General features: G+C 71.5%; 97 protein-coding genes and 2 pseudogenes (1 of these 99 cut by a window edge). 73 read left to right on the top strand and 26 right to left on the bottom strand.

The window, feature by feature from the left end:
- From ACGFW5_RS15095 to ACGFW5_RS15070, 6 genes are all read left to right on the top strand, one after another.
- Positions 1–5,815, top strand: partial view of a polymorphic toxin-type HINT domain-containing protein gene (locus ACGFW5_RS15095; protein ID WP_393834650.1) — the 3' portion only. Its footprint begins 1,364 nt before the window's first position; only the last 5,815 of its 7,179 coding nucleotides appear in the window; its start codon lies beyond the left edge, outside the window; its stop codon occupies positions 5,813–5,815.
- Entirely contained in the window at positions 5,812–6,357 is a 546-nt protein-coding gene (locus ACGFW5_RS15090; RefSeq protein ID WP_393834649.1) for a hypothetical protein, read from the top strand. The genes ACGFW5_RS15095 and ACGFW5_RS15090 overlap by 4 nt, the downstream gene beginning before the upstream one ends.
- Positions 6,358–6,879: 522 nt before the next feature.
- A complete protein-coding gene (locus tag ACGFW5_RS15085; RefSeq protein WP_393834648.1) occupies positions 6,880–8,127 on the top strand; it encodes a helix-turn-helix domain-containing protein in 1,248 nt (415 codons plus the stop codon).
- 157 nt (positions 8,128–8,284) lie between these two features.
- Positions 8,285–8,623, top strand: coding sequence for a hypothetical protein (locus tag ACGFW5_RS15080; protein WP_393834647.1), 339 nt, complete (start codon positions 8,285–8,287; stop codon positions 8,621–8,623).
- A complete protein-coding gene (locus ACGFW5_RS15075; protein ID WP_393834646.1) occupies positions 8,616–8,903 on the top strand; it encodes a hypothetical protein in 288 nt (95 codons plus the stop codon). The genes ACGFW5_RS15080 and ACGFW5_RS15075 overlap by 8 nt, the downstream gene beginning before the upstream one ends.
- A 493-nt stretch (positions 8,904–9,396) precedes the next feature.
- Complete coding sequence (locus ACGFW5_RS15070; protein ID WP_393834645.1) at positions 9,397–9,693, top strand: immunity 53 family protein; 297 nt, start codon at positions 9,397–9,399, stop codon at positions 9,691–9,693.
- Positions 9,694–10,222: 529 nt separating this feature from the next.
- Here ACGFW5_RS15070 and ACGFW5_RS15065 read toward each other — a convergent pair.
- A pseudogene (locus ACGFW5_RS15065) lies at positions 10,223–10,369 on the bottom strand (site-specific integrase); the annotation flags it as partial.
- Between the two features lie 541 nt (positions 10,370–10,910).
- Between ACGFW5_RS15065 and ACGFW5_RS15060 the strand changes: the two are divergent.
- Together ACGFW5_RS15060 and ACGFW5_RS15055 are read left to right on the top strand one after the other, a co-directional pair.
- Positions 10,911–11,669 (top strand): methyltransferase, encoded by a 759-nt coding sequence (locus ACGFW5_RS15060; protein ID WP_393834644.1) that lies wholly within the window; start codon positions 10,911–10,913, stop codon positions 11,667–11,669.
- A 276-nt stretch (positions 11,670–11,945) separates the two neighbouring features.
- Entirely contained in the window at positions 11,946–12,335 is a 390-nt protein-coding gene (locus ACGFW5_RS15055; RefSeq protein WP_393834643.1) for a DUF3040 domain-containing protein, read from the top strand.
- A gap of 978 nt (positions 12,336–13,313) precedes the next feature.
- Here ACGFW5_RS15055 and ACGFW5_RS15050 read toward each other — a convergent pair.
- From ACGFW5_RS15050 to ACGFW5_RS15035, 4 genes are all read right to left on the bottom strand, one after another.
- Positions 13,314–15,776 (bottom strand): DUF3488 and DUF4129 domain-containing transglutaminase family protein, encoded by a 2,463-nt coding sequence (locus ACGFW5_RS15050; protein ID WP_393834642.1) that lies wholly within the window; start codon positions 15,774–15,776, stop codon positions 13,314–13,316.
- On the bottom strand, positions 15,773–17,143 hold the full coding sequence (locus ACGFW5_RS15045; RefSeq protein WP_393834641.1) for a DUF58 domain-containing protein: 1,371 nt from the start codon (positions 17,141–17,143) through the stop codon (positions 15,773–15,775). Before ACGFW5_RS15045 ends, ACGFW5_RS15050 begins: the two co-directional genes overlap by 4 nt.
- Entirely contained in the window at positions 17,143–18,153 is a 1,011-nt protein-coding gene (locus ACGFW5_RS15040; protein ID WP_393834640.1) for an AAA family ATPase, read from the bottom strand. The genes ACGFW5_RS15045 and ACGFW5_RS15040 overlap by 1 nt, the downstream gene beginning before the upstream one ends.
- 201 nt (positions 18,154–18,354) lie before the next feature.
- Positions 18,355–18,921, bottom strand: coding sequence for a beta-class carbonic anhydrase (locus ACGFW5_RS15035; RefSeq protein ID WP_393834639.1), 567 nt, complete (start codon positions 18,919–18,921; stop codon positions 18,355–18,357).
- Positions 18,922–19,337: 416 nt separating this feature from the next.
- On the opposite strand from ACGFW5_RS15035, the gene rsmH reads away from it, so the two are divergent.
- The 16 genes from rsmH (at position 19,338) to ACGFW5_RS14955 (ending at position 37,069) form a co-directional block, all read left to right on the top strand.
- A complete protein-coding gene (rsmH, locus tag ACGFW5_RS15030) occupies positions 19,338–20,288 on the top strand; it encodes a 16S rRNA (cytosine(1402)-N(4))-methyltransferase RsmH (RefSeq protein WP_393834638.1) in 951 nt (316 codons plus the stop codon).
- Complete coding sequence (locus ACGFW5_RS15025) at positions 20,285–20,794, top strand: septum formation initiator (RefSeq protein WP_393834637.1); 510 nt, start codon at positions 20,285–20,287, stop codon at positions 20,792–20,794. Before rsmH ends, ACGFW5_RS15025 begins: the two co-directional genes overlap by 4 nt.
- A gap of 4 nt (positions 20,795–20,798) precedes the next feature.
- Positions 20,799–22,724 (top strand): peptidoglycan D,D-transpeptidase FtsI family protein, encoded by a 1,926-nt coding sequence (locus tag ACGFW5_RS15020; RefSeq protein WP_393834636.1) that lies wholly within the window; start codon positions 20,799–20,801, stop codon positions 22,722–22,724.
- A gap of 14 nt (positions 22,725–22,738) precedes the next feature.
- Entirely contained in the window at positions 22,739–24,406 is a 1,668-nt protein-coding gene (locus ACGFW5_RS15015) for a UDP-N-acetylmuramoyl-L-alanyl-D-glutamate--2,6-diaminopimelate ligase (protein ID WP_393834635.1), read from the top strand.
- Between the two features lie 4 nt (positions 24,407–24,410).
- Positions 24,411–25,832, top strand: coding sequence for a UDP-N-acetylmuramoyl-tripeptide--D-alanyl-D-alanine ligase (murF, locus tag ACGFW5_RS15010; protein WP_393834634.1), 1,422 nt, complete (start codon positions 24,411–24,413; stop codon positions 25,830–25,832).
- The gene (gene mraY, locus ACGFW5_RS15005; protein WP_393834633.1) at positions 25,829–26,899 is read left to right on the top strand and encodes a phospho-N-acetylmuramoyl-pentapeptide-transferase; all 1,071 of its coding nucleotides are present in this window, start codon (positions 25,829–25,831) and stop codon (positions 26,897–26,899) included. Before murF ends, mraY begins: the two co-directional genes overlap by 4 nt.
- Positions 26,881–28,320, top strand: coding sequence for a UDP-N-acetylmuramoyl-L-alanine--D-glutamate ligase (gene murD / locus ACGFW5_RS15000; RefSeq protein WP_393834632.1), 1,440 nt, complete (start codon positions 26,881–26,883; stop codon positions 28,318–28,320). The genes mraY and murD overlap by 19 nt, the downstream gene beginning before the upstream one ends.
- 59 nt (positions 28,321–28,379) lie before the next feature.
- Positions 28,380–29,762, top strand: coding sequence for a putative lipid II flippase FtsW (ftsW, locus tag ACGFW5_RS14995; protein ID WP_393834631.1), 1,383 nt, complete (start codon positions 28,380–28,382; stop codon positions 29,760–29,762).
- A gap of 6 nt (positions 29,763–29,768) precedes the next feature.
- The gene (gene murG / locus ACGFW5_RS14990; RefSeq protein ID WP_393834630.1) at positions 29,769–30,854 is read left to right on the top strand and encodes an undecaprenyldiphospho-muramoylpentapeptide beta-N-acetylglucosaminyltransferase; all 1,086 of its coding nucleotides are present in this window, start codon (positions 29,769–29,771) and stop codon (positions 30,852–30,854) included.
- 23 nt (positions 30,855–30,877) lie between these two features.
- Positions 30,878–31,684, top strand: a complete 807-nt coding sequence (locus tag ACGFW5_RS14985; RefSeq protein ID WP_393834629.1) for a cell division protein FtsQ/DivIB — start codon at positions 30,878–30,880, stop codon at positions 31,682–31,684.
- Positions 31,685–31,961: 277 nt separating this feature from the next.
- Complete coding sequence (gene ftsZ, locus ACGFW5_RS14980) at positions 31,962–33,167, top strand: cell division protein FtsZ (RefSeq protein ID WP_393834628.1); 1,206 nt, start codon at positions 31,962–31,964, stop codon at positions 33,165–33,167.
- A 66-nt stretch (positions 33,168–33,233) separates the two neighbouring features.
- A complete protein-coding gene (pgeF, locus tag ACGFW5_RS14975; protein WP_393834627.1) occupies positions 33,234–33,941 on the top strand; it encodes a peptidoglycan editing factor PgeF in 708 nt (235 codons plus the stop codon).
- Between the two features lie 6 nt (positions 33,942–33,947).
- Entirely contained in the window at positions 33,948–34,667 is a 720-nt protein-coding gene (locus tag ACGFW5_RS14970; protein ID WP_393834626.1) for a YggS family pyridoxal phosphate-dependent enzyme, read from the top strand.
- 140 nt (positions 34,668–34,807) lie between these two features.
- The gene (locus ACGFW5_RS14965; protein ID WP_393834625.1) at positions 34,808–35,425 is read left to right on the top strand and encodes a cell division protein SepF; all 618 of its coding nucleotides are present in this window, start codon (positions 34,808–34,810) and stop codon (positions 35,423–35,425) included.
- Positions 35,426–35,496: 71 nt separating this feature from the next.
- Positions 35,497–35,784, top strand: coding sequence for a YggT family protein (locus ACGFW5_RS14960; RefSeq protein ID WP_393834624.1), 288 nt, complete (start codon positions 35,497–35,499; stop codon positions 35,782–35,784).
- Between the two features lie 49 nt (positions 35,785–35,833).
- Positions 35,834–37,069, top strand: a complete 1,236-nt coding sequence (locus ACGFW5_RS14955) for a DivIVA domain-containing protein (RefSeq protein WP_393834623.1) — start codon at positions 35,834–35,836, stop codon at positions 37,067–37,069.
- Positions 37,070–37,825: 756 nt separating this feature from the next.
- On the opposite strand, the gene ileS is transcribed toward ACGFW5_RS14955, so the two are convergent.
- Positions 37,826–40,966 carry an isoleucine--tRNA ligase gene (gene ileS / locus ACGFW5_RS14950; protein WP_393834622.1) on the bottom strand — a complete coding sequence of 1,047 codons (3,141 nt, stop codon included), beginning with the start codon at positions 40,964–40,966 and terminating at the stop codon, positions 37,826–37,828.
- A 575-nt stretch (positions 40,967–41,541) separates the two neighbouring features.
- Between ileS and ACGFW5_RS14945 the strand changes: the two genes are divergently transcribed.
- The 5 genes from ACGFW5_RS14945 (at position 41,542) to ACGFW5_RS14925 (ending at position 46,446) form a co-directional block, all read left to right on the top strand.
- Positions 41,542–42,408: a TraR/DksA family transcriptional regulator gene (locus ACGFW5_RS14945; protein ID WP_393834621.1), complete on the top strand. Its 867-nt coding sequence runs from the start codon at positions 41,542–41,544 to the stop codon at positions 42,406–42,408.
- 84 nt (positions 42,409–42,492) lie between these two features.
- Positions 42,493–43,059: a signal peptidase II gene (gene lspA, locus ACGFW5_RS14940; protein WP_393834620.1), complete on the top strand. Its 567-nt coding sequence runs from the start codon at positions 42,493–42,495 to the stop codon at positions 43,057–43,059.
- 97 nt (positions 43,060–43,156) lie between these two features.
- On the top strand, positions 43,157–44,098 hold the full coding sequence (locus ACGFW5_RS14935) for an RluA family pseudouridine synthase (protein WP_393834619.1): 942 nt from the start codon (positions 43,157–43,159) through the stop codon (positions 44,096–44,098).
- Complete coding sequence (locus ACGFW5_RS14930) at positions 44,095–44,556, top strand: GNAT family N-acetyltransferase (RefSeq protein ID WP_393834618.1); 462 nt, start codon at positions 44,095–44,097, stop codon at positions 44,554–44,556. The genes ACGFW5_RS14935 and ACGFW5_RS14930 overlap by 4 nt, the downstream gene beginning before the upstream one ends.
- Positions 44,557–44,859: 303 nt before the next feature.
- Positions 44,860–46,446 (top strand): Na+/H+ antiporter, encoded by a 1,587-nt coding sequence (locus tag ACGFW5_RS14925; protein WP_393834617.1) that lies wholly within the window; start codon positions 44,860–44,862, stop codon positions 46,444–46,446.
- A gap of 216 nt (positions 46,447–46,662) precedes the next feature.
- Here ACGFW5_RS14925 and ACGFW5_RS14920 read toward each other — a convergent pair whose 3' ends face one another.
- Positions 46,663–47,778, bottom strand: coding sequence for a mechanosensitive ion channel family protein (locus ACGFW5_RS14920; protein WP_393834616.1), 1,116 nt, complete (start codon positions 47,776–47,778; stop codon positions 46,663–46,665).
- Between the two features lie 30 nt (positions 47,779–47,808).
- Here ACGFW5_RS14920 and ACGFW5_RS14915 point away from each other — a divergent pair, with 30 nt between their 5' ends.
- Positions 47,809–48,393, top strand: coding sequence for a dienelactone hydrolase family protein (locus ACGFW5_RS14915; protein WP_393834615.1), 585 nt, complete (start codon positions 47,809–47,811; stop codon positions 48,391–48,393).
- 78 nt (positions 48,394–48,471) lie between these two features.
- Here ACGFW5_RS14915 and ACGFW5_RS14910 read toward each other — a convergent pair whose 3' ends face one another.
- From ACGFW5_RS14910 to ACGFW5_RS14900, 3 genes are all read right to left on the bottom strand, one after another.
- Positions 48,472–49,284: a DsbA family protein gene (locus tag ACGFW5_RS14910; protein ID WP_393834614.1), complete on the bottom strand. Its 813-nt coding sequence runs from the start codon at positions 49,282–49,284 to the stop codon at positions 48,472–48,474.
- A gap of 49 nt (positions 49,285–49,333) precedes the next feature.
- Positions 49,334–50,008 carry a hypothetical protein gene (locus ACGFW5_RS14905; RefSeq protein WP_393834613.1) on the bottom strand — a complete coding sequence of 225 codons (675 nt, stop codon included), beginning with the start codon at positions 50,006–50,008 and terminating at the stop codon, positions 49,334–49,336.
- A 90-nt stretch (positions 50,009–50,098) separates the two neighbouring features.
- Positions 50,099–51,436: a DUF2252 domain-containing protein gene (locus ACGFW5_RS14900; protein ID WP_393834612.1), complete on the bottom strand. Its 1,338-nt coding sequence runs from the start codon at positions 51,434–51,436 to the stop codon at positions 50,099–50,101.
- Positions 51,437–51,661: 225 nt separating this feature from the next.
- Between ACGFW5_RS14900 and dnaE the strand changes: the two genes are divergently transcribed.
- Positions 51,662–55,210: a DNA polymerase III subunit alpha gene (gene dnaE, locus ACGFW5_RS14895; protein WP_393834611.1), complete on the top strand. Its 3,549-nt coding sequence runs from the start codon at positions 51,662–51,664 to the stop codon at positions 55,208–55,210.
- Between the two features lie 88 nt (positions 55,211–55,298).
- Here dnaE and ACGFW5_RS14890 read toward each other — a convergent pair whose 3' ends face one another.
- A complete protein-coding gene (locus tag ACGFW5_RS14890) occupies positions 55,299–55,478 on the bottom strand; it encodes a hypothetical protein (protein ID WP_393834610.1) in 180 nt (59 codons plus the stop codon).
- Between the two features lie 264 nt (positions 55,479–55,742).
- Here ACGFW5_RS14890 and ACGFW5_RS14885 point away from each other — a divergent pair, with 264 nt between their 5' ends.
- The 4 genes from ACGFW5_RS14885 to ACGFW5_RS14870 all read left to right on the top strand — a co-directional run bounded on the left by ACGFW5_RS14885 (position 55,743) and on the right by ACGFW5_RS14870 (position 59,671).
- A complete protein-coding gene (locus ACGFW5_RS14885; protein ID WP_393834609.1) occupies positions 55,743–56,990 on the top strand; it encodes an NYN domain-containing protein in 1,248 nt (415 codons plus the stop codon).
- Positions 56,991–57,064: 74 nt separating this feature from the next.
- Complete coding sequence (locus ACGFW5_RS14880) at positions 57,065–58,072, top strand: ABC transporter ATP-binding protein (RefSeq protein WP_393834608.1); 1,008 nt, start codon at positions 57,065–57,067, stop codon at positions 58,070–58,072.
- Positions 58,069–58,932, top strand: a complete 864-nt coding sequence (locus ACGFW5_RS14875) for an ABC transporter permease (protein ID WP_393834607.1) — start codon at positions 58,069–58,071, stop codon at positions 58,930–58,932. The genes ACGFW5_RS14880 and ACGFW5_RS14875 overlap by 4 nt, the downstream gene beginning before the upstream one ends.
- Before the next feature lie 34 nt (positions 58,933–58,966).
- The gene (locus tag ACGFW5_RS14870; RefSeq protein ID WP_393834606.1) at positions 58,967–59,671 is read left to right on the top strand and encodes an ABC transporter permease; all 705 of its coding nucleotides are present in this window, start codon (positions 58,967–58,969) and stop codon (positions 59,669–59,671) included.
- Between the two features lie 359 nt (positions 59,672–60,030).
- Here ACGFW5_RS14870 and ybaK read toward each other — a convergent pair whose 3' ends face one another.
- From ybaK to ACGFW5_RS14850, 4 genes are all read right to left on the bottom strand, one after another.
- The gene (gene ybaK / locus ACGFW5_RS14865) at positions 60,031–60,525 is read right to left on the bottom strand and encodes a Cys-tRNA(Pro) deacylase (RefSeq protein ID WP_393834605.1); all 495 of its coding nucleotides are present in this window, start codon (positions 60,523–60,525) and stop codon (positions 60,031–60,033) included.
- A gap of 17 nt (positions 60,526–60,542) precedes the next feature.
- Positions 60,543–61,322, bottom strand: a complete 780-nt coding sequence (locus ACGFW5_RS14860) for an LON peptidase substrate-binding domain-containing protein (RefSeq protein WP_393834604.1) — start codon at positions 61,320–61,322, stop codon at positions 60,543–60,545.
- Between the two features lie 5 nt (positions 61,323–61,327).
- On the bottom strand, positions 61,328–62,365 hold the full coding sequence (locus tag ACGFW5_RS14855; protein ID WP_393834603.1) for a hypothetical protein: 1,038 nt from the start codon (positions 62,363–62,365) through the stop codon (positions 61,328–61,330).
- A gap of 207 nt (positions 62,366–62,572) precedes the next feature.
- Positions 62,573–64,180 (bottom strand): oxidoreductase, encoded by a 1,608-nt coding sequence (locus ACGFW5_RS14850; RefSeq protein ID WP_393834602.1) that lies wholly within the window; start codon positions 64,178–64,180, stop codon positions 62,573–62,575.
- 135 nt (positions 64,181–64,315) lie between these two features.
- Here ACGFW5_RS14850 and hisD point away from each other — a divergent pair, with 135 nt between their 5' ends.
- The 10 genes and pseudogenes from hisD (at position 64,316) to ACGFW5_RS14800 (ending at position 71,924) form a co-directional block, all read left to right on the top strand.
- A complete protein-coding gene (gene hisD / locus ACGFW5_RS14845) occupies positions 64,316–65,647 on the top strand; it encodes a histidinol dehydrogenase (RefSeq protein ID WP_393834601.1) in 1,332 nt (443 codons plus the stop codon).
- Positions 65,644–66,750 carry a histidinol-phosphate transaminase gene (locus tag ACGFW5_RS14840; RefSeq protein ID WP_393834600.1) on the top strand — a complete coding sequence of 369 codons (1,107 nt, stop codon included), beginning with the start codon at positions 65,644–65,646 and terminating at the stop codon, positions 66,748–66,750. Before hisD ends, ACGFW5_RS14840 begins: the two co-directional genes overlap by 4 nt.
- On the top strand, positions 66,747–67,340 hold the full coding sequence (gene hisB / locus ACGFW5_RS14835) for an imidazoleglycerol-phosphate dehydratase HisB (protein WP_053727805.1): 594 nt from the start codon (positions 66,747–66,749) through the stop codon (positions 67,338–67,340). Before ACGFW5_RS14840 ends, hisB begins: the two co-directional genes overlap by 4 nt.
- A 2-nt stretch (positions 67,341–67,342) precedes the next feature.
- Positions 67,343–67,507, top strand: coding sequence for a hypothetical protein (locus tag ACGFW5_RS14830; RefSeq protein ID WP_393834599.1), 165 nt, complete (start codon positions 67,343–67,345; stop codon positions 67,505–67,507).
- On the top strand, positions 67,504–68,148 hold the full coding sequence (gene hisH, locus ACGFW5_RS14825; RefSeq protein ID WP_393834598.1) for an imidazole glycerol phosphate synthase subunit HisH: 645 nt from the start codon (positions 67,504–67,506) through the stop codon (positions 68,146–68,148). Before ACGFW5_RS14830 ends, hisH begins: the two co-directional genes overlap by 4 nt.
- Positions 68,148–68,876, top strand: coding sequence for a bifunctional 1-(5-phosphoribosyl)-5-((5-phosphoribosylamino)methylideneamino)imidazole-4-carboxamide isomerase/phosphoribosylanthranilate isomerase PriA (priA, locus tag ACGFW5_RS14820; protein WP_393834597.1), 729 nt, complete (start codon positions 68,148–68,150; stop codon positions 68,874–68,876). The genes hisH and priA overlap by 1 nt, the downstream gene beginning before the upstream one ends.
- Positions 68,873–69,274, top strand: coding sequence for a RidA family protein (locus tag ACGFW5_RS14815; protein ID WP_393834596.1), 402 nt, complete (start codon positions 68,873–68,875; stop codon positions 69,272–69,274). Before priA ends, ACGFW5_RS14815 begins: the two co-directional genes overlap by 4 nt.
- Positions 69,271–70,026 carry an imidazole glycerol phosphate synthase subunit HisF gene (gene hisF / locus ACGFW5_RS14810; protein WP_393834595.1) on the top strand — a complete coding sequence of 252 codons (756 nt, stop codon included), beginning with the start codon at positions 69,271–69,273 and terminating at the stop codon, positions 70,024–70,026. Before ACGFW5_RS14815 ends, hisF begins: the two co-directional genes overlap by 4 nt.
- 152 nt (positions 70,027–70,178) lie before the next feature.
- A pseudogene (locus tag ACGFW5_RS14805) lies at positions 70,179–70,644 on the top strand (transcriptional regulator); the annotation flags it as partial.
- Positions 70,645–70,685: 41 nt separating this feature from the next.
- Complete coding sequence (locus tag ACGFW5_RS14800) at positions 70,686–71,924, top strand: MFS transporter (RefSeq protein ID WP_393834594.1); 1,239 nt, start codon at positions 70,686–70,688, stop codon at positions 71,922–71,924.
- A gap of 20 nt (positions 71,925–71,944) precedes the next feature.
- Here ACGFW5_RS14800 and ACGFW5_RS14795 read toward each other — a convergent pair whose 3' ends face one another.
- Positions 71,945–72,577: a TIGR03085 family metal-binding protein gene (locus ACGFW5_RS14795; RefSeq protein ID WP_393834593.1), complete on the bottom strand. Its 633-nt coding sequence runs from the start codon at positions 72,575–72,577 to the stop codon at positions 71,945–71,947.
- A gap of 75 nt (positions 72,578–72,652) precedes the next feature.
- On the opposite strand from ACGFW5_RS14795, the gene hisI reads away from it, so the two are divergent.
- From hisI to lgt, 11 genes are all read left to right on the top strand, one after another.
- The gene (gene hisI / locus ACGFW5_RS14790) at positions 72,653–73,012 is read left to right on the top strand and encodes a phosphoribosyl-AMP cyclohydrolase (protein WP_393834592.1); all 360 of its coding nucleotides are present in this window, start codon (positions 72,653–72,655) and stop codon (positions 73,010–73,012) included.
- A 9-nt stretch (positions 73,013–73,021) separates the two neighbouring features.
- Complete coding sequence (locus ACGFW5_RS14785) at positions 73,022–74,506, top strand: anthranilate synthase component I (RefSeq protein ID WP_393834591.1); 1,485 nt, start codon at positions 73,022–73,024, stop codon at positions 74,504–74,506.
- A gap of 342 nt (positions 74,507–74,848) precedes the next feature.
- Positions 74,849–75,505 (top strand): TIGR02234 family membrane protein, encoded by a 657-nt coding sequence (locus ACGFW5_RS14780; protein ID WP_393834590.1) that lies wholly within the window; start codon positions 74,849–74,851, stop codon positions 75,503–75,505.
- Between the two features lie 159 nt (positions 75,506–75,664).
- Positions 75,665–75,934 carry an HGxxPAAW family protein gene (locus ACGFW5_RS14775; protein ID WP_393834589.1) on the top strand — a complete coding sequence of 90 codons (270 nt, stop codon included), beginning with the start codon at positions 75,665–75,667 and terminating at the stop codon, positions 75,932–75,934.
- 74 nt (positions 75,935–76,008) lie between these two features.
- A complete protein-coding gene (locus tag ACGFW5_RS14770) occupies positions 76,009–76,467 on the top strand; it encodes a DUF2752 domain-containing protein (protein WP_393834588.1) in 459 nt (152 codons plus the stop codon).
- A gap of 166 nt (positions 76,468–76,633) precedes the next feature.
- Positions 76,634–77,443: an indole-3-glycerol phosphate synthase TrpC gene (trpC, locus tag ACGFW5_RS14765; RefSeq protein ID WP_393834587.1), complete on the top strand. Its 810-nt coding sequence runs from the start codon at positions 76,634–76,636 to the stop codon at positions 77,441–77,443.
- A gap of 3 nt (positions 77,444–77,446) precedes the next feature.
- A complete protein-coding gene (gene trpM, locus ACGFW5_RS14760; protein WP_350229773.1) occupies positions 77,447–77,602 on the top strand; it encodes a tryptophan biosynthesis modulator TrpM in 156 nt (51 codons plus the stop codon).
- Between the two features lie 151 nt (positions 77,603–77,753).
- Positions 77,754–79,043 carry a tryptophan synthase subunit beta gene (trpB, locus tag ACGFW5_RS14755; RefSeq protein ID WP_393834586.1) on the top strand — a complete coding sequence of 430 codons (1,290 nt, stop codon included), beginning with the start codon at positions 77,754–77,756 and terminating at the stop codon, positions 79,041–79,043.
- Positions 79,040–79,855: a tryptophan synthase subunit alpha gene (trpA, locus tag ACGFW5_RS14750; protein WP_393834585.1), complete on the top strand. Its 816-nt coding sequence runs from the start codon at positions 79,040–79,042 to the stop codon at positions 79,853–79,855. The genes trpB and trpA overlap by 4 nt, the downstream gene beginning before the upstream one ends.
- An 84-nt stretch (positions 79,856–79,939) precedes the next feature.
- On the top strand, positions 79,940–80,770 hold the full coding sequence (locus tag ACGFW5_RS14745; RefSeq protein ID WP_393834584.1) for a DsbA family protein: 831 nt from the start codon (positions 79,940–79,942) through the stop codon (positions 80,768–80,770).
- A 79-nt stretch (positions 80,771–80,849) separates the two neighbouring features.
- The gene (lgt, locus tag ACGFW5_RS14740; RefSeq protein ID WP_393834583.1) at positions 80,850–81,806 is read left to right on the top strand and encodes a prolipoprotein diacylglyceryl transferase; all 957 of its coding nucleotides are present in this window, start codon (positions 80,850–80,852) and stop codon (positions 81,804–81,806) included.
- Between the two features lie 107 nt (positions 81,807–81,913).
- Here the strand turns inward: lgt and rbsK are convergent, their stop codons facing one another.
- The gene (rbsK, locus tag ACGFW5_RS14735; RefSeq protein WP_393834582.1) at positions 81,914–82,801 is read right to left on the bottom strand and encodes a ribokinase; all 888 of its coding nucleotides are present in this window, start codon (positions 82,799–82,801) and stop codon (positions 81,914–81,916) included.
- Between the two features lie 238 nt (positions 82,802–83,039).
- Here rbsK and ACGFW5_RS14730 point away from each other — a divergent pair, with 238 nt between their 5' ends.
- The 7 genes from ACGFW5_RS14730 (at position 83,040) to ACGFW5_RS14700 (ending at position 93,190) form a co-directional block, all read left to right on the top strand.
- Positions 83,040–83,771 carry a VIT1/CCC1 transporter family protein gene (locus tag ACGFW5_RS14730; protein WP_393834581.1) on the top strand — a complete coding sequence of 244 codons (732 nt, stop codon included), beginning with the start codon at positions 83,040–83,042 and terminating at the stop codon, positions 83,769–83,771.
- Positions 83,772–84,174: 403 nt separating this feature from the next.
- Positions 84,175–88,767, top strand: a complete 4,593-nt coding sequence (gene gltB / locus ACGFW5_RS14725) for a glutamate synthase large subunit (protein ID WP_393834580.1) — start codon at positions 84,175–84,177, stop codon at positions 88,765–88,767.
- A complete protein-coding gene (locus ACGFW5_RS14720) occupies positions 88,760–90,220 on the top strand; it encodes a glutamate synthase subunit beta (protein WP_393834579.1) in 1,461 nt (486 codons plus the stop codon). Before gltB ends, ACGFW5_RS14720 begins: the two co-directional genes overlap by 8 nt.
- Positions 90,221–90,542: 322 nt before the next feature.
- Positions 90,543–91,166 (top strand): LysE family translocator, encoded by a 624-nt coding sequence (locus tag ACGFW5_RS14715; RefSeq protein ID WP_393834578.1) that lies wholly within the window; start codon positions 90,543–90,545, stop codon positions 91,164–91,166.
- 160 nt (positions 91,167–91,326) lie between these two features.
- Positions 91,327–92,046, top strand: a complete 720-nt coding sequence (locus ACGFW5_RS14710; protein WP_393834577.1) for a VWA domain-containing protein — start codon at positions 91,327–91,329, stop codon at positions 92,044–92,046.
- A complete protein-coding gene (locus ACGFW5_RS14705) occupies positions 92,043–92,606 on the top strand; it encodes a HutD family protein (protein ID WP_393834576.1) in 564 nt (187 codons plus the stop codon). Before ACGFW5_RS14710 ends, ACGFW5_RS14705 begins: the two co-directional genes overlap by 4 nt.
- Before the next feature lie 14 nt (positions 92,607–92,620).
- Complete coding sequence (locus ACGFW5_RS14700; RefSeq protein ID WP_393834575.1) at positions 92,621–93,190, top strand: pyridoxamine 5'-phosphate oxidase family protein; 570 nt, start codon at positions 92,621–92,623, stop codon at positions 93,188–93,190.
- A gap of 139 nt (positions 93,191–93,329) precedes the next feature.
- Here ACGFW5_RS14700 and ACGFW5_RS14695 read toward each other — a convergent pair whose 3' ends face one another.
- Positions 93,330–94,310: an acyl-CoA dehydrogenase family protein gene (locus tag ACGFW5_RS14695; protein ID WP_393834574.1), complete on the bottom strand. Its 981-nt coding sequence runs from the start codon at positions 94,308–94,310 to the stop codon at positions 93,330–93,332.
- On the bottom strand, positions 94,307–95,476 hold the full coding sequence (locus tag ACGFW5_RS14690; RefSeq protein ID WP_393834573.1) for an acyl-CoA dehydrogenase family protein: 1,170 nt from the start codon (positions 95,474–95,476) through the stop codon (positions 94,307–94,309). Before ACGFW5_RS14690 ends, ACGFW5_RS14695 begins: the two co-directional genes overlap by 4 nt.
- A 54-nt stretch (positions 95,477–95,530) precedes the next feature.
- Between ACGFW5_RS14690 and ACGFW5_RS14685 the strand changes: the two genes are divergently transcribed.
- From ACGFW5_RS14685 to ACGFW5_RS14665, 5 genes are all read left to right on the top strand, one after another.
- A complete protein-coding gene (locus tag ACGFW5_RS14685) occupies positions 95,531–96,319 on the top strand; it encodes an SDR family oxidoreductase (protein ID WP_393834572.1) in 789 nt (262 codons plus the stop codon).
- Between the two features lie 21 nt (positions 96,320–96,340).
- The gene (locus tag ACGFW5_RS14680) at positions 96,341–96,955 is read left to right on the top strand and encodes a TetR/AcrR family transcriptional regulator (protein ID WP_393834571.1); all 615 of its coding nucleotides are present in this window, start codon (positions 96,341–96,343) and stop codon (positions 96,953–96,955) included.
- A 26-nt stretch (positions 96,956–96,981) separates the two neighbouring features.
- Positions 96,982–98,139: an acetyl-CoA C-acetyltransferase gene (locus ACGFW5_RS14675; protein WP_393834570.1), complete on the top strand. Its 1,158-nt coding sequence runs from the start codon at positions 96,982–96,984 to the stop codon at positions 98,137–98,139.
- A 243-nt stretch (positions 98,140–98,382) separates the two neighbouring features.
- The gene (locus tag ACGFW5_RS14670) at positions 98,383–98,586 is read left to right on the top strand and encodes a cold-shock protein (protein WP_328313482.1); all 204 of its coding nucleotides are present in this window, start codon (positions 98,383–98,385) and stop codon (positions 98,584–98,586) included.
- 120 nt (positions 98,587–98,706) lie between these two features.
- Positions 98,707–100,488, top strand: a complete 1,782-nt coding sequence (locus ACGFW5_RS14665) for a DEAD/DEAH box helicase (protein WP_393834569.1) — start codon at positions 98,707–98,709, stop codon at positions 100,486–100,488.
- Positions 100,489–101,350: 862 nt separating this feature from the next.
- Here the strand turns inward: ACGFW5_RS14665 and ACGFW5_RS14660 are convergent.
- The 5 genes from ACGFW5_RS14660 to ACGFW5_RS14640 all read right to left on the bottom strand — a co-directional run bounded on the left by ACGFW5_RS14660 (position 101,351) and on the right by ACGFW5_RS14640 (position 105,857).
- Positions 101,351–102,298 carry a tyrosine-protein phosphatase gene (locus ACGFW5_RS14660; protein ID WP_393834568.1) on the bottom strand — a complete coding sequence of 316 codons (948 nt, stop codon included), beginning with the start codon at positions 102,296–102,298 and terminating at the stop codon, positions 101,351–101,353.
- 31 nt (positions 102,299–102,329) lie between these two features.
- On the bottom strand, positions 102,330–103,385 hold the full coding sequence (locus ACGFW5_RS14655; protein ID WP_393834666.1) for an NAD(P)H-dependent flavin oxidoreductase: 1,056 nt from the start codon (positions 103,383–103,385) through the stop codon (positions 102,330–102,332).
- A 95-nt stretch (positions 103,386–103,480) separates the two neighbouring features.
- On the bottom strand, positions 103,481–104,260 hold the full coding sequence (locus ACGFW5_RS14650) for a CoA-transferase subunit beta (RefSeq protein ID WP_393834567.1): 780 nt from the start codon (positions 104,258–104,260) through the stop codon (positions 103,481–103,483).
- Positions 104,257–105,099: a CoA transferase subunit A gene (locus tag ACGFW5_RS14645; RefSeq protein WP_393834566.1), complete on the bottom strand. Its 843-nt coding sequence runs from the start codon at positions 105,097–105,099 to the stop codon at positions 104,257–104,259. The genes ACGFW5_RS14650 and ACGFW5_RS14645 overlap by 4 nt, the downstream gene beginning before the upstream one ends.
- Positions 105,096–105,857, bottom strand: a complete 762-nt coding sequence (locus ACGFW5_RS14640) for an enoyl-CoA hydratase family protein (protein WP_393834565.1) — start codon at positions 105,855–105,857, stop codon at positions 105,096–105,098. The genes ACGFW5_RS14645 and ACGFW5_RS14640 overlap by 4 nt, the downstream gene beginning before the upstream one ends.
- A 56-nt stretch (positions 105,858–105,913) precedes the next feature.
- Between ACGFW5_RS14640 and ACGFW5_RS14635 the strand changes: the two genes are divergently transcribed.
- The 3 genes from ACGFW5_RS14635 (at position 105,914) to ACGFW5_RS14625 (ending at position 108,330) form a co-directional block, all read left to right on the top strand.
- The gene (locus tag ACGFW5_RS14635) at positions 105,914–106,690 is read left to right on the top strand and encodes an SDR family oxidoreductase (RefSeq protein WP_393834564.1); all 777 of its coding nucleotides are present in this window, start codon (positions 105,914–105,916) and stop codon (positions 106,688–106,690) included.
- A complete protein-coding gene (locus ACGFW5_RS14630) occupies positions 106,687–107,601 on the top strand; it encodes an SDR family oxidoreductase (protein WP_393834563.1) in 915 nt (304 codons plus the stop codon). Before ACGFW5_RS14635 ends, ACGFW5_RS14630 begins: the two co-directional genes overlap by 4 nt.
- Positions 107,602–107,889: 288 nt before the next feature.
- Positions 107,890–108,330 (top strand): ribonuclease domain-containing protein, encoded by a 441-nt coding sequence (locus tag ACGFW5_RS14625; protein WP_393834562.1) that lies wholly within the window; start codon positions 107,890–107,892, stop codon positions 108,328–108,330.
- A 59-nt stretch (positions 108,331–108,389) separates the two neighbouring features.
- Here the strand turns inward: ACGFW5_RS14625 and ACGFW5_RS14620 are convergent, their stop codons facing one another.
- Positions 108,390–109,352: a hypothetical protein gene (locus tag ACGFW5_RS14620; protein ID WP_393834561.1), complete on the bottom strand. Its 963-nt coding sequence runs from the start codon at positions 109,350–109,352 to the stop codon at positions 108,390–108,392.
- Between the two features lie 464 nt (positions 109,353–109,816).
- Positions 109,817–110,710: a hypothetical protein gene (locus ACGFW5_RS14615; RefSeq protein ID WP_393834560.1), complete on the bottom strand. Its 894-nt coding sequence runs from the start codon at positions 110,708–110,710 to the stop codon at positions 109,817–109,819.
- Positions 110,711–110,927: 217 nt separating this feature from the next.
- On the opposite strand from ACGFW5_RS14615, the gene ACGFW5_RS14610 reads away from it, so the two are divergent.
- Both ACGFW5_RS14610 and ACGFW5_RS14605 read left to right on the top strand, forming a co-directional pair.
- On the top strand, positions 110,928–111,740 hold the full coding sequence (locus ACGFW5_RS14610) for a S1 family peptidase (RefSeq protein ID WP_393834665.1): 813 nt from the start codon (positions 110,928–110,930) through the stop codon (positions 111,738–111,740).
- Between the two features lie 247 nt (positions 111,741–111,987).
- Entirely contained in the window at positions 111,988–115,068 is a 3,081-nt protein-coding gene (locus tag ACGFW5_RS14605; RefSeq protein WP_393834559.1) for an endo-alpha-N-acetylgalactosaminidase family protein, read from the top strand.
- Positions 115,069–115,343 lie beyond the last annotated feature (275 nt).

Below are 115,343 nucleotides of genomic sequence, written 5' to 3'. Positions count from 1 at the left end.
CCTCGGCGCCGGCTCCGCCGCCAAGGGGACCTGGTCGCAGATGGGCTGGCAGTGGAACCTCGACTACGTCGTCGACCCGCACCAGAACCTGATCGACTACCGCTACGCGCAGGAGGACAACTACTACACGCGCGGCGGCGGCCAGAACAACGGCAACGGCACCCTCACCAAGTACCAGCGCGCCAGCCACCCGACCTGGATCGGCTACGGCCAGCGCCTGCCCGACCAGATCGCCGCCAAGGGCAAGGCCAACCCCGCCGCCCAGGTGTGGTTCCGCACCGATGAGCGCTGCTTCGCCAAGGACACGATCACCTGTGCCGAGTCCCAACGCACCAAGGACAACGCCAAGTACTGGCCCGACAGCCCGCTCGACCAGAACTGCGCCGCCAGCGGCCAGTGCCTGAACCTGTCGCCCACGTTCTGGACCACCAAGCGCCTCACCCGGATCGACACCGAGGTCCTCGACGGCACCTCCTACCGCGGCGTCGACTCCTTCGCCCTCAAGCAGTCCTTCCAGGATCCGGGAGATGGAAGTTCGCCGTCGCTGTGGCTGGACTCCGTCCAGCGCACCGGCTCCAACGGCAAGACCCCCATCACCCTGCCCGCGGTCTCGTTCCAGCCGCTGGAGATCGCCAACCGGGTCGACGGGAACGTCGTACGCCCGGACGGCACCGAGGCGACGGCGTCCACCTTCAAGCGCCCGCGCATCCAGACGATCACGACCGAGACCGGCGGCAGGATCAACGTCGTCTACCGGCCCGCGGAGTGCTCACGGCTCAACCACACGATGCCGTCCTCCGAGGACCACAACACCATGGCCTGCATGCCGGTCAGGTGGTACCTGCCCGGGCAGTCCTATCCGGATCCCGTGAAGGACTGGTTCAACAAGACCGTCGTCCAGAGCGTCACCGAACAGGACACGTTCGCCACCGCACCCACCAAGGTCACCGACTACGAGTACGGCGGCGGCATCGCCTGGCACCGCAACGACTCCGAGCTGACGGACTCCAAGACCCGCACCTGGGACCAGTTCCGCGGCTACGCCACCGTCACCACCCGCACCGGCTCCGGCAACCAGACCGAAGCCCCGCGCACCAAGGCCGTCAGCACCTACTTCCGCGGCATGGACAACGACGTCCTGGCCGACGGCTCCAAGCGCAGCGTCACCGTCGATGCCACCGCCGTCGACGGCGGCGCCACGGTCCGGAGCGTCACCGACGACAACGTCCTGTCGGGTTTCGTCCGGCAGAGCCTCACCTACGACCGCGACGGCGGCAGCGTCATCGCCGACGAGGTGAGCACTCCCTGGCAGGGCCCCGTCACTGCGACCCGCGCCCAGTCCGGCGGCATGCCGGACATCACCGCGCGCGCCGTCAACACCGCCGAGGTCACCACCCACTCCCGGCTGGCCGACGGCAGTTGGCGCACCTCCGAGCGCACCTCCACATACGACAGCACGCTCGCCGCACGCCCGGTCCAGGTCGACGACAACAGCGACGTCGACCACCCCGAAAAGCGGCTGTGCATCACCTTTACGTACGCCACCGGCCCCGACCTCGCGCCCAAGCCCCTCGCCTCGCGCACCCTGACCCTCTCCGGCGGCTGCGACCATATGGCCACCTCCTCCAATACGGTCGCCGACACCCGCGTCTACTTCGACAACCTGCCGCTCGGCAAGGCCAACGAGACCGGGGACCAGACCTCCACCGAGGTCCTGGAGCGCTACACCGCCGACGGCACCCCGGTATACCGCAAGAACGCCGCCAGCACCTTCGACGCCTACGGCCGCGTCACCAGCACCACCGACCCCACCCGAACCGACGCGGCCCACCCCAACGGCGCGGTCACCAAGACCGAGTTCAGCCCCTCGACGGGCGCCCTGCCCAGCCAGGTCACCCACACCAATCCGCTCGGCTGGAAGACGGTCACCTCGCTCGACATCGGCCGGTCCCTGCCGCTCAAGGCCACGGACGAGAACGGCCGCGTCAGCGAACAGGATGACGATGCCCTGGGACGCCTGGTCGCCGCCTGGCAGCCCGACAGCGACCGCTCGACCGGAGCGCCCGCCGACCGCAAGTTCTCCTACGCGATGAACGGCACCAACGCCCCCTCCACCGTGCTCAGTCAGGCCCGCATGCGGGACGGCAGCTACACCTCGTCCTTCACGATCTACGACGGCCTTGGGCGCATCCGGCAGACCCAGGCCACTACGCCGTCGGGCGTGTTCGGCCGGACGATCACGGATGCCCTCTTCGACTCGCACGGCTGGCAGATCAAGACCAGCGCGGCGTACTACAACGACGAGGCCGCCCCCGCCGGAACGCTGTTCCTGCCCAACGGCGGCGTCAACCCGGACAGCAAGGTCCCGTCGCAGACCGTGCAGGTCTACGACGGTCTGGGCCGCGTCACGGCCTCCGTCTTCCAGTCGTACGGCATCGAGCAGTGGCGCACGAAGACCGACTACCCCGGCGCCGACGAGGTCCGCACCACCCCGCCGGCCGGCGGTTACGCCACGGCCACCCTCACCGACAGCCGTGGCCGTACGGAGGCGCTGCGCCAGTACCGGAGCAACGCCCCCACCGGTGCCTACGACGAGACGACCTACGGCTACAACGCCCAGGGCAAGGAGCTGTGGCGCAAGGACTCCGCGGGCAACCAGTGGACCTTCGCATACGACCTGCTCGGTCGCTCGGTGACGTCCACCGACCCGGACTCCGGCACCTCGTCCACCGCCTACGACGACACCAAGAACCTCGTCACCACGACGGACGCACGGGGCAAGAGCGCCACCACCGTGGTCGACCTGCTGGGCCGCACCACCGCGACGTACGAGGGCGCCGCGACCGACCCGTCCCAGCAGGTCGGCAAGTTCACCTACGACACCCTGGCTCTGGGCAAGCCCACCGCCACCACGCGTTTTGTCGGCGGCGCCTCGGGCAGCGCGTACACGTCGGAGGTCACGGGCTACGACAAGGGGTACCGCCCGCTCGGCACCAGGACGATCATCCCGTCCTCCGAGGGCAAGCTCGCGGGAACCTACACGACCACCAACGCCTACGACGCCTTCGGCAATCTGAAGACGAGCAAGCTGCCCGCCATCCCGGGCGCCGGCCTGGGCGCCGAGACACTGATCTTCGGCGTCGACACGTTGGGCAACCAGACCTCGCTCGACAGCACCATCGGATTCACCAACACGCCCTATGTGGCGGATCTTCGCTACGACCCCTACGGCCGCACCATCCGCACCACCGTCGGCGACACCGGTGCCCAGATCGTGTCCACCCTGGACTACGACAACTCCACCGGCCGCGTCATCCGCTCCATCCTCGACAAGCAGAACGCGCCGACCGCCAGCGTCGACGTCAACGAGTACACCTACGACCACGCGGGCCAGGTCACCTCCGTCCGTGACACGCAGGACGGCAACGCCGTCGACCAGCAGTGCTTCACCCACGACTACCTCGGCCGCCTCACGCAGGCCTGGACCGACACCGGCACCCAGACCACCGCGCCCCAGCCGAGCGTGCGCGGCATCGGCTCGTGCGCCAACAGCAGCGGACCGGCGACCGACGGCGCGGGCAAGCCGAGCGTCGGTGGTCCCGCCCCGTACTGGCAGCAGTACACCTTCGACAAGCTCGGCAACCGCACCAAGCTCGTCAGGAAGGACGTCACCGGTGCGGCGGCCAAGGATGTGACGGTCACTCAGACCTTCGGTGCCGGTGCGAACACCCCCTCCTCGGACCCGCAGTCGGGCGGCGGCACGGGCGGCCCGCACGCCCTGATGTCCGCCACGGAGACCGGACCCTCCGGCACCACGGCCACCTCGTACACCTACGACGCGGCCGGCAACACGACATCTGTCACCAGCACGCCCGGCACCAAGAACCTGACCTGGGACGGCCAGGGCAAACTCGGCAAGATCACCGGCACCGGCCAGAGCGCCGGCACGAGCTACCTGTACGACACCCAGGGCAGCCAGATCATCCGCCGCGATCCCGGCTCGACCACGCTGAACCTCGGCGCCGACCAACTCACCCTCGAAACCGCCAGCGGCACCCTGACGGATGTCCGCACGTATGCCGCCCCCGGCGGCCTGTCCATCACCCGCACCACCACCGGCGGCAAGTCCACCCTGGCCTACCAGAGCTCGGACCCGCACGGCACCAACGGCGTCCAGTTCAACTCCTACGACCTCTCCCAGGTTCGCCGTCCCACCGACCCGTTCGGCAACGACCGCGGCAATCAGCCGGCGGAGGGCACGTGGGCGGGCGACAAGGGCTTTGTCGGCGGCACCAAGGAGAAGGCGACCGGCCTCACCCTGCTCGGGGCCCGCGAATACGACCCGAAGACCGCCCGTTTCATCAGCCCCGACCCCATCGTGGACGGCGGCGACCCGCAGCAGTGGAACGCCTACGCGTACGCCAACAACAGCCCCGTCAACAGGGCCGACGCCACCGGCCTGCGCATGGACTGCGGCACCGCCGCGGAGTGCCAGGGGGTCAACCAGTACTACGAACAACTGGCGGGGCAGCCACAGAGCGGCACGACGGCCGCCGAGACCCAGGCCGAAACCACGCTGGACCAGGCCGAGACCACCGTCACCCGGACCAAGGCGAAGCGCGCGGAACTGACGAAGCAGGTCATCCACATCGTTGGTGACCTGATCGGCTACAACGACGCCCGCGACTGCTTCACCAAGGGCGACGTCATGGCCTGCCTCAACACCGCGCTCGGCGCGGTGCCCTGGGGCAAGATCTTCAAGGCCGTCAAGATCGGCATCAAGGCCTTCAAGATCTACAAAGAGATCAACAAGACCTACGACGCCATCCGGGCCGCGGAACGCACCGCGGCCGAAGCGGCCAGAGCGTATGCCAAGGCGAAGAAGGCCGGCGACGAGGCCCGGGCCGCGGAGAGGGCCGCGGCCAAGGCGGCCGAGGAGAAAGCCGGCAAGGAGACAGCCACCGACGCGGCGGGCACCGAAGCGAAGTCCGTCAGAGCCGAGGCCGACGCCGAGGCCAAGGGGGCGGGCGAAGGGGCGGACGCCCCCACCCAGTGCAACAGCTTCCCCGCGGGCACCCGGGTCGTGATGGCCGACGGCACCACCAAGGCGATCCAGGACATCCACGACGGCGACACGGTCCTGGCCACCGATCCCCAGACCGGCCAGACCCGACCCGAGACCGTCACGACCACCATCACCACCCCCGACGACAAGCAGTTCACCGACCTCACCCTCACCGACGACGCCCACCCCCGCGGCCCCCCGGCCAAGGTCACCTCCACCCACCACCACCCCTACTGGAGCCAGACCCGCCACCAGTGGGTCGACGCCGGCGAACTCCACCCCGGCGAACACCTCCGCCGGCCCGACGGCACCGCCCTCACCGTCACAGCGGTCCGCAACTACGCCCAATCCGCCACGACGCACAACCTGACGGTCGATCGGCTCCATACGTACTATGTGCTGGCGGGGGCCGCGCCGGTCCTGGTGCACAACTGCGGCGACGGTGGCGGCGCAGAGCAGGCTGCAAAGCGTGGACGGGCGGAGGATCTTCAACCGCAGGAAGGCGCTACAGGCGATCACACGGCTTTCGAGCGGGATGCAAATGGCAGGGTTGCGCGCTATCAGACCTGGATCAAGAACGACAGGGCTCCGTCCGGTTGGCAGAAGGGGCCAAGGTTTCGCGGGACTGGTGGCAGCCACTCCGGAATCGAGCCGCCCATCTATTACCCGAAGGGCGGTGGTAAGGGAGTCCCAGGCGTCGACGTACCGGAGAACATCCCGCCGGGTTACCTCCTTGGGGAATCTGAATGAACCAGCACATGGCTGCGCGCCGTATCCTGCACAAATCTTTCCCCTATGTGGATGCCGAAGATCCTGTGTCGTATTTCAGCGACGCAGGAGATGCCACGCAGGCCCTGATGTACGGCTGGCTGTACTGGCCTGATCTGGTAGAAATCCACGGTGCCGTATTCCTGGCACTGAGCGGGAATGATGAAGCAGAAATTGCCCAGCGTCTCGCTACTCCGCTGGCTGATGGACATCCGGAATGGCCTGCAATGTCGTGGGTTCAAATGGTGGATAGCTACAATATTTTCGAGATCCAGCACCTGTTTCGTCAATCACGCGGGCCAGCCGAGTTCTTCGTAGATACGCACCGGATACTCGGCAGTATTCTTGTGCAGGCGTGGCAGGCTCGGCTGATGGCGAGCTACCCTGATCGTCAGTTCGTGGTGCGGATGATCGAAGCTGACGCCTCAATGGATCTGCGGATCGAGGTGTCTCAGGAGTCGCCACCATTGATACCCCCGAGAGGGTGGGATGGGCGGCGTCGCGGAATCATCGTTGATCCGTGATCGTCCGGAATGAACCTCCCCGCCTGGTGGTCGTTGCGAGCGTTTGACGGCAACGCTGACGGCAACGCGGTTGGACGCCGGAGCCCCCACGTGGTTCTCGTGGGGGCTCCGGCGTCTCTTGCGTGGGTCGGTGGAGGACTGCGGCAAGGGGCGGGTCGTCGGGGCTGCCAGGGCACCGCCTCTGAACCGGCCGCGTCAGACGGAGAAGCAGGAGACACAGCACAGAGTTGTCGCAGCACAGGGTGAGCTGTTCAGAGTTTCTTTACTTGATCAAGGCGGTCCGCTGACGCGGCCCGCGCGTGCTCCGGCCCTGCGGGGCCGTGTCTCCGCCCCGCGGGCGACGGCCCCGCCGGTCCGGGCGCGCAACAGCCAGGAGGACGAGGGACCCCTCCCGCTCCGACCGTGATCCTGCCGGAGCCCGGCCCGCCACGTGGTGGGACACCCCTGTGGGTGGGTGTCCGCCGGATCGCCCCCGGCTGATGCGCTGGCCGGGCGTACCGTGGAGTGGGAGGTGGTGAGTTGATGATTACGGAGCTGGCCGACAACGTCCGCAAGTACCGGCGTCGCGCGGGGATGAGCCAGGAAGAACTGGCCCACGCCGCAGGTGTATCGCCGGGCACGGTACGCAAGGCCGAGCAGGGCGGCACTCTCCGCATGGAAACCCTGCACACGCTCGCCCGAGCGCTGGGGGTGACCACGGCCGCGTTGATGGCGTCCGATGCCCCGGAGCCCGTCGGTCGGGCCGAGGAGCCGAACCGCGTCAACCTGATCCAGCTCCGCGCCGCCCTCACCCCAGCCCTCGGGCTCGTGGAGCAGGAGGCCGAAGGCGTGGGTGAGGAGCCGAACCTGCGCACCTTCCGGCGCACGCTGCAAGACGCACGGGTGCTGTACTTCTCCGACAGCTACAAGAGCGTCGCGGCACAACTGCCGGTCCTGCTGCGTGATGCCGCACAAGCCGTCGCCTACTACGACAGCGGGGACGAGCACCGGCAGGCCCTGCTGGCCCGCGCCGAGGCGCTGCGTCTGGCCGGCACCTACCTCACCCAGGTACGGCAGTACGACATCGCGTACGCCGCAGTGCGCGGCGCCATCATGGACGCCCGCCAGGCCGGAGACATGCTCGCGGCGGGCTCAGGTGTCGGCTGCATGTGCTGGCTGCTGGTGAGGCAGGGCCGGTTGGACGAGGCGGAACAGGTCGCCGCCCAGAGCATGGATGCGGTGGAGCCGAAGATCACAGGGGCCGAGCCGGATCACTACGCGGTGTGGGGCGGCCTGGCGATGGAGGCCGCCGCCGCAGCCGCGAGGAACAACCGTCCCGACGAGGCGAAGGAGTACCGTCAGGCCGCCCGGGTCGCAGCAACCGCTGTCGGCACGGCGCATCGCAACGTCTCCCGGCACTGGTCCGTCTTCGGGCCGGTCACCGCCGCGGTCAAGGCACTCGAAGACGACATGGTCGTCGGCGACGCCCGCGCGGTGGTGCGCAAGGCAGGCGAGCAGGAGGAGTTGTCGCCCAAGGCGTGGAAGCGCCTGGGCAGGCCCAGCACCAACGACGGGAACCGCTTCACCCTCGATGTGGCGCGCGCCCACACCCGGACCGGCGACCTGTCCGCCGCTATGGAGGAGTTGACCCGCGCCAGGGAAGCCGCCCCGCAGTGGCTGCGTCACCAGAACGGGGCCGCCGAGACCATGCAGGAGATCCTGGGCAAGCGCAAGCGCACCCTCACGGCGGAGATGCGCGAAATGGCCGACTACCTGGGCGTCGTCGGGTAACTGCCACGTAGCGTGGCAGTTCGCTAACCAGGAGTCGCGAACTGCCATGGCTTCCACCTGGGGTGACGATTGGTCACTGCCTACGGTAGGTGTGTCCACCATCAGCGACCCAGGCCGGGGGTGCCCAGTGAGCCAGCCCAGGAGCGATGCCGACCGCATGCGTCGCAGAGACCTGTACGACGCCGCTTCGGGTGGGGGAGGTCCCCGCTTACTGCCGTGGACCAGCCCGGAGGGGAAGCCCTGCTACCTGAGCACCGATGGCCGGGGCTACCTCTCCACCCTCGCTGACAGCATCGAGACGGTGCAGCTCAGCATGGGCCAGGAGCTGCTGGAGTACGCCCGAAAAGCCACGGCTCCCGGAGTGTCGACTTTGTCGGCCACCGAATACCGTTGGCTGGCCTGCCGGTTGACCGAAGCCCTGGCGGACGCGCTCCGAGTAGCCGACTCGCGCGGGCAGCGCCTCCCGGAAGAGGAAGAGGCGGACGAGGGTGCCTAACTCTGCAAACACCGAAGCACCGGTCCGCGACGCCGCACGGGGGCGCTACCGCTTCCGTGAGTACCACGTGACCACCGTCCCCGACCCCTTGGCCCTGCCGGCCTTCACGGCGGTCTGCGTCACCGGCCAGGAAAGCAACTGCGGTGCCGCATCGGGCACCCTGCACACCCCGGACGAGCTGACGCGCTGGATCGCCGGACACTGTGCCCAGACCGGCCACCAGGACTACGAGCAGACCGTCCGAGCCATACTCCGTGCCGAGCCCGGCGCGTGGCAGTAAAGTCCCCCTGCGCCGACACCCCAGCAGCGGCAGCACCACCGTGCGCCCCGCGCTCCTGACAGCAGTAGCGACGGCAACACCCACGGATTTCCCCCGCACAACCACGGACACCAGCGGAACCCGAAACCGCCGCTGTTCTGCGAATACGCAGATAGAGAGGGGCCGCGTAGCACACGTACTATGTGCTGGCTGGCGACACGTCGATACTGGTCCACAATTCTCGCGCTGGGGATCTGTGTCCGCATCCCGACGCAGAAGGGCCTCATACGTCGTTCCGTCGCGACGGAACGACTGGGGAAATCGACCACTATGAGTCCTATGACCGGCCGTCAGACCCCCGGGACCCGAGGCCGTTCATTCCGACGAAACGAGTCGATGTGAAGGGCAAACCTCACTTCGACAAGCAGACTAAGACGAGAATTCCGACGCCCGTAAACCTTCCGGATGGATCAGCAATTCCTGCGGAACCCTGGGAAATTCCTAGAAGGAACCCATGATGTCGAGCTTGAGGGCTCTCCAGCAGTGGTACGCAGCCGCCTGTGACGGAGACTGGGAACACTCGTACGGCATGAGAATCGAAACAACCGATAATCCTGGCTGGATCCTCTCTGTCGACCTGGCCCGAACCAATCTTTACGGTCGTACGTGTGAGAGGGAAGATCAATGCGCTGATGGGTCTTGGATTTCGACAAAGAGTGACGGAATCGAGTTTGTGGCAGCATGTGATCCAGGGTCGCTGGAGAGGGCGATCGGCTATTTCCTCGAATTCGCTGCTCCCGGACCTTCGTGATGGCTGGCCGCTTGGTCGCTGGGATGAAAACCTCGCCGCCGGATGGGCCTTGAAAGACCTTTGATGGCAGTCGGTGACGGCAAGGTCGAGGGGCAGGTGTGGCGAGGCGCCGCACCTGCCCCTCTGTCTGAGCCGTGAAGGGCGCCGGGGGCTTCTGCGTCGATCAGGGGGCCACGACGCTGTGCCGACGTTGTCAAGGTAGGCGAGGTCCGTCCGTCGACCGGAGCACCTTTGAGGCAGCCGGTTGTCACCTGACCGTGTGAGCAGAGCTGTTCAGAGTTTCTTTACTGGTTCAAGGCGGTCCGCTGGCGCGGCCCGCGCGCGCTCCGGCCCTGCGGGGCCGCCGCCCGCTCCCGTCTCCGCCCCGCTGGCGACGGCCGCGTCACCGTCCCCACCTCCGGTTGGCCACGTCCTACCTTGGCGCTCAACTCCTCGGCCGGGGTCGGCGGACGTACGTCTTCGGGCGGTACGTCCCAATCCCGGCGGGAGTTCTGTTCCGGCGGGGCTCCGTCGGCGTTTGACGGCAACGTCACCGGACGACGGCTGAGGTGGACGGGTCGTCGGGGCCGTCGCCCTGGCCGAGGGCGCTGCCGAGGGTGTCGATGGTGTCTCACTGGAGGCGGAGTCGTACGTGGACGTAGACGTCGGCGGTGACGCCGATGTGGGCGTGTCCTAGGGGGGCAGGCCCTTGGTGTGGGTGCGGGTGCGCTGGAGAGAGCGGTGGAAAGGCCGAGGAGTTCGTTTGCCCTTGTGTAGTCAGGTGTGCAGGGCGGGCGGGTTCGTGCAGTGCGGGCAGACGAGAGGGCTGGAAGCGTCGGGGGCTCGGGACAGTTTGTTCTTGCGGAGAGGGTGGGCCAGGGCGGATTCGTGGTTCGCGTGGATGTACGTCACGCACGGTCAGTGGAGACCGTCGCCGGTCGATGGATGGCCGACGGTGCGGCAGGGCCGTGGGGCCCGCCCGGTGGTGGTGTTGCTGTTCTTGCATGCGCGGGAGTGCGGGTTGCCTGGTCGGTGAGCAGGACCATGAGCGGCCGTTTCGGGGGTGGGGCGGCTGGAGCGGTGCTGCTCAGGGGTGGGCGGGGAAGGCAATAGGGTGGACCGGTCTTCACTCTTCTCGTCACTCTGTTCGTTCCCCTGTTCGACCTTTCGTTTTTCCGCCTTCCATCGCCCTTTCCACGCCGCGTCCGCGGCGGCACCGCGCCGAGGAGTCAACTGCCGTGTCGGACCCCATGCGCCCCCGCGCCTCCCTTCGTACCGCCGTGGTGTGGGAGGTCTTGAAGGAAGCGCTCGACCGCCGGGTCAAGGCGACCGGGCGCGAGGCCCTTGACGTTCTGGACACCGGTGGTGGCTCCGGCAACTTCGCGGTGCCGCTGGCCGCGCTCGGCCACCGGGTGACCGTCGTCGACCCCAGCCCCAACGCGCTGTTCGCCCTGGAGCGCAGGGCCGCCGAGGCCGGGGTGGCCGAGCGGGTCCAGGGCGTCCAGGGTGACGTGCTCGGCCTCTTCGACGTGGTCGAGCGCGGGGGGTACGACGCGGTGCTGTGCCACGGCGTCCTGGAGTACGTCGAGGACCCGGCCGAAGGCGTGCGCAACGCGGTGGACGCGCTGCGTCCGCAGGGCGCGCTCAGCCTGCTCGCCGCGGGGCTCGGCGGCGCGGTGCTCTCCCGCGCCCTCGCCGGGCACTTCACCGACGCCCGGCACGCGCTGTCCGACCCGGCAGGACGCTGGGGCGCCGGCGACCCCGTCCCGCACCGCTTCACCGCGGAGCAGCTGACCGGGCTCGTCGACGCGGCCGGGGCCACCGCGGGGGCGGTGCACGGGGTGCGGGTCTTCGCCGACCTGGTGCCCGGCGTCCTCGTGGACACCGAGCCGGGCGCCCTGGACGCGCTCCTCAAGCTGGAGGCCGCGGCCGCCGAACTGCCCGCCTTCCATGCCGTCGCCACCCAGCTGCACGTACTGGGCGAAAAGCGAGGCTGACTCCACTTCCGCTGTCCCCGGCGGGCTGATCAGGGGCGCTGTACCGCATGCAGTACGCCACAGGCCCCCCGATCGGCGGCTTCGCCCCGTATGATCGGGGGACACCGTCCGGCATGACGGATCGACTCTTGGGGAATTGAATCTCCACAGCCGAACCGCCGTGGCGGCCCGGGTGGCGAATTGGCGTAGAGGGCGGGTTTCACGGGGGCGATTCCCTGCCTATCCTGAAGGGGCCGCATCCGGTCGCCCCCCGCGACCGACGAGTAGGAGGACTCCGTGCCGCTCTCGGAGCACGAGCAGCGCATGCTCGAGCAGATGGAGCGAGCGCTGTACGCCGAAGATCCCAAGTTCGCGACAGCGCTTGAGGGAAGCGGGCTGCGTACGTACACCCGGCGACGGGTCTACCAGGCGGTCGCAGGCTTCCTGGTGGGTATCGCGCTCCTCATGGCAGGAATGGTCGCGCAGCAGATCTGGATCAGTGTGGTGGGGTTCCTCGTCATGCTCGGATGTGCGGTGCTCGCGGTGACCGGCTGGCGCAAGGCGCCGCGGCCCGGTGAACAGGCCCGTGCCGGTGGCTCCGCCGCGCCTCGGCAGGTGCGGCAGCGGCGCTCCATGATGGACCGGATTGAGCAGCGCTGGCAGCGGCGGCGTGATGAGGGGCGCTAGGCCCGCCCCGTTCTGACCTGAACCGAGGGGCGGTCACCTTTTTCGGGGTGGCCGCCCCTCGGTACGCCCGCGTTTGCCCGCCGCCCTGGGGTGTTTGGGCTCGGCCCCGGCCCCGGTGTTTTCCCGCCCACCCGCCCGTGCGGCTACTTGAGAGTGCAGCGCCCTGGGGCTCCGCCCCAGACCCCGGGGGGTTCGCCCACCCTCCCGCCCGTGACGGATGCCGAAAGGTCCAGGTCCCTGGGGCTGCGCCCCAGACCTTCTGCGGGGGCTCCGCCCCCTGCACCCCCGTTCGCGCTTAAAGGGCGCTCGTCCTCAAACGCCGGACCGGCTAAGGATGCCTCCGCATCCCTGGGGCTGCGCCCCAGACCCCGGGCGGGGGCTCCGCCCCCTGCACCCCCGTTCGCGCTTAAAGGGCGCTCGTCCTCAAACGCCGGACCGGCTGAGGATGGCTCCGCATCCCTGGGGCTGCACCCCAGACCCCATGCGGGGGCTCCGCCCCCTGCACCCCCGTTCGCGCCTGAACGGCGCTCGTCCTCAATCGCCGGACAGGCTGAGGATGCCTCCGCTCGCACCCCGCCAGGGGCGCGGGGAACTGCGCCAGAAGCGCCCACGGTCCGCAGTGAACAACCGGCTTCGGGGGTGCGGGGAAGTGTGCGCGAAGGGGTCTGGGGCGCAGCCCCGGGGGCCGGTCCACATTGCCCCCCCCCAGGCCCACACGGACCTCACCCCGGGTGGGCGAGACGAGCTCCCCCAGGGCTGGGGCGAAGCCCAAGTCGCGCAGGCACCCCGCACCGAGCCGCAGCCCGCCGCGCAGGCACCCCGCGCCGGGCCGGACTTGCCGCAGCCCGCCGCGCAGGCACCCCGCGCCGGACCGGACTTGCCGCAGCCCGCCGCTCAGGCACCCAGCACCGCCCTGGACCTGCCGCGGCCCGCCGCGCAGGCACCCGGCTCCGCCCCAGACCTGCCGCAGCCCGCCGCTCAGGCGCCCCGCGCCGAATCCGGCGAAGCCGCCTCGCGGTCGCGCCGCACGCGCGAGGCAAGGCCACGTGCCCGGTCGGCCACCGCCTCCCTCGCCTGACCCCAGCGGAGCGACACCGCCTCCGTCACCCGTCGCGCGCGCAGCGACACCGTCCAGATCACCCGTACAGCTGAGCGCGGCGCGAGAATCGCTCTCAGGGACGCCCGGCGGGACGCCCCCGCGCGCAGGCCGGCCGCCACGTGGGTCACGTCGTCCACCAGGCCGGGCGTGGGCCGGGGGGCCGGGGCGTACAGCACCTGCTCCACCGCGCCCGCCGCCCGGTGGACCGAGTCGGCGGCGGCGCCGTCGAGGTGGCCGAGCCGGATCATCCGTGCCGCCGCCTTGCGCGGGGTCAGCGAGGGGTCGGGCGGGATGCCGTAGTCCCAGGCCGTGTCGGTGATCTCCTCCCAGGCGCCGAGCGTACGGGCCACCGTGTCGGCCGGGGTGCGGCCGCCCGAGCCGAGCCGTCGGGCCCGTACCCGCCTGCGCCACAGCAGGGGCAGCAGCGGCAGCGCGAGCAGCGCGGCCACGCCCAGGACCGTGCCGATCAGGGCCGGGGCGGAGGGGTCGCTGTCCGTCGGGGCCGTGACACCGGCGGCGGCGGTGGGACCGCAGTCGCCCAGGCGCCGAGCGGAGGGCGGGCAGGAGTCGGCGACGGACGGCGCCGCCGAGGGCTCGGCCGCGGCGCTCTTCGCCGGCTGGGCCGGCCCGCTCGGGCTGCCCGCCGGAGTCTCCTGCCGGGTGTAGTCGGGAGCGCTGCCCCGCGTCGGCGTCGGCTCGAAACGGGTCCAGCCCACACCCTCGAAGTACAGCTCGGGCCAGGCGTGCGCGTCGCGCAGGCCCACCGACATCGTGCCGTCCGAGCGCGGCTCACCGGGCGTGAAGCCCACCGCGACGCGGGCGGGGATGCCCAGGGTGCGGGCCATCGCGGCCATCGAGAAGGAGAAGTGGACACAGAAGCCCTCCTTCTCCTTGAGGAAGTTGGCTATGGCCTCGGTGCCGCTGCCCGACTGGACGTGCGTGTTGTAGCTGAAGCCGCCGCTCGTGGAGAACCAGTCCTGGAGCTTGACCGCCTTCTCGTAGTCGTTGGCAGCGCCGCCGGTGACCTGCCGCGCCGTGGCACGCACCACCGGGGGCAGCGAGGCGGGGACGCGGGTGTACTCCTTGAGGAGGCTCGCGGGCGCGGCCGGCGCGTTCGCCAACTGGGCCGCCGTCGGCCGCACCTGGAGACTGGCGACCGTGTACTGCGCGCCCCGGGTCGTCTGCTTCCGGTCGCCCACCAGCGTCCGGCCCACCGGCTCGAACCGCCAGTCGCCCTTGATCTTCACCTGGGTCGCGGGGAACGGCATCGGCAGCCAGCTCTGCGCGTACCAGCCGGCCGCCGAGATGCTGGTCTGGACTTCGGTGGTGCCGACCGCCGGGCTCAGTCCGTCCGGCGCCGGCAGCGGATCGGGCACATCCTTGATGTGACGCTCCGAGGACTTCCAGGTCGCCCCGTCGAACTCGTCGAGCGCGACGATCCGCAGATACATCTCCTGGGTGTCCTGGGCGTTGGTGTTGTACCGCAGCACCTCGCGGTCCTCGGGCTGGTTCAGGCTGTTCTGGAGCGACACCAGCGGGTTGACCGCGGAGATGGTGCCCCCGATCCCGTCACCGTTGCCCTCGGCGGCGCCGCCGAGCAGCCCGCTGTCCAGGGCGGGCAGCATCGCCGGGATCACCAGCGCGATGCCGAGCGCGAGCGCCCCGATGCGCCGTCCCGTACGGACCGGGGCCAGCGGTGCGGTGCTCTCGAACACGCCCTCCTTGGCCCGGTTCTGCGGCCGCGCCGAGCCGCTGAAGACCCGCCCCCACTGCGAGAGCCGGTCGCGTCCCTCGGCGAGCAGGAGCAGCAGATAACCGGCGGCGGCGAGCACGAACCACAGCCGGCTCGCCCCGCCCTTGCCGAGCCCCGCGGCCACCGAATACAGCGCGAGCAGCGGAAGACCCGCCGGGGCGGCGTTGCGGAACGTCACCGCGAGCGCGTCCACCGCGAGCCCGACGACCAGCACCCCGCCGACCATCATCAGCCGGATGCCCGGCGTCGCGGGCGCGGGGATCGCGTACTGCCCGACATCCGAACCGCCCTGCTGGAGCAGCGCGTTGAGCTGTACGAAGGCATCGGGCCCCGGCAGCACCCCGCCGATCGCCTGGTGGCGCGCGAAGACCAGCGTCAGCGCGAGCAGGACCGTGACGGATTGGGCGAGCACGGTCAGCGGCCGGGGCAGCGGCACCCGGCGGGCCAGCGCGCCGACCCCGCTCACGATCACCAGCAGGAAGGCGGCCTGGATGATCCAGACGGCCGGGTCGACCAGCGGCAGCATCGAGCACGCCGCCAGCACCGTGGCCGCGTAGGCGCACAGCGCCAGCCGTCCGCGCCCGCTCATGACCATCCCCCTGCCGTGCCGGCCACGCCGTCCGGCGCCGCCTTCGCGTTCATGCGTTCCTGGCCCGCGAGGCGCCACAGCTCGGACAGGGCCGCGCCCGGCCGCACCGCGAGCGCCGTCCACCCGGCCTCGCGCAGCAGCCGCAGCCGTTCCTCGACCGGGCCGCGCTCCTGCGCGCCGTACGTCCACTGCTCGCTGTCCAGGACGAAGGCGACCGCCGCGCCGCTGCGCCGCCGCATCTTCGCCGCGACCGCGGCCTGCTCCTCGTCGAGGTCGCCGAAGAACCCGACGAGCAGCCCCTCGTTGCCGCCGCGCAGCACGTCGTACGCGCGGGAGAGCCCGCCGCCGTCGGAGTGGTCCACGACCGCCAGGGTGTCCATCATCAGGCCGGCGGCGTCCGACGGGTCCTGGCCCGAGCCGGCGAATCCGGCCGAACCCTCGCCGGGCACCGACGTGCCGGTGTCGGTCAGCAGCCGGACCGAGAAGCCCCGTTCCAGCATGTGCACCAGGGTGGAGGCCGCGCCCGAGACCGCCCACTCGAAGGCCGAGTCGGGGCCCGCGCCGACGTAGGCGATGTCGCGGGTGTCGAGCAGCACGGTGCACCGGGCCCGCTGCGGCTGCTCCTCGCGGCGCACCATCAGCTCGCCGTAGCGCGCGGTGGAGCGCCAGTGCACCCGGCGCAGGTCGTCGCCGTGCCGGTAGCCGCGCGGAATGACGTCGTCCTCACCGGCGAGCGCGAGCGAGCGGTGCCGGCCGTCGCCGTACCCGGCGGCCTCGCCCGAGAGCCGTACCGGCGGCAGCGGCTCGGTCCGCGGGATGACGGTGAGCGTGTCGTACGCGCTGAAGGCGCGGGTCAGCTCGCACATCCCGAACGGGTCGGTGAGCCGCAGTTGCAGAGGTCCCAGCGGGTAGCGGCCGCGCAGGTCGGAGCGGACCCGGTAGGACACCTCGCGTTTGCCGCCCGCCTCGACCCGGTCGAGCACGAAGCGCGGGCGCGGACCGAGCACGTAGGGCACCCGGTCCTGGAGCATGAGCAGGCCGGTGGGCAGCCGCGAGACGTTGTCGATCCGCAGCTGGACCCGGGACTCGGAGCCGGCCGGGACCCGGCCCGGGGCCAGACGGCGGCTGCCGGCCACGCGGTAGCGGGTGCGGTAGAGCACGACGGTGCAGACCAGCGGCAGCACGGCCAGCAGGAGACCTACCCGCAGCAGGTCCTCCTGGCCGAGCACGAAGGCGCAGATCGCGGCCGCGACACCGGCCGCGAGGAAGGAACGGCCACGGGTGGTCAGACCGGACAGGGCCGACCAGGGGCCGCCCTGCGCCTGCTCGTCGGCGGACTCGGCGGGGAGCCCCCCGGCCGCCGCCATCACAGCCGCCGGACGCCGGGCGGCTGCTGGCCGTACAGCGGATTCCCGGCCTGCGGAACGGGGGTCTGCTGAAGGATCTCCAGGACGACCTGTTCGGCGGTGCGCCGGTTGAGCTGGGCCTGTGCGGTGGGCAGCAGCCGGTGGGCGAGGACGGCCACGGCGAGCGTCTGGACGTCGTCGGGCAGCGCGTAGTCGCGGCCGCTCAGGGCGGCGGACGCCTTCGCCGCGCGCAGCAGATGGAGCGTGGCGCGCGGCGAGGCGCCGAGTCTGAGGTCGGGGTGGCTGCGGGTCGCGCCGACCAGCTGCACCGCGTACCGCCGTACCGCGTCCGCCACGTGCACGCCGCGGACCGCCTCGATCAGCTTGACGATGTCGTGGGCGTGCGCCACCGGCTGGAGGTCGTCCAGCGGGGACACCGAGCCGTGCATGTCGAGCATCTGGAGCTCGGCCTCGGGCGTCGGGTACCCCATCGAGACCCGGGCCATGAACCGGTCGCGCTGGGCCTCGGGCAGCGGGTAGGTGCCCTCCATCTCGACCGGGTTCTGGGTGGCCACCACCATGAAGGGGCTGGGCAGTTCGTAGGTGTGCCCGTCGATGGTGACCTGCCGTTCCTCCATGGATTCCAGGAGCGCGGACTGGGTCTTGGGCGACGCGCGGTTGATCTCGTCGCCGATCACGATCTGCGCGAAGATCGCACCGGGCTTGAACTCGAAGTCCCGCCGCTGCTGGTCGTAGATCGACACGCCGGTGATGTCCGACGGCAGCAGGTCCGGCGTGAACTGGATGCGCCGGACCGAGCAGTCGATGGACCTGGCCAGTGTCTTGGCCAGCATGGTCTTGCCCACGCCGGGCACGTCCTCGATGAGGAGGTGGCCCTCCGCGAGCAGTACGGTCAGCGAAAGCCGTACGACCTCGGGCTTGCCCTCGATCACACGCTCCACCGACCCGCGGACACGCTCCGCCGTGGCGGTCAGATCGCTGAGGCTCGCTCGATCGTCATAGGTCGTCACCCGGCCCTCCTCGGCCCTTTCATACGGGCCGACGCACAGCGAACGGCCCGGCCCACCCCGACATACGGACACCACGGCCGAACGGTTCGGTCCGATGTCACATCCGCATTCTTGTTGCCGTTGCCGCGTCGTGTCACTCGCCTGTGGACAACTGCGGGGGATTCTTGGTGAGTTGTCCCCCTATTTCCGTTCCTGTGATGTTCAGGAGGCCGGGTCGATCTCCTTCAGCAGGCCCGTCGTCACGTCGAAGACGAAGCCGCGCACATCATCGACGTGCGGCAGGAACGGCGAGGTCCGCACCCGCTGCATCGACTGGCGTACGTCCTGGCCGGCGTCCTGGAAGGACTCGACGGCCCAGGCCGGCCGCTGCCCCACTTCGAGCTCCAGATCGTGCCGGAAGTCCTCGGTGAGCGATTCCATGCCGCAGCCGGTGTGGTGCACCAGCATCACGCTGGTGGTCCCGAGCGCCCGCTGGCTGATCGCGAGGGAGCGGATCACGTCGTCGGTGACCACGCCGCCCGCGTTGCGGATGGTGTGGCAGTCGCCGAGCTGGAGGCCGAGCGCGGCGTGCAGATCGAGCCGGGCGTCCATGCAGGCCACGACGGCGACGTGCAGGACGGGGCGGGCATCCATGCCGGGATCGCGGAAGGCGCCGGCGTAGCGGCGGTTGGCTTCGACCAGCCGGTCGGTCACCGTACCTCCGCTCTCGACGGTGAGGTGCGGTCGCTGGGCAGGAGCCTCTGCGGGTATGTGCGCAGGAGTCGACATGTATATGACGGTAGCCGCAGTTGATCTCGCGGTCGCGTCACGGGGGCGGAAAAAGACTGTCAACTCGGGCGTCTGTGAGGTACCCCACAGGCCTCGCCGGAGCTCACCCGATCGAGTGAAAAAAGTGCCCGGCGGCGCGCTGGAGGGTTGATTGACCCCAAGGGCCCGTGGACTAAAGTGGCGCGAAGTGGGAGGCGTGACACATGGTCTCTCCCTTGACGAACCCCAGCTTCCGGGAAGCACGACCTCCCGGACCATACGTTTACCCGCGAGCGCGGCGCACGTACGGCTCGGCCTCCTCCCGCCCTCCGGTCGGCTGACGCCCCTTTCCCGGCGCCTGGCCGTCCGCCCCCCGGCGGGGCAGTGGGGCCGGACATGTACGTGCGGCGGTGCGCCGGATCCTTGAGAGGGCGGCTTTGAGCCAGCGACACGTCCCGGTGATGCTCCAGCGATGCTTGGACATGTTGGCCCCGGCCCTGACCCAGCCGGGTGCGGTCGTCGTCGACTGCACCCTCGGCCTCGGCGGCCACAGCGAGGCCCTGCTCACCCAGTTCCCCGAGGCGCGCCTGATCGCCCTCGACCGCGACAAGGAAGCCCTGCGTCTGTCCGGTGAGCGCCTTGCCCCCTTCGGGGAGCGCGCGACCCTGGTGCACGCCGTCTACGACGAGCTCCCCGAGGTGCTGGAACGTCTCGGCGTCCCGCGCGTCCAGGGCGTCCTGTTCGACCTCGGCGTCTCCTCCATGCAGCTCGACGAGGCGGACCGGGGCTTCGCCTACGCCCAGGACGCGCCGCTTGACATGCGCATGGACCAGTCGACCGGGATGAGCGCCGCCGAGGTCCTCAACACCTACCCGCCCGGCGAACTCGTGCGGATCCTGCGGGCCTACGGCGAGGAGAAGCAGGCCAAGCGGATCGTCTCGGCGATCGTCCGCGAGCGCGAGAAGGAGCCGTTCACCAACAGCGCCCGGCTCGTCGAGCTGATCCGCGACGCGTTGCCGCAGGCCGCCAAGCGCACCGGCGGCAACCCCTCCAAGCGCACCTTCCAGGCGCTGCGCATCGAGGTCAACGGTGAACTCGCCAGTGTGGAGCGGGCGATCCCCGCCGCCGTCTCCGCCATCGCACTCGGCGGCCGGGTCGCGGTGCTCTCCTACCAGTCCCTTGAGGACCGCATCGTCAAGCAGGTGTTCGCGGCGGGCGCCGCCAACACCGCGCCGCCCGGGCTCCCGGTGGTGCCCGAGCACTACCAGCCGCGGCTCAAGCTCCTCACCCGCGGTGCCGAACTCCCCACGGAGGAGGAGGTCGCCGACAACCGGCGCGCGGCCCCCGCCCGGCTCCGGGGGGTCCAGCGGATCAGGGAGGACGTGTGAGCAGACCGGCCAGGCAGCTGCGCGGCACGGCCGCGCGGCTCGGCAGGCTGATGCCGGCGCAGGGCCCGGGCAGCGCCGCCCGCACCCCCTTCGTACTCCTCGTCGTGGCGCTGCTCGGCGGCGGGCTCATCACGCTCCTCGTGCTGAACTCGGCGCTCAACGAAGGCTCGTTCAAGCTCAGCGAGTACCGCAGGCAGACCACCGACCTCACCGACGAACAGCAGGCGCTCCAGCGGGACGTGGATGATCTGTCCGCCCCCGACGCGCTGGCCCGCAGGGCCGGCGACCTCGGCATGGTGCCCGGCGGCACCCCGGTCTTCCTCGGCCCCGACGGCACCGTCAAGGGCGTCCCCGCCCCGGCCGGGGAGCCCTCGCCGGCCGAGGCCGCCGAGCCGTCGCCGCTGCCCGTGGCGCAGAACCAGGCCCCCGCGACCGCACCCAAGCATCACGCCCCGGCCGCCCGGCCCCGCAAACCCGCGAAGACCTCCCCGACCCCCGGCAGGTGACGCAGTGAGCCCCAAGGAACCCCCGCGCCGCCGGGTGCCCGCGCCGGCCCGCCCCCGTCCCCGCCCGCCGGCCCGCCGCCCCGCGGCGCCCAAGAAGTTCAAGCTCGGCAGCCACCGGCCCCGCCTTCGTCTGGTCAGCCTCGGACTCACCCTGGTCATGCTGGCCTTCGTCGTACGGCTGCTCCAGGTGCAGGCCGTGGACGCCAACGCGTACGCCGCCAAGGCCGACAAGAACCGGTACGCCAGCTACGCGCTGCCCGCCGAGCGCGGCCGGATCACCGACCGGGCCGGCATCGCGCTCGCCACCAGCGTCGACGCGTACGACATCACCGCCGACCCCACCCTGTTCACCCCCGAGGCGACCAAGATCCCGGACGCCGCCGAGCAGGCGGCCGCGCTGCTCGCGCCGCTGGTCGGCAAGGGCCAGGCGGAGCTCGCCAAGAAACTCAAGACCCCCAGGACCCGCTATGTGGTGCTCGCCCGCAGGCAGACCCCGCAGGTCTGGAACCAGATCAAGGACCTGAAGAAGGTCTTCACCGAGAAGGCGGCCACCGACCGCGCCAAGGGCGGCCCCGGCGCCAACGTGCTGGCCGGCGTGCTCAACGAGTCCAGCACCAAGCGCGTGTACCCGAACGGCGATCTGGCCGCCGGGATACTGGGGTACGTCAACGCCGAGGGCAAGGGCGGCGGCGGCCTGGAGTCGGCCCTGAACAAGGAACTGGCCGGCACCGACGGCAAGATCTCCTACGCCCAGTCCGGCGGCCGCCGGGTGCCCACCGCGGGCACCCACGAGACGCCCGCCGTGCCCGGCTCCGACGTCGAGCTGACCATCGACCGGGACATCCAGTGGATGGCGCAGAAGGCCATCGCCGACCAGGTCGCCGAGTCCCATGCCGACCGCGGCTACGTCATAGTGCAACGCTCCGACACCGGCGAGGTCCTGGCCATGGCGAACGCGCCCGGCTTCGACCCGAACAACATCAGCCAGGCGAGCGCGGCCTCCCTCGGCAACGCGGCGCTCCAGGACGCCTTCGAGCCCGGCTCCACCGCCAAGGTCATGTCCATGGCAGCCGTCCTGGAGGAGGGCGTCGCCACGCCCGAGACGCATGTGGTGGTGCCCAACCGGCTCCAGCGCGGCGACCGCCTCTTCAAGGACGACATCGACCACCCCACCTGGAACCTGACGCTCAACGGCGTACTCGCCAAGTCCAGCAACATCGGCACCATCCTCGCCGTCGAGCAGCTGGGCAAGACCGACGCACAGGCCGACAACGTCCTGTACTCCTACCTGCGCAAGTTCGGCATCGGCTCGCCCAGCGGCCTCGGCTTCCCCGGCGAGACCCCGGGCATCCTGGCCCCCGCGAGCAAGTGGTCCACCTCGCAGCAGTACACGGTCCGTTTCGGCCAGGGCCTCTCGCTCAACGCCATGCAGGCCGCCTCCGTGTACTCGACCATCGCCAACGGCGGCGTACGCGTCGAGCCGACCCTGGTGCGCGGCACGAAGGGGCCGGACGGGCGGTTCACGCCGGCGCCCGCGCCCCAGCAGACCCGGGTGGTCAGCGAGAAGACCGCCAAGACGGTGGCCCAGATGCTCGAATCGGTCGTCGGCGACGCCGAGGGCACCGGAACCAAGGCCGCCATCCCCGGCTACCGGGTCGCGGGCAAGACCGGCACCGCCAACCGTGTCGACCCCAAGACCGGCACCTACAAGGGCTACACCGCCTCCTTCGCGGGCTTCGCCCCCGCCGACAACCCGAAGATCACCGTCTACTGCGCCATCCAGAACCCCACCAAGGGCAGCTACTTCGGCGGCCAGATCTGCGGACCCATCTACAAGCAGGTCATGGAGTTCGCCCTCAAGACCCTCCAGATCCCGCCGAGCGGCGCCCAGCCGCCCAACCTGCCCGTCACCTTCGGCGGCAACGACTGAATCCGGAAGCCTCAGTGACAACCATCACCCAGGGCCCTGGGAACCACGACGGGACCCAGGACGACGTGCCCCCCTCTTTTGGCGACCCGGGCGGTGCGCCCGGTACGCTCACCGCCGTGCCACACGCTGATCAGTACCGAACCGCCCCCAAGGACGTCCCCGCGAAACAGCCGGGAGCGCCCCGACCGGAACAGGCCCGTCCGACCTCGCTCGGCACGCTGGCCGAGCGCCTGGGGACGAGCGACCCCGGACCCGGGGAGGTCACCGGCATCACGCACGACTCCCGGGCGGTGCGCCCCGGAGACCTGTACGCCGCGCTGCCGGGCGCCAACACGCACGGCGCCGACTTCGCCGCCCAGGCCGCGAGCCTGGGTGCGGTCGCCGTCCTCACCGACCCGGCCGGCCGCGAACGCGCCGCCGCGACCGGCCTTCCGGTCCTGGTCGCGGGCGACCCGCGGGGCCGGATGGGCCAGCTCGCCGCCGAGATCTACGGACACCCCGGACGTGATCTGCTCCAGATCGGCATCACCGGAACCTCCGGCAAGACCACGACCGCCTACCTCGTCGAGGGCGGCCTGCGCGGCGCCGGGCACGCGACCGGCCTGATCGGCACGGTCGAGATGCGGATCGGCGACGAACGCATCAAGTCCGAGCGCACCACCCCCGAAGCCACCGACCTCCAGGCGCTGTTCGCGGTCATGCGGGAACGCGGCGTCGACTCGGTCGCCATGGAGGTCTCCAGCCACGCGCTCGTGCTGGGCCGGGTCGACGCCTGCGTCTTCGACGTCGCCGTCTTCAACAACCTGAGCCCCGAGCACATGGAGTTCCACTCCGGCATGGAGGACTACTTCCAGGCCAAGGCGCAGCTGTTCACCCCGCAGCGGGCCAAGCGTGGCGTGGTCAACTTCGACGACGAGTACGGCCGCCGCCTCGTGCGGGAGGCCGGCATCGAGATCACCACGTTCTCCGCCGAGGGCCACCCCGACGCCGACTGGCGCGCCGAGGACGTCCAGGTCCGTCAGGACAGCAGCTCCTTCACCGTCGTCGGACCGGGCGGCGAGCGGATTTCGGCCACCGCCCCGCTGCCGGGCCCCTTCAACGTGGCGAACACCCTCGCCGCGATCGTCACCCTCGCCATCGCGGGCGTCGACCCGCAGAAGGCCGCCGACGGAGTGGCCGCCGTGCCCGGCGTGCCCGGCCGTCTGGAGCGCGTGGACGCGGGCCAGCCCTACCTCGCCGTCGTCGACTACGCCCACAAGACGGACGCCGTCGAATCGGTACTGCGCTCGCTGCGCAAGGTCACCGAGGGCAAACTGCACATCGTGCTCGGCTGCGGCGGCGACCGGGACACCACCAAGCGGGGCCCGATGGGCGCCGCCGCGGCCCGGCTCGCCGACACCGCCGTACTGACCTCCGACAACCCCCGCTCCGAGGACCCCCTCGCGATCCTCGCCGCGATGCTCGCGGGCGCCGCCGAGGTGCCGGCCCACGAGCGCGGTGAGGTCCAGGTCTTCGAGGACCGCGCCGCCGCCATCGCCTCCGCCGTCGCCCGGGCAGAGCCCGGCGACACCGTGCTCGTCGCGGGCAAGGGCCATGAACAGGGCCAGGACATCCACGGCGTGGTACGCCCCTTCGACGACCGCCTGGTGCTCCGCGCCGCCATCCAGAAAAGTCAGGGATGAAGCTGTGATCGCCCTCTCCCTCGCCGAGATCGCCGCCATCGTCGGCGGGCAGCCGCACGACATACCGGATCCGTCCGTCACGGTCACCGGACCCGTCGTCACCGACTCCCGCCAGGTGGCGACCGGTTCGCTCTTCGTGGCCTTCGCGGGTGAAAACGTCGACGGCCACGACTACGCGCGCCGCGCCGTCGACGCGGGCGCGGCCGCGGTCCTCGCGGCCCGGCCCGTCGGGGTGCCCGCGATCGTCGTCGACGACGTGCAGGGTGCCCTCGGGGCGCTCGCCCGCGAGGTCGTACGCCGGCTCGGCACCCAAGTCGTCGCGCTCACCGGCTCGTCGGGCAAGACGTCCACCAAGGACCTGATCGCCCAGGTGCTCCAGCGCCACGCGCCGACGGTGTTCACGCCGGGCTCCCTCAACAACGAGATCGGTCTGCCGCTCACCGCGCTCACCGCGACGGCCGAAACCAGACACCTCGTCCTGGAGATGGGCGCGCGCGGCGTCGGCCACATCCGTTACCTCACCGGTCTGACCCCGCCGAACATCGGTCTCGTCCTGAACGTGGGCAGTGCGCACATCGGCGAGTTCGGCGGCAAGGAGCAAATCGCCCTGGCCAAGGGCGAGTTGGTGGAGGCCCTGCCCGAGGACGGCTGCGCCGTCCTGAACGCGGACGACCCGCTGGTACGCGCCATGGCGTCCCGCACCAAGGCCCGTGTGCTGCTCTTCGGCGAGGCCGCGGACGCGGACGTACGGGCCGGGAATGTCCGGCTCACAGCGGCCGGACAGCCTTCCTTCAGCCTTCACACACCCTCCGGGTGCGGTGATGTGACGTTGCGCCTGTACGGTGAGCACCACGTGTCGAACGCGCTCGCCGCGGCCGCCGTCGCCCATGAGCTGGGCATGTCCGCAGACGAGATCGCCCGCGCGCTCTCCGAGGCGGGCACCCTCTCCCGTTGGCGTATGGAGGTCACCGAGCGTCCGGACGGTGTGACGGTCGTCAACGACGCCTACAACGCGAACCCCGAGTCCATGCGAGCCGCCCTGCGCGCGCTCGTGGCCATGGGCCAGGCCTCACGGGCCGCGGGGGGAAGGACGTGGGCGGTGCTCGGTCCGATGGCCGAGCTGGGCGACGAGTCACTCGCCGAGCACGACGCGGTCGGACGGCTCGCCGTCCGGCTCAACGTCAGCAAGCTCGTGGCAGTCGGGGGCCGGGAGGCGTCCTGGCTGCAACTGGGCGCATATAACGAGGGTTCGTGGGGTGAGGAGTCGGTGCACGTGTCCGACGCACAGGCGGCCGTCGACCTGCTGCGCAGTGAACTGCGCCCGGGTGACGTCGTGCTGGTGAAGGCATCCAGGTCGATCGGCCTGGAACGGGTGGCGCTGGCGCTGCTCGATGGCGCCGCCGAGGGTGAGGTCGCCGCCCGATGAGGCAGATCCTCTTCGCGGGAGCCATCGGTCTGTTCCTGACCCTGGTCGGCACCCCGCTGCTCATCAAGCTGCTCGCCCGCAAGGGCTACGGCCAGTTCATCCGTGACGACGGCCCGCGCGGCCACGCCGGGAAGAAGGGCACACCCACCATGGGTGGCATCGCCTTCATCCTGGCCACGCTGATCGCGTACGCGCTCACCAAGGTGATCACCAGCGAGGACCCGACGTTCTCGGGTCTGCTGGTGCTCTTCCTGACCGCCGGCATGGGCATGGTCGGCTTCCTCGACGACTACATCAAGATCGTCAAGCAGCGCTCGCTCGGCCTGCGGGCCAAGGCGAAGATGGCAGGACAGCTGATCGTCGGCATCGCCTTCGCGGTGCTCGCCCTCCAGTTCGCCGACCACCGGGGCAACACCCCTGCCTCCACCAAGCTGTCGTTCATCAACGACTTCGGCTGGTCGGTCGGCCCGGTCATCTTCGTGGTCTGGGCCCTGTTCATGATCCTCGCCATGTCCAACGGCGTGAACCTGACGGACGGTCTGGACGGCCTGGCCACCGGCGCATCCGTGATGGTCTTCGGCGCGTACACCTTCATCGGGCTGTGGCAGTTCCAGGAGTCCTGCGCCAACGCGCAGACCCTGACCAACCCCAACGCCTGTTTCGAAGTACGCGATCCGCTCGACCTCGCGGTCGTCGCCTCCGCCCTGATGGGCTCCTGCTTCGGCTTCCTGTGGTGGAACACCTCGCCCGCCAAGATCTTCATGGGTGACACCGGTTCGCTCGCGCTCGGCGGCGCGCTGGCCGGCCTCGCGATCTGCTCCCGCACGGAGTTCCTGATGGCGGTGCTCGGCGGCCTGTTCGTGCTGATCACGATGTCGGTGGTCATCCAGGTCGGCTCGTTCAAGATGACCGGCAAGCGGGTCTTCCGGATGGCACCGCTCCAGCACCACTTCGAACTCAAGGGGTGGTCCGAAGTCCTTGTCGTGGTCCGGTTCTGGATCATCCAGGGCATGTGCGTGATCGTGGGCCTGGGTCTCTTCTACGCGGGATGGGCAGCCGACAAGTGAGCACCACCTGGCAGGGCAAGCGCGTGACGGTGGCCGGCCTCGGCGTCTCCGGGATGCCGGTGGCCCGGGTCCTGAACGGGCTCGGCGCCGTCGTCACGGCCGTCAACGAGGGCGCCGACGAACGCTCGCGCGCCCAGGCCGCGGAGTTGGAGGCGCAGGGCATCACCGTGCGCCTCGGCGACGGGGACACCCTGCCGGACGGCACCGAACTCGTCGTCACCACGCCCGGCTGGCGGCCCGACAAGCCGCTGTTCGCGGCGGCCGCGGAGGCGGGCGTGCCCGTCTGGGGCGACGTCGAGCTGGCGTGGCGCCTGCGCGGCCTGGACGGCCGCACCCCGGCCCCCTGGCTCGCGGTCACCGGCACCAACGGCAAGACCACCACCACCCGGATGCTCGCCTCGATCCTGGAGGCGGCCGGGCTGCGTACCGCGGCCGTCGGCAACATCGGCGTCTCGCTGCTCGACGTGGTCCTCGGCGAGCAGGAGTACGACGTCCTGGCCGTCGAGCTCTCCAGCTACCAGCTGCACTGGGCGCCCTCGCTGCGCGCCCACTCGGCCGCCGTCCTCAACCTGGCGCCCGACCACCTCGACTGGCACGGCTCGATGGAGGCGTACGCCGCCGACAAGGGCCGTATCTACGAGGGCAACACGGTGGCCTGCGTCTACAACGCCGAGGACAAGGCGACCGAACACCTGGTGCGCGAGGCCGACGTGGCGGAGGGCTGCCGGGCGATCGGCTTCACGCTCGCCACCCCGGGCCCCTCCCAGCTCGGCGTGGTCGACGGCATCCTGGTGGACCGGGCCTTCGTGCAGAACCGGCAGAAGAACGCCCAGGAGCTCGCCGAGGTCGCCGACGTCAACCCGCCGGCCCCGCACAACATCGCCAACGCGCTCGCGGCCGCGGCCCTCGCGCGTGCCTTCGGCGTCGAGCCGAAGGCCGTGCGGGACGGGCTTCGCGCCTTCCGGCCCGACGCGCACCGCATCGAACACGTCGCGGACGTCGCCGAAGTCGCCTACATCGACGACTCCAAGGCCACCAACACCCATGCCGCCGAGGCCTCCTTGGCCTCCTACGACCCGATCGTCTGGATCGCCGGCGGCCTCGCCAAGGGTGCCTCCTTCGACGAGCTCGTCCAGCGCTCCGCCAAGCGGCTGCGCGGCGTCGTCCTGATCGGCGCCGAGCGCCACCTGATCGCCGAAGCCCTGGCGCGACACGCGCCCGAGGTCCCGGTGGTCGACCTCGGCCGGACCGACACTGGGGCGATGTCGGCGGCGGTCCGCGAGGCGGCGGGGCTCGCCCGGCCGGGGGACACCGTCCTGTTGGCCCCGGCCTGCGCCTCGATGGACATGTTCGCGAACTACAACAAGCGCGGCGAGGCCTTCGCGGAAGCGGTCCGCGACCTCACCGCGGGGCGCGCCTAGCCGGACCACCCGTTCCACGGACCGGCCGGCGCCGGGCACGACTGGAGGGGACAGCACACATGGCGGCCGAAGTTCTTGGCGGCTCAGGGGACGCCGCGCGCGGGCTCCCCGCACGCGCCGGTCTCCTCCTGCGCAGCCGCACCGCGGGACCCGTACGGCGCCCTTCGGTACGGGGCGGCTCGTCCGGCACTCCCCGGCGCTCCGGGCCCCGTGGCCCCAGGCGCCTGGTGGAGCAGGCCAGGAGGGCCTGGGACCGGCCTCTGACGGCGTACTACCTCATCCTCGGCAGCGCCCTGCTCATCACCGTGCTCGGCCTCGTGATGGTCTACTCCGCCTCGATGATCAAGGCGCTCGAACTGTCGCTGCCGGGCTCGTACTTCTTCCGCAAGCAGTTTCTCGCGGCCCTCATCGGCGGCGGCCTGATGATCGCCGCGGCCCGGATGCCCGCCAGGCTCCACCGGGCGCTGGCCTACCCGATACTGGCCGGGACGGTCTTCCTGCTGATCCTCGTGCAGGTGCCGGGGATAGGGAAATCGGTCAACGGCAACCAGAACTGGATCTACCTGGGCGGCCCCTTCCAGCTCCAGCCCAGCGAATTCGCGAAGCTGGCGCTGCTCCTGTGGGGCGCCGACCTGCTCTCCCGCAAACAGGACAAGCGGCTGCTGACCGAGTGGAAGCACATGCTGGTGCCGCTCGTTCCGGTCGCCTTCCTGCTGCTCGGGCTCATCATGCTCGGCGGCGACATGGGGACGACGATCATCCTGACCGCCATCCTGTTCGGGCTGCTGTGGCTGGCCGGCGCCCCCACCCGGCTCTTCGCGGGGGTGCTCGCCGTCGCGGGCACGCTCGCCGCGCTCTTCATCAAGATCAGCCCGCACCGGATGGGCCGGCTGAACTGCATCGGCGCCACGGACCCCGGCCCCCAGGACCAGTGCTGGCAGGCCGTGCACGGGATCTATGCGCTCGCCTCCGGCGGATGGTTCGGATCCGGCCTCGGGGCAAGTGTGGAGAAATGGGGCCAACTCCCCGAGCCCCACACCGACTTCATCTTCGCCGTGACCGGTGAGGAACTGGGTCTGGCGGGCACACTGTCGGTGGTCGCCCTCTTCGCGGCTCTAGGCTATGCGGGTATCCGCGTGGCCGGACGCACGGAGGACCCCTTCGTGAGGTACGCCGCGGGAGGTGTGACCACCTGGATCGTGGCCCAGGCCGTGATCAACATCGGTGCGGTGCTCGGCCTGTTGCCGATCGCCGGTGTCCCGCTCCCGCTGTTCTCCTACGGAGGGTCCGCGCTGCTGCCGACCATGTTCGCCGTGGGACTGTTGATCGCGTTCGCGCGGGACGACCCCGCGGCGCGGGCGGCGCTTGCCATGCGGCAGCCTCGGGTGAGTTGGAAGTCGATGAGACGGCGCGTCAAGAAGCGTCCGTCCGGAGAGCGGTGAATTTCGGTGCATGTCGTACTCGCCGGTGGGGGGACCGCCGGCCACATCGAGCCCGCGCTCGCCCTCGCGGATGCCCTGCGCAGGCAGGACCCCACCGTGGGGATCACGGCACTCGGTACCGAGAAGGGTCTGGAGACCCGGCTCGTGCCCGAACGCGGCTATGAGCTCGCGCTCATCCCGGCCGTCCCGCTGCCCCGCAGGCCCACCCCCGAACTGATCACCGTCCCCGGACGGCTGCGCGGCACCATCAAGGCCGCCGAGCAGATCCTGGAGCGCACCAAGGCCGACTGCGTGGTCGGCTTCGGCGGCTATGTGGCGCTGCCCGGCTACCTCGCGGCCAAGCGGCTCGGGGTGCCGATCGTGGTCCACGAGGCCAACGCGCGGCCCGGCCTCGCCAACAAGATCGGCTCGCGGTACGCGGCAGGCGTGGCCGTCGCCACCCCGGACAGCAAGCTGCGCAACTCCCGCTACATCGGGATCCCGCTGCGCTACTCGATCGCCACCCTCGACCGCGCCCGGGTCCGCCCCGAGGCGCGCGCCGCGTTCGGCCTCGACCCCGGCCTGCCGACGCTGCTCGTCTCGGGCGGTTCGCAGGGTGCCCGGCGCCTCAACGAGGTCATCCAGCAGGCCGCCCCGGTGCTCCAGCGCTCCGGCATCCAGATCCTGCACGCGGTCGGCCCGAAGAACGAACTGCCGCGTGTCGAGCACATGCCCGGGATGCCGCCGTACGTCCCGGTACCGTACGTGGACCGGATGGACCTCGCGTACGCCGCGGCCGACATGATGCTCTGCCGCGCGGGCGCGATGACCGTCGCCGAACTCTCCGCCGTCGGACTGCCCGCCGCCTACGTACCGCTGCCGATCGGCAACGGCGAACAGCGGCTGAACGCCCAGCCGGTGGTCAAGGCAGGCGGCGGTCTCCTCGTCGACGACGCCGAACTCACCCCCGACTGGGTGCAGGGCAACGTCCTCCCGGTGCTGGCCGACCCGCACCGCCTGTACGAGATGTCGCGCTCCGCCGCCGAGTTCGGGCGGCGCGACGCCGACCAGCTCCTCGTGCAGATGGTGTACGAGGCCGTCGCAGGACGCTGATCAACGGACGGAAGGCAGGGACCGTGGCCGGACAGGCGACCGCTCAGCGCGGTGGCGGACAGAGCGTCAGGGCCGCCAAGTCCGGCCGGTCCGGCCCCCGTCCCCGGCGCGGCGGCCGGTTCCGGCTGCCCCGGCGGCGCGGACTGCTCCTGATCGCCGTCGCCGTCGTCCTGTCCGGTGCGGGTCTCATCTGGGTCCTGTACGGCTCGACCTGGCTCCGCATCGAGCAGGTCAAGACCACCGGCACCCGGATTCTGACGCCGGACGAGGTCGAAACGGTCGCCGCGGTCCCGATCGGTTCGCCGCTGATTTCCGTCGACACAGGGGCGATTGAGGCCCGATTGCGCCAGAAACTGCCCCGCATCGACTCCGTCGAGGTCGTCCGCTCATGGCCGCACGGGATCGATCTCAAAGTGGTCGAACGACGGCCCGTCCTGGTCATGAAGAACGGTGCGAAGTTCGACGAAGTGGACGCGAAGGGTGTGCGTTTCGCCACCATCGCTCAGCCTTTGAAGGGCGTCGCCCAGCTCGAATTGACGGCCTCCCCGTCTCCGAGCCTGCGCCGCTTCGGCACCGGCCGGCTCGTCCTCGAAGCCGTTCGTGTGGCGGGGAAACTCCCGCCCGCCGTCGCCAAGGAGACGCGTTCGGTCAGGATTTCCTCCTACGACTCCGTCACCCTGGAGTTGGCCGGTGGCCGGAGCGTCCTGTGGGGAAGCGACGAGGAGGGCGAGCTGAAGGGACGTACCCTCAGTGCACTGATGAAAGCCCGTCCCCAGGGCGTCCACTTCGATGTGAGCGCACCCACCGCCCCGGCGGTATCAGGTAGTTGACGGACATATGCGCTGGCCAGCACCCTGGTTGGTCAGCGACACGGGTGATCACATAGGGTGAAAAGAAAAACGGGAGGTTCGGCGTGTTCGTTGAACGTGCGCCACTTGTCGACTTAGTGTCCTGTTCGGAAGAGTCCAGCGAACAGACACACTGGTAACCCTAAACTTCAGCGTTAGGGTTCGGGTCGGCGATACGGACCGTCCCAATCGGCATTCGTCGGCACCTCGCGGCACCCGCGAAGTGACGACCCGTAACTCGAGGCGAGAGGCCTTCGACGTGGCAGCACCGCAGAACTACCTCGCAGTCATCAAGGTCATCGGTGTCGGCGGCGGTGGTGTCAATGCCATCAACCGAATGATCGAGGTCGGTCTCAAGGGCGTCGAGTTCATCGCGATCAACACGGACGCGCAAGCACTGTTGATGAGCGACGCCGACGTCAAGCTCGACGTCGGCCGTGAACTCACCCGCGGCCTCGGGGCCGGAGCCAACCCGGCCGTCGGACGCAAGGCGGCAGAGGACCACCGTGAGGAGATCGAGGAGGTCCTGAAGGGGGCCGACATGGTCTTCGTCACCGCGGGCGAAGGCGGCGGCACCGGCACCGGCGGCGCGCCCGTCGTCGCCAACATCGCCCGCTCGCTGGGCGCCCTGACGATCGGTGTGGTCACCCGCCCGTTCACCTTCGAGGGCCGGCGCCGGGCGAACCAGGCGGAGGACGGCATCGCCGAGCTCCGCGAAGAGGTCGACACCCTCATCGTCATCCCCAACGACCGGCTGCTGTCCATCTCGGACCGCCAGGTCAGCGTCCTGGACGCGTTCAAGTCCGCCGACCAGGTGCTGCTCAGCGGTGTCCAGGGCATCACGGACCTGATCACCACGCCGGGCCTCATCAACCTCGACTTCGCCGACGTCAAGTCGGTCATGTCGGAAGCCGGTTCGGCCCTCATGGGCATCGGCTCGGCCCGCGGCGACGACCGCGCGGTGGCCGCCGCCGAGATGGCGATCTCCTCGCCGCTGCTCGAAGCCTCCATCGACGGCGCCCGCGGTGTGCTGCTGTCCATCTCTGGCGGCTCGGACCTCGGCCTCTTCGAGATCAACGAGGCGGCCCAGCTGGTGAGCGAGGCCGCCCACCCCGAGGCCAACATCATCTTCGGCGCGGTCATCGACGACGCCCTCGGCGACGAGGTACGGGTCACCGTCATCGCGGCCGGCTTCGACGGCGGCCAGCCCCCGGCCCGCCGGGACACCGTGCTCGGTGCCGCGGCCAACAAGCGCGACGAACCCGCGCCTTCGCGGCCTGCCGAGGTGTCCCGCCCGCTCGGCGGCCTGGGCACGGTCCCCGTCCGCGAGGAGCCGCCGGCCCCGCCGGCCCCGGTCGAGCCCGCCCCGGTCAACGAGACGCCGGCCCCCTCGGCCATCCCGACGGCCCGTCCCTACCCGGACAGCCAGGCCGAAGAGCTGGACGTACCGGACTTCCTCAAGTGAGCGAACCCACGTGAGCGAAGCGACGTTTCGAAGCGATCCCTTGAAGTGATACGAGAGCAGGGCACTGTGAGCGGCGCGCACTTCGCCTTCACCGACCGGTGGGGCGGGGTGAGCGCCGTTCCGTACGAGGAGCTCAATCTCGGCGGCGCGGTCGGCGACGACCCCGCGGCGGTCCGCACCAACCGCGAGCTCGCCGCCAAGGAGCTCGGGCTCGACGCGGCCCGGGTGGTCTGGATGAACCAGGTGCACGGGCGCGAGGTGGCCGTGGTCGACGGCCCCTTCGGTGCCGGTGACCCGACGGCGGTGGACGCGGTGGTGACGACCCGTCGGGGTACCCCCCTCGCCGTACTGACCGCGGACTGCACCCCGGTCCTGCTGGCCGATCCGGTGGCGGGGATCGCGGGCGCCGCCCATGCGGGCCGGCCCGGAATGGTGGCCGGCGTGGTGCCCGCCGCGGTGGAGGCGATGGTCTCGCTCGGCGCCGACCCGGCCAGGATCATCGCCCGTACCGGGCCCGCCGTCTGCGGACGCTGCTACGAAGTGCCCGAGGCGATGCGGGCCGAGGTCGCCGAGGCCGAGCCGGCCGCCTGGTCCGAGACCAGCTGGGGCACGCCCGCCGTCGATGTCACCGCCGCGGTCCACGCGCAGCTCGCCGCACTCGGTGTCACCGACCGCGAGGCCTCGCCGGTCTGCACGCTCGAATCGCTCGACCACTTCTCGTACCGCCGCGACCGCGCCACCGGCCGGCTCGCCGGATATGTCTGGCTGGACTGACGACTCATGACGGATCGCAAGACCGAACTCGCCGCGAACCTGGCGCGCGTGGAGGAACGTATCGCTTCCGCCTGCGCGGCGGCCGGGCGCGAGCGGGCGGACGTGACCCTCATCGTGGTCACCAAGACCTACCCGGCGAGCGATGTGCGCCTGCTGCACGAACTGGGCGTGCGCGAGGTCGCCGAGAACCGCGACCAGGACGCGGCCCCCAAGGCCGCCGACTGCGCCGACCTCGATCTGACCTGGCACTTCGTGGGCCAGCTCCAGACGAACAAGGTGCGTTCTGTGGCGAGTTACGCCGCCGTGGTGCAGTCGGTCGACCGGGGCCGGCTGGTCGATGCGCTGTCCACCGCGGCGGTCCGCGCCGGGCATGAGCTCGGCTGCCTGATCCAGGTCGCCCTCGACGCGGAGTCCGGCGAGCGCGGTGAGCGCGGGGGCGTCGCGCCCGACGGAATCGAGGAGTTGGCGGCACGGGTCGCCGAGGCACCCGGGCTCCGGCTCGGCGGTCTGATGACGGTGGCGCCGCTGGTCGGCGAGTACGCCGGAAGGCAACGGGCCGCCTTCGAGCGGCTGCTGGAATTCTCATCCCGCCTGCGCGCGGACCATCCGGCTGCGAACATGGTGTCAGCAGGGATGAGTGCGGACCTCGAAGAGGCCGTCGCGGCCGGAGCGACACATGTGCGCATCGGAACGGCGGTACTCGGAGACCGACCCCGGCTCGGGTAACGTCGCCAAGCAAGTCGGACCACAGCAGAAAATATGGTCATTCCCACTCTTCGGTGGGCAGACCGCGTGGATCGTGGGCCCGTGATGACGCTGCCACTCGGCGACAGGAGCGATCCACCACAGAGCGGAGGAATCTGAGCATGGCCGGCGCGATGCGCAAGATGGCGGTCTACCTCGGCCTCGTGGAGGACGATGGGTACGACGGCCGGGGGTTCGACCCCGACGACGATTTCGAACCCGAGCCCGAACCGGAGCGCGACCGTCGGCGGCACCAGCCCCCGCACCAGTCCCCGCTTCAGGACGAACGGGACGAACCGGTACGAGTAACTCAGCCTCCGGCACCGAGAGAACCGGTTCAGCTACCGGTAGAAAGCGGACGACCGGCGCGAATTGCACCCGTGGCGTCCATCACACCTGAACGTCCGAGCCTGGAGAAGAACGCACCGGTGATCATGCCCAAGGTCGTGTCCGAGCGGGAGCCGTACCGCATCACCACGCTGCACCCGCGGACGTACAACGAGGCCCGTACCATCGGGGAACACTTCCGCGAGGGCACCCCGGTGATCATGAATCTCACGGAGATGGACGACACCGACGCGAAGCGACTTGTCGACTTTGCCGCCGGTCTCGTCTTCGGCCTGCACGGCAGCATTGAACGCGTGACGCAGAAGGTGTTCCTGCTGTCTCCTGCTAACGTCGATGTCACGGCGGAGGACAAGGCCCGCATCGCAGAGGGCGGATTCTTCAACCAGAGCTGAGACACGACACCGGGAACGAACCGGCCGACATCAGGCCGGAGCTTTGAGGCAAGGGGAGAGGGAAGCGCTAGATGGGCGTCGCACTACAGGTGGTCTACATCGCGCTGATGTGCTTCCTCATCGTGCTGATCTTCCGGCTCGTCATGGACTACGTCTTCCAGTTCGCCCGTTCATGGCAACCCGGTAAGGCGATGGTGGTCGTTCTTGAGGCCACCTACACTGTCACCGATCCACCGCTCAAGCTTCTGCGGCGGTTCATTCCGCCGTTGCGTCTCGGGGGCGTGGCACTCGACCTGTCCTTCTTCGTTCTGATGATCATCGTCTTCATCCTGATCAACATCGTGAAGGTCAGGTTGTGAACGATTCGGTCCTGCCGACTGCCGACGACTACGTAGAGGTGAAGAAGAGATGCCGCTGACCCCCGAGGACGTGCGGAACAAGCAGTTCACGACGGTCCGCCTCCGAGAAGGCTATGACGAGGACGAGGTTGACGCCTTCCTCGACGAGGTCGAGTCCGAGCTGACACGACTGCTCCGTGAGAACGAGGATCTGCGCGCCAAGCTGGCCGCCGCCACCCGCGCCGCCGCGCAGAACCAGCAGCAGCAGGGTATGCGCAAGCCGGAGCCGCAGGACGGCCGAGGCGCGGGCGCGCCCGTTCCCGCCGCCATATCCGGTCCGCCGCAGGTTCAGCAGCAGCAGCCGCAGATGGGTCCGCCCCAGCTGCCCAGCGGCGCGCCGCAGCTGCCTGCGGGACCTGGTGGCCACGGTCCGCAGGGCCAGCACGGCCAGGGCCCCATGGGCCAGAACCAGATGGGTCAGAACCAGATGGGTCAGAACCAGATGGGTCAGGGCCCCATGGGCCAGGGTCCGATGGGCCAGAACCCCATGGGTCAGAACCAGATGGGCCAGAACCAGCTGGGTCAGGGCCCCATGGGTCAGAACCAGCTCGGCCAGGGTCCGATGGGCCAGCAGATGGGCGGCCCCATGGGCGGCCACGGTCCGCAGATGGGACAGCCGGCCCAGGCTCCCGGTGGCGACAGCGCCGCCCGTGTGCTGTCGCTGGCGCAGCAGACCGCCGACCAGGCGATCGCGGAGGCCCGTTCCGAGGCCAACAAGATCGTCGGTGAGGCCCGGTCCCGCGCCGAGGGTCTGGAGCGCGACGCCCGTGCCAAGGCCGACGCCCTGGAGCGGGACGCGCAGGAGAAGCACCGCGTCGCGATGGGCTCCCTGGAGTCCGCCCGCGCCACGCTTGAGCGCAAGGTCGAGGACCTGCGGGGCTTCGAGCGCGAGTACCGTACGCGGCTGAAGTCCTACCTGGAGTCGCAGCTGCGCCAGCTGGAGACCCAGGCCGACGACTCGCTCGCGCCGCCGCGCACCCCGGCGACCGCCTCGCTGCCGCCGGCCCCGCAGATGAGCGGGTCCATGGCATCGGCCGGTGCCGGTTCGATGGGGCACCAGATGGGTGGCCAGCCGTCGATGGGTGGCCAGCAGTCCATGCAGAGCGGGCCGTCCTACGGTGGGCAGCAGCAGATGACGCCGGCGATGACCCAGCCGATGGCGCCGGTGCGGCCGCAGGGGCCTTCGCCGATGCAGCAGGCTCCGTCGCCGATGCGTGGGTTCCTGATCGACGAGGACGACAACTGACGGGGTCTACGCGCGTGACGCGTGCGTAGCCGTCGGCAGGCTGCGAGGGCCGGTACCGGGGTTTCCCCCCGGTGCCGGCCCTCTGCCATGCCCTGCCGAGCCGACACCCCCGGGCGCTGCCCCGGCCCCGGGCCGGCTTTCGGGTGCGGGCCGTATGTGGCCGGTCGCGCAGTTCCCCGCGCCCCTTGAGGGGCTAATTGTCGGGTGCGGGCCGTTGGTTGCCTTTCGCGCAGTTCCCCGCGCCCCTTGGGCGGCTGGTTCTCGGGTGCGGGGCGTATGTGGCCGGTCGCGCAGTTCCCCGCGCCCCTTAAGGGGCTGGATTTCGGGTGCGGGCCGTGGTCGCTTTTCGCGCCGTTCCTCGCGCCCCTTGAGGGGCTGGTTTTTGGGTGCGGGGCGTGGTCGCTCCTCGCGCAGTTCCTCGCGCCCCTGTAGGGCGCCCGAGTCGTTGGGTGTGGCTTCCGGTGGCGGGTGCGGGGCGTGGTCGCTCCTCGCGCTGTTCCTCGCGTCCCTTGGGTGGCTGGTTTTTGGGTGCGGGGCGTATGTGGCCGGTCGCGCTGTTCCTCGCGCCCCTGCTAGGGCGTCCCGAGGCGTTGGGGGCGGCTGCCGGTGGTGCATCCCTAGCCCGTCCGGCGATTGAGGACGAGCGCCCTTCAGGCGCGAACGGGGTCTGGGGCGGAGCCCCAGGGGGTTCGGGGCCGCTCAGCCGAAAGCGGCCCACCCCCCGCCTGGGAAGGGTGGGCCGCTCGCGAAAGGCCGCTACATCTTGCGGAGGCGGAACGTCAGGGACAGGGGCTCATCCGTGAAGGCGGAGCCGTACGACGCGTCGGCCTCCCCGGACGCGTAGTCCGTCGCCAGCACCTCGTCCGCGATCAGCGCCGCGTGCGCCGCCAGGGCCGAGGAGACCTCGGGGTCGGCGGACTGCCAGCGCACCGCGATCCGGTCCGCCACATCGAGCCCGCTGTTCTTGCGCGCCTCCTGGATCAGCCGGATCGCGTCACGGGCCAGGCCCGCGAGCCGCAGCTCCGGCGTGATCTCCAGGTCGAGGGCGACCGTCGCACCGGAGTCGGACGCCACCGACCAGCCCTCGCGCGGGGTCTCCGTGATGATGACCTCGTCGGGGGCCAGCGACACGGACTCGCCGTCGACCTCGACCGTCGCCGTGCCCGTGTCGCGCAGCGAGGCCGAAAGGGCCGCCGCGTCCGCCGCCGCCACGGCCTTCGCCACGTCCTGCACACCCTTGCCGAACCGCTTGCCGAGCGCCCGGAAGTTCGCCTTCGCCGTGGTGTCGACCAGGGAGCCGCCCACCTCGGACAGCGAGGCGAGCGACGACACGTTCAGCTCCTCCGTGATCTGCGCGTGCAGTTCGGGGGAGAGGGCCTCGAAGCCCGCCACCGCGACCAGGGCCCGCGACAGCGGCTGGCGCGTCTTCACGCCGGACTCGGCGCGCGTCGCGCGGCCCAGCTCGACCAGACGGCGTACCAGCGTCATCTGCCGCGAAAGCGTCGGGTCGATCGCCGAGGTGTCGGCCTTCGGCCAGGAGGCCAGGTGGATGGACTCCGGGGCGTCCGGGGTCACCGGCACGACCATGTCCTGCCAGACGCGCTCGGTGATGAACGGCGTCAGCGGGGCCATCAGGCGGGTGACCGTCTCGACCACGTCGTGCAGGGTGCGCAGCGCCGCCTTGTCGCCCTGCCAGAAGCGGCGGCGCGAGCGGCGTACGTACCAGTTGGAGAGGTCGTCGACGAAGGAGGACAGGAGCTTGCCGGCCCGCTGCGTGTCATAGGCCTCAAGGGCCGAAGTGACGCCTTCCACCAGGGAGTTGAGCTCGCTCAGGAGCCAGCGGTCCAGGATCGTGCGATCGGCGGGCGCCGGGTCGGCGGCGCTCGGCGCCCAGTTGGAGGTACGGGCGTACAGGGCCTGGAAGGCCACCGTGTTCCAGTACGTCAGGAGGGTCTTGCGCACCACCTCCTGGATGGTGCCGTGACCGACCCGGCGCGCGGCCCACGGGGAGCCGCCGGCCGCCATGAACCACCGCACCGCGTCCGCGCCGTGCTGGTCCATCAGCGGGATCGGGTCCAGGGTGTTGCCCAGGTGCTTGGACATCTTGCGGCCGTCCTCGGCGAGGATGTGGCCCAGGCACACCACGTTGTCGTACGACGACTTGTCGAAGACCAGGGTGCCGACCGCCATCAGCGTGTAGAACCAGCCGCGGGTCTGGTCGATGGCCTCGGAGATGAACTGCGCCGGGTAGCGGCTCTCGAACAGCTCCTTGTTCTGGTGCGGGTAGCCGTACTGCGCGAACGGCATCGAACCCGAGTCGTACCAGGCGTCGATGACCTCGGGCACGCGCACCGCTTCGAGCGAGCAGCCCTCGGCGGTGCAGGTGAACGTCACGTCGTCGATGTAGGGGCGGTGCGGGTCGAGCGAGGACTGGTCGGTGCCGGTCAGCTCGGTCAGCTCCGCGCGCGAGCCGACGCACGTGAGGTGGTTCTCCTCGCAGCGCCAGATGGGCAGCGGGGTGCCCCAGTAGCGGTTGCGGGAGAGCGCCCAGTCGATGTTGTTCTTCAGCCAGTCGCCGAAGCGGCCTTCCTTGACCGAGTCGGGGAACCAGTTGGTCTTCTCGTTCTCGCGCAGCATCGCGTCCTTGACGGCGGTGGTGCGGATGTACCAGGAGGGCTGCGCGTAGTAGAGCAGCGCGGTGTGGCAGCGCCAGCAGTGCGGGTAGCTGTGCTCGTACGGCACGTGACGGAAGAGGAGACCGCGCTCCTTCAGGTCCTCGGTGAGCTTTTCGTCGGCCTTCTTGAAGAAGACGCCGCCGACCAGCGGCACCTCCTCCTCGAAGGTCCCGTCGGGGCGCACCGGGTTCACGACCGGCAGGCCGTACGCCTTGCAGACCGCGAGGTCGTCGGCGCCGAAGGCGGGGGACTGGTGGACCAGACCCGTACCGTCCTCGGTCGTGACGTACTCGGCGTTCACCACGTAGTGGGCGGGCTCGGGGAAGTCCACGAGCTCGAAGGGGCGCTGGTAGGTCCAGCGCTCCATCTCGGCGCCGGTGAACGACTGGCCGGTGACCTCCCAGCCCTCACCCAGGGCCTTCTCCAGGAGCGGCTGAGCGACGACCAGCTTCTCCTCGCCGTTCGTCGCCACGACGTAGGTGACCTCGGGGTGGGCCGCGACCGCCGTGTTGGACACCAGGGTCCACGGGGTCGTCGTCCACACCAGGAGGGCCGCCTCGCCGGCGAGCGGGCCGCCGGTGAGCGGGAAGCGGACGAAGACCGACGGGTCGACGACCGTCTCGTAGCCCTGCGCCAGCTCGTGGTCCGACAGGCCGGTGCCGCAGCGCGGGCACCAGGGGGCGACGCGGTGGTCCTGGACGAGGAGGCCCTTGGTGAAGATCTCCTTCAGGGACCACCACACGGACTCGACGTACTGCGGGTCCATCGTGCGGTAGGCGTCGTCCAGGTCGACCCAGTACCCCATGCGGGTCGTGAGGTCGGCGAAGGCGTCGGTGTGGCGGGTCACGGACTCGCGGCACTTGGCGTTGAACTCGGCGATGCCGTACGCCTCGATGTCCTTCTTGCCGGTGAAGCCGAGCTCCTTCTCGACCGCCAGCTCGACGGGCAGGCCGTGACAGTCCCAGCCGGCCTTGCGGGCCACGTGGTAGCCCTGCATCGTGCGGAAGCGCGGGAAGACGTCCTTGAAGACGCGGGCCTCGATGTGGTGGGCGCCCGGCATGCCGTTGGCGGTGGGCGGGCCCTCGTAGAAGACCCACTCGGGGCGGCCTTCGGACTGTTCGAGGCTCTTGGCGAAGACCTTGGACTGCTCCCAGAAGTCGAGCACGGCGTGCTCCAGGGCGGGCAGGTCTACCTGGGCGGGCACCTGGCGGTACTGCGACATCCGTTCATCCTCCGGCGGATCGTCGTGCGGCTCCGTCGAAGGGACGAGAGCGGACCCACGTGGGGCGCTCCCGCGGTACCACCCTCCTTGGCGGTGTGCAGGAACACCGCCCCCTCATTGGGTCGCGAAGCCGGTTCTACTGGACTCCCCGCGGCAGGTCGGGTGCGCGGAGTCGTTCTTCCGGCGGCTCGGGGGTGATCTTCACCGCGCGCTCGCCTCCGGGCTCACACCGTCCCCGGATCGCTCTTGGCTGCGTACGCCGCTACTCGTCCCGTCCACGCCTCTCGCTGCGGCCAGTGTACGGGGCCAGGAGCAGGGCGGCCCACACGGTTTCTGCGGGCCGCGCGCGGGGTGGCGCGTGACCCGAATGGCCATACGGCCCCCGGCGGAGTCCGGCTCCGCCCGTCCGGCGGATTACCGGGCCGGGAGCTGGGCACAACGGATGCAGGTTCGCCGTGCCGCCGGTCCGGGGCGGGGCGAATCGGCGGCGTGCCCCGTTGCCGCGGGCCTGGAGTCGATTTATCGTCCCAGCACGATTCGCGAGCAAGATCACAATATGTGAAGGGGCCGCGGCCATGGTGGCGAAAAAGACCGCCGTAGAGACCACAACGGCGTCCGATGAAACCAGTGCCACACGTGCTGCCGCAGGCGCCGTCACGGGCTCGGCGGCCGAGGACTCGAACGGGAAGAGGAAGAGCGCCGCCGCCGAGGAGGCGTCGTCCGCGAAGAAGGTGTCGGCCGCCAAGAAGGCGTCCGCCAAGAAGGCCGCGCCGAAGAAGACGGTGGCCAAGAAGACCGCTGCCAAAAAGGCAACCGGGACGGCGCGGGCCGCGTCCGACAAGGCGACCGACAAGACGGCGCCGGCGAAGTCGGGCGGGGCGGGCGCCAGGAAGGCCGCGACCGCGGCCGAGGGGGCGGCTGCGGCCGCGGAAGAGACGGGAGCCAACAAGGTGGTTGCGAAGAAGACTGCGGGAGGGGCGACGGCGGCGAGGACCGCCGCGGCGTCGGCGGTGCCGACGGCCCGTGCCGTCGCCACGGCCGCCCCGGGGGAGCTTCCGGTCCGGCCGGGCGAGGACCCGTGGACGCCGGAGGAGGTCACCGAGGCGCGCGACGGGCTGGCCGGCGAGGTGGTCAGGCTGCGCAACGAGATCGAGGCGTCGGAGGCGGCGCTGGCCGGTCTGATGCGCGACTCGGGCGACGGGGCGGGTGACGACGACGCCGACACGGGCACGAAGAACATCACCAGAGAACACGAGATGTCGCTGGCCGCCAACGCCCGCGAGACCCTGGAGCAGACCGAGCACGCCCTGGAACGGCTCGACGCCGGGACGTACGGGTACTGCGAGATCTGCGGGAATCCGATCGGCAAGGCCCGCATGCAGGCGTTCCCGCGCGCCACCCTGTGCGTGGAGGACAAGCAGAAGCAGGAACGGCGGGGCTGATCCCGCACAAGTGTGGGGCCGATCCCGCACAAGTGTGCCGTACCCTCGTGCTCAGTCAGGCACCTAGTCGGTTGAGGGACACACGTGGCAGAGGCGGAGCGCATCATCGGTACGCCGGATGCGGAAGGGGCCGACGAGCAGCCGGCCCCTTCCGAGCAGCCGAAGGGCAAACGGAAGATCGCCGTGCTGTTCGCGGTGGCGGCGTTCGCCTACCTGCTCGACCTCGGCAGCAAGCTGCTCGTGGTGGCCAGACTGGAGCACCACGAGCCGGTCCGGATCATCGGCGATCTGCTCCAGCTGAACGCGATCCGCAATGCGGGCGCCGCCTTCGGGATCGGCGAGGCCTTCACGGTGATCTTCACGATCATCGCGGCGACCGTGATCGTGGTGATCGCCCGGCTCGCGCGCAAGCTGTACAGCCTGCCCTGGGCGATCGCGCTCGGCCTGCTCCTGGGCGGCGCCCTCGGCAACCTCACCGACCGGATCTTCCGCTCGCCCGGCATCTTCAAGGGCGAGGTCGTCGACTTCATCGCCCCCGAGGGCTTCGCGGTCTTCAACCTCGCCGACTCGGCCATCGTCTGCGGCGGCATCCTCATCGTGATCCTCTCCTTCCGCGGCCTCGACCCGGACGGCACCGTCCACAAGGACTGAGCCACCGGCCCGCCGCGGCCCGCGCGCCGCGTGCCCCCGGGGTCCGGTCGCCGGACGTGCGGCGGGTGATGTCGGTGCGGCAAGGCATACTCGACGGGTGAGTACGATTCCCGAGATCCGCACCCTGCCCGTTCCCGACGGCCTCGAAGGCGAGCGCGTCGACGCCGCCATCTCCCGCATGTTCGGGTTTTCCCGTACCAAGGCGGCCGAGCTCGCCGCGGCCGGGAAGGTGCAGGTCGACGGCGCCGTGGTCGGCAAGTCCGAGCGGGTGCACGGCGGGGCCTGGTTGGAGGTCGAGATGCCGCAGGCCGCGGCCCCCGTGCAGATCGTCGCCGAGCCCGTCGAGGGCATGGAGATCGTCCACGACGACGACGACATCGTCGTGATCATGAAGCCGGTGGGTGTCGCCGCCCACCCGAGCCCCGGCTGGACCGGCACCACCGTCATCGGCGGTCTCGCCGCCGCGGGCTACCGCATCTCCACCTCGGGTGCCGCCGAGCGCCAGGGCATCGTGCACCGCCTCGACGTCGGCACCTCGGGCCTGATGGTCGTCGCCAAGTCCGAGCGGGCCTACACCTCGCTCAAGGCGCAGTTCCGCGAGCGCGTCGTCGACAAGCGCTACCACGCGCTCGTCCAGGGCCACCCGGACCCGATGAGCGGCACCATCGACGCCCCGATCGGGCGCCACCCCACCCATGACTACAAGTGGGCCGTGACCGCCGAAGGCAAGGCATCCGTCACGCACTACGACCTGATCGAGGCCTTCCGCGCCGCCTCGCTGCTCGACATCAAGCTGGAGACGGGCCGCACCCACCAGATCCGGGTGCACATGTCGGCCCACCGCCACCCCTGCGTCGGCGACCTCACCTACGGCGCCGACCCGACGATCGCCAAGCGCCTGAAGCTGACCCGCCAGTGGCTGCACGCGGTGCGGCTCGGCTTCGAGCACCCCTCGGACGGCCAGTGGGTCGAATTCGAGAGCGGCTACCCGGCCGATCTCCAGTACGCCCTCGACGCGATCCGGGCCGAGAGCGAGTGACGGCTTTCACCGTCCGCGTCGTCGACGACGCGGCCGGCCTGGAGGCCTGCTTCGCCGTGCGCAAGGCGGTCTTCGTCGTCGAGCAGCGCGTCCCCGAGGCCGTGGAGTACGACGCGTACGACGCGAGCGCGCTGCACGTCCTGGCCGTGGGCGAGGACGGACCGCTCGGCACCGGGCGGCTCCTGCACGGACCCGATGCATCGGCCAGGACCGGCTCCGACGGAGTCGGCTCGCTCGGCCGGCTCGCGGTCACCGCGGCGGCCCGGGGCCTGGGCGTCGGCGCCGCCCTGGTGCGCGCCATCGAGGCCGCGGCGGCCGAGCGCGGCCTGAGCGCCGTCGACCTGCACGCGCAGACCCGGGCGCTCGGCTTCTACGAACGGCTCGGGTACGAGGCGTACGGGCCGGAGTTCTGGGACGCCGGCATCACCCACCGGGCGATGCGCCGAACCCTTCCCTAGGGGATGTCTCCGGCGGACCAGGGCCAGGGCCGGGGCCAGGACCAGGGCCGGGGCCAGAGCCGGGGCCAGGGCCAGGGCGGCGCCGGGGGCGCGGCGTCCGGGGCGCGGCGTCCGGGGCGGCACCTCGGGGCGTTGCCGAAACGCCCCGACAGCTCCGCTGAAACCCGACACCCCCCAGCCGGCGCCCCGGGGCAGACGGCCGGGCCCTTTGCTCCCCGATGGGCGGTTCGGCCGGGTTGCGTGGCACGCTTGAGGTCTTGATCGTCAAGGCCGTCCAGGCCCGCACCGCCCGGAGGGCATCCCGTGGACCAGCTCGCCCTGCTGCTCGTGCTCCTTCTCGGCGCGGTGGTGACGGTTCCCTTGGGCGAGCGCCTGGGCCTGCCGGCGCCGGTGCTCATGACGATCGGCGGGATCGTCATGGCGCTCCTGCCGTTCGTGCCGAACATCACCATCGCGCCGGAGTTCATCCTTCCGCTGGTGCTGCCGCCGCTGCTCTACGCGTCGGTGCAGCGCACCTCCTGGCGGCAGTTCACCGCCAACGTCCGGCCGATCTTCCTGCTCGCCGTGGCACTCGTCTTCGTGACCACGGCCGCGGTCGCCGCCGTCGCCAACTCCATCGTGCCGGGCCTGCCGATCGCCGCGGCGGTCGCGCTCGGCGCCCTCGTCGCCCCGCCCGACCCGGTCGCCGCGACGGCGGTGGCCGGCTCGCTCGGGCTGCCACGCCGGCTGGTGTCGATCCTGGAGGGCGAGGGCCTGTTCAACGACGTCACCGCGATCGTGCTCTACCACGTGGCGATCACGGCGGCCGTGAGCGGCAGCTTCTCCTGGGCGTCGGCGGCGGGCGCCCTCGTGCTCTCCGCCGTGGTCGCCGTCGTCGTGGGCGTCGCGCTCGGCTGGGCCGCCAACAAGCTGATGGGCCTGCTGGGCGACCCCACGCTCCAGATCGGCCTCACCCTCCTGGTCCCGTTCGTCGGCTACGTCCTGGCCGAGGAGTTCCGCGGCTCGGGGGTCCTGGCCGTCCTGACCGTGGCGCTGTTCCTCGCCGAGCACACGATGGACGCCGACGACGTGCAGGGCAGGCTGGCCGGGGCCACGTTCTGGGAGATCGTCGACACCCTGGTGACCGGCGTCGCCTTCGGGCTCATCGGGCTCGAACTCCACAACGTGTTCGGCACCGCCACCGGCCATGAACTGCACATGTTCGGCTGGGCGGCGGCCGTGGTGGGCGTCGTCGTGGGCGTACGGCTGCTGTGGCTGCTCCCGGCGACCTGGCTCGCCAAGCGGCTGCACACCAAGCGCGACTACGACGAGGAGATCCCCACGTCCTGGCGCGAGACCATCGTCATGTGGTGGGCCGGGATGCGGGGCGTGGCCTCGGTCGCCCTCGCGCTCGCCATCCCGCTGAAGACCGACGACGGCGCTCCCTTCCCCGGCCGCGACGAGATCATCTTCATCGCCTTCGCGGTGATCATGACCACCCTGGTCTTCCAGGGGCTCACCCTGCCCTGGCTGGTCAGGAAGCTGGGCGTGCGGGCCGACACCGACGCCGAGCGCGTCCTGGAGCGGGACCTGGCGATCCGGGCCGCGAAGGCCGCGAAGCGGCGCCTGAAGGAGATCCAGGACGTCGAGGAGCTGCCCGAGGAGGTCATGGAGCAGCTGCACCGCCGGGCGTACGACGTCGGCGCGCGGATCAGCCCCGACATGGTCGACGAGGAGCGGCGCGCCTCCTACGCGAAGCGGGTGGAACGCATCCGGGCCGTGCAGCGCATCCAGCGCGAGATGATGTCCGCCGCGCGCCACGAGGTGCTGTCCGCGCGCAGCGAGCCGGGCGCCGACCCGGAAATCGTGGACCGGGTGCTGCGACAGCTGGACGTACGCAGCCTGCGGTGAGCGGGGGCGCGGCGTACCGAGGCGCGCCGTACCGAGGGGGCGCGGCGTACGCAGGCACGGCGTACCGAGGCGCGGCGTACGGAGGGGGCGCGGCGCACCCAGGCACGGTCGCACCGAGGGGGCGGCGCACCGAGGGGGCGGCGCACCGAGGGGGCGAGGTTTGCACCAAGGGGGTACGGCGCACCGAGGGGCCGTGCCCTTGAACTGCCCGTGGGGTCAGCGCCGTTGTCCGCCGTCGGCCGGTGGGCGCCCGGCGGCGTCGCCCCGGGCCCCGTGCTCCTCCAACGCGGCGGGGCCCGGCCGCTCGACCTCGGCCGTGATGCGCGGCAGGGCGTACGGATGCTCCGCGTGCAGCCACGCGATCATCTGCTCGCGGACCGTGACGCGCACCGTCCAGATGTCGTCGGCGTCCTTGGCGGTCACCACGGCCCGCACCTCGATCGTGGACGGCGTGGTGTCGGTGACGGCGAGCGAGAAGCTCCGGCCGTCCCAGGCCGGGCACTCCTTGAGGATCAGGGTGAGCCGTTCGCGCATCAGGGGCAGCGGCGCGGAGTGGTCCAGGTGGAAGAAGACCGTGCCGGTCATCTGGACGCCGCCGCGCGACCAGTTCTGGAACGGCTTGCTGGTGAAGTACGACACCGGCATGGTCAGGCGCCGCTCGTCCCAGGTGCGGACCGCGAGATAGGTGAGCGTGATCTCCTCGACGACCCCCCACTCCCCGTCGACCACCACCGTGTCGCCGAGCCGCACCATGTCGCCGAAGGCGATCTGGAGGCCGGCGAAGAGGTTGCCGAGGGTGGACTGGGCGGCCACACCGGCCACGATGCCCACGATGCCCGCCGAGGCCAGCAGGGAGGCGCCCGCCGCCCGCATCGCCGGGAAGGTGAGCAGCATCGCCGCGATCGCCACCACGGCGACGATCGCGCTGACCACCCGCTGGATGAGCGTGACCTGGGTGCGGACCCGGCGGACCCGGGCGGGATCGCGCGTCGAGGCGGCGTAACGGGTGTACGAGGACTCCACGACGGCGGTCGCGATCCGCACCACGAGCCAGGAACTCGCGCCGATCAGGACCAGCGTCAGGAACTGTCCGAGGCCCGCGTCGTGCTCCTGGACCGGCCGCCACTTGATCTCGTCGTAGGAGCCGCGCAGGATCGCGGTGAGCATGACGAGGTTCAGCGGTACGCGGCACCGGCGCAGCAGGCCCCACAGGGGGGTCTCGCGGTCCCGGGTGTCGGCCCGGCGCAGCAGTCGGTCGGCCAGCCACCCCACGCCGAGCGCGAGCACGACCGAGCCGCCGATGACGATCAACGGACGCAGTACGTTCTCCATGCCCCCGACCGTAACTGGCACGATGGCCTCATGAACATCATGCTTTTCCATTCGGTCCACGGTCTGCGTCCCGCCGTGCGGGAGGCGGCCGGGCGGCTGCGGGCCGCCGGCCACGAGGTGCACGTCCCCGATCTGTACGAGGGCCGCACCGTGGAGACCGTCGAGGAGGGCAGCGAGCTCAAGGACGAGATCGGCAAGGACGAGCTCCTGAAACGAGCCGTGCTGGCCGCCGCCCCGTACTCGGAGCGGGGGCTCGTCTACGCCGGGTTCTCGCTCGGCGGGTCCATCGCGCAGACCCTGGCGCTCGGCGACAAGAAGGCCCGGGGCCTGCTCCTGTTCCACGGCACCTCCGACATGGCGGAGCACACGAGCGTGGACGAGCTGCCCGTCCAGCTGCACGTCGCCGACCCGGACCCGTTCGAGTCGGCGGACTGGCTCAACTCCTGGTACCTGCAGATGCGACGGGCCGGCGCGGACGTGGAGATCTACCGCTACCCGGGCGCAGGCCACCTCTACACCGACCCCCAACTGCCGGACTACGACGAGGCGTCGGCCGAGCTGACCTGGCGCACCGCGCTGGGCTTCCTGGCCGGCCTCGACGCCGAGGCGCGCTGACGCCGAACGGGCAGCGCGGACCCGGAAGTCCGCACTGCCCGTTCGTGCCGGGCCGCCACAGGACGGCCGTCGGCGGGGTCAGCCCTTGAGGGCCGCGTCGATGGCCGAGGTGTACGCCGCCGCGTCCATCGGGGCGTTGTCCGACGCGCCGTCGGTGATCTTCTTGCCGTCCATCTTCAGGGTCGGCGTGCCGGTGACGCCGCTCTTGTTGAACTTGTCCGACATGGTCAGCGCCCACTTGTCGTAGGTGCCGTCCTTCACGGCCTTGGCGAAGGCCGCGTTGCCCTTCAGCGCCGGAACGGTGTCCGCGACCTCGATCAGGTAGTTGCGGTCCTTGAACGTGTCCTCGGTCTCCTCGGGGTGGTACTTGGCCGAGTAGAGCGCCGACTTGTAGTCCAAGAACGCCTCAGGGCCGACGTTCAGGGCCGCGCCGAGCGCGCTCAGCGCGGTCTTGGAGCCGACGCCGGGGCTGCCGTTGTCGATGAACGTGGCGCCGATGAACTGGACCTTGTACTTGCCGGCGTCGACGTCCTTCCTGATCGTCGGGCCGACGGTCTGCTCGAACTGCGAGCAGATCGGGCAGCGCGGGTCCTCGTACATTTCGAGGGTCTTCTTCGCGTCCGCCTTGCCGATGACGACGGTCGTGCCGTCGGTGCCCGCGGTGTTGGCGGGCTTGACCAGCGACCTGTCCTTGGCGGCCTCCCACGCGGTGGGCTTCATGGCCTCCTTGATCAGGTAGCCGGCGCCGCCCACGACGGCGAGGACGGCGACGATGGACACGCCCACGATGATCTGGCGGCGGGTCTTGGCCTTCTTGGCCTCGCGCTCGCGCTCCGCGCGCAGCCGCTCGCGGGCGGCAGCCTTGTTGGCCTGGCTGTTGCGGGAACTCATGATTGTTCTCTCTCCGGATGACAAAGGGGGAAGGCAGGGGCTGCTGTGCTCAGGCGGGGCCGAGCGACCAGCAGGGCGGTCCCCTCCGTGCCACGGAGTGCACCAGGAGGCGGGTGCGCGAGCGGCCCGGCCGCGTGTGCGCCGGGCGCGCCGGCCCGCGGGTTTCGCCGGTGGCGCCGCGCACCACGGCGACCGCGACGAGCAGCGGCCGGAAGGTGCGGGCGGCGACCGCGCGCAGCAGCCGGGCGAGCGCCGCCTCGCCGCGCCGCAGCCACAGCGCGGCGAGCAGCCCGACGGTCAGGTGGGCGGCCAGCAGCAGCCAGGGCGCGGCCGGGCCCGGGTGGGTGAGCGCGGTGGCCGCGTTGCCCGGCGCGGGCACGGCCCCCAGCGTGGCGCCGCCGCACAGCACATCGACGCCGACCGCGCGCAGGGCGCCCGCGACGGGGCCGCCGGCCGGTCCGTAACAGACGTGCTGTCCGGTGGTGAAGACGGTGTCGGCGGCCAGTTCGAGCGGGACGAGCGCCCCCGCGATCGCCCAGAAGCCGCGCTCGCGGCCGGCCAGCGCGTAGGCGATGACGAACACCGCGCCGGCCGCGCCCGCCACCAGCGTGAGCGGCAGCGCGACCCGCGAGAGCAGCACGTGGGACGCGGTGGAGAGCGTCACGACGAGCGCCGTGAAAAGCGCCGCGCGTGCCGCTCTGAGCTGCGTCCCTGATATGTCCATCGCGGTGAGTGTGCCATGCCCCGCCGTATGCCGTACCTAAGAGTTCGGTGAGACCGGCGGGCCCGGCGGGTCTTGGCCGTCGGGGGTGTCCTACAGACCCGGGATCCGGCTGTTGCGGAACAGGTCGACGAAGGTCTGGTGATCCGCCCTCGCCCGCGCCCCGTAGGAGTGCGCGAAGTCGACGAGCAGGTCCCCGAAGCCCTCCTCGTCGGCGGCGATCGCCGCGTCGATGGCGCGCTCCGTGGAGAACGGCACCAGCTCGGAGTGGCCGCTCTCGTCGTCCGCCGCCGCGTGCATCGTGGCGGTGGCCCGGCCGAGGTCCGCCACGACCGCCGCTATCTCGTCCGGGTCGTCGATGTCCGACCAGTCCAGATCCACCGCGTACGGCGAGACCTCGGCGACCAGCTGCCCCGCGCCGTCCAGCTCGGTCCAGCCCAGCCACGGGTCGGCGGCGGCCTGGAGCGCGCGCTGGGAGATCACCGTGCGGTGGCCCTCGTGCTCGAAGTAGCCGCGCACCGCGGGGTCCGTGATGTGCCGGGACACCGCCGGGGTCTGGGCCTGCTTGATGTAGATCACCACATCGTTCTCCAGGGCGTCGCTGTGCCCTTCGAGCAGGATGTTGTACGAGGGCAGACCCGCCGAGCCGATCCCGATCCCGCGCCGCCCCACGACGTCCTTGACGCGGTAGGAGTCCGGCCGCACCAGGCTCTCGTCGGGCAGCGTCTCCAGGTAGCCGTCGAAGGCCGCGAGGACCTTGTAGCGGGTCGCCGCGTCCAGCTCGATCGAGCCGTCGCCCTCGGTGAACCGGCGCTCGTACTCCCGGATCTCGGTCATCGAGTCGAGCAGCGCGAACCGGGTCCGTGCGCGGGCGTCGCGCAGCGCGCCGAGCAGTGGGCCCTTGGCCGTGTCCAGGGTGAACGGCGGCAGTTCGGCGGTGCCGGGGTTCTGCGCGCCGGTGGCCAGTGCGTGGATGCGCTCGCGGTAGGCGGCGGCGTAGGTGCGCACCAGGGTGGTGATCTGCTCGTCGCTGAGCGCCTTGGTGTAGCCGATCAGCGCCAGCGAGGCGGCCAGCCGCTTCAGGTCCCAGGTGAAGGGGCCCACGTACGCCTCGTCGAAGTCGTTGACGTTGAAGATCAGCCGGCCGTTGGCGTCCATGTAGGTGCCGAAGTTCTCGGCGTGCAGGTCGCCGTGGATCCAGACCCGGCCGGTGCGCTCGTCCAGGTAAGGACCGCCGTGCCGCTCCTTTTCCAGGTCGGAGTAGAACAGGCAGGCCGTGCCCCGGTAGAAGGCGAACGCGGAGGCCGCCATCTTGCGGAACTTGACCCGGAAGGCGGCCGGATCGGCGGCCAGGAGCTGACCGAACGCGGTCTCGAAAACGGCGAGTATTTCCTCGCCGCGCGTCTGCGCGCTCGTCTGCGGGACCGACATCGGTGGGTGCCTCCTGGTGCGTACTGCGTGCGTCACGGCCGGAACGGGATGTGCCCCTTCCAACGCGCGACCGTACCCCGGAGTGCCCGCCCCCCGCCCCGGGCCCCCGGTCCCTCATCGAGGCGCTTCGCGGCCGGGATCCCCCTCGGGTGTCGGTGCGGCGACGTAGACTCCAAGGCTGTCCCCCCGCTCCGCGAACCCCCCTTGCCGTTGGAGGCCCCAACCGTGACTGGCACGTCCAAGACACCGTTCACGCACCTTCACGTCCACACCCAGTACTCGCTGCTGGACGGTGCCGCGCGGCTCAAGGACATGTTCGAGGCCTGCAACGAGATGGGCATGACGCACATCGCCATGTCCGACCACGGCAACCTCCACGGCGCCTATGACTTCTTCCATTCGGCGAAGAAGGCGGGCGTCACCCCGATCATCGGCATCGAGGCGTACGTGGCCCCGGAGTCGCGGCGCAACAAGCGCAAGATCCAGTGGGGCCAGCCGCACCAGAAGCGCGACGACGTGTCCGGTTCGGGTGGTTATACGCACAAGACGATCTGGGCGGCGAACAGGACGGGTCTGCACAACCTCTTCCGGCTCTCCTCCGACGCGTACGCCGAGGGCTGGCTCACCAAATGGCCCCGGATGGACAAGGAGACGATCTCGCAGTGGTCGGAAGGGCTCATCGCCTCCACCGGCTGCCCCTCCGGCGAGGTCCAGACGCGCCTGCGGCTCGGCCAGTTCGACGAGGCGGTGAAGGCGGCCTCCGACTACAAGGACATCTTCGGCGAGGGCCGGTACTTCCTGGAGCTGATGGACCACGGCATCGAGATCGAACGCCGGGTCCGCGACGGCCTGTTGGAGATCGGCAAGAAGCTCGGTATCCCGCCGCTGGTCACCAACGACTCGCACTACACCTACGCCCACGAGGCGACCGCGCACGACGCGCTGCTGTGCATCCAGACCGGCAAGAACCTCTCGGACCCGGACCGCTTCCGCTTCGACGGCACGGGCTACTACCTCAAGTCCACCGACGAGATGTACGCCATCGACTCCTCGGACGCCTGGCAGCAGGGCTGCGCCAACACCCTCCTGGTCGCCGAGCAGATCGACACCAGCGGCATGTTCGAGGCGAAGAACCTCATGCCGAAGTTCGAGATCCCGGACGGCTACACCGAGGTCACCTGGTTCCAGGAGGAAGTCCGGGTCGGCATGGAGCGCCGCTATCCGGGAGGTGTGCCCGAGGACCGCCAGAAGCAGGCGGAGTACGAGATGGACATCATCATCCAGATGGGGTTCCCGGGATACTTCCTCGTCGTCGCCGACTTCATCATGTGGGCCAAGAACAACGGCATCGCGGTGGGCCCCGGCCGTGGTTCGGCGGCCGGTTCGATCGTGGCGTACGCGATGGGCATCACCGACCTCGACCCGATCACGCACGGCCTGATCTTCGAGCGGTTCCTCAACCCCGAGCGCGTCTCCATGCCCGATGTCGACATCGACTTCGACGAGCGCAGGCGCGTCGAAGTGATCCGGTACGTGACGGAGAAGTACGGCTCCGACAAGGTCGCCATGATCGGCACCTACGGAAAGATCAAGGCGAAGAACGCCATCAAGGACTCCGCGCGCGTCCTCGGCTACCCGTACGCCATGGGCGACCGCCTCACCAAGGCGATGCCCGCCGACGTCCTCGGCAAGGGCATCGACCTCTCCGGCATCACCGACCCCAAGCACCCCCGCTACAGCGAGGCCGGCGAGATCCGGGGGATGTACGAGAACGAGCCGGACGTCAAGAAGGTCATCGACACCGCCAAGGGCGTCGAGGGCCTGGTCCGGCAGATGGGCGTGCACGCGGCCGGCGTGATCATGTCCAGCGAGCCGATCGTCGACCACGCGCCGATCTGGGTGCGGCACACCGACGGCGTCACCATCACGCAGTGGGACTACCCGCAGTGCGAATCGCTCGGCCTCCTGAAGATGGACTTCCTGGGCCTGCGCAACCTGACCATCATGGACGACGCCGTCAAGATGGTGAAGGCCAACAAGGGCATCGACCTGGAGATGCTGTCGCTCCCGCTCGACGACCCCAAGACCTTCGAACTGCTCTGCCGCGGCGACACCCTCGGCGTCTTCCAGTTCGACGGCGGCCCCATGCGTTCGCTGCTCCGCCAGATGCAGCCCGACAACTTCGAGGACATTTCCGCCGTCTCGGCCCTGTACCGGCCGGGCCCGATGGGCATGAACTCGCACACGAACTACGCCGAGCGCAAGAACGGCCGCCAGGAGATCACCCCGATCCATCCGGAGCTCGAAGAGCCCCTGAAGGAGACGCTGGGCCTCACCTACGGCCTCATCGTCTACCAGGAGCAGGTCCAGAAGGCCGCGCAGATCGTCGCCGGCTACTCGCTCGGCGAGGCCGACATCCTGCGCCGCGTGATGGGCAAGAAGAAGCCCGAGGAGCTGGCGAAGAACTTCGTGCTCTTCCAGGCCGGCGCGAAGGAGAAGGGCTACTCCGACGCGGCGATCCAGGCCCTGTGGGACGTGCTGGTCCCGTTCGCCGGATACGCGTTCAACAAGGCGCACTCCTCGGCGTACGGCCTGGTCACCTACTGGACCGCGTACCTGAAGGCGAACTACCCGGCCGAGTACATGGCGGCGCTGCTCACCTCGGTCAAGGACGACAAGGACAAGTCGGCCGTCTACCTCAACGAGTGCCGCCGCATGGGCATCAAGGTGCTGCCGCCCAACGTCAACGAGTCGGTGCACAACTTCGCCGCCCAGGGCGACGACGTGATCCTCTTCGGCCTCGAAGCCGTCCGCAACGTCGGCACCAACGTGGTGGAGTCGATCATCCGCTCGCGCAAGACCAAGGGGAAGTTCAGCTCCTTCCCCGACTATCTCGACAAGGTCGAGGTGGTCGCCTGCAACAAGCGCACCACGGAATCGCTCATCAAGGCGGGCGCCTTCGACACGATGGGGCACACCCGCAAGGGCCTGACCGCCCAGTTCGAGCCCATGATCGACAACGTGGTGCAGGTCAAGCGCAAGGAGGCCGAGGGCCAGTTCGACCTCTTCGGCGGCATGGGCGAGGCGGACACCAGCGAGCCGGGCTTCGGGCTCGACGTCGAGTTCGGCGACGTGGAGTGGGAGAAGTCCTACCTGCTGGCCCAGGAGCGCGAGATGCTCGGCCTGTACGTCTCCGACCACCCGCTCTTCGGCCTGGAGCACGTCCTGTCCGACAAGGCGGACGCGGGCATCGGCCAGCTCACCGGCGGTGACTACTCGGACGGCTCGATCGTCACCATCGGCGGCATCATCTCGGGCCTCCAGCGCAAGATGACCAAGCAGGGCAACGCCTGGGCGATCGCCACCGTCGAGGACCTGGCCGGCTCCATCGAGTGCATGTTCTTCCCGGCCACCTACCAGCTGGTGTCGACCCAGCTCGTCGAGGACGCCGTGGTGTTCGTCAAGGGCCGGCTCGACAAGCGCGAGGACATCCCGCGGCTGGTCGCCATGGAGCTGATGGTCCCCGACCTGTCCTCGGCCGGCACCAACGCGCCCGTGGTCCTGACCATCCCGACCGTCAAGGTCACCCCGCCGATGGTCAGCAGGCTCGGCGAGATCCTGGGGCACCACCGGGGCAACACCGAGGTGCGGATCAAGCTCCAGGGGCCGCGCTCGACGACCGTACTGCGCCTCGACCGGCACCGGGTCCAGCCGGACCCGGCCCTCTTCGGCGACCTGAAGGTCCTGCTCGGCCCGTCCTGCCTGGCCGGCTGACCTTCCGGCGGGCCTCCCGCACAAGGAGTACGCGTACGAGAAAGGGGCGCACCCCAACGGGTGCGCCCCTTTCGTCTCGCAAGAACGGTCAGTTGTGACCGAAGCGACGCTGGTGCTTACGGGCAACATCCGCCGGGCTGCCCTGACCCTGCGACTGCGGCATGGCCTGGGACTCGAAGGCGGTGGACTTCGACTGCTCCTGACCGCGCTCGGCGGCCTCGGAACGCTCCTGCTGACTGCCGGATTTGCGGTTCTTGTTCTTGGCCATGGTGCTGCCTCCTGTGGGGGAACTCGGGGCCAGGGCCGCTGCCAGACTCACACAGAAGAACAAAGGTCGCATTTCGGATCATTACCGTGCGTGACGGACTGGTCACGCACCAATCCGCCACGCCGATGATCGAGTTCCGGTGCTCAACCCTTGCGCGGTCGGGCAGACTCGAAGGAAACCCGAAGTTCATTCGGTGATCTCGCGAACCCCGCTTCTGATTTCTTATTTCTTCGGCTTTTCCGTTCCCGAAAGAGGGTGGAACGCATGGACCGCTGCGTCGTCCTGGTGGATGCCGGTTACCTGCTCGGTGCCGCCGCGAGTCTGCTCGCCGGAGAACCGGCCCGTTCCCGCATCACCGTCGACCATGCCGCCCTGATCCAGGGGCTCCGCGAGCGCGCCGAGGCCGACACCCAGCAACCGCTCCTGCGCATCTACTGGTTCGACGGCGCCCCCGACCGGGTCCCGCAGCCCGAGCACCGCCGGCTGCGCGTAATGCCCAGGGTGACGGTCCGCCTCGGCGCCCTGACCCGCAGCGACGGCCGCTGGGCGCAGAAGGGCGTGGACGCCGCGATGCATGCCGAGCTGACCGAACTGGCCCGCAACCGCGCCTGCTCGGACGTGGTCCTCGTGACCGGCGACGGAGATCTGCTGCCCGGTCTGATGTCCGCCAAGGAACACGGCGTCGCCGTCCACCTGTGGGCCGTGCAGGCCGCCGACGGCGACTACAACCAGTCCGAGGACCTGGTCGCCGAGGCCGACGAGCGCCGGGTGCTCGACCGCGCCTGGATCACCCGCGCGGTGCGCGCGAGGGACCTCACCGGCATCTGCGCCCCCGCCCCCGCCCCCCGCCCCGAGATCGCCGCGATCCTCTCCGCCCCGCTGCCCGAGTCGGCGCTCGCCGCCTCCGCCGAGCGGGCCGCCGAGGCGCAGGCCGCCGCGGTGCGAGCCGGCGCCGCGCCCGCCGAGGCCCCGAGCGAGAACGGCGCCGCCGTGCCCGCCCCGACCGGCGCCAAGGGCGTACCGACGCCGAAGGACCTCGCCTCCCTGCGGGCTCCCGGCGCCGCCGCCGCGCCGGCCCCGCCGGCCTCCGCGACCCTGCGCTGGTCCTCCGACAAGGGCTGGGTGGAGCGCCCCGGCTCCGCGCTCGGCGAGTCGCCCGAGACCGCGTCCCTGCCGACGCTCGCCCAGCTCACCAGCGCCGAACAGCGCTGGGCCGACCGCGAGGAGGACATCACCACCGTCGGCGGCGACCCCTACGAGGTCGGCCAGGTCTTCGCCCGGCGCTGGATGGAGCGCCTGCCCGAGCCCTCGCACGTGCAGAAGCTGTCCACGATGTACCCGCGCATCCCGCACCGCATCGACGGTGAACTCCTGCGCTACGCCGCCCGGTTCGGCCTCCTCGCGCACAAGGACGACCAGATCGACGAGCACGACAGGTACGCGATCCGGGCCGGGTTCTGGCGCGAGATCGACGTGCGGGCGGCCGCCGAGCGCCAGCCCGCCGGCGAGTAGCGCGACGATACGGGGGCGGCGTGCGGCCGCCCCCGGGACCGGGCGGCGCCCGGGACCCCTTAGGCTCGTTCTCCGTGAGTACCGGCGCAGCAGCGGCACGGGCCGGCACCGTTTGCACGGTGCGGGGCCTGGTCAAGACGTACCCCGCGGCGCGGGGCAGGCGAGGTGCGCCCGGTACCCCCGAGGTCCGCGCCACCGACGGGATCAGCCTGGATGTGCGGGGCGGCGAGATCTTCGGACTGCTCGGCCCCAACGGCGCCGGAAAATCCACCCTCGTACGCCAGCTGACCGGGCTCATGCGCCCCGACGCCGGCTCCGTCGACGTACTCGGGCACGATCTGGTCCGCCACCCCGAACGTGCGGCCCGCCTCATCGCGCACCTCGGTCAGGAGTCCACCGCCCTGGACGAACTGACCGTCTCGCTCGCCGCCGAGACCACCGGCCGGCTGCGCGGACTCACGCTGCGCGAGGCACGCGCCGAGCGCGACGCCGTTCTGGCCGAACTCGGCCTTGACGACATCGCCGGACGCCCGCTCAAGAAGCTCTCCGGCGGCCAGCGCCGCCTGGCCTGCTTCGCCGCCGCCCTCGTCGGCGAGCGGCCCGTCCTGGTCCTGGACGAGCCCACCACCGGCATGGACCCGGTGGCCCGGCGCGCCGTGTGGGCCGCCGTCGACCGGCGCAGGTCCGAACGCGGCGCGACCGTCGTGCTCGTCACCCACAACGTCATCGAGGCCGAGACCGTGCTCGACCGGGTCGCCGTGATCGAACGCGGCAGGGTCATCGCCTGCGACACCCCCGCCGGACTGAAGGCGCGCGTCGCCGACGAGGTGCGGGTCGAGCTCGTGTGGCGCGACCGGGCCCCCGTCGAGGTCCCCGAGGTCGCCGCGCTGCGCGCCGGCGCCCAGGAGTCCGGCCGGCGCTGGACGCTGCGGCTCAGCCCCGAGCGGGCCAGGGCCGCCGTCGCCACCGTCACCGGTGGGCCCGCCTTCGCCGCACTCGACGACTTCACCCTGGCCACGCCGAGCCTGGAAGACGTCTACCTGGCCCTCGGCGGCCGCACGGAAGGGCTGGTGAAGGCGTGAGCGCCATTCCCCTGGAGAGCGCCGTCGAGACGGCCCAAGGGCGGGCCGCTGCCACGAGCGGCGCCCCCGCCGACGGCGCCGCCGGGCTCCCCGGCACCGCGCACGCGGCCCCCCTCGCCCCCCGGGCCCGGCTGCTGCCCGCACTCGCCGCCGTCTACCGCGCCCAGCTCTCACGGGCCCGGGTCTCGCGCATCCCGCTGCTCTTCGTGGCGACCTTCCAGTCCGTCGGCATCATGATCCTCATGCGCGGGGTGGTGGACGGCGGCAGCGAGGCCCGTGCGGTGGTCGCCGGGTCGAGCGTGCTGGTCGTCGCCTTCGTCGCGCTCAACCTGCTCGCCCAGTACTTCGGCCGGCTGCGCGCCGACGGCGGCCTCGACCACTACGCGACGCTGCCCGTGCCGCCCGCCTCCGTGGTCCTCGGCACGGCCGCCGCGTACGCCTCCTTCACCGTGCCCGGCACCGCCGTCACGGCCGTGTTCGGCTGCGTCCTGTTCGGGCTCCCGATGGGGCACCTGTGGATCCTGGCCGCGGTGGTCCCGCTCGCCGGAGCCGCCCTGTCCGGGCTCGGCGCGGCCCTCGGGCTCCTCGCGCCCCGCCAGGAACTCGCCACCCTCTTCGGTCAGTTGGGGATGTCGGCGGCGCTGCTGCTCGGCGTGCTCCCGGCCGGCCGGATGCCCGGCCCCATCGCGTACGCCCGTGATCTGCTGCCCTCCACCTACGGTGTGGAGGCCTTCGCGCACAGCTTCGACGCGCACCCCGACTGGGGTCTGGTCGGGCTCGACCTCGGTGTGTGCGCGGCCGTCGGCGTCGTCTCGCTCGCCGCGGCGGCGTGGGCCTACCGCCGGGCAGCGGTCCGGTGAGGCGGCGCACAGACACGCCTGGCACGATGTCAGGGTGACCGCACCTCTGACACCGCCCCATCAGCAGCCCCCGGGCGACGACCCGTGGCAGACGCACGCCGTGGGCCTTGAGCCCGGACTCGTCGAGGAGGCGCCCGCCTTGAAGAAGGACCTGCGGGACGCGGTGATCGTCGCCGTCGCGGTGACGGTGGCCGGAGTGGCGCTCGGACTGCTGTGGCTCTGGCTGGCGCCGCGGGTGCCGCTGATCGCCGACGACAAGGCCGTCTTCCTCAAGGACACCGAGGGCGAGGAGGCGATCGGCGGCGACGGAACGTTCATCCTGCTCGCGCTCGGCCTCGGCGTCCTCAGCGCCGGCGCGGTCTTCCTGTTCCGCAAAAGCGGCGGCATCCCCGTCGTGGTCGCTCTCGCGGTCGGCGCGCTGCTCGGCTCCGTGCTCGCCTGGCGCCTGGGCATCTGGCTCGGGCCCCAGCAGGACGTGGTGGCGGCCGCGAAGGCGGCCGGCAAGGGCGTCACCTTCGACGCCCCGCTGAAGCTCGACGCGAAGGGCGCGCTGCTGGCCTGGCCGGTCGCGGCGATGGCCGTGCACCTGGGTCTCACGGCGCTGTTCGGTCCGCGCGACCCGGAGCCGGTGTGGACCCCGGGCCCGATGGACGAGATCGGCCCCCTCGAACCCGGGCCGCTCGACCCCGGGCCGCTCGACCCGGGACCGGCGGGCCCGCCCGGATCGCCGCGGCCGTAGGGCCGGGGCCGGGGACGGGCGGGGGAACGGTGCCTACGCGGGCCGCCTGCCGTGATTGGCCCGGCCCTTCTTGATGCGCCACTTTCGTTTGCGGGTCCGCTTCGACATGGGCGTACCTCCCGTCCTCGGGTTCTAGTCGAGGACGCGGGGTACGTCGAGCCCCTGGACGCGGCCGTGCCCGCGCATGAGGGGGCTTCTTGCCACACGGGTGCCCGCGCGCAGGGACTTCCCGGCATACGTGCGCGTGCCCGCGCACGCAGGAACTTCCTCGGATGCCTGTGCCTGCCCGCGCACGCGGGGCTTCCTGCCACACGCGGGCATGCACCGGCCACCTCGGGGGCCAGGACCGCCAGGGCCGCCTACGTGCGGCCGATGGGGGCCAGCACGGCCCCGGTCAGGGCCGCCAGGTCGGCGGGGGAGAGCTCGACCTCCAGGCCGCGCCGGCCCGCCGACACACAGATCGTGGCGTGCGCCGACGCGGAGTCGTCGAGGACCGTGCGCAGCTTCTTGCGCTGTCCGAGCGGCGAGATGCCGCCCCGCACATAGCCGGTGGTGCGCTCGGCGGCCGCCGGGTCGGCCATCGCCGCCCGCTTGCCGCCGACCGCCGAGGCCAGCGCCTTCAGGTCGAGCGAACCGGCCACCGGGACCACCGCCACCGTGAGCTCGCCGTCCACATCGGCGACCAGCGTCTTGAACACCCGCTCGGCGCCCACCCCGAGCGCCTGCGCCGCCTCCTCGCCGTACGAGGCGGCCGCCGGGTCGTGCGCGTAGGCGTGCACGGTGAACGCGGTGCCCGCCGCCGTCAGGGCCACCGTCGCCGGGGTGCCCGCGCTCTGCTGCTTCTTCTTGGCCAAGGCGGCCCTCCGGTCGGTCAGTTGGGGCTGGTCGGGCTGCGCGTGAGGTCCACCGCGGGGAGCGAGGGCAGATGGCGGATGACCGCGGTCTCCGCGCGCAGCAGTTGCAACTCCTCCCGCAGCCGGGTCGCGGTGTCGGGCGCCTGGAGGAGGCGCTGCCTGGCCGGGACGTCGAGGACCGCGGCCGCGGCGACCAGGTAGGACACGACCGAGGGCTCGTCGGGCAGGTCGGCGGTGCCGGCCAGCGAGCGCTCGCGGGCGCCCGCGAGCCGCTTCTGGTACGAGCGGAACGCGCGCAGCACCCCCTCGGCGAGCGCGCCCGCCTCCTCACCGGGCTCCTCGGGGACCTCCTCGTACTCGGCCGTCAGATACGGCCCGCTCGCGTCGACCGACAGGATGCGGATGCGGGTCGTGCCGGTGGCCAGCACCTCGAAGCTGCCGTCGGAGCGCTCCCGGATGGTGGCCGCGTCGGCGACGCAGCCCACCCGGTGGAACGCCTGGATGGGGTCGGTGCCGAACCCCGCCGCTGCGCCCTTCTCGGGCTGCGCGGTCTGGTCGGGAAGTCCGGGCCCGGTCGGCGCGACCTCCCGGCCGTCCCGGATCGCCACGACGGCGAAACGGCGCGGCTCGTCGCCGGCCTCGTCGTCGGGGCCCAGGGGGCCGGATGCGTCGGTGCCGGTCTTCAGCAGATCGCGCATCATGGCGCGATACCGCTCCTCGAAGATGTTCAGCGGCAGGACGAGCCCGGGGAACAGGACCGAGTTGAGCGGGAAGAGGGGGAGGCGTGCGGTGGTCACAACGCTCAAGCGTAATGGCCGTCGGACCGGGCTCGTCCGGGCTTGTGGCGCTCCCGCCCCCATGGCATGCCCGCGGCGACCTCGGTCCGTACGAACTCGCGCAGTTCGAGGAACTGGCCCAGCGGATCCGCCGCCAGGTGCAGCCAGGGAAAAGACGTCGCGTAGGGCCCGATGCGCCGGAATTCCTCCAGCGTTTCCGGCCAGCGCCTGCGCACGACCAGGACGTAGGCGAGCAGGTTGCGCACCTCGGCGGGCCAGGGGTCGCCCGGATCGTAGGCGGCGGACAGTTCGATGCCGAGATCGGCCGCCGCGTCGATCCGCTCGTACGGGATGCTGTGGCCCCCGCCGCCCACCAGATAGGCGAAGGCCGCGCGGGCCGGGAGCGCGCGGATCAGGGAACCGGGCAGCGAGTCCTCGGCGGCCCGCTCGGCGAAGTCGAAGCACTCACGGTGCGAGCCGTACCACTGGGCCGAGAGGTACTGGAGCGCTGCCACATGGCAGCCGTAGTGGTGCGAGGAACGGCGTATGGCCTCGCCCCACAGTTCCTCGAAGACGGTGTGCGAGGCATGGGTGCCGCGGGCGTGGTCCAGGGCGATCCGCCACGGCACGGGGTCGGCGGGGTCGCCCTCGGCCGCCGAGTGGATCAGCGGGGCCACGTCGCGCAGCCGCTCGGCCCGCGCGGGCGAGCCCCAGGCCTTGACGATCGCGAGCTCGGCCTTGACCAGCAGCGCGTCCGGGTCGCGGGGCGCGGCGGCCAGCCAGTGGGCGAGCCAGTCCGGTCTGCTCACCGCGAAGGCCGCGAGCCGCACCGTGTAGCGGTCGCGGTTCTCCCACTCGGCCAGTTCGCGGGTGGTGGCGAGCAGTTTCGCCGCCTCGTCGTACTCGCCGAGCGCGGCCGAGACCAGCGCCGGAGCGAGCCGGGCGTCGGGCGCGTCGAGCAGCACTTCTCGGCCATCGGGCAGCCCGGTGGCGAGAAGCGGGAGGTGCCTGGCCCGCCGTGCGGTGCGGAGCAGCGCGGATACGAATGTCATGGTGCGGACCATTGAAATCCGCAGGTGGGGGTGGCGCCAGGGGGCCACTGTGAAGCTTCTGTATCGGTGGTGAGGGTTGTACGACACGGGGTCAAGGCCCGGCAAATTCAGCCGTCGTGGGCGTCGGGTGGAACCCGTGAAGACCTCGCGCACAGCCCGCGAAAAGCCTGCGGACGGCGCCCTGAACCCCACGGGTGACGAGCCCCGCCGCGGCGGGCCTCACCTCCTGCGCAGGAGCCGTGAGGCGCCCGCCGCCACCGTCGTCGCCAGGATCCAGCCCAGCATGATCAGCAGGGCCGCCGCCCACTGCCAGGCGCCGGTCAGTTTCCAGTAGCCGTCCTGGCCCAGGTCGACCACCGGGATGAGGAGGTCGAGGGCGTAGAGCGCCGCGTTCCACTCGGGGTGCTCGTCGGCCTTGATCGGCCGGGGGTCGTAGTGCGAGAAGGCGAGCGTGCCGGCCGCCCACAGGATCGCCATCCACAGCGCGGCCCTGCCCGGCCGGTAGCCGTACGCCACCGTCAGGTCCTGGAGCACCCCCCAGGCCTTCCCGGCGAGCGGCAGCGTCTCGCGGCGTCTGCGCTGCTTGGCGAGCAGCACCTCACGGGCGTCCGCGTCCTCGCCGCCGGCCCGCAGCACACCGGCCAGCCGCTCATAGGGTTCGGGCCCGTACTCGGGGGTCGCCGCGTTCACCCAGTCGAGCCGCTGGGCCAGCGTGAAGGTGCCGATCGGGATGAGGTTTTCGTAGCTGAAGCCGTTCATCGTGAGATGGCCCGGCCCCGGCCAGCTGTCCGCCATGTCGACCAGGTTCACCACCCGGGCCCCGGAGAGCACCACCTTGCCGCGCTCGGGGCGCTGGCCGGTGAAGCGCAGCTCCGGCGTCTGGATGCGGCGCAGCGACAGCTCCTGCGACTCGCCGAGGACGACGCGGGACTGTGCCAGGTCCACCGCGTCCCCGAACCGCCCGTCGTCGAGGCGGAGCCCGCCCCGGCATTCGAACGGCTGGATAAGGGTGCCCCGGACGGGTGTGTTGGTGTAGTTCGTCCCGTACGGAGGGGTGGTGGCCAGCTGGTTGCCGCCGCTCGGGTAGACGGCCGCCGAGGTCAGATACAGGGTGCGCTCGACGATGAGCTGCGGCGCGTTGAGCGCCCGTCCTCCGTCGGGGTTGATCAGCCTGCTGCCGCGCAGGCTCAGCGTCACGCCGACCTTCGCGGCACGCAGGCTCAGCTCCCCGTACGACTCGATCAGGTCGGCCTGGAGGTCCTGCGCGACCATAAGCCCGTCCGCCGCGATGGAGCGCCCGTTGCGGTCGGCGTGCACCACGGCCTGGCTGAGCAGCAGATCGGTGCCGATGTGCGCGTCGGTCAGGCGGATGCCGCCCGCGACCCGGCAGCGCGGCAGATGCAGATCGCCCTCGGTGGTCAGCCGGGCCGCCTCGATGCGCGGAATCGAGCAGCTTGCCATGCGGACCGAGGTGAAGTGGGCCTCGGGGAGCAGGAGTTCGTTCTCGAAGCGGCAGCCGGTCAGCTCGACGTACGGAGTGATCGTGCCGCCCGACAGGTTGAGCGTGCCGGTGATCTGCACCCCGGTGAGCTTGAGCGCGGCGACCCGGCCCGGCAGCGCCGGCGGGCCACTGAGCAGCAGCAGCGCCACCACCCTGGCCCGCACGCTGCGCTCGGGGCTCCAGGGGCGCGCCGCGAACGGGTCGTCGCGCACCGGATTGCGCGTACGCAGATCGTAGGTACTGCCGTTGCGGAAGGCCTGCCACATGCCCAGCTCCGCCGGACTGAGCCAGTCCGGTGCCTCCCCCAGATCGGGCGCTTCGGTCAATGCCGTCCCCCTCGCCGTCCACCCTGACAGGAGGAACGCTAGTGGCCAGGAGTGACAGGGGGTGACGCCCGGGTTGCGTATCAGCCACTGATACAGGCGTCCAGTGCTCTGGAGGCGTCTGAGAGAATTGGATACGTGATCTCCCGAATCGATCTGCGCGGCAACACCCTCCCCGAGGGTGGCGCCCTGCGCGACCTGCTGCCCCGTGCCGAGTTCGACGTGGAAGCCGCCCTGGACAAGGTGCGGCCCATCTGCGAGGACGTGCACCATCGTGGCACCGCGGCGCTCATCGAGTACGCGGAGCGGTTCGACGGCGTGAAGCTGGAGCGGGTCCGGGTGCCGGCCCGCGCGCTCAAGGAGGCTCTGGAACAGCTCGACCCGCAGGTCAGGGCCGCTCTGGAGGAGTCCGTGCGGCGCGCGAGGATCGTCCACCGCGCCCAGCGCAGGGCCGATCGCACCACCCAGGTCGTGCCCGGCGGTTCCGTGACCGAGAAGTGGGTGCCGGTCGAGCGCGTGGGCCTGTATGCGCCGGGCGGCCGCTCGGTCTACCCGTCCTCCGTGATCATGAACGTCGTCCCCGCCCAGGAGGCGGGCGTCGGCTCCATCGCGCTCGCCTCCCCTCCGCAGGCCGAGTTCGATGGCCTGCCGCACCCCACGATCCTCGCGGCATGCGCGCTGCTCGGCGTCGACGAGGTGTACGCGGTGGGCGGCGCCCAGGCCGTCGCGATGTTCGCGTACGGCACCGAGGGGCCCGACGGGTGCGCCCCGGCCAACATGGTCACGGGCCCCGGCAACATCTGGGTCGCCGCCGCCAAGCGCTACTTCACGGGCCGCATCGGCATCGACACCGAGGCAGGCCCGACCGAGATCGCCGTCCTCGCCGACGACACCGCCGACCCGGTGCACGTCGCCGCCGACCTGATCAGCCAGGCCGAGCACGACCCGCTCGCGGCCGCCGTCCTGGTCACCGACTCGCTCGCGCTCGTCGAAGCGGTCGAGAAGGAGCTGGAGCCGCAGGTCGCCGCCACCAAGCACATCGAGGACCGGATCAAGCCCGCGCTCGCCGGGCGCCAGTCCGCGATCGTCCTGGTCGATTCCCTTGAGGACGGCCTCAAGGTCGTCGACGCGTACGGCGCCGAGCACCTGGAGATCCAGACCGCCGACGCGGCGGCCGTCGCCGACCGGGTCCGCAACGCGGGCGCGATCTTCGTCGGCCCCTGGGCGCCGGTCTCGCTCGGCGACTACTGCGCAGGCTCCAACCATGTGCTGCCCACCGGCGGCTGCGCCTGCCACTCCTCGGGCCTGTCCGTGCAGTCCTTCCTGCGCGGCATCCACATCGTCGACTACACGCGCGACGCGCTCGCCGAGGTCGCCCACCACGTGGTGGCGCTCGCCGAGGCCGAGGACCTGCCGGCCCACGGAGCGGCCCTGAAGGCCCGATTCTCCTGGAAGGTGCCGAACGCATGACCACCATCGACGACCTTCCCGTACGGGACGAGCTGCGCGGCAAGTCCCCTTACGGCGCGCCCCAGTTGGACACCCCCGTCCAGCTGAACACCAACGAGAACCCGTACCCGCTGCCCGAGCCGCTGGTCGAGCGGATCGCCGAGCGGGTCGCCGAGGCGGCCCGGAGCCTGAACCGCTACCCGGACCGCGACGCGGTGGAACTGCGCACCGAGCTCGCGCGCTACCTCACCCGCACCGGCAAGCACCCGGTCGCGACCGGGAACGTGTGGGCGGCCAACGGCTCCAACGAGGTCATCCAGCAGCTGCTCCAGACCTTCGGCGGCCCCGGCCGCACCGCGATCGGCTTCGAGCCCTCGTACTCGATGCACGCCCTGATCGCCCGCGGCACCGGCACCGGCTGGATCTCGGGGCCCCGCAACGAGGACTTCACCATCGACCTCGCCGCGGCCGAGCAGGCCATCGCCGAGCAGGCGCCGGACATCGTCTTCATCACCTCGCCCAACAACCCCACCGGCACCGCCGTGGCCGCCGAGACGGTCCTCGCGCTGTACGAGGCCGCCCAGGCGGCGAAGCCGTCGATGGTGATCGTGGACGAGGCGTACGTCGAGTTCAGCCACCGCGACTCGCTGCTCCCGCTCATCGAGGGCCGCCCGAACCTGGTCGTCTCACGCACCATGTCGAAGGCCTTCGGCGCGGCCGGGCTGCGCCTGGGCTACCTCGCCGCGCACCCCGCGGTGGTCGACGCCGTCCAGCTCGTACGCCTGCCCTACCACCTGTCGGCCGTCACCCAGGCGACCGCGCTCGCGGCCCTTGAGCACACGGACACCCTGCTCGGCTATGTCGAGCAGCTGAAGGACGAGCGGGACCGGCTGGTCGCCGAGCTGCGGGCGATCGGCTACGAGGTGACCGAGTCGGATGCCAACTTCGTCCAGTTCGGCCGCTTCGACGACAGCCACACCACCTGGCAGCGGATCCTCGACCGGGGCGTCCTGGTCCGCGACAACGGAGTGCCGGAATGGCTGCGGGTCACCGCGGGCACCCCGGCCGAGAACGACGCGTTCCTCGACGCGGTCCGTCAACTCAAGAAGGAGCAGAGCGCATGAGCCGCGTCGGCAGGGTGGAACGCACCACCAAGGAGACGTCCGTCCTCGTCGAGATCGACCTCGACGGCAGCGGAAAGGTCGATGTGTCGACCGGGGTCGGCTTCTACGACCACATGCTCGACCAGCTCGGCCGCCACGGCCTGTTCGACCTCACGGTCAAGACCGACGGCGATCTGCACATCGACACCCACCACACCATCGAGGACACCGCGCTCGCGCTCGGCGCCGCCTTCAAGCAGGCCCTCGGCGACAAGGTCGGCATCTACCGCTTCGGCAACTGCACCGTCCCGCTGGACGAATCGCTCGCCCAGGTGACCGTCGACCTGTCGGGCCGCCCCTACCTCGTGCACACCGAGCCCGAGAACATGGCGCCGATGATCGGTGAGTACGACACGACGATGACCCGGCACATCTTCGAGTCCTTCGTGGCCCAGGCGCAGGTCGCGCTGCACATCCACGTACCGTACGGACGCAACGCCCACCACATCGTGGAGTGCCAGTTCAAGGCGCTCGCCCGGGCGCTGCGCTACGCCTCCGAGCGGGACCCGCGTGCCGCCGGAATCCTTCCTTCCACCAAGGGTGCCCTGTAAGCATGAACGGTCTCAACTCCATCCTGATCCTGCTCGGCCTCTTCCTGGTGGGCGGGATCATCTCCTTCGTCAAGCAGGGGATGCCGAAGAGCCTGATCGTGCTCCTGTCCTTCGGCGCCGTGATGTGCCTGGCCGCGGGCATCCTGCGACTGGACGTGTGGTCATGAGCGCGCCCGCCAAGAAGGTCGTCGTCCTCGACTACGGATTCGGCAACGTCCGCTCCGCCGAGCGGGCGCTTGCCCATGTCGGCGCGGACGTGGAGATCACCCGCGACTACGACCGGGCCATGAACGCCGACGGGCTGCTCGTGCCCGGCGTCGGGGCGTTCTCCGCCTGCATGACGGGACTGCGCGAGGCCCGCGGCGACTGGATCGTGGGGCGCAGGCTGTCCGGTGGCCGCCCGGTCATGGGCATCTGCGTCGGCATGCAGATCCTCTTCGAGCGCGGCATCGAGCACGGTGTGGAGAGCGAGGGCCTGGACGAGTGGCCCGGCGTGGTCGAGCCGCTGAACGCGCCGATCGTGCCGCACATGGGCTGGAACACCGTGAAGGCGCCCGAGGACAGCGAGCTGTTCGCCGGCCTGGACGCCGAGGCCCGCTTCTACTTCGTGCACTCCTACGCCGTGCGCGACTGGAGCCTCGAAGTCACCAACCCCAAGATCCGTGCCCCCAGGGTCAGTTGGGCCACCCACGGCGAGCCGTTCGTCGCCGCGGTGGAGAACGGCGCCCTGTGGGCCACCCAGTTCCACCCCGAGAAGTCCGGCGATGCCGGAGCCCAGCTGCTCACCAACTGGATCGGAACCCTGTGATGGCTGCCCCGCTCGAACTCCTTCCTGCCGTCGACGTCCGCGACGGCCAGGCCGTCCGGCTCGTCCACGGCGAGTCCGGCTCCGAGACCTCCTACGGCTCACCCCTCCAGGCGGCCCTCGCCTGGCAGCGCTCCGGCGCCGAGTGGCTGCACCTGGTCGACCTCGACGCGGCGTTCGGCACCGGTGACAACCGGGCGCTGATCGCCGAGGTCGCCGGCGCCATGGACATCAAGGTCGAACTCTCCGGCGGCATCCGCGACGACGCCTCCCTTGAGGCCGCCCTCGCCACCGGCTGCACCCGCGTCAACCTCGGCACCGCCGCCCTGGAGACCCCCGAGTGGGTCGCCAAGGTCATCGCCGAGTACGGCGACAGGATCGCGGTCGGCCTCGACGTGCGCGGCACCACCCTGCGCGGCCGGGGCTGGACCCGCGACGGCGGCGATCTGTACGAGACCCTGGCGCGCCTGGACTCCGAGGGCTGCGCGCGCTACGTCGTCACCGACATCGCCAAGGACGGCACGCTGACCGGCCCCAACCTGGAGCTCCTGAAGAACGTCTGCGCCGCCACCGACAAGCCGGTCGTGGCGTCCGGCGGCGTCTCCTCCCTCGACGACCTGCGCGCGATCTCCGGCCTGGTCCCGCTCGGCGTGGAGGGTGCGATCGTCGGCAAGGCCCTGTACGCGAAGGCGTTCACGCTGGAAGAGGCACTGAAGGCGGTCGCGGCATGAGTGACGCGATCCGCAAGATCTCCTCCGGCACCCCCTGGGAGGACCGCTTCGGCTACTCGCGCGCCGTCGAACTCCCCAACGGCCTGGTCCTGGTGTCCGCCTGCATGTCGACGGTCAACGGCCGCATCGACGAGGGCGGCCCCTACCAGCAGGCCGTCACCGCGTTCGGCGTCGCCATCAAGTCCCTGGAATCCGTGGGCCTGGGCCGCCAGGACGTGGTCCGCACCCGGATGTACATCTCGCACGCCCGCGACGTCGACGAGGTGGGCCGCGCCCACAAGGAACTCTTCGACGACGTGCGCCCCGCCTCCTCGATGCTGATCGTGGCCGGGTTCGTCGACCCCAGCCTGGTCGTCGAGGTCGAGGTCGAGGCATACCGGGGAGGTACGGGAGCATGACCCTCGCGGTACGCGTGATCCCCTGCCTGGACGTGGAGGGCGGCCGGGTCGTCAAGGGCGTCAACTTCCAGAACCTGCGCGATGCGGGCGACCCGGTCGAGATGGCCAAGCTGTACGACGCCGAGGGCGCGGACGAGCTGACGTTCCTGGACATCACGGCGTCCTCGGGCAACCGCGAGACGACCTACGACGTGGTGCGCCGCACGGCCGAGCAGGTCTTCATCCCGCTCACCGTCGGCGGCGGCGTACGCAGCGCCGACGACGTCGACAAGCTGCTGCGGGCGGGCGCGGACAAGGTGGGCGTGAACACGGCCGCCATCGCCCGCCCCGACCTGATCCGCGAGATCGCCGAGCGCTTCGGCCGCCAGGTGCTCGTCCTGTCCGTCGACGCCCGCCGCACGGCGTCGGGCTCCTTCGAGGTGACGACCCACGGCGGCCGCAGGTCCGCCGGCATCGACGCGGTCGAATGGGCGCACCGGGCGGCCGAGTTGGGGGCCGGGGAGATCCTGCTCAACTCGATGGACGCGGACGGCACGAAGGACGGTTACGACACCGAGATGATCGCGGCGGTCCGCCGCCACGTCGGCGTCCCGGTGATCGCCTCGGGCGGCGCGGGCCGCCTGGAGCACTTCCCGCCGGCCATCGAGGCGGGCGCGGACGCGGTCCTGGCCGCCTCGGTCTTCCACTTCGGGGACCTGCGCATCGGCGAGGTCAAGAACACCCTGCGCGAGGCGGGCCACCCGGTCCGCTGAGCACGCCCAGCCTTGGGGCCCGGTACGCATCGCGGCGCGCCGGGCTCCGGGGCGGCAGCCTCCGGGGTCTGGGGCGGAGCCCCAGCGGAACAACCAGTCTCGCCCCACCACCCCCGGAGGGTTTCGGGAAGGGGCGGGGTGGGGAACGCACAGCCGAGCAGGCGGACGAGGCGGTCTCGCTGGTCAGCTACCACCTGCGCAAGCTCGCCGACCACGGCCTGATCGAAGAGGCCGAGTCGCAGGGCAAGGACGGGCGTGAGCGGTGGTGGCAGCCGAGTTTCGCAGGGGCTCAGCTTCCGGCATGGGGACTTCCAGGACGCACCCGAGAAGGCCGCAGCACACGCCTCGGTCACCCGGCTGATCTTCCAGCAGCGCAGCGAAAGCCATCTGCGTTACCTGGACGAGGTGCAGGCCTGGCGCGACGACTGGAGGAACGCCGCCTCCGGCTCCGGTTCCGTCGCCCGGCTCAACGCCCGCGAACTCGCCGTGCTCACCGACCACAGTCTCGCCCTGATCAGGACGTACGACGAACAGGGCCGGGCGGCCGAGGTGAGCGGCTACACCGAAGGGCGCGAGAACGTCGCCCTGCATCTGTACGGCTTCCGCTTCCGCGCCTGACACCGACGCATCGCATGCGCCGTGCCTGAAAGGACCCGCGTATGAGCGCCACCCTGACGGCCCCGGCCCCCGCGCGCCCCGCCCACCGCGACGGCAACGTGCTGCGCTGGCTCGCCGCGTACACGTCCTCGCTCGTCGGCGACAGCGTGTACTACATGGCCCTTGCCTGGGCCGCGGCCCGCTCCGGGAGCGCGGGGCAGGCCGGGCTCGTGCTCGCCGTCGGCGCCGTACCCAGGGCGCTGCTCATGCTCGGCGGGGGAGTGATCGCCGACCGGTTCGGGCCGCGCCGGGTCGTCATCGGCAGCGACGCCGCCCGCAGCGTGATCATCCTGGGCATGGCCGCGACGCTGCTCGTCACGGGGCCCACGCTGTGGCTGCTCATCGTGCTCGCCCTCATCTTCGGCGCCGTGGACGCGGTGCTGCTGCCCGCCCTCGGTGCGCTGCCGCCCAGGATCACCGGCCCCGGCGAACTCGCCCGGGTGCAGGGCCTCAAGGGGCTCGCCGCGCGGATCGCCAACATCACCGGAGCCCCGCTCGGCGGTCTCGCCGTGGCGCTCGGCGGTACCGCGGCCACCTTCGCCGTGGCGGGCGCCCTGTTCGCGGTCTCGACCCTGCTGCTCGTACGGGTCCGCATCGCCCGGCTCGACGACGACGGGCCCAAGGCGAAGGAGTCCCCGCTGCGCGAACTCCTCGACGGGCTGCGCTACATCCGCGGCCACCGGCTGCTCGCCCCGCTGATGCTGGTGGTGGCCGTCGGGGAGCTGGGCTTCTCGGCGCCGCTCAACATCGGGCTCACGCTGCTCGCGAAGGAGCGGGCCTGGGGCGCGGCCGGCATGGGGTGGATCGTCGCGGCGTTCGGGGCCGGCGCGGGGGCCGCCTCACTGCTGCTGTCCCTGCGCGGCCGCATACCCCGCGCCGGACTCGTCCTGCCGGTCTCCCTGCTCGGCGGCACGACAGCCATCGCGGCCCTCGCGTACGCCCCCTCGGTGGCTCTGGCCGCCGTCGCCGGGATCTTCATCGGGCTGCTCGCCGGGCTGAGCGGGGCCCTGTGCGGGGCGCTGATGCAGACGGCCACGGAGCCCGCCTACCTCGGCCGGGTCACGGCGGTCGCCTCCCTGTTCACGATGGGCGTCGCGCCGCTCGGCTATCCGCTGGCGGGCGCGGCCATCGGCGCCTGGGGCACCACGCCGGTGTTCCTGGCCGGCGCAGGCGTGTGCGCGACGGGCGCCGCGACCGGGCTGGCCTCGCGCCACCTGCGCCGCGCCGAACTCCCGCGCTGAGCCGCCCGCCGAGACACCCCCTAAATCCCGAGCTTCGCCTCCAGCGCACGCGACGCCGCCTGCTTCTCGCCCTCGATCTCGACCTGCGCCGCCTCCTGACGCCCGTACGCGAACAGCGTCAGCTCACCCGGCTCGCCGGTGACCGTCACCACCGGGGTGCCCTTGTGCGCCACCGCCGTCTGGCCGTCGGGGCGGCGCAGCACGATACCCACCGGCGACCTGCGGCCCATCACACGGGCCGCCTTCTCCAGGCGGGACCACAGCGCGTCCGAGAACACCGGGTCGAGCTCGCGGGGCGTCCAGTCGGGCTGGGCCCGGCGGACGTCCTCGGCATGGACGTAGAACTCCAGCGCGTTGGCGCCCTCGTCGATCTGCTTGAGGCTGTACGGCGAGAACTTCGGCGGGCCGGTGCGGATCAGCTGGATCAGTTCCTCGTACGGCTTCCCGGCGAACTCCGCCTGCACCCGGTCGAGCCGGCTCTTCAGGGCCGGGATCACGAGCCCGCCGGCCGCGTCCAGGCGCCGCTCGCGCACCACGACGTGGGCCGCGAGTTCGCGGGCAGTCCAGCCCTCGCACAGGGTCGGCGCCTCGGGGCCCGCCGCCTCCAACAGGTCGGCGAGCAGAAGCCGTTCACGCTTGGCATGGGTCGACATGCCAGCCAGCGTACGGCCGTACGGGTCGTCCGGACAGTGGACGCACCGCCCGGCCGCCCCGCCGACCACGGCAGAATGGGGGGCATGACCAGCAATCTCGACCCCGCCATCGCCGCCCGCCTCAAGCGCGGCGCGGATGGTCTGGTCCCGGCCATCGCCCAGCAGTACGACACCGGCGAGGTGCTCATGCTCGGCTGGATGGACGACGAGGCCCTGCACCGCACCCTGACCACCGGCCGCTGCACCTACTGGTCGCGCAGCCGTCAGGAGTACTGGGTCAAGGGCGACACCTCCGGGCACGTCCAGCACGTGAAGTCGGTCGCCCTGGACTGCGACGCGGACACGCTCCTGGTCAAGGTCGACCAGGTGGGCGCCGCCTGCCACACCGGGGACCGCACCTGTTTCGACGCCGACGTACTCGACCTCGGGAAGTAGCAAGCAGTCATGGACCTCGACACCTTCCGCAAGCTAGCCGTGGACCGCCGCGTCATCCCCGTCCACCGCCGCCTCCTGGCCGACGGCGACACCCCGGTCGGCCTGTACCGCAAGCTCGCGGCCGAACGCCCGGGCACCTTCCTGCTGGAATCGGCCGAGAACGGGCGCACCTGGTCGCGGTACTCGTTCGTCGGCGTGCGCTCCGCCGCCACCCTCACCGTGCGCGACGGCGAGGCCCACTGGATCGGAACGCCGCCCGTCGGCGTCCCCACTTCGGGTGATCCGCTGGCCGCCCTGAAGGCCACCGTCGAGGCGCTGCACACCCCGCGCGACCTGGTCGCCCCGATGCCGCCCTTCACCGGCGGCATGGTCGGCTACCTCGGCTACGACATCGTGCGCCGCCTGGAGAAGATCGCCGAGCACGGCGGCGACGACCTGCGGCTCCCCGAGCTGACCATGCTGCTCACCTCCGACCTCGCGGTGCTGGACCACTGGGACGGCTCGGTCCTGCTGATCGCCAACGCGATCAACCACAACGACCTCGACACCGGCGTGGACGAGGCGTACGCGGACGCGGTGGCCCGGCTCGACGCGATGGAGGCCGACCTCGCGAAGCCCACCGAGTACGCGCCGGTCGCGCTGCCCGCCTCCGAGCTGCCCGAGTACACCGCACTGTGGGGCGGCGTCGAATACCAGGGCGCCGTCGAGGACATCAAGGAGCGGATCCGGGCCGGCGAGGCCTTCCAGGTGGTGCCCTCGCAGCGCTTCGAAACGCCGTGCGCGGCAAGCGCGTTGGACGTCTACCGGGTGCTGCGCGCCACCAACCCGTCGCCGTACATGTACCTGTTCCGCTTCGACGGGTTCGACGTCGTCGGATCGAGCCCCGAGGCGCTGGTCAAGGTCGAGGACGGCCGGGCCATGGTGCACCCGATCGCCGGGACCCGGCCGCGCGGCGCCACCCCGCAGCGCGACCAGGCGCTCGCCGACGAGCTCCTGGCCGACCCCAAGGAGCGCGCCGAGCACCTGATGCTCGTCGACCTCGGCCGCAACGACCTGGGCCGGGTGTGCGAGCCCGGCTCGGTGGAGGTCGTGGACTTCATGTCGGTCGAGCGGTACTCCCATGTGATGCACATCGTGTCGACGGTCACCGGCCGGGTCGCCGAGGGACGTACCGCGTTCGACGTCCTGACGGCGTGCTTCCCGGCCGGCACGCTCTCCGGCGCCCCCAAGCCCCGTGCGATGCAGATCATCGAGGAGCTGGAGCCGAGCCGCCGCGGGCTCTACGGCGGATGTGTCGGCTACCTCGACTTCGCCGGGGACTCCGACACCGCGATCGCGATCCGCACCGCGCTGCTGCGGGACGGCGTCGCGTACGTGCAGGCCGGAGCCGGTGTGGTCGCCGACTCGGACCCGGTCGCCGAGGACGACGAGTGCCGCAACAAGGCGGCCGCCGTCCTGCGCGCGGTAAACACAGCCAACCGCCTCGCCCCCTGACGCCCCCCGGGGCGCCCCCCCAGCCCGTCCACGGCCCGCACCGCCGACTCGCGCAGTTCCCCGCGGCCTTAGACCCCGGTCGGCTGCGGACCGTGCCGGCGTCTCGCGCAGTTCCTCGCGCCCCCAGGGCGTTCACGCGGAACGACCCGGCAGGCTCCGCCCCCCCAGGGGCGCGGGGAACTGCGCGAGTAGCGATCACGGTCCGCAGCCGACGACGGGTTACAGGGGCGCGGGGAACGGCGCGGGAGGGGGCCACGGTCCGCGGCCGACCGCGGGGGAGAGGGGCGCGGGGAACGGCGCCAGGTGGCCCCGGGTAAGACTCCGCCCCGGGCGCAGGCGATAGTGGAGTACGTGAGTGCCGCACCCGTACCCCAGCCCCGTGCCGAAGCAGCCGCGCCGTCCGCCCGCGGCGGCGGCCGCCGCACCCTGGCCGCCGCACTGCTCGCCGGCGCCGTCGGCGCCGCCGTCGTCCTCATGGCCTCCGGGCAGACCTGGGCCCACGGCAGCGCGGCCGTCGGCGGTGGCGCGCTGCCCCTGAAGGCCTCCGGCGGCGACATCACCGGCGTCCCCTCCGCCCTCGCGATCGTGGGCCTCGCCGCCCTCGTCGCGGTCTTCGCGGTGCGCGGCGCCGGCCGTGTCCTGGTCGCAGGACTGCTGACGCTCAGCGGCGCCGGAGCCGCCGCGTCGGCCTGGCTCGGCGTCAAGGACAGTGCCGCCCTGGACGAGAAGGCGGCCAAGGCGAGCGGCGACGCCGCCGCCACCGTCACCGCGGTCACCCACACCGGCTGGCCCTACGTCGCCGTCGTGGGCGGCGTCCTGCTGCTGCTCGCCGGGCTCCTGGCCCTGCGCTTCGGCAAGGCCTGGCCCGCGATGGGCGGCCGTTACGAGCGCGACGGCACCCCCCGCCCGCGCAAGGCGCGCACCGCGCCCGACCCCGAGCGCCCCGAAGAACTCTGGAAGGCGCTCGACCGCGGCGAGGACCCGACGCGCGAGAGCTGACCCCCGCACTCACGCACCCTTCGCGGTGCGGGACAATGAGAGCGAGCGTCGGGTCCGGCGCCCCGGTGGCGGCGACACGCCGTCGGCACCAGGGCCACCCGCGGCGCCCGCGCCGACCACGACGACGACCCACGGAAACACCTACGAGGAGCAACCCCCATGGCGAAGAGCGGCCACGGCCACACCCCGGCAGCATGGACCGGTGTCATCATTGCCTTCATCGGATTCTGCGTGACCTGCGTCTTCATAGTGGCCGCCAACCCGGTGGGCTTCTGGGCCGGCATCGCGCTCCTCGCCATCGCGGCCATCGTCGGCGGGGTCATGAAGATGGTCGGCCTCGGCACCCCGAAGGACACGCCCGAGATCAAGCGCATGCGGGACGACGCGGCCGCCAAGGTCCGCGCCCGTCTTGAGGCCCAGGCCGGCTGAACCCGACAGCCACCCTTGCGAGGCGCAGCCCCACCCGGGCTGCGCCTTTCGATGTGAACGGGGACAATCACCGCGTGGACGCAGCCCCGCCGTACCCCGCCCCGGCCCCGGCGCACCCGGCCGCCGCGACGGGCACACCCCTGCGCAGGCTCCTGGTGCCGCTCGCCACGCTCGGCGCGGTCGCCGCGGCCTTCACCTACGTGGGCCTGGTCGACCCCAACCGGCCCGGCCACTACCCGGTCTGCCCGCTGTACGGGTTCACCGGTGTCTACTGCCCGGGCTGCGGCGGGCTGCGCAGCGCGCACGACTTCATCACCGGGCACTTCGCCGCGGCCCTCGGCGCCAATGCGCCGGCCGTCGTCGGCTATCTGGTCTTCGCCGTGGGCTGGGCCCTGTGGGCGGTGCGCTCGGCCCGGGGTCTGCCCCCGCCGCGGTTCGCGCTGAGCGACCGCCAGTGGTGGCTCGTCGGAGCGGTCGTGCTGATCTTCTCGGTGGTCCGGAACCTGCCGTTCGGCTCAGTGATCGCACCGTGACTCCACCGGTGAAACCGCAGGTGACGTCCCACGTGCTGGGACGGGAGTCAACCGGATGTGATCCGTTCGCCCCGGGGCGGATACCATCGACATGGCTGATCGTGACCGTTCCGTACGGTCACCCTCGTCCTGACCGACATCACCGTCCCGGAAGGGGGCCGCTCGCGTGAGTGTGCTCGACGAGATCATCGAAGGCGTCCGCGCCGACCTCGGGGAGCGGCAGGCGCGTGTCAGCCTCGACGAGCTGAAGGAGCGCGCCGAGAAGGCGCCCCCGGCCCGTGACGGGGTGGCGGCCCTGCGCGGCGACGGCGTGAAGGTCATCTGCGAGGTCAAGCGCTCCAGCCCCTCCAAGGGCGCGCTCGCCGCCATCGCGGACCCCGCCGCGCTCGCCGCCGACTACGAGGCGGGCGGCGCGGCCGTCATCTCCGTGCTGACCGAGGAGCGCCGCTTCGGCGGCTCGCTCGCCGATCTGGAGGCCGTCCGCGCCAAGGTCGACGTCCCGATCCTGCGCAAGGACTTCATCGTCACCGCCTACCAGCTGTGGGAGGCCCGTGCGCACGGCGCCGACCTGGTGCTGCTCATCGTGGCGGCCCTCGACCAGCCGGCCCTGGTGTCGCTGATCGAGCGCGCCGAGTCGATCGGGCTCACCCCGCTGGTCGAGGTGCACGACGAGGACGAGGTCGAGCGGGCGGTCGAGGCCGGCGCCAAGATCATCGGCGTCAACGCGCGCAACCTCAAGGACCTCAAGGTCGACCGCACCACGTTCGACCGGGTCGCCCCGGAGATCCCGGACCACATCGTCAAGATCGCCGAGTCCGGCGTCCGCGGCCCGCACGACCTGATCGCGTACGCCAACGCCGGCGCCGACGCCGTGCTCGTCGGCGAGTCCCTGGTCACCGGCAAGGACCCGCGCGCGGCCGTCGCCGACCTCGTCGCGGCCGGCGCCCACCCCGCCCTGCGCCACGGGCGGAACTGACCCGTGCCCATCTCCGCCCGTCTCGCTCCCGGCTGCCGCCCGCGCGGCTGCCGCGCTCCGGCGCGCCGGGTGCACGGGCGGCGCGTGCGGTACGTGATCGGCTCCGAGCCGGGCCAGGTCAACGGCATGCGATGGCGCGGCGGCCCGAGCGCCGCGTGAGCCGAGCCCCGCAAGGGGCGCGGGGAGCTGCGCGACCAGCCACGACGGTCTGAAGTCGCGCTTCCACCTCATCACCTGCGGCGCCTGGGCGCAGCCGTGCCAACCAGCCGACCCAGGACCGGGGCCGCAAACGCCCCCGTGAGGTATCCGCATGCCCGACGAGAACGACTTCTTCGTACCCGACCCAGCAGGTCAAGTCCCCAGCGCCGAAGGGTACTTCGGCGCGTACGGCGGCAAGTTCATCCCCGAGGCGCTGGTCGCCGCGGTGGACGAGGTGGCCGTCGAGTACGACAAGGCCAAGCACGACCCCGCCTTCGCGGCCGAGCTCAACGAGCTCATGGTCAACTACACCGGCCGGCCCAGCGCCCTGACCGAGGTGCCCCGGTTCGCCGAACACGCGGGCGGCGCCCGGGTCTTCCTCAAGCGCGAAGACCTCAACCACACCGGCTCGCACAAGATCAACAACGTGCTCGGCCAGGCGCTGCTCACCAAGCGCATGGGCAAGACCCGCGTCATCGCCGAGACCGGCGCCGGCCAGCACGGCGTGGCCACCGCCACCGCCTGCGCCCTGTTCGGCCTCGACTGCACCATCTACATGGGCGAGATCGACACCCAGCGCCAGGCGCTGAACGTGGCCCGGATGCGCATGCTGGGCGCCGAGGTCATCCCCGTGAAGTCGGGCAGCCGCACCCTCAAGGACGCCATCAACGAGGCGTTCCGCGACTGGGTCGCCAACGTCGACCGCACCCACTACCTCTTCGGCACGGTCGCGGGCCCCCATCCCTTCCCCGCGATGGTGCGCGACTTCCACCGGGTGATCGGCGTCGAGGCCCGCCGCCAGATCCTGGCGCGGGCCGGCCGCCTGCCCGATGCCGCGGTCGCCTGCGTGGGCGGCGGCTCCAACGCGATCGGCCTCTTCCACGCCTTCATCCCGGACGCCTCCGTACGCCTCATCGGCTGCGAGCCCGCGGGCCACGGCGTGGAGAGCGGCGAGCACGCGGCGACCCTGACCGCGGGCGAGCCCGGCATCCTGCACGGCTCGCGCAGTTACGTCCTCCAGGACGACGAGGGCCAGATCACCGAGCCCTACTCGATCTCGGCGGGCCTGGACTACCCGGGCATCGGCCCCGAGCACTCCTACCTCAAGGACATCGGCCGCGGCGAGTACCGCGCGGTCACCGACGACGCGGCGATGCAGGCCCTGCGGCTGCTCTCGCGCACCGAGGGCATCATCCCGGCGATCGAGTCGGCGCACGCCCTCGCGGGCGCCCTCGACGTCGGCAAGGAGCTCGGCAAGGACGGGCTGATCGTGATCAACCTGTCCGGCCGCGGCGACAAGGACATGGACACCGCCGCGCGCTACTTCGGCCTGTACGGCACCGACGCCGAGGTGGCCGCCGACGCCGCGGGCCTCGCCGAGATCGAGGGAGACGCCAAGTGAGCGGCAACGTGACCCTGCTGGACGACACCCTCGCCCGCGCCAAGGCCGAGGACCGGGCCGCGCTCATCGCCTATCTGCCGGCCGGCTTCCCGACCGTCGACGGCGGCATCGAAGCGGTGAAGGCCGTCTTCGAGGGCGGCGCCGACATCGTCGAGGTGGGTCTGCCGCACAGCGACCCGGTCCTGGACGGCCCGGTCATCCAGACCGCCGACGACATCGCCCTCAAGGGCGGCGTGAGGATCGCCGACGTGCTGCGCACGGTCCGCGAGGCCCACGCGGCCACCGGCAAGCCGGTCCTGGTCATGACGTACTGGAACCCCGTCGACCGCTACGGCGTGGAGCGCTTCACCGCGGAACTCGCCGAGGCGGGCGGCGCGGGCTGCATCCTGCCCGACCTGCCGGTCCAGGAGTCCGCGGTGTGGCGCGAGCACGCCGAGAAGCACGGCCTCGGCACCGTCTTCGTGGTCGCCCCCAGCAGCAAGGACGCCCGCCTCGCCACGATCACGGCGGCCGGCTCCGGCTTCGTGTACGCGGCCTCCCTGATGGGCGTCACGGGCACCCGCGAGTCGGTCGGCGCCTCGGCCGAGGACCTGGTGCGCCGCACCCGGGCCACCACGGACCTCCCGGTCTGTGTGGGCCTCGGCGTCTCGAACGCGGTCCAGGCCGAGGAGGTCGCGGCCTTCGCCGACGGCGTGATCGTCGGCTCGGCCTTCGTCAAGCGCATGCTGGACGCCCCCGACCACGCCGCGGGTCTTGCGGCCGTACGGGAACTGGCGGCCGAGCTCGCCGAAGGCGTTCGCCGCACGCGCTAGCGCACGCATCGCACAGCTCACCCGTACGGGTGGAAGTGGGACCGGGGAGGCACGGGCGTGCCTCCCCGGTTCGTTGCTGCGGGTGTGAGTGACAAGAACCCCGATGCGAAAAGGGCCGCGCGCGACCGGCTCATCAAGGAACGCGAACAGCACAAGGCGGGCGAGCGGCGGCGACGGCAGCTGATCGTGGCCGGCGCCGTGGTGGGCGTGCTCGCGCTGGCCGCGGTGATCGGCGTGATCGCCGCCAACGCGGGCGGCGGCGACAGCGCCAAGAGCGCGAGCACCAGCGGCCCGGCCGTGGCTCCCACCGGAGCCGACGAGAAGGACAAGCTGGCCATCCCGGTCGGCGCCGCCGACGCGCCCTCCACGCTCACGGTGTGGGAGGACTTCCGCTGCCCGGCCTGCGCCATGTTCGAGAACGGCTTCAGGGCCACCATCCACGAGCTGGAGAAGAGCGGCCAGATCCGCGTCCAGTACCACCTCGCCACCCTCATCGACGACAAGACCCGCGGCGCCGGCTCGCTGCACGCTGCCAACGCGGCGGCCTGCGCGCAGGACGCCGGCAAGTTCACCGCGTACCACGACGTCCTCTACACCAACCAGCCCGACGAGACGGACGACGCCTACGCCGACAACAACAAGCTGCTCGACCTCGCCAAGAAGGTCCCGGGCCTCGACACCCCCGCCTTCCGCTCCTGCGTCGCCAGCGGCACGCACAACAGCTGGGTCGTGAAGTCCAACGAGGCGTTCCAGGCGGGCAAGTTCAACGGCACGCCGACAGTGCAGCTCAACGGCCAGTCGGTCTTCCCGGCCAAGGGCAGCGAGCAGATCACCCCGGCCAACCTGAAGAAGTGGGTCGCGCAGGCCAACAAGGGCAAGCACGCGGGCAGGGCCACGACCACCCCGGCGTCCTGAGCCCCGGATCTCTCGTTACTCATAAGTTGCCGGGCGGATTGCCGCTGCGCCCGCCCGGCACGGTAGCGTCGACCCTGCCATGGAACTTGCCTTCATCCCCAGCCCGTCGACCGGTGTGCTCCACCTCGGACCGATCCCGCTGCGCGGCTACGCCTTCTGCATCATCATCGGTGTCTTCGTCGCCGTCTGGTACGGCAACAAGCGGTGGGTCGCCCGCGGCGGCCGCCCCGGCACCGTCGCCGACATCGCCGTGTGGGCGGTGCCCTTCGGCCTGGTGGGAGGCCGGCTCTACCACGTCATCACCGACTACCAGCTGTACTTCGGCGAGGGCGAGGACTGGGTCGGCGCCTTCAAGATCTGGGAGGGCGGCCTCGGCATCTGGGGCGCGGTCGCGCTCGGCGCGGTCGGCGCCTGGATCGGCTGCCGCCGCCGGGGCATCCCGCTGCCCGCCTGGGCCGACGCGCTGGCGCCCGGTCTCGCCTTCGCCCAGGCGATCGGCCGCTGGGGCAACTGGTTCAACCAGGAGCTGTACGGCCGGCCGACCGACGTGCCCTGGGCGCTGAAGATCAGCGAGGGCCCGAACCGGATCGCGGGCACCTACCACCCGACGTTCCTGTACGAGTCGCTGTGGTGCCTCGGCGCCGGCTTCCTGATCATCTGGGCCGACCGCCGCTTCAAGCTGGGCCACGGCCGGGCGTTCGCGCTGTACGTCGCCACGTACTGCGTAGGCCGCTTCTGGATCGAGTACATGCGGGTCGACGAGGCCCACCACATCCTGGGCCTGCGTCTGAACGACTGGACGGCCGGCGGCGTCTTCCTGCTCGCCGTCGCCTACATGGTGATCTCGGCGAAGCTGAGCCCCGGCCGTGAGGAGATCGTCGAGCCGGGAGCGCAGGACGATGCGCCGGTGTCCCTGGACAAGTCCTCCGCCACGGGGGAGTCCTCGGACGACCCCGCCGCGCCGACGGACGAGCCCAGGGCGGAGTCGGTGGTCGCGGAGCCGGTCGCCTCTCAACCGGAGCCGAAGAAGGCCTGATCAGCCCCTCCGGCGTTTGACGAGCGGGGGCTCGGGGGCTGAGCCCCCGCGACCCTGGGCACCGCGACCACCTCGGCCGCCCCGGACAACTGCCGCCCGCCGCACGGCTACCCGTCGATCTCCACCCGGTACGGCATCGAGGTCGCGGCCCCCGGCCGCTGGACCGACAGCGCGGCCGCGCTGGACGCCCACGCCAGCGCGTCGGTCATCGGCCGGCCCTCGCCCAGCGCCACCGCGAGGGCGCCCACGAAGGTGTCGCCCGCGCCCGTCGTGTCCACGGCGGTGACCGGCGGAGCCAGCACCGCCACCGGCTCCTGCTGTGTCCTCGACGCGTACAGACAGCCCCGTGCGCCGAGGGTGATGACGACCTCGGGCACCTGGGTGAGCAGCGCGGCCGCGGCGCGTTCCGGGTCGCCCGAGATGCCGGTCAGCGTCGCCGCCTCGTGCTCGTTGGGCACCAACAGGTCGGTGACGGCGAGGAGTTCGTCCGGCAGCGGCTGGGCGGGCGCGGGGGTGAGGATCGTACGGACGCCGTTGCGCCGGGCCGCTTCGGCGCCTTCGAGGACCGCGCTCATCGGAAGTTCCAGCTGGAGCAGCAGCGACTGTGCCTCGGCGATGAGCGCCCGGTCGGCGTGGCTGAGCGAGGTCACGGAACCGTTGGCGCCGGGAATGACGACGATCGCGTTGCCGCCGTCGCCGTCGACCACGATGTGGGCGGTGCCCGAGGGGCCTTCGGTGGTGCGCAGCAGGTCGATGTCGACACCCGCGTGCTCCAAGGTGGTGCGCAGCCGGCCGCCGAACTCGTCCGTGCCGACCGCGCCGATCATCGCGACCTCCGCCCCGGCCCGGGCCGCGGCGACGGCCTGGTTGGCGCCCTTGCCGCCGGGAACGGTGCGGAACTCGTGGCCCGTGACGGTCTCGCCGCTGCGGGGCGCGGTCGTGACGTAGGCGACGAGGTCCATGTTGGTGCTGCCGAGCACGGTGATCCGGGTCATGCGGGGATTGTCTCCCGCGGGCGGCCGGATATGTGCCCGCGAGCGGGTGCGGCGCGTTCGGCGGGGCGGCGGCCCGCCGTGGCCCGCCGCGGCCCCGCGGAGGTCACCCTTAGTGAGCCCACCCTCACTAAGTAAGGCCTTGCTTGCTGGCGCGGCCCTTACATCGAGCGTAGTTTCGACGGTGTTGAGGGGGCGCGGGACGTGGATGGTGCCCGCTGCTGAACGCAAGGGGATAGCTGTGTCCATCATTGATACCGAAGCGACGCTGCACGAGGCGCACCGCGACAACCACACCCACCGCGATGTCAACGGTGGCTGGCTGCGCCCGGCCGTGTTCGGCGCGATGGACGGCCTGGTCTCCAACCTCGCTCTGATGACGGGCGTCGCGGGCGGCGCCGTCTCGCACCGGGCCATCGTCATCACCGGTCTGGCGGGCCTCGCGGCCGGAGCCTTCTCGATGGCGGCCGGCGAGTACACCTCCGTCGCCTCGCAGCGCGAGCTCGTGGAGGCCGAACTCGACGTCGAGCGGCGGGAGTTGCGCAAGCACCCGGCCGACGAGGAGCGTGAGCTCGCCGAGCTCTACATGTCGCGCGGCGTCCAGCCGGACCTCGCCCGTGAGGTCGCGCGGCAGCTGTCGCAGGACCCCGAGCAGGCGCTGGAGATCCACGCCCGCGAAGAGCTCGGCATCGACCCGTCCGACCTGCCCTCGCCCACCGTGGCCGCGGTGTCCTCCTTCGCCTCGTTCGCGCTCGGCGCGCTGCTGCCCCTGCTGCCGTACCTGCTGGGCGCGAGCGCGCTGTGGCCGGCGGTGCTGCTCGCGCTGATGGGTCTCTTCGGCTGCGGCGCGGTGGTCGCCAAGGTCACGGCCCGCTCGTGGTGGTTCAGCGGCGTGCGCCAGCTGGTTCTCGGCGGCGCGGCGGCCGCCCTGACCTTCGGCCTCGGCCACCTCTTCGACACCGCCATCGGCTGACCGGACGTCCGTCGCCCGAAGGGGCCGGTCATCACACGGGGGCGGGGCCACCACTGGCCCCGCCCCCGTGTGACGTACGTCCTGCGCGGTTCGCGCCCCCGCCCCGTAGAATGGCGGAGTATGCGAACGGCCACATAAGTAATCGTTACCCGGCGGTTTCACATCATTTGCCACCGGGCATAGGCCCGTACACACCCGAGAACCGCACGCCTGTGCGTCCCCGTGAGCAACGAAGCCCACGCCCCGGGTGTCCGCATGTTGGAATGGACTATCCGGTTCCCGAGATAGGTTCCATCATGTAACCTGCATCAAATTTTGCAGAGGGCCAGCGTCGTCCCTCGGTATCGCTTCCCCCACTTCACGCGCGGAAGCCCCCCATGCCACAACGACGACGGGAGAGCCGATGCGTTCCGACGCCTGGTCGCCCATGGACGGTCGCCCCGCCCAGCAGGGGATGTACGACCCCCGTAACGAGCACGACGCCTGTGGCGTCGGGTTCGTGGCCACCCTCACCGGTGTTGCCAGCCATGAGCTGGTCGAGCAGGCGCTGACCGTACTGCGCAATCTGGAACACCGCGGTGCCACCGGCTCCGAGCCCGACTCCGGAGACGGCGCCGGCATCCTGCTCCAGGTTCCCGACGCGTTCCTGCGCGAGGTCACGGACTTCGAGCTGCCCGAGGCCGGCTCCTACGCCGTCGGCATCGCCTTCCTGCCCCTCGAAGAGACCGACGATGCCGTCTCGCGGATCGAGACGATCGCCGCCGAAGAGGGGCTGACCGTCCTGGGCTGGCGCGAGGTGCCCGTCACCCCCGCCCTGCTCGGCAACGGCGCCCGCGCCACCATGCCCGCCTTCCGCCAGCTGTTCGTCACCGCGGGCGCCTCCCTGACGGAGTCCGAGGCGGGCCGGCCGACCGGTGTCGCGCTCGACCGCAAGGCCTTCGTGCTGCGCAAGCGCGCCGAGCGGGAGGCCGGTGTCTACTTCCCGTCGCTCTCCGCCCGCACCATCGTCTACAAGGGCATGCTGACCACCGGCCAGCTGGAGCCGTTCTTCCCGGACCTCTCCGACCGCCGCTGCGCCACCGCCGTCGCCCTCGTGCACTCGCGGTTCTCCACCAACACCTTCCCCTCCTGGCCGCTGGCCCACCCGTACCGCTTCGTCGCACACAACGGCGAGATCAACACGGTCAAGGGCAACCGCAACTGGATGGTGGCCCGCGAGTCCCAGCTCGCCTCCAACCTCTTCAACTCCGGCGCCGGCAAGATCGACCGGATCTTCCCCGTCTGCACGCCGGACGCCTCCGACTCGGCGTCCTTCGACGAGGTGCTGGAACTCCTCCACCTCGGCGGACGCTCGCTGCCCCACTCGGTCCTGATGATGGTCCCCGAGGCGTGGGAGAACCACGAGTCGATGGACCCGGCCCGCCGCGCCTTCTACCAGTTCCACTCCACGATGATGGAGCCCTGGGACGGCCCGGCCTGCATCACCTTCACCGACGGCGTCCAGGTCGGCGCGGTCCTCGACCGCAACGGTCTGCGCCCCGGCCGCTACTGGGTGACCGACGACGGCCTCGTCGTCCTGTCCTCCGAGGTCGGCGTCCTCGACATCGACCCCGCCAAGGTCGTCCGCAAGGGCCGCCTCCAGCCCGGCCGGATGTTCCTCGTCGACACCGCCGAGCACCGCATCATCGAGGACGACGAGATCAAGGCGTCCCTCGCCGCCGAGAACCCGTACCAGGAGTGGCTGGAAGCCGGCGAGATCGAGCTGGAGGACCTGCCCGAGCGTGAGCACATCGTGCACACCCACGCCTCGGTCACCCGCCGCCAGCAGACGTTCGGCTACACCGAGGAAGAGCTGCGCGTCATCCTCGCGCCGATGGCCCGCACCGCGGGTGAACCGCTCGGCTCCATGGGCACGGACTCGCCGATCGCCGCGCTCTCGGCGCGCCCCCGGCTGCTCTTCGACTACTTCACCCAGCTGTTCGCGCAGGTCACCAACCCGCCGCTGGACGCGATCCGCGAAGAGCTGGTCACCAGCCTGCGCTCCACGCTCGGCCCCCAGGGCAACCTGCTTGAGCCGACCGCGGCCTCCTGCCGCAGCGTCACGCTGCCCTTCCCGGTCATCGACAACGATGAGCTGGCCAAGCTGATCCACATCAACGCCGACGGCGACATGCCGGGCATGAAGGCCGCCACGCTGTCGGGCCTTTACCGGGTCTCCGGCGGCGGCGACGCGCTCGCCGCCCGCATCGACGCCATCTGCCAGGAGACCGACGCGGCGATCGAGGGCGGCGCCCGCCTGATCGTCCTGTCCGACCGGCACTCCGACGCCGAGCACGCGCCGATCCCCTCGCTGCTGCTCACCGCCGCCGTCCACCACCACCTCATCCGCACCAAGCAGCGCACCCAGGTGGGTCTGCTGGTGGAGGCCGGTGATGTGCGCGAGGTGCACCACGTCGCGCTGCTCATCGGATACGGCGCCGCAGCCGTCAACCCCTACCTCGCCATGGAGTCCGTCGAGGACCTGGTGCGGGCCGGCACGTTCATCGAGGGCCTTGAGCCCGAGCAGGCCATCCGCAACCTGATCTACGCGCTCGGCAAGGGCGTCCTGAAGGTCATGTCCAAGATGGGCATCTCCACGGTCGCCTCCTACCGCGGCGCGCAGGTCTTCGAGGCCGTCGGTCTCGACGAGGCCTTCGTGCAGAAGTACTTCATCGGCACCGCCACCAAGATCGGCGGCGCCGGTCTCGACATCGTCGCCAAGGAGGTCGCCGCCCGGCACGCCAAGGCCTACCCGGCCTCCGGCGTCCCCTCGGCGCACCGCGCCCTGGAGATCGGCGGCGAGTACCAGTGGCGCCGCGAGGGCGAGCCGCACCTGTTCGACCCGGAGACGGTCTTCCGCCTCCAGCACGCCACGCGCACCAAGCGGTACGACGTCTTCAAGCAGTACACGGACCGCGTGAACGAGCAGTCCGAGCGCCTGATGACGCTGCGCGGCCTGTTCGGTTTCACCAGTGGCCGGGAAGCGATCTCCATCGACGAGGTCGAGCCGGTCTCCGAGATCGTCAAGCGGTTCTCGACCGGCGCCATGTCGTACGGCTCCATCTCGCGCGAGGCCCACGAGACGCTGGCCATCGCCATGAACCAGCTGGGCGGCAAGTCCAACACCGGTGAGGGCGGCGAGGACGCGGACCGCCTGTACGACCCGGCGCGCCGCTCCGCCATCAAGCAGGTCGCCTCCGGCCGCTTCGGCGTCACCTCCGAGTACCTGGTCAACGCGGACGACATCCAGATCAAGATGGCGCAGGGCGCCAAGCCCGGCGAGGGCGGCCAGCTGCCCGGCCACAAGGTCTACCCGTGGGTCGCCAAGACCCGGCACTCCACCCCGGGCGTCGGCCTCATCTCGCCGCCGCCGCACCACGACATCTACTCCATCGAGGACCTGGCTCAGCTGATCCACGACCTCAAGAACGCCAACCCGGCGGCCCGCATCCACGTGAAGCTGGTCTCCGAGGTCGGCGTCGGCACGGTCGCCGCCGGTGTCTCCAAGGCACACGCGGACGTCGTCCTCATCTCCGGCCACGACGGCGGAACCGGTGCATCGCCGCTGACCAGCCTCAAGCACGCGGGCGGCCCCTGGGAGCTCGGCCTCGCCGAGACCCAGCAGACCCTGCTGCTCAACGGCCTGCGCGACCGCATCGTGGTGCAGACCGACGGCCAGCTCAAGACCGGCCGCGACGTCATCATCGCGGCCCTGCTGGGCGCCGAGGAGTTCGGTTTCGCGACCGCGCCGCTCGTCGTGTCCGGCTGCGTCATGATGCGTGTCTGCCACCTGGACACCTGCCCGGTCGGCATCGCCACCCAGAACCCGGTCCTGCGTGACCGTTTCTCCGGCAAGGCCGAATTCGTCGTGAACTTCTTCGAGTTCATCGCCGAGGAGGTCCGCGAGATCCTGGCCGAGCTCGGCTTCCGTACGATCGAGGAGGCCGTCGGCCACGCCGAACTCCTCGACACCGACCGGGCCGTGACCCACTGGAAGGCCCAGGGCCTCGACCTCGCGCCGCTGTTCCACGTGCCCGAGCTGCCCGAGGGCGCCGTGCGCCACGCGTTGATCGAGCAGGACCACGGTCTGGAGAAGGCGCTCGACAACGAGCTCATCAAGCTCGCCGCCGACGCCCTCGAAGCCGAGAGCGCCGAAGCCGCCCAGCCGGTCCGCGCGCAGATCGCGGTCCGCAACATCAACCGGACCGTGGGCACCATGCTCGGCCACGCGGTGACCAAGAAGTTCGGCGGCGCGGGCCTGCCCGACGACACCATCGACATCACCTTCACCGGCTCGGCGGGCCAGTCCTTCGGCGCCTTCCTGCCGCGCGGCGTGACCCTGCGCCTGGAGGGCGACGCCAACGACTACGTCGGCAAGGGCCTCTCCGGCGGCCGGGTCGTCGTCCGCCCCGACCGTGGCGCCGACCACCTCGCCGAGTACTCCACGATCGCGGGCAACACCATCGCGTACGGCGCGACCGGCGGCGAGCTGTTCCTGCGCGGCCGCACCGGCGAGCGCTTCTGCGTCCGCAACTCGGGCGCCACCGTCGTCTCGGAGGGCGTGGGCGACCACGGCTGCGAGTACATGACGGGCGGCACCGCGGTGGTACTCGGCGAGACCGGGCGCAACTTCGCGGCCGGCATGTCCGGTGGCATCGCGTACGTCATCGACCTCGACCGGGACAACGTCAACTCCGGGAACCTGGGCGCCATCGAGGCCCTGAGCGACACCGACAAGCAGTGGCTGCACGACGTCGTGCGCCGCCACTTCGAGGAGACGGCGTCCACGGTCGCCGAGAAGCTGCTGGCCGGCTGGTCCGTGCACGTGGACCGCTTCAGCAAGATCATCCCGACCACGTACAAGGCAGTGCTCGCCGCCAAGGACGCCGCTGAGCTCGCCGGTCTCTCCGAGCAGGAGACCACCGAGAAGATGATGGAGGCGGCGACCCATGGCTGACCCCAAGGGCTTCCTGACCACCGGACGCGAGGTCGCCAAGACCCGCCCGGTGGGTGAGCGAGTCAAGGACTGGAACGAGGTCTATGTTCCCGGTTCGCTGCTGCCGATCATCAGCAAGCAGGCCGGGCGCTGCATGGACTGCGGCATCCCGTTCTGCCACAACGGCTGTCCGCTCGGAAACCTCATCCCCGAGTGGAACGACTACGCCTACCGCGAGGACTGGCGGGCCGCGTCCGAGCGCCTGCACGCCACGAACAACTTCCCGGAGTTCACCGGGCGGCTGTGCCCGGCGCCCTGCGAGTCGGCGTGCGTGCTCGGCATCAACCAGCCCGCCGTCACCATCAAGAACGTCGAAGTCTCCATCATCGACAAGGCGTGGGACACGGGCGACGTCCGGCCGCAGGCGCCCGAGCGGCTGTCCGGCAAGACCGTCGCGGTCATCGGCTCGGGCCCGGCGGGCCTGGCCGCCGCCCAGCAGCTGACCCGGGCGGGACACACGGTCGCCGTGTACGAGCGCGCCGACCGCATCGGCGGCCTCCTTCGCTACGGCATCCCCGAGTTCAAGATGGAGAAGGTGCACATCAACCGCCGCATCGAGCAGATGCGCGCGGAGGGCACCAAGTTCCGCACCGAGGTCGAGATCGGCCGCGACATCGACGCCGCGAAGCTGCGCAAGCGCTACGACGCGGTCGTCATCGCGGCCGGCGCCACCGTCTCGCGCGACCTGCCGGTCCCGGGCCGCGAGCTGAACGGCATCCACTTCGCGATGGAGTACCTGCCGCTCTCGAACAAGGTGCAGGAGGGCGACTTCGTCACCCCGCCGATCACCGCCGCGGGCAAGCACGTCGTGGTCATCGGCGGCGGCGACACCGGCGCGGACTGCGTGGGCACCGCCCACCGCCAGGGCGCTGCCTCCGTCACCCAGCTGGAGATCATGCCGAGGCCGGGCGACGAGCGGAACCCGGGCCAGCCCTGGCCGACGTTCCCCATGCTCTACAAGGTGACCTCAGCGCACGAGGAGGGCGGCGAGCGGGTCTACTCCGTCTCCACCACCCACTTCGAGGGCGACGAGGACGGCAACGTCAAGGCGCTGCACCTGACCGAAGTCGAGTTCATCGACGGCAAGTTGACCCCGAAGCCCGGCACCGAGCGGTCCATCCCCGCACAGCTCGTCACCCTCGCCATGGGCTTCACCGGCACCGACCAGGCCAACGGCCTCGTCCAGCAGTTCGGCCTCGAACTGGACGCGCGGGGTAATGTGGCCCGTGACGCGGACTTCGCGACCAACGTCGACGGTGTGTTCGTCGCCGGTGACGCGGGCCGTGGCCAGTCCCTGATCGTCTGGGCGATCGCCGAGGGCCGCTCCGCGGCCCGGGGCGTCGACCGGTACCTGACCGGAGCGAGCGACCTGCCCGCGCCGATCCGCCCCACGGACCGTTCCCTGATGGTCTGACCCCTTGAACGTCCCGTACAACGACGTGCGGAACTGACCGACGCCCGCCCCACTGTCCCCGACCGGACGACTGGGCGGGCGTCGCGGCGTGTCCGGGCGCCCCGCCCCCTGTAGCGACCACCGGCCACCAACGCTTCAGTGGCCTTCCTCGCCTTCCTCGCCTTCCTCGCCGCCCTGCCCGGGCACCGATCGTGCGGGCCCTGCTGTTCCTCCTGCCCCGTCCGGCCATCGGACGTCGCATCCGCGGCGCGGACACTCCTGGCACAGTGGTGACGAACATCGTGACGGAGAGAGTGACTGACCATCAAAGGGGCGTGTCCTTATGAGTGTTGAGTTCCTGATCACCGCGTTCATCATCGTCGTCGCGCCGGGAACCGGCGCGGTCTACACCGTCGGCACGGGCCTGGCACGCGGGTTTCGCATGTCGGTCGTGGCGGCCTTCGGCTGCACCCTCGGGATCGTTCCGCATCTGGCCGCCGCGATCGCGGGTCTCGCCGCCATCCTGCACACCAGCGCCGTGGCCTTCGCGAGCTTCAAGTGGGCCGGAGTCGGCTATCTGCTCTTCCTCGCCTGGCAGACCCTGCGCGAGAAGGGCGCCATGAGAATGGACGCGCAGGGCGAGGACCAGCCGCAGGAGCGTTCGTCGGCGCAGATCACCTGGACGGCCATTCTGATCAACTTCCTCAACCCGAAGCTGTCCATGTTCTTCCTGGCGTTCCTGCCGCAGTTCGTCCCGGCCGGCAGCGCCAACTCCCTGCCGCACATGCTCGAACTCTCGGCCGTGTTCATGGCCATGACGTTCGTCGTGTTCGTGATCTACGGTGCCTTCGCCGCAGGCGTGCGCGACCACATCATCTCCCGCCCCAAGGTGCTGGCCTGGATGCGCCGTACGTTCGCCGTGGCCTTCGTCGGCCTGGGACTGAAGCTGGCCACCGCCACGCGCTGACCGCCGGCCGCGCGCACCACCCGGCCGCGCGCACCACCCGGCCGCGCGCACCACCCCGCCGTGCGCCTCCCCGCAGGAGCCTGGCCCCTCCAGCACACGCGAGTTGGCGTACGCTCGGCACTCCCGCCCACCGGGCGGCGAGTGAACGGAGACGAGGCGCATGGCCGCACTGTCCCTCCGGAAAGTGGAGGAGGCCGCGCCCGCGCTGGTCTCCCTCTACAAGAGCGCCGCCGCCTCCCTGGAAAGACACGGGCTCGACGACGAGACCGCCGCCGTGTACCTCGTCGTCGACCACTCGGGGTCCATGCGCCCGTACTTCAGGGACGGCAGCGTGCAGACGCTCGCCGACCGGGTGCTCGGCCTGTCGGCGCACCTCGACGACGACGGCCGGGTGCCGGTGGTCTTCTTCTCCACGGACATCGACGCCGAGACGGAGATCGCCCTGGAGAACCACCGGGGCCGCATCGAGCGGATCGTGGCCAACCTCGGGCACATGGGCAGGACCAACTACCACGTCGCCATGGACGCGGTCATCGACCATTACCTGGAGAGCGGCGCGAGCGCCCCCGCCCTCGTCGTCTTCCAGACGGACGGCGCCCCCAGCGGCAGGCTCGCCGCCGAACGCTACGTCTGCAAGGCGGCCACCCTGCCGATGTTCTGGCAGTTCATCGGCTTCGGCGATCCCCACAGCCACCAGTTCGACTTCCTGCGCAGGCTCGACGAGTTGGCCGTCCCCGACTACCGGTGTGTCGACAACGCCGGTTTCTTCGCCGCCGGGACCGACCCTCGGAAGATGACCGACGCCCAGCTGTACGACCTGCTGCTCGGCGAGTTCCCGCACTGGCTGCGCGCGGCACGGGCAGCGGGGATCGTACGGTGAGGACCCTGCGGGCCGCCGCGAGAACGGCCGTGCCGTGGAAGAACGGCGGCGGAGTGACCCGGAGCGTCGCCGCGCACCCCGAAGGCGCGGGGACCGCCGACTTCGCCTGGCGCGTCAGCCTCGCCGACGTAGGCGCGGACGGCCCCTTCTCGGGCTTCCCCGGCGTGGACCGGATCCTCACCGTCGTCGAGGGCGCCGGCATGGACCTCACGGTGGGCGGCCGACGCCGCCTGGTGGACGAACGGTTCGTACCCCAGCGCTTCCCGGGCGACGCCCCCACCGACTGCCGGCTCCTGGCCGGCCCCGTCGTCAACTTCAACGTGATGTTCCGCCGAGGCCGTCCCGAGCCGTCGGTCGCCGTCGTGCGCGGCGACCTGAACGTCCCGGGGCCCGCCCTGATCGTCGCCCTCGACGCACCCGCCGACGTGGACGGCGTACGCCTGGACCGCTACGACGCGGCGCTGACCGACCACGGCATCACACCGGTTCGGGCCGCGGGGCACATCGCCGTGGTCACCCTCCCTTTGCCGCCTTCCGGGCGCGAACTGCCCGGACCATGAGGTTTCCTGGAGCCATGACGATCCCGGAGACAGGCGAGACAGGCGAGACAGGCGAGACGGGCGAGACAGGCGCGGCAGGGGCCACGGCGGCCGGCTGGGCCCGGTTCCGCACGGCCGAGGCGCTGTTCGCGGCCGGCGTCGAGGCACGGTTCACGAAGTACAAGCACCATGTCCTCGCGACCCTGCGCAAGGACGGCTCGCCCCGGGTGACCGGTATCGAGGTGGAGTTCCAGGGCGACGACTTGTGGCTGGGCATGATGCCCGGCTCGATGAAGGCCCACGACCTGCGGCGCGACCCGCGTTTCTCGGTGCAGGCCAACCCGGGCCCGGACGCCGCGATGGCCGACGGCGACGTACGGGTCAGCGGCCGCGCCGTGGAGGTCACCGACCCCGCGGTGATGGCGCGCTTCGCCTCCCAGGTGGAGCCGCCCGAGCCCTTCCACCTCTTCCGCGCCGAACTGACCGAGGTCGTGCGCACCGACGTCGAGAACGACGACCTGGTGGTACGGGTCTGGCGGCCCGGCGCCGCCCTGCGCACCCTCAGACGCGGCAACGGCGACGGGGGAGTGCGCGAGGACGCCTGAGGGCGCGGGCCACGGCGGCCACCGTCACCCGGTCCTTCGACGCGCGCGAGTTTCCAGGAACGGACAGCCCGTTCCGGTCGAGCCACCCCACCGGCGTCGTCACGACGGCCCCGCCATGTCCCCCCGGCCACGCGGGTGTTCAGCCCGCGAGCACCTGCGCCCGGCAGTCGTCCGGTGTGCCCCAGGCGTCCCTGAGCGGGCGAGCCTTGCGCAGCCACAGCGACAGGTCGAGCTCCTGGGTGTACCCCACCGCGCCGTGCAGATGCAGCGCGGTGCGGGCGGCGGCGTACGCGGCCTCCCCGGCCGTCACCTTCGCCGCGGCCACCTCACCCGGCGCGAGCGACAACGCAGCACCGTAGAGCAGCGGCCGGGCGAACTCCACCGCCACCAGCGTGTCCGCGAGCCGGTGCTTGACCGCCTGGAACGCCCCGATCGGCTGCCCGAACTGGGTGCGCTGCTTGACGTACGCCACGGTCCGGCTCAGCAGCGCCTCGGCGAGCCCCACGCACTGCCCGGCCGTCGCGAGCCGCGCCCAGAGGACCGCGTGGGCGACCGCATCCGTCAACTGGGCGCCCCGGGCCAGCAGTTCACCGCCGGGCAGGGGCCTCGCAAGGCGCCGTGCCGGGTCGGTGGACGGCTGGAGGGGCCCGTGCCCCGGCGCGATCCGCACCTCGTGGTCCGTCGCGACGAGCACCACGTCCGCCGCGTCCGCGTCGAGCGCGTACGGACTCGCGCCCGGCACCAGGACGCTCGCCACACAGGTGCCCGACACGATGGAGGGCAGCAGCCGCTTGGCGGGTCCCTCCTCGCCCAGCTCCGCGAGGCGCGTCAGGAAAGCCGTCGCCGCCACCGTCTCGACGACCGGGCCCGGCACCGCGTGCCGCCCCAACTCCACGCAGGCCAGGGCGAGTTCCACGGGCAGCGGGCCGACGCCCTCGTACGCCCCGGGGGCCGCGAGCGCGAACACCCCGGCGTCGGCGAGCCGCGACCACAGGGCCCGGCCCGCCCCCGTGTCCCCCGCGCTCCAGGCCCGTACCGCCGAGGGAGTGCCGGCCGCGCTCAGCATCGCGTCGAGGGAGCGCGCGAAGTCGCGCTGGTCCGAGGTGGGCTGGAACCTCATCGGCGGCCCTTCGGGAGGCCGAGCAGCCGCTCGGCGATGATGTCGCGCTGGATCTCGTTCGTCCCCGCATAGATGGGGCCGGCCAGTGAGAAGACATGGCCCTCGGCCCAACTGCCGTGTGCCGGGGCCTCGTCGGCCGCGTCGGACAGCTCGCCGTGCGGCCCCAGCAGGTCGAGCGCGCACTCGTGCAGGGCGATGTCGTACCGCGACCAGAACACCTTGTTGAGGCTGGACTCGGCGCCGATCGTCTCGCCCGCCGCGAAGCGCGAGGCGTTCGCGCAGGTGAAGAGCTGATAGGCGCGCGCCCCGATCACCGCGTCCGCGACCCGGTCGCGCAGCGCGGTGTCCGCGGGATCGCCCGCCGTGCGCCACAGCTCCACGAGCCGCGCCGCAGAAGCGAGGAACCGGCCGGGGGAGCGCAGCATCAGGCCGCGCTCGTTGCCGGTCGTCGACATGGCGATCCGCCAGCCCGCGCCCACCTCGCCGATGACGTCCTGGTCGGGCACGAACACGTCGTCGAGGAAGAGTTCGGCGAAGGCGGGCTTGCCGTCGAGCCGCCCGATGGGCCGGACCGTGACGCCGGACGCCCGCAGGTCGAACATCAGATACGTCAGGCCCTGGTGGGGCCTCGGCGCGTCGGGATCCGTGCGGAAGATGCCGAAGGCCCGGTCGGCGAACGCGGCCCGCGACGACCAGGTCTTCTGCCCCGACAGCAGCCAACCTCCGTGGGTCCGCACGGCTTTGGAGCGCAGAGCGGCGAGGTCGGAGCCCGCATCCGGCTCGGACCACGCCTGCGCCCAGATCGTCGCGCCGCTCGCCATGCCGGGCAGGATCCGCGCCCGCTGCTCGGGCGTGCCGTGGTCGAACAGGGTCGGCGCGAGCAGGTTGATGCCGTTCTGCGAGACGCGCCCGGGGGCGCCCGCCGCGAAGTACTCCTCCTCGAAGACGAGCCAGTGGAAGATGTCCACGCCCCGGCCGCCGTACCGGCTCGGCCACGACACCACCGACCAGCGGTCACCGGCCAGCCGGGCCTCCCACTCCCGGTGCGCGGCGAACCCCGCCCCGGTCTCCAAGGAGGGCAGGGGGGCGGCCGGGACATGCGCGGCGAGCCAGTCGCGCGCCTCGGCCCGGAAGGCCTCCTGATCGGGCGTGGGATCCAGGTCCATGGGGACGGCACACCATCCTTCCCTAACAAGTGTTTGGTAGGTTAACGTGGCGCCGTGACCGACAACAAGGCTCCGTACGTGCCGGGCCACGGCCTCCTCGACGGCCGCACCGCCGTGGTCACCGCGGCCGCCGGCGCCGGGATCGGCGGGGCCACCGCCCGCAGACTCCTCGAAGAGGGCGCCCGCGTCGTCATCGGCGACGCCCACGCCCGCCGCCTCAAGGAGACGGAACAGGCACTCGCCGCCGAGTTCGGCGCCCACCACGTCGCCGCCCTGCCGTGCGACGTGACCGACGAACACCAGGTCGCCGCCCTCTTCGCGCTCGCCGCCCGCGCACACGGCGGCCTCGACATCGTGGTCAACAACGCCGGCCTCGGCGGCACGTGCGCGCTGGTCGACATGAGCGACGAGGCATGGTCCAAGGTCCTCGACGTCACCCTCAACGGCACCTTCCGCTGCACCCGCGCGGCCCTGCGCGCCTTCAAGGAGACCGGCCGGCGCGGCGTGATCGTCAACAACGCCTCCGTCGTCGGCTGGCGCGCCCAGGCAGGCCAGGCCCACTACGCCGCCGCCAAGGCGGGCGTCATGGCCCTCACCCGCTGCGCGGCCGTCGAGGCCGCCGCGTACGGCGTACGGGTCAACGCGGTCGCACCCAGTCTCGCCATGCACCCCCACCTGGTGAAGGTCACCTCCGCCGACCTCCTCGAAGAGCTCACCGCACGCGAGGCGTTCGGCCGCCACGCCGAACCCTGGGAGGTCGCCAACGTCATCGTCTTCCTCGCCAGCAGCTACTCCTCCTACCTCACCGGCGAGGTCGTCTCCGTCAGCAGCCAGCACCCCTGACGGCGGCAGCACAATGGACAGGTGCCGACGAACAAGAAGAAGACACAGGTGACCGCCTCGCCCGAGCGGCGGCGCGAACTCCTGACCACGGCGGCCGAGGTGTTCGCCGCCCAGGGATACAACGCCACCACCGTCCGCAGGATCGCCGAGGAGGCCGGGCTGCTCGCGGGCAGTCTCTACTACCACTTCGACTCCAAGGAGTCGATGCTCGACGAGATCCTTTCGAGCTTCCTGAACGAGCTCTGGCAGGGGTACGACGCCGTGCTCGCGGCGGGACTCGGGCCCCGCGCGACCATCGAAGCCCTGGTCACCGAGTCCTTCCGGGAGATCGACCGGCACCGCGCCGCCGTCGCGATCTACCAGAAGGAGGCCAAGCACCTCGCGGACCAGCCCCGCTTCCACTACCTCGCCGACTCGCAGCAGAAGTTCGAGAAGGCGTGGCTGGGAACGCTGGAGCGCGGCGTCGCCTCCCAGGCGTTCCGCGCCGACCTGGACATCCGCCTCACCTACCGCTTCGTGCGCGACACGGTGTGGGTGGCCGCGTCCTGGTACCGGCCAGGCGGCCGGCACAGCCCGGAGGAGATCGCCCGCCAGTACCTCTCGATGGTCCTCGACGGAATCGCCGTCGTTGCGTAACCCGCCTGCCGATCCGGGGAGTTGTCATGACCGAGGCCTACATAGTCGAAGCGGTACGCACCCCGGTGGGCCGGCGCCGAGGCGCCCTCGCGGCCGTCCACCCCGCCGACCTCGGCGCCCATGTCCTCACGGCGCTCATCGAGCGCAGCGGCATCGACCCCGCGGCCGTCGAGGACGTCGTCTTCGGCTGCCTGGACACCGTGGGCCCCCAGGCGGGCGACATCGCCCGCACCTCGTGGCTGGCGGCCGGCCTGCCCGAAGAAGTACCCGGCGTCACCGTCGACCGTCAGTGCGGCTCCTCCCAGCAGGCCCTCCACTTCGCGGCACAAGGCGTCCTCTCCGGCACCCAGGACCTGGTGGTGGCCGGCGGCACCCAGAACATGTCGATGATCCCCATCGCGTTCGCCTCCCGCCGGGCCGCCGAACCGCTCGGCCTGACCGACGGCCCCTTCCTCGGCAGCCAGGGGTGGCGCGCCCGCTACGGTGACGCGCCCGTCGACCAGTTCCACGGGGCGCAGCTCATCGCCGAGAAGTGGGGCATCTCGCGCCGCGCCATGGAGGAGTTCGCCCTGAGCTCGCACCTGCGGGCGATCCGCGCCGTCGACGAGGGCCGCTTCGCCCGCGAGACCGTGCCCTACGCCGACGTCACCACGGACGAGGGACCGCGCCGGGACACCACCCTGGAGAAGATGGCCGCCCTCAAGCCCGTCGTGGACGGCGGCACGATCACCGCGGCCTGCTCCTCGCAGGTCTCCGACGGCGCGGCCGCCCTGCTCATCGCATCCGAGCGAGCCGTCGCCGAGCACGGTCTGACCCCGCGCGCCCGCGTCCACCATCTCTCGGTGCGCGGCGAGGACCCGATCCGCATGCTGTCCGCGCCGATCCCCGCCACCGCCCACGCCCTGAAGAAGACCGGCCTGAAGATCGACGACATCGACCTGGTCGAGATCAACGAGGCCTTCGCGCCGGTCGTCCTCGCCTGGCTGAAGGAGACCGGCGCCGACCCGGCCCGCGTCAACGTCAACGGCGGCGCGGTCGCGCTGGGCCACCCCCTCGGCGCGACCGGCGCGAGGCTCATGACGACCCTGCTGCACGAACTGGAGCGCACCGCGGGCCGCTACGGCCTCCAGACGATGTGCGAGGGCGGCGGCCAGGCCAACGTGACCATCATCGAACGCCTGTGAGGCGGGGCGGCGGCCCTCGGCGGGAACGGGTGTAACACGGCCCACAGGGACACCCCGCACAGGGGCGTGCTATCGTGGTGGCTGTTGCAGTTTTGGTACCCATATACTTTATGTGCGCCTGACGGGAATGTTCCTCAGGCGCATTATTTGTTTCCGGGGTTTCTCCGGATGGGCTCAATGCGGCGACGAGGAATCCGTAAATCCGCGGATTTCCGGAACTGCCCCTGTCTTAGGAGAAATGACATGGCTACTGGCACCGTGAAGTGGTTCAACTCGGAAAAGGGCTTCGGCTTCATCGAGCAGGACGGCGGCGGCCCCGACGTCTTCGCCCACTACTCCAACATCGCCTCCAACGGCTTCCGTGAGCTCCTTGAGGGCCAGAAGGTCTCCTTCGAGGTCACCCAGGGCCAGAAGGGCCTGCAGGCGGAGAACATCGTTCCCGCCTAATCGCCGACGAGGCGTATTTTGCAGCCGCGGATTCCGTGGCTCGCGAATTTCGCAGCCGGGGCCCGCACCCTCAGGTGCGGGTCCCGGCTTGTGCTGTCTTGTCCCAGGAGGCAAAACCGTATGACGCGCACGACCAGCAAGCGCTTCGGCGCAGGTTCCGGTGCCGCCGCCGGCTCACGTTCCGGCTCCGCCGCCCGCCAGGGTTCCGGCCGCCCCGCCGCCAAGTCCGCCAAATCCGCCAAGGGCCGGAGCATGGCGGCGCCGCAGGGTGAATTCCAGCTGCCGGAGTCCCTGACCCCCGCGCTGCCTGCCGTCGAGGCCTTCGCCGACCTGGACATGCCCGCCGCGCTCCTCAAGACGCTCGACGCGCAGGGCGTGACCGAGCCGTTCCCGATCCAGGGCGCCACCCTGCCGAACTCGCTGGCCGGACGCGACATCCTCGGCCGCGGCCGTACCGGCTCCGGCAAGACCCTCGCCTTCGGCCTCGCGCTGCTCGCCCGCACCGCGGGCCGGCGCGCCGAGCCCACCGCGCCCCTCGCGCTCGTCCTGGTCCCCACCCGGGAACTCGCCCAGCAGGTCACCGACGCGCTCACGCCGTACGCGACCGCGGTCAACCTCCGTCTCACCACCGTCGTCGGCGGCCTCTCCCTCACCAAGCAGGCGAACGCGCTGCGCCGCGGCGCCGAGGTCGTCGTGGCCACGCCGGGCCGCCTCAAGGACCTCATAGAGCGGGGCGACTGCTCCCTGGAGAACGTGCGCGTCACCGTTCTCGACGAGGCCGACCAGATGGCCGACATGGGCTTCATGCCGCAGGTCACCGCGCTCCTCAAGCAGGTCGAACCGGACGGCCAGCGGATGCTGTTCTCGGCGACCCTGGACGCCAACATCGACCGCCTGGTCCGGATGTTCCTCACCGACCCGGTGGTGCACTCCGTCGACCCGTCGGCCGGCGCGGTCACCACGATGGAACACCACGTCCTGTACGTCATGGACGAGACCGACAAGAAGGCCGTCACCACGCGCATCGCGGCCCGCGACGGCCGCGTGATCATGTTCCTGGACACCAAGCGCTCCGTGGACCGGCTCGTCAAGCGGCTGCTCGCCAGCGGTGTCCGGGCGGCCGGCCTGCACGGCGGACGCTCCCAGCCGCAGCGCAACCGCACGCTCGACCAGTTCAAGAACGGCCAGGTCACCGCGCTGGTGGCGACCAACGTCGCGGCGCGCGGCATCCACGTCGACGACCTCGACCTCGTCGTCAACGTCGACCCGCCGACCGACCACAAGGACTACCTCCACCGCGGCGGGCGCACCGCGCGGGCGGGCGAGTCCGGCAGCGTCGTCACGCTCGTCCTGCCCGACGAGAAGCGCGAGATGACCAAGCTCATGTCGTTCGCCGGCATCCGGCCGCGCACGGCCGAGATCAAGTCGAGCTCCGAGGAGCTCGTCCAGGTCACCGGGGCGCGCGAGCCGTCCGGCGTGCCGGTGGTCATCGAGGTCCCGGCCCAGCCCGAGCCGAAGCGGGCCGCGGCGTCCGGGGGGCGCAGCCGGGGTCGTCGCGGGGGTTCCCGCGGGGCCGCCGCGCAGTCGTCTTCGCCCCGCCCCCAGACCGGCACGGCCTCCCGTACGCAGGGTGGAGCGGCGTCGTCCCGTACCCCCCAGGGTGGCGGGGCCTCCCGTACGCAGGGCGGCTCGTCCCGCACGCAGGGCGGAGCGGCATCGTCCCGTACGCAGGGTGGAGCGGCATCGTCCCGCACCTCCCAGGGTGGCGGGACCCCTCGTACGCAGGGTGGCTCATCCCGCACCTCCCAGGGTGGAGCGGCGCCTCGTACCCAGGGTGCGGTGGGCCGGGGGCAGGGTGGCCGAGGGCGTGGTCAGGGTGGCGCGGGTCGGGGCAGGGCCTGATTTCCCCCACCCCGCCCCTTCCCTGAACCCTCCGGGGGCGTGAAGTGGCTGAACCGGGTCCCTGGGGCTCCGCCCCAGACCCCGTTCGCGCCTGAAGGGCGCTCGTCCTCAATCGCCGGACAGGCTGCCCTTCTGCCCCGCACGAACACGACTGAGCCCTCCCACACGCCCCACCACGGACCCCGTCAGCGGCGCGGGGAACTGCGCGAGCACCGTGCACGGCCCGCAGGTGACAGCGGGGTGAGGGGCGCGGGGAACTGCGCGAATACCGTGCACGGTCCGCGGGTGACGGTGGACCGGGGTGCAGGGGCTCGAAGAGCCCGGCGTGGCCCAGCACCGGCCCGGTCAGGGGCGCGGGGAACTGCGCGAGCACCCCGCACGGTCTGCGGGTGAAGGCGGGACCGGGGTGCAGGGGCCTGAAGAGCCCCGCGCGGCCCAGCACCGACCCCGTAAGGGGCGCGGGGAACTGCGCGAGCAAGCCGCACGGTCCGCAGGCGACGGCGGACCGGGGTGCAGGGGCTCGAAGAGCCCGGCGCGGCCCAGCACCGACCCCGTAAGGGGCGCGGGGAACTGCGCGAGCACCCCGCACGGTCTGCGGGCGACGGCGGACCGGGGTGCAGGGGCCCGAAGAACCCGGCGTGGCCCAGCACCGGCCCGGTCAGGGGCGCGGGGAACTGCGCGAGCACCCCGCACGGTCTGCGGGTGAAGGCGGGACCGGGGTGCAGGGGCTCGAAGAGCCCGGCGTGGCCCAGCACCGACCCCCGCCAGGGTCGTGCGCACCCCGCATGGTCCGGGGGCGAGGACCAAGTCGGTGGCGCGGGCAGGCCGCGGAGGGGGCCGGGGCCGGCCCACTGCGGTGGCTTCAGGCCAGTAGCCTTGTGCGCAGCGCCGCCACGTCGCGCAGCGACAGACCGAGCCCCCGCGTCAGGTACCCGTACAAGCCTCCGTACCGGCCCGCCATGTGCCGCAGCGCCGCGTCCAGATACTCGGCCCGCACCTCCTGAAGAGGGATCAGCAGATCCGCATCCCGCATCACGCCCGACCGCTCAAGCCCCGCCCGAACCTCCGCATCCGCCCCCGCGCGAAACGCGTTGGACGCGAGATAGTCCCGCCGCGCGGCCACCTCGGGCACGCCGAGCGCGCGTAGAAGCACGTAACTCTCCCACCCCGTACGGTCCTTGCCCGACGTGCAGTGGAAGAGCAGCGGGCCCTCACCGGCCGCCAGATCCTTCAGCGTCGCCCCGAACCGCGCGCGGGCGTCCGCGTCCGAGACGAACGCCTGGTACTCGGCGCGCATCAGCGCCTGCGCCCTGCCGTGCCCCAGCATCGCGTCCTGCGTCGCCGGGTCCCTCGACCCGATCGCGGTCAGCGTCTGCGCGTACAGCCCGCTGTCGGTGACCGGGCGCGCGGTCGGGGCGAGCCCGGCGGGCAGCCGGTCGGGGCCGTCGTACTGGAGCTCGAGCGGCACCCGGAAGTCCACCACCTCGCGCAGGCCGAGCCGGGCCAGCGTCGAGACGTCCGTGTCCGTCGCCTTGTTCAGGGCGTCGGCGCGGAACACGAGGCCATACCGGACGTGCTTGCCGTCGTAGGTCCGGTAGCCGCCCAGGTCGCGGACGTTCACCGCGCCTTGCAGCACGATCTGGTGGATCGCAGAGGCGCCCTTGGGGTGTGTGTCCACGGCGGACGCCACCGGCGTGGACGCCGTCGCGCTCGCCGCGGGCAGCAGGCCCGTCGTCAGGGCCGACGCCAGGGCGACGACGGCCGCCGCAGCCCCGGCCCGTGTCATCCTGCGGATGGTGCGTTGCTCCATGGGAGCCAACTCCCTCATCAGCGAGCACAATTCACTTCGCCGTCGTCGGCAGGGTGGACAGCACGTGCGCGGCCTCGCCCATCACCCGGGTGATGAGTTCCTGGCAGCTCGGAAGGTCCTGGATCAGCCCGGCCACCTGCCCCGAGGCCATCACGCCGAGATCGGTGCGGCCCTCGACCATGGACGCCCGAAGCAGCATCGGCGTGTTGGCGGCCAGCAGGACCTGGCTCCACGTCAGGTCCTTGCCGCCGTGCTTCATGGCAAGGCCGTCCCTGACCAGCTGGGGCCAGCTCTGCCCCGAGATCTTCCGGAAGCCGGACGCGCGACGCACCGCCTGCGCCAGCGCCCTGACGCGCCCCGCCTGCTCAAGGGAGGCGACGAGTTCCGTGCGGAGCATGCGGTGGGGCAGACCGTCCACCGCCCTGGTCACCATCACGTCCCGCACCGTGGCTTCCAGATATTTCGCCTTCACCGCGTCGGGGACCGTCGAATCGGACGTGAGCAGGAACCGGGTCCCCATCGCGATGCCCGCCGCACCGTAGGCGAGCGCCGCGACCAGACCGCGGCCGTCGTGGAAGCCACCCGCCGCGATCACCGGGATGTCCACCGCGTCCACAACCTGCGGAAGCAGTACGGTCGTTGCCACTTCCCCGGTGTGCCCGCCGCCTTCGCCGCCCTGCACGATCACCGCGTCCGCGCCCCACGCCGCGACCTTCTCGGCATGGCGCCTGGCCCCGATGGACGGGATCACCACGACGCCCGCGTCCTTCAGCTCGGCGATCAGTTCGCGCGAGGGGGCGAGCGCGAAGGACGCCACGCCCACGCCCTCCTCGATGATGATCCGTACCCGCTCGCGGGCATCGGCGGCGTCTGCCCGCAGATTGACCCCGAAGGGCCGCCCCGTACGGGACTTGACCTCACGGATCGCCTGCCTCAGCTGGAGGGCCGTCATCGTCGCGGAGGCCAGGACGCCGAGCGCCCCGGCCTCGGCCGTCGCCGAGACAAGGCGGGGGCCCGCCACCCAGCCCATCCCGGTCTGCACGATCGGATGCCGGACGCCGACCAGCTTCGTCAGGGCCGTCTCGATACGGCAAGGACTCGCCGGAGAAGGTGCCGGAGCAGTCACGGGAGCGGGCGACGGCGGGGGCGTGGACGGAGTCCCCGGAGCGGGCGTGGGGGGAGTCACGGGGCGACCTCGCGGTCACGCGGCCCGTCCGGGTCGATGACCTCGCGGTCACGCAGCCCGTCCGGGTCGATGACCTCGCGGATCAGACGCAGCTCCTCGGCGCCGGGTTCACGGGTGAACCCCGCCTCGTCGCAGCCCTCCAGCTCGAACGCGGTCGCCTCCCGCACCCGGTCCACACCCACCCCGGGGTGCAGCGACACCAGCCGCATCGCGTGGTCCGGCGTCGCGAAGTCGAAGACGCCCAGGTCGCTCACGACCCGGGGGATGCGGTGGAAGCGGGTCGCGGAAGGGCCCGCGGCCGCCGCGCTGTCGTAACCGACCCCGCAGATCATGTCGACCTTCGGCACGAAGACCCGGGGCGAGTGCTTGGGCACCCAGTAACTCACCGGATTGTTCAGGGTGTTGACGGGTGCGCCGCGCACCCCGAGGAGCTGGCGGGTGGGCCGGGACCAGTCGCCGATGCAGGAGATGTTCTGGTTGCCGAAGCGGTCGATCTGGCTCGCGCCCATCATGACGTGCCGCCGGCCGCCGGTGACCATGGTCAGATGCCTGCGGTAGGGCAGCCAGCCCTCGGGTTCGCCGTCCGGTCCGACGAGCAGCGCCTCGCCGTCGGTGAGCAGCAGGTCGGGCGCGAACGTGCGCCGGGCGAGCCGGGCGCCGATCGAGGGGATCACGCCCATGGGGCTCGCGAGTACTTCCCCGTTGTCGCGCCAGGCCTCGGCGCAGGCGATCACGCAGTACTCGGCGCGGGTCACGCGCGTGGTGTCCGGCGTCACTTCTGCTCCTCGTGCCAGATCTGCACGGCCGACTGGTAGGACTTCTCGTCGGGCCCGGACAGGAAGCGTTCGGCGAACTCGGGCCAGGGCGCGGTCGCGTACAGCTTCTGGAAGGGCTCGTCCCGTCCGTAGTCGGGGGCGCAGGAGGTGAAGTGGGCGCCGTTCGGGCACTCCACGACGCCGGTGACCGCGTGCCGCGCGATCAGGAGGGACGGCGCCGCCGCCGCGCGGAAGCCGTCCACGATCCGTTCGCAGGAGACGTACGCGCTGTCGGCGGCCTCGCAGAACAGGTCGTCGAAGTACGGGTCGGGGCCCAGGTACTGGCCGTTGCCGAGCCGGTCCGCGCGGTTGAGGTGGACGAGCGCCGCGTCCATGCGCAGGGCGGGCATCGCGACGAACCGCTCGCCGTCCTCGTACGGCGAAGTGACCGTACGGAGCCCGGGGTTGACCCGCATCACGTCCGAGCCGAGGCCCGCGCGGACCGGCAGGAAGGGCAGCCGGTTCGCCGCGGCGTGCAGCCCCCACATGAACATCGCCTCGTCGATCTCCATCAGCTCGAAGGAGCGTGCCTGGCGGCCCGCGCGGAAGTGCGGCTCCAGGGGGATCGAGTCGAGCGTGGCGAAGGGCGCGACCAGCTTGCGTATTTTGCCCGCGGCGGCGAGCAGGCCGACGTCGGGGCCGCCGTACGAGATCACCGTGAGGTCGCCGACGGGGGAGCGCAGCAGGGCCCGTACCAGGGCCATGGGTTTGCGGCGTGAGCCCCAGCCGCCGATGCCGAGGGTCATGCCGCTGCGCAGCCGCGCGACGACGTCCTCGGGCGTCATGGTCTTGTCCTTCACCGGTCTGCCTCCTCGTGACGCCTCGTACCGAACGTGTCGCGTACGCGGTCGGCGACGCCGCTGAGGTTGGCCTCGAAGGTGAAACCCTGCTCGAAGCGGTAGCTGCGGCGTACGTCGACGGGGTCGATGCCGTTGATGGCGGCCTTGGCGAGCCGGATGAGGGTGGCGTCCTTGCGGGCGATCTCGCGGGCCAACTCCAGGGCCGCCGACATCAGTTCGGCGCGCGGGACGACGTTCCACACCGAGCCGTGGGCGTGCAGCTCGGCGGCGGTCACGGTGCGCGAGGTGAAGTAGAGGGCGCGCATGAGGTGCTGAGGGACGAGGCGGGCCAGGTGGGTCGCGGCGCCGAGCGCGCCGCGGTCCAGCTCGGGCAGGCCGAAGACGGCGTCCTCGCTCGCCACGATTGCGTCCGCGTTGCCGGCCAGGCCGACCCCGCCGCCCAGACAGAACCCGCCGACCGCCGCGACGACCGGCACCTCGCACTCGTACACCGCGGCGAACGCCTCGAAGCAGCCCCGGTTCGCGCCGATGAGGGCGCCGTGCCCGTGGTCGCGCTGCATCTCCTTGATGTCCACACCGGCGTTGAACCCGCGGCCCTCGGCGGCGAGCACCACGCAGCGGCTCCCGGGGTCGCGGCCGGCCGCCCGGACCGCGTCGGCCAGTTCGTACCAGCCCTGTACGGGAAGGGCGTTGACGGGCGGGAAGTCGATGGTGACGAGGCGGATGCCGTGGTCGGGGGTTGCGGTGGAGACACCCATGGGGGAATCAGCTACCTTTCCACCAAACGTTTGTTAGGTCAGGAAGGTAGCAGCGGATGGAGCTGACCGGGAAGGCAGTCGTCGTCACCGGTGGCACCCGGGGCGTGGGCGCGGGGATCGCGAAGGCGTTCCTGCGGGCGGGCGCGGACGTCGTCGTGTGCGCCCGCCGACCGCCCGGCACCGCCATCGCCTGCGCCGGCCGCACGGCGCGGTTCTGCCCGCTCGACCTGCGCGAACCCGCCGCCGTACAGGACTTCTTCGCCGAGGTCGCCGCGGCGTACGGGCGCCTGGACGTGCTGGTCAACAACGCGGGCGGAACGCCCCACCGGCTGCTGGACGAGGGCGAGGCGGAGCGCCACGCACGGGTCGTCGCGCTCAACCTGGTCGCCCCGCTCACGGCGTCCCTCGCGGCCCGCCCCTACTTGCGGGACGCGCGCGGCTCGATCCTGATGATCGGCAGCGTGAGCGGCACCCGGCCCTCGCCGGGCACGGCGGCGTACGGGGCCGCGAAGGCGGGCCTGGAGAACCTGGCCCGCTCCATGGCGGTGGAATGGGCACCCGAGATCCGCGTCAACACCCTGGTCCTCGGGATGGTGCGCACGGAACTGAGCGCGCTGCACTACGGCGACGCGGACGGTGTGGCGCGCGTGGGCAGGACCGTGCCCCTCGGCCGGCTCGCCGAACCCGAGGAGATCGGGGCGGCCGCCGTCTTCCTCGCCCGCCCCGACGCGTCCTACGTCAGCGGCGCGTCCCTGCTCGTCCACGGCGGCGGCGAACGCCCCGCGTTCCTGGCCGCGGCCACCGTCAACAAGCCCGAGAGGAACGGAAGATGAGCGGACTGTGCGAGGGCCGGGTCGTGATCGTGACCGGCGCGGGACGGGGCCTGGGGCGTGCCCACGCGCTGGCGTTCGCCGAGCAGGGCGCGCGGGTCGTGGTCAACGACGCGGGGGTCGGGCCCGACGGCGCGGGCGGCTCGGGCGGCCCCGCGCGGTCGGTGGTGGACGAGATCCGCGCGGCGGGCGGCGAAGCCGTCGCACACGGCGGCGACATCGCCACCACCCGGGGCGCGGCCTCGCTCGTCGCCACCGCCCTCGACGCGTTCGGCGCGCTGCACACCCTCGTCAACAACGCGGGGTTCCTGCGCGACCGGATGCTGGTCAACCTGGACGAGGACGACTGGGACGCCGTGACGCGGGTCCACCTCAAGGGCCACTTCCTGCCCCTGAAGCACGCCGCCGCGCACTGGCGCGCCGAGGCCCGGGCGGGGCGCCCCGCCCCGGCGAGGGTCGTCAACACCAGTTCCGGTGCAGGCCTGTTGGGCTCGGTCGGGCAGGGCAACTACAGCGCCGCGAAGGCGGGGATCGTCGGCCTGACACTGGTCGCGGCCGCCGAGCTGGGACGCTACGGAATCCAGGTCAACGCGATCGCCCCGGCCGCCCGCACCCGGATGACCGAGCGGACCTTCGCGGACACGATGGCGGCGCCCAGGGAGCCGGGCGCCTTCGACGCCATGGCCCCCGAGAACGTCTCACCCCTGGTGGTGTGGCTCGGCTCCGCCGCGAGCGAGGGGGTCACCGGCCGGGTCTTCGAGGCGGAGGCGGGCCGCATCACCGTGATGGAGGGCTGGCACCCGGGCCCGACGAGCGACAAGGGAGCCCGGTGGACCCCGCGCGAGGCCGGCGAGGCGGCCCGCGAACTCCTCGCGCGGTCACGGACACCGGGGGCGGTGTACGGCGCGCGGTAGCGCGGTGCCCGCGCCGGGGCGCGGTGTGCGGGCGGCGTGCGGGCGGCGCGCGGCTGTGTGCGGCGGCGACGGTTCCGGCAGGTTGTACATGGCTCCCGTGGGCGCACTTCCTCGCGCCCCCGGCGGGCCGGTGCCGGGTCGGCGTGGGCGTTTTCGGCCGCCGGGTTGACGGCGTCTTGACGTGGCATGACGCTTCCGTTGCCCGGTCGGCCACCTTGGTTAACAGGTAGAAAAATCAACGAGGTTGGCGTTGACGGCCGCCGCTCTACGCGCGTCATCATGGTGCTCATGACAATCCCCCCACGTTTCAAGGCCCTTGGCGCCACCGCCGCCGTGGCCCTCGCCCTCTTCGCCGGCCCGGTCGCCGGCACCGCGTCGGCCGCTCCCGTCGCCCCCACCGCCCCCACCACCCTCACCGCCGTCAAGGCGCCGTCCCTGAAGTCCGTCGGCAGCGTCTGTTCCTCCGCGCTGCCCTCCCAGGCACACGACACCCTGCGCCTCATCGACCAGGGCGGCCCGTTCCCGTACTCCCAGGACGGTGTCGTCTTCCAGAACCGCGAGGGCGTCCTGCCGAAGCAGAGCGGCGGCTACTACCACGAGTACACCGTGATCACGCCGGGCGCGCCGACCCGCGGCACCCGCCGCATCATCACCGGCGAGAAGTCCAGGGAGGACTATTACACCGCCGACCACTACGCCACGTTCCGCCTGGTCGACTTCGGCTGCTGAGCCCGCCGGCCCGGCCGCGCGGGGTGCCCGACGGGCGCACCGCGCGGCCGTGGCCCCGTTCAGGAGGCGGCGTCGTCGGTCCGGCGCTCGGCTCCGCCGCGCCGCAGCAGCCCATAGGCCCAGCGCTCGTTCAGGCCCGCCAGGAAGCCGATCGTGCCCCAGAAGAAGAACGCCTTGATCAGCGCCTCGTGATCGGCCAGGGACAGCGGCCCCGCACCGCACAGCCCGGCGGGGGTCGCGGGCGGGGCGAAGATCGTGAGCACGCCGCCGTTGATGAGCAGGAACAGCGAGGTGGCAAGGAACCAGCCCACCACCACCCGGTACCAGCCCTCCTGCCGCATGACCTGGGCCAGTTGGCGCGGGTCGGCGGGTATGTTCCGCAGCCCGCCGCGGCCCGGCGCGCGGTGCATCAGCTGGTAGGCGTTGCGCAGCCGGACGATCACGCTGAACACCGCGCCGAGGGCTCCGCCCGCGAAACACACCAGTGCGTGCAGCAGGCTCAGCTGTTCCGGACAGGCGAGCCTGCCGTGGAACAGGGCCGGCACCGCCTCGCCCACGGCGAACGCGAGGACCAGGACGACCGGGCTGAGCACCATCCCGAAGGCGAGCCCGGTGTTCAGGCCGCGCCCGCTGGCCAGCGCCGCGTCGGCGTCCAGGCGCCGTGCCGCGGCGTCGGCCTCGTCCTCAAGGCGCTCGGCGGCGGCGGTACGCGTCTCGGCGTGCTCGACCGACGCCATGCGCAGCCCACCGCGCACCGCCTGTTCCAGGGCCCGGCACACGTCCTCGCGGGTGCGCCGCTCGAAGGCGCGCTGCGCTGCCGCGTACAACTGCTCGATGCGGTCCAGCTGTTGGGGCTGCCAGCGCCACAGACGCTGGAGATCGGGCGCGTTCTCGGCGAGCCCGAGCGCGTCGCTCAGCGTTCTCGGCTCGGCCGCCGGCGCCCCGACCAGCCACTCCCCGATCCGCCGTACCCGGCGTGTTCCCTGTGCGCCCATGCCCGCCACCACCGCCCGCTCGCTCACCGGGGCAGTTCCACCGACACAAGCCCCCCTGCGCCGAACCCTAGTTGGCCGCCCGGCGGCGCGTCGCGGCGCACCGGCCCCCAGGGGGTGTCTGGTGGATCATGGCCGGGGGTGCGGCGCCTGGCACGGCACCTCGCGGCGTTGCCGAAACGCCCCGATAGCTCCGCTATCACGACGTTCCGGCGCCTTGCGATGCACCGCACCAGGCGCCGCACCCTGACCGACCCTGATCCACCAGACACCCCCTAGCCGCGTCGCCACCCCGCCACGCGTACGCGATCGACACCGCCCGCACCCGCCACGCGTACGCGATCGACACCGCCCGCACCCGGCGCGCGTACGCGATCGACACCGCCCGCTCCCGCCACGCGTACGCGATCGACACCGTCCGCTCCCGCCACGCGTACGCGATCGACGCCGTCCGCACCCGGCGCGCGCTCAGCTCCCCGCACCCCGTGGAGCGCTTACGTGTCGCACTCCAGGACCGTGCGGCACAGCCCGCAGCGGGCCCTGACCCGGCCGCGCACCGGCACCCGGACGCGCTGGCAGCAGGTCGGGCAGGCGAAGCAGACCCGCAAGCCCTCGGGGCCGGACTCGAAGGAGTACGCGGCGCCGGGGCCGCCCGCCGCGCCGCCGTGTTCCCGCGCGTGGCGGCGGTCCTTGGCGTAGCGCCGGCGCCCCGCCCAGCCGGCCGTGCTCAGCGGGGGATGCTGCCCGTCCCGGCGGGCCTGCGCGGCGCCCGCCGTGTACGCGGGGTACGCCTGCGGGCTGGTGAACCAGGGCGAGGGGTCCTCGTCGAACAGCTGGGCCCGCTTGGCCAGGACGTAGCCGAACTCCTCCGGCGTCAGATAGCCCAGCTTCTGGCTGGAGAGCTGGTCCTCGCGGAAGGCGTCGAGCAGCAGCCAGCCCGCGCCGAGGTAGGTGGTCGCGGTGCCGGTGAGGATTTCGTTGTCGCGGGTGCCGGGGAAGGCCAGGTCCAGGCGGTGCAGCAGTACATGGGTGATCTCGTGCGCGAGAGCCGCGCCGATGTCCCTGCGGTGGGTACGGAAGCGGTCGTTCAGCTCGATGAAGTACTCCGGCCCTGCGGCCAGTTCGACGCTCGCCGCGTGCCGCATCTCGCGGAAGCCGACGATCATCCGGGCGTCGGGCAGGCGCAGGTGCTGGACGAGCGCGCGGGCCACCCGCTGGGCTCCCAGGTGCAGGTCGTCGTGGTCGGCGAAGGCGACGTCGGCGGGGAGCACGCTGGTGGCGTACCGCTGGAGGCCGTCGAGGGACAGCCTCCGGTGCAGCGCAGTGATCGCCGAGCGCACCGTGGCGAGGTGCGGATAGCCGTGCGCGACCGGACTCGACGTGCTCACGCCGCCACCCCCGTTCCGAGCCCGCGACTCCTTCCACTGTACGGCTGCCGGGCGGCGGGGGAGCCGTGCGCGAACTGGCCGGAAAGTGGCCCTTGTGGGCGGTGCGGAGGCTCCTCATAATCCGGAGCGCGTATTGACGCGCCCATGACATTCCTGGACGACGGGTGCGGTCCCCCCGGTACGCATGACAGCCAACCCCCCCACGAGAGGCAGTCAGTTGAAGAAGATCACGCGAGCGCTGCGCAGATGCCTGACCGTCACGGCCGTCCTCGCCGCCGCACTCAGCATCCCCGCCACGGACGCCTTCGCCTCACCCGCCCCGCTCGGCCCAGTGGCCCCGTCGGCGTCGCCGCAGCCGGTCGTCGGCGGCACCCGGGCCGCGCAGGGCGAGTTCCCGTTCATGGTCCGGCTCTCCATGGGCTGCGGCGGCGCCCTGTACACCCAGCAGATCGTCCTGACCGCCGCCCACTGCGTCGACGGCAGCGGCACCAACACCTCCATCACCGCCACCGGCGGCGTCGTCGACCTGCAAAGCTCCAGTGCGATCAAGGTGAAGTCCACCAAGGTCCTCCAGGCCCCCGGCTACAACGGCAAGGGCAAGGACTGGGCGCTGATCAAACTCGCCAAGCCCATCAACCAGCCCACCCTCAAGATCGCCACCACCACCGCCTACAACAGCGGCACCTTCACCATCGCCGGCTGGGGCGCCCGCAGCGAGGGCGGCGGCCAGCAGCGCTACCTCTACAAGGCGACCGTCCCCTTCGTCTCCGACGCCCAGTGCCAGCAGGCGTACGGCAGCGACCTCGTCCCGAGCGACGAGATCTGCGCCGGCTACGTCGACCAGGGCGGCGTCGACACCTGCCAGGGCGACTCCGGCGGCCCCATGTTCCGCAAGGACGACACGGGCGCCTGGATCCAGGTCGGCATCGTCAGCTGGGGCAACGGCTGCGCCGAGCCCGGCTACCCCGGCGTCTACTCCGAGGTCTCGACCTTCGCCTCCGCGATAGCCCAGGCCGCCTCGACGCTGTAGGGCGGCCACGCCGACGCCAAAAACCCTGCCCCGCCCGAGGGGCAGGGCCACCTGCTCCCCGGGCCGCGGCTCGCCCCGCTCACCGCGCGGGCCGCGGCTGAGGCGCGATGAGGCCGCGGCAACCCCGCCCCGCGCCCTCGACCGGAACCCGTTAGTCCAACACGTCCCACCCCTTTGTCCATGGGCGCACCCGCACCCCCGCGCACATCGTGGCCCGCAGCGAAAGCCGCCACGAGAAGGAGCGCGCGTGAACCCCGAACAGCACGGGCCGAACCGGAGGACGGTCGTCGCGGCCACCGCACTCGCCGGAGCCACGGCCGCCCTCGGCATCCCCTCACCCGCACGCGCCGCCGGGCCACCGGCGGGGGAGACGGTGCTGCGCTCGGCCGCACTCGACGTCCGTGTCGCCGACGCGTTCCCGCGCATCGTGTCGTACACCGACCGCGCCACCGGCGCCGTCCTGCACGGCCAGGAGGACACGGTGAGCGACGTCCTCATCGACGGCGCCCCCCACACCCCGAAGGTGACCTCGCGGCCCGCCGGCGACCGCATCACCTACACGCTCGCCTTCGACGGCGCCACCACCATCCACGTGGAGATCCGCGTGAGCGGCCACCGCGTCGACTGGCGCGTCACCCGCATCGACGACACCCCGGCCCTGCGCGTCGGCACCCTCCAGATCCCCACGCTCGCCCTGCTGTCCGTACGCAGCGACCAACCAGGAGCCCAACTCCTCGCAGCCCAGCTCCAGTTGGACAAGGCCAAGAGCGGCGACACCCTCGTCACGCCGACCACCACCACCCCGCCCGACGCCCAACCCATCGGCTGCGCCTACGCCGTCCTCGCCCACCACACCCTGGGCGGCGCCGTCGAAACCAACACCGGCTACGACAAGCCCGCCGACACCCCCGGAGCCACCTGGGAGAACGGCCGGCTGTGGCGCCAGACCCTGCGCGGGGACGGCTACGTCAAGACGCAGCTCGTGCCCGGCCAGTGGACCCACCGCGCCGCGACCTCACCCACCGCCGCCACCGAGCCACTGCCGTACGCCACCGTCGTCATCACCGGCGACCGCAACAAGGACGGCGTCGTCGACTGGCAGGACGCCGCCATCGCGTTCCGCGACATCATGGTCACCCCCCTCGGCGCCGACACCCAGCACCTGCGGGTCGTCCCGCACATCCCCTTCAACTTCGCCTCCCGGGCCACCAACCCGTTCCTCGCCACCCTCGACAACGTCAAACGGATCTCACTGGCCACCGACGGGCTGCGCCAGTACACCCTGCTCAAGGGCTACCAGTCGGAAGGCCACGACTCCGCCCACCCCGACTACGCGGGCAACTACAACGAGCGGGCGGGCGGCCTCGCCGACCTCAACTCCCTGGTACGCGAAGGAAAGAAGTGGAACAGCGACTTCGCCGTCCACGTCAACGCCACCGAGTCCTACCCGGTCGCCCACGCCTTCAGTGAAACCCTCGTCGACAAGAACAACCCGCAGTGGGACTGGCTCGACCAGTCCTACCGCATCGACCAGCGCCGCGACCTGGTCTCCGGCGACATCGTCCGCCGCTTCGCCGCCCTGCGCCACGACACCGACCCCGCGCTGAACGCCGTCTACCTCGACGTGTTCCGCGAATCCGGCTGGACCTCCGACCGCCTCCAGCGCGCCCTGCGCGACCAGGGCTGGCTGGTGGCCTCCGAATGGGGCCACGGCCTGGAACGCTCCTCGCTGTGGTCGCACTGGGCCAACGAGACGGACTACGGACCCGACACCTCCCGCGGCATCAACTCCCAGCTCATCCGCTTCATCCGGCACCACCAGAAAGACGTCTTCGCCAACAAGTGGCCCACCCTGCTCGGCCACGCCCACATGGGCAACTTCGAGGGCTGGACCGGCAAGACCGACTGGACGACGTTCTACGACCTGATCTGGACCGAGTCGCTGCCCGCGAAATACCTCCAGGCCCACCCCATCGAGCGCTGGACCGACCACGAGATCACCCTCGCGGGCCCCGACCGCACGTCCGTCTCCGACGCCACGGGCACCCGCCGCATCACCACCGACGGCCGCCTCGTCTACGACGCCGGCACCTACCTCCTGCCGTGGGAGCCCCGCAACGCCACCGACCCGGCGAAGCTGTACCACTACAACCCCGGTGGCGGCACCACGAGTTGGCGTCTGCCGCGCGGCTGGTCCGGCCTGCGTACGGTCGTCCTGCACCGCCTCACCGACCAGGGCCGGGTGCACGTCGCCGACCTCCCCGTCCGCGCGGGCAGCGTGACGATCCCCGACGCGGTCGCCGGGCAGCCCTATGTCGTCCACCGCACCCGGGTCCGCGCCCAAGCAGACCCGGTCTGGGGCCAGTTCACGCCGGTACGCGACCCCGGGTTCAACTCCGGCACGCTGGACGGCCGGCAGGTCACCGGCACCGCGAAGGTCTCCCTCAGCCCGCTCGGCGACTACGAACTCGTCCTGCCCGCCGGCGCGGCCGCCACCGTCGCCCAGCGCCTCGCCCGCCTCGCACCCGGCACGTACCACGCCTCCGTGCAGGTCGAGGTCGGCGAGAAGGCGGGTCAGCGGCGCCGGGCCGCCCTCGACATCCGTACCGCCGACGGTGTCACCGCCACCAACTGGACGGACACCTCCACCGCAGGCAATTACGTCGCGGCCGACCGCAAGCACGGCACCCGCTTCCAGCGCATGTCGACCCCCTTCACCGTCCCGGCGGGCGGCGGCCCCGTCACCCTCACCCTGCGCGCCGACGCGGGCGACGCCCGGATCCGCTTCGACAACGTACGCGTCGTACAGGCGAGGCCCACCGCGAAGCCGGGGGCGCTCGCGTTCGAGGACTTCCAGAACGTGCCGTCCGGCTGGGGCGTCTTCGTCAAGGGCGACGCGGGCGGCTCCACCGACCCCCGCACCCACATCGCCCAGCGGCACGCCCCGTTCACCGGGCGGGGCTGGAACGGCAAGGCGATCGACGACATCGTCGACGGCACCCAGTCGCTGAAGTCACGCGGCGAGAACGACGGCGTGGTCTACCGCACGGTCGACCACACCGTCCGCTTCCTGCCCGGGCGCCGCTACCGGGTCACCTTCCGGTACGAGAACGAGAAGGCCGGCCAGTACGCCTGGATCACCGCGGTCGACGACCCCACCCCGCGCGAACTGGCCCGCGTCACCCTGCCCATCGCGACACAACCGGCGCTCTTCACCCACGAGTTCACCGCGCCGACGGCGGGCACGACGTGGGTCGGCCTGCGCAAGGTGGGAGACGACGGATCGGCGGAGTTCACCCTGGACACCTTCGAAACACGCGAGCTGTAACAACCCCAGCGCCCCGGTACCACCCGGCGCCGAGCGCCTGGGCGCGCGGTGCCGCCCGGCGCCGAGTGGCTGGGGGCGCGGGGAACTGCGCGAGCAACCCCGCACGGCCCGCACCCGAAGGCGGGTGAAGGGGCGCGGGGAACGGCGCGCCCAGCCCGGCACGGCCCGCACCCGAAGGCGGGGTTGGGGGCGCGGTGCCGCCCGGCGCCGAGTGGCTGGGGGCGCGGGGAACTGCGCGAGCAACCCCGCACGGCCCGCACCCGAAGGCGGGTGAG

It is taken from the genome of Streptomyces sp. NPDC048416 (assembly GCF_043200435.1).
Taxonomy (GTDB): Bacteria; Actinomycetota; Actinomycetes; order Streptomycetales; family Streptomycetaceae; genus Streptomyces.
This window is presented reverse-complemented; position numbering and strand designations above follow the sequence as displayed.

Excerpts from the sequence above, each read along its gene's own strand:
- ACGFW5_RS14905 (WP_393834613.1), bottom strand. The coding sequence starts at position 50,008 with ATGGACATATCAGGGACGCAGCTCAGAGCGGCACGCGCGGCGCTTTTC.
- ACGFW5_RS14660 (WP_393834568.1), bottom strand. The coding sequence starts at position 102,298 with ATGGAGCAACGCACCATCCGCAGGATGACACGGGCCGGGGCTGCGGCG.
- ACGFW5_RS14690 (WP_393834573.1), bottom strand. The coding sequence starts at position 95,476 with ATGGACCTGGATCCCACGCCCGATCAGGAGGCCTTCCGGGCCGAGGCG.
- hisI (WP_393834592.1), top strand. The coding sequence starts at position 72,653 with ATGGGGGGCATGACCAGCAATCTCGACCCCGCCATCGCCGCCCGCCTC.
- hisB (WP_053727805.1), top strand. The coding sequence starts at position 66,747 with ATGAGCCGCGTCGGCAGGGTGGAACGCACCACCAAGGAGACGTCCGTC.
- ACGFW5_RS14710 (WP_393834577.1), top strand. The coding sequence starts at position 91,327 with ATGGCCGCACTGTCCCTCCGGAAAGTGGAGGAGGCCGCGCCCGCGCTG.
- ACGFW5_RS14830 (WP_393834599.1), top strand. The coding sequence starts at position 67,343 with ATGAACGGTCTCAACTCCATCCTGATCCTGCTCGGCCTCTTCCTGGTG.
- ACGFW5_RS14640 (WP_393834565.1), bottom strand. The coding sequence starts at position 105,857 with ATGGGTGTCTCCACCGCAACCCCCGACCACGGCATCCGCCTCGTCACC.
- ACGFW5_RS14910 (WP_393834614.1), bottom strand. The coding sequence starts at position 49,284 with ATGAGTTCCCGCAACAGCCAGGCCAACAAGGCTGCCGCCCGCGAGCGG.
- ACGFW5_RS14635 (WP_393834564.1), top strand. The coding sequence starts at position 105,914 with ATGGAGCTGACCGGGAAGGCAGTCGTCGTCACCGGTGGCACCCGGGGC.
- ftsW (WP_393834631.1), top strand. The coding sequence starts at position 28,380 with ATGGCGGCCGAAGTTCTTGGCGGCTCAGGGGACGCCGCGCGCGGGCTC.
- ACGFW5_RS14670 (WP_328313482.1), top strand. The coding sequence starts at position 98,383 with ATGGCTACTGGCACCGTGAAGTGGTTCAACTCGGAAAAGGGCTTCGGC.
- ACGFW5_RS15045 (WP_393834641.1), bottom strand. The coding sequence starts at position 17,143 with ATGGCGGCGGCCGGGGGGCTCCCCGCCGAGTCCGCCGACGAGCAGGCG.
- ACGFW5_RS14840 (WP_393834600.1), top strand. The coding sequence starts at position 65,644 with ATGACCACCATCGACGACCTTCCCGTACGGGACGAGCTGCGCGGCAAG.
- ACGFW5_RS14720 (WP_393834579.1), top strand. The coding sequence starts at position 88,760 with ATGGCTGACCCCAAGGGCTTCCTGACCACCGGACGCGAGGTCGCCAAG.
- ACGFW5_RS14945 (WP_393834621.1), top strand. The coding sequence starts at position 41,542 with ATGGTGGCGAAAAAGACCGCCGTAGAGACCACAACGGCGTCCGATGAA.
- ACGFW5_RS14665 (WP_393834569.1), top strand. The coding sequence starts at position 98,707 with ATGACGCGCACGACCAGCAAGCGCTTCGGCGCAGGTTCCGGTGCCGCC.
- ACGFW5_RS14700 (WP_393834575.1), top strand. The coding sequence starts at position 92,621 with ATGACGATCCCGGAGACAGGCGAGACAGGCGAGACAGGCGAGACGGGC.
- ACGFW5_RS14775 (WP_393834589.1), top strand. The coding sequence starts at position 75,665 with ATGGCGAAGAGCGGCCACGGCCACACCCCGGCAGCATGGACCGGTGTC.
- ACGFW5_RS14695 (WP_393834574.1), bottom strand. The coding sequence starts at position 94,310 with ATGAGGTTCCAGCCCACCTCGGACCAGCGCGACTTCGCGCGCTCCCTC.
- ACGFW5_RS15085 (WP_393834648.1), top strand. The coding sequence starts at position 6,880 with ATGATTACGGAGCTGGCCGACAACGTCCGCAAGTACCGGCGTCGCGCG.
- ACGFW5_RS14900 (WP_393834612.1), bottom strand. The coding sequence starts at position 51,436 with ATGTCGGTCCCGCAGACGAGCGCGCAGACGCGCGGCGAGGAAATACTC.
- mraY (WP_393834633.1), top strand. The coding sequence starts at position 25,829 with ATGAGGCAGATCCTCTTCGCGGGAGCCATCGGTCTGTTCCTGACCCTG.
- ACGFW5_RS14785 (WP_393834591.1), top strand. The coding sequence starts at position 73,022 with ATGGACCTCGACACCTTCCGCAAGCTAGCCGTGGACCGCCGCGTCATC.
- ACGFW5_RS15035 (WP_393834639.1), bottom strand. The coding sequence starts at position 18,921 with ATGTCGACTCCTGCGCACATACCCGCAGAGGCTCCTGCCCAGCGACCG.
- ACGFW5_RS14955 (WP_393834623.1), top strand. The coding sequence starts at position 35,834 with ATGCCGCTGACCCCCGAGGACGTGCGGAACAAGCAGTTCACGACGGTC.
- ACGFW5_RS14920 (WP_393834616.1), bottom strand. The coding sequence starts at position 47,778 with ATGGAGAACGTACTGCGTCCGTTGATCGTCATCGGCGGCTCGGTCGTG.
- ACGFW5_RS14855 (WP_393834603.1), bottom strand. The coding sequence starts at position 62,365 with ATGGTCCGCACCATGACATTCGTATCCGCGCTGCTCCGCACCGCACGG.
- ACGFW5_RS14800 (WP_393834594.1), top strand. The coding sequence starts at position 70,686 with ATGAGCGCCACCCTGACGGCCCCGGCCCCCGCGCGCCCCGCCCACCGC.
- hisH (WP_393834598.1), top strand. The coding sequence starts at position 67,504 with ATGAGCGCGCCCGCCAAGAAGGTCGTCGTCCTCGACTACGGATTCGGC.
- ACGFW5_RS14970 (WP_393834626.1), top strand. The coding sequence starts at position 33,948 with ATGACGGATCGCAAGACCGAACTCGCCGCGAACCTGGCGCGCGTGGAG.
- ACGFW5_RS14915 (WP_393834615.1), top strand. The coding sequence starts at position 47,809 with ATGAACATCATGCTTTTCCATTCGGTCCACGGTCTGCGTCCCGCCGTG.
- ACGFW5_RS14795 (WP_393834593.1), bottom strand. The coding sequence starts at position 72,577 with ATGTCGACCCATGCCAAGCGTGAACGGCTTCTGCTCGCCGACCTGTTG.
- ACGFW5_RS15080 (WP_393834647.1), top strand. The coding sequence starts at position 8,285 with ATGCGTCGCAGAGACCTGTACGACGCCGCTTCGGGTGGGGGAGGTCCC.
- hisF (WP_393834595.1), top strand. The coding sequence starts at position 69,271 with ATGACCCTCGCGGTACGCGTGATCCCCTGCCTGGACGTGGAGGGCGGC.
- ACGFW5_RS14630 (WP_393834563.1), top strand. The coding sequence starts at position 106,687 with ATGAGCGGACTGTGCGAGGGCCGGGTCGTGATCGTGACCGGCGCGGGA.
- ACGFW5_RS14625 (WP_393834562.1), top strand. The coding sequence starts at position 107,890 with ATGACAATCCCCCCACGTTTCAAGGCCCTTGGCGCCACCGCCGCCGTG.
- ileS (WP_393834622.1), bottom strand. The coding sequence starts at position 40,966 with ATGTCGCAGTACCGCCAGGTGCCCGCCCAGGTAGACCTGCCCGCCCTG.
- ACGFW5_RS14960 (WP_393834624.1), top strand. The coding sequence starts at position 35,497 with ATGGGCGTCGCACTACAGGTGGTCTACATCGCGCTGATGTGCTTCCTC.
- gltB (WP_393834580.1), top strand. The coding sequence starts at position 84,175 with ATGCGTTCCGACGCCTGGTCGCCCATGGACGGTCGCCCCGCCCAGCAG.
- priA (WP_393834597.1), top strand. The coding sequence starts at position 68,148 with ATGGCTGCCCCGCTCGAACTCCTTCCTGCCGTCGACGTCCGCGACGGC.
- rbsK (WP_393834582.1), bottom strand. The coding sequence starts at position 82,801 with ATGACCCGGATCACCGTGCTCGGCAGCACCAACATGGACCTCGTCGCC.
- murD (WP_393834632.1), top strand. The coding sequence starts at position 26,881 with ATGGGCAGCCGACAAGTGAGCACCACCTGGCAGGGCAAGCGCGTGACG.
- lgt (WP_393834583.1), top strand. The coding sequence starts at position 80,850 with ATGGAACTTGCCTTCATCCCCAGCCCGTCGACCGGTGTGCTCCACCTC.
- ACGFW5_RS15050 (WP_393834642.1), bottom strand. The coding sequence starts at position 15,776 with ATGAGCGGGCGCGGACGGCTGGCGCTGTGCGCCTACGCGGCCACGGTG.
- ACGFW5_RS14890 (WP_393834610.1), bottom strand. The coding sequence starts at position 55,478 with ATGGCCAAGAACAAGAACCGCAAATCCGGCAGTCAGCAGGAGCGTTCC.
- ACGFW5_RS14815 (WP_393834596.1), top strand. The coding sequence starts at position 68,873 with ATGAGTGACGCGATCCGCAAGATCTCCTCCGGCACCCCCTGGGAGGAC.
- ACGFW5_RS14965 (WP_393834625.1), top strand. The coding sequence starts at position 34,808 with ATGGCCGGCGCGATGCGCAAGATGGCGGTCTACCTCGGCCTCGTGGAG.
- ACGFW5_RS14715 (WP_393834578.1), top strand. The coding sequence starts at position 90,543 with ATGAGTGTTGAGTTCCTGATCACCGCGTTCATCATCGTCGTCGCGCCG.
- trpB (WP_393834586.1), top strand. The coding sequence starts at position 77,754 with ATGCCCGACGAGAACGACTTCTTCGTACCCGACCCAGCAGGTCAAGTC.
- ACGFW5_RS14675 (WP_393834570.1), top strand. The coding sequence starts at position 96,982 with ATGACCGAGGCCTACATAGTCGAAGCGGTACGCACCCCGGTGGGCCGG.
- ACGFW5_RS14885 (WP_393834609.1), top strand. The coding sequence starts at position 55,743 with ATGGACCGCTGCGTCGTCCTGGTGGATGCCGGTTACCTGCTCGGTGCC.
- ACGFW5_RS15090 (WP_393834649.1), top strand. The coding sequence starts at position 5,812 with ATGAACCAGCACATGGCTGCGCGCCGTATCCTGCACAAATCTTTCCCC.
- ACGFW5_RS15070 (WP_393834645.1), top strand. The coding sequence starts at position 9,397 with ATGATGTCGAGCTTGAGGGCTCTCCAGCAGTGGTACGCAGCCGCCTGT.